The organism is Streptacidiphilus sp. EB103A (assembly GCF_041261405.1).
Taxonomy (GTDB): Bacteria; Actinomycetota; Actinomycetes; order Streptomycetales; family Streptomycetaceae; genus Streptacidiphilus.
The window spans coordinates 166946-279298 of the sequence record NZ_JBGCAQ010000007.1 but is presented as its reverse complement, the minus strand read 5'-3'; the positions used below and the strand labels follow the sequence as shown (position 1 = coordinate 279298).

Here is a 112353-nt window from a genome sequence, read left to right as displayed (position 1 = left end):
CACTTCCTGCCCAAGGCGGACGTGCTGCGCTACCTGGACCTGCTGGCGGCCCACAAGCTCAATGTGCTCCATCTGCACCTCAACGACGACCAGGGCTGGCGCGTCGAGATCAAGCGCTATCCGAGGCTGACCGAGGTCGGCGGCTGGCGTGAGCGGTCCATGGTCGGCTACCGGTCCGGAGAGCGGCGGGACGACCGTCCGCACGGAGGCTTCTACACCCAGGACGACCTGCGCGAGATCGTCGCCTACGCCGCCGAGCGGCAGATCGCCGTCGTCCCCGAGATCGACCTCCCCGGCCACTCGCAGGCGGCCATCGCCGCCTACCCCGAGCTGGGGAACCACGACGTCGTCGACACCGCAGCCCTCGCCACCTGGACCGACTGGGGTGTCAACCCCAATGTGCTGAACGTCGAGGACGGCACGCTGCGCTTCTACGAGAACGTCCTGGACGAGGTGCTGGAGATCTTCCCGTCCCGCTTCGTCCACCTGGGCGGCGACGAGTGCCCCAAGGAGCAGTGGAAGGCCAGCCCCTCCGCCCAGGCCCGGATCAGGGAGCAGGGCCTGGCGAACGAGGACGAGCTGCAGAGCTGGTTCCTGCGGCACTTCGACAGCTGGTTGTCCGCCCGCGGACGTCGCCTGATCGGGTGGGACGAGATCCTCGAAGGCGGCCTCGCCCCCGGCGCGGCGGTGTCGTCCTGGCGCGGCTACGCGGGCGGGGTCGCCGCGGCCAGGGCCGGCCACGACGTGGTGATGTGCCCGGAGCAGTACGTCTACCTGGACCACCGGCAGGCGCCCGGCGCCGACGAGCCGGTTCCGGTCGGCTGGGTGCGCACCCTGGAGGACGTGTACCGGTTCGAGCCGCTGCCCCCGGCGCTGCGTCAGGATCCCGAGGCCGCCGCCCATGTGATCGGAACTCAGGCGAACCTGTGGAGCGAGTTCATGGACGACGCCCGCGAGGTGGACTACCACGCCTTCCCCAGGCTGGCGGCGTTCGCCGAGGTGGCCTGGTCGCGGCTGCCGCAGGAGCCGGCCGAGCGGGACTGGGCCGGCTTCGAGGCCCGGATGGCCGTCCACCGTGCGCGGCTGGACGCGCTGGGCGTGGAGTACCGCCCGGAGACCGGTCCGCGGCCGTGGCAGCGGCGGCCCGGCGTGGAGGGGCGTCCGATTGAGGGGGCCCCGCCGGAGGCGTGAGCGCAGGAGCACGTCAGTGCGTGGTTTTCGCAGGAGCACGTCCGTGCGTGGTTTCCGCGGTGCGGGAGTTCCTGATTGCGACCTGAGAGTTTCCCTAAAAGGCATCAATTCGGGCAATAAGGGCGACTGGTGGGCTCCTTCGGCTGTCACCACGCGTTGGGGGGAGCGGGAGGGTGCGCTGGCCACCCGTTTGCACGTACCGTACGGGCGCAAGCTCTAAAAAAGCAGCGGCGTGTGCGGAACCCGAGCACGGTGGGACACAGGTGAACCAAACGATCATGCTCCCGGCCTCGCTGGACGAGGCTGTCACGGCGCTGGCGGCGTCTCCGGCCGCTGTCCCCGTGGCCGGCGGGACCGACCTCATGGGGGCGGTCAACGCCGGCCTGCTGCGCCCGATGGCGCTGATCGGCCTGGGTCGGATCAATGAGCTGCGCGGATGGCAGTACCAGGACGGCGCCGCCCAACTGGGCGCCGGGCTGACCCACGCCCGGATGGGCCGCCCCGACTTCGCGGCGCTGATGCCCGCGCTGGCGGAGGCGGCCCGCAGTGCCGGGCCGCCCCAGGTGCGCAACGCCGGCACGCTGGGCGGCAACATCGTCACGGCGGACCCGGCCGGGGACACCCTGCCGGTGCTGGCCGCCCTGGAGGCCACGGTCACCCTGGTCGGCCCGGAGGGCGGCCGTGAGGTGCCGGTCAGCCATCTGCTGACCGGTCTGGACCCGATGCGCGGCGGCGAACTCCTCGGCTACGTCCGGGTACCGCTGCTGCACGCGCCCCAGGTGTTCCTCAAGGCGACCGGGCGCACCGGCCCCTCCAGGGCCATCGCCTCGGTCGCCCTGGTGCTCGATCCGGGCCGGCGCGCGGTGCGCTGCGCGGTCGGCGCGGTCGCGCCGGTGCCGCTGCGGCCACTGGAGGCCGAGCAGTGGGTGTCGGGCTGCATCGACTGGGAGGGCGACCGGGCCATAGACCCCGCGGCGGCGGCGGCCTTCGGCGACTACGTCGCCGCGGCCTGCGTGCCCGAACCGCAGCTCTCGGGTCTGCCGGACGGCCAGCCGGAAGGCATGGATGGGGGCCCGGGCGCGGCGGCCGCGCGGCTCCGTCGTACCGTGTCCGTACTGGCCCGCCGCGCACTCGGGAGGGCGTTGAAGTGACCGACGCTGCAACGACCAACGCTGTTACAGCCAACTACGTGAACCACCCGCACCCGCAGGAGCCGGGCTACGAGCTGTCCGGCTTCGGTGGTGCGGACGGCTCCCCCCGGGTCTCCTACCTGCTGCGGGTCAACGGTGTCGAGCGTCCGGTGAACGGTGCCTGGATCGGTGAGAGCCTGCTCTACGTGCTGCGCGAACGGCTCGGCCTCGCGGGCGCCAAGGGCGGGTGCGACCAGGGCGAGTGCGGTGCCTGCTCGGTGCAGCTGGACGGGCAGTTGACGGCGGCCTGCCTGGTCCCGGCCGCCCTGGCGGCCGACAGCGAGATCCGTACCGTCGAGGGGCTGGCCGCCGACGGCACCGCCTCCGACGTGCAGCGGGCGCTGGCCGAGAGCGGCGCGGTGCAGTGCGGCTACTGCATCCCCGGCATGGCGATGGCCGTCCACGACCTGCTGGAGCGCAACCACCAGCCGACCGAGCTGCAGGCGCGGGAGGCGCTGTGCGGCAACCTGTGCCGCTGCACCGGGTACCAGGGCGCGCTGGCCGCGATCGAGGCGGTGGCCCAGGCCCGGGCCGAGGCAGCGGAGGCGGCGGAAGCGGCGGCGGACGCAGCCGAGTCGGGCGGGCCCGAGGAGCAGGCGGACCAGGACGACGACGCTGCCGAGGCCGAGTACCCGGTCTACGCCGACGTGGAGATCCCGAGTCAGCAGCAGGGCGAGCCCCGGCACTTCGAACCCCAGCACTTCGAACCCCAGCACTTCGAACCCCAGCCGCCGGTGCAGCCGGACCCGCTGTTCGGACCCATGGACGGGCTGGACTCCGAGCAGCAGCAGTACGCGTCGTACCCGTCCTACGCCCAGCAGCCGCATCCCGAGCCCTACCAGGCCGGCTTCCAGGCGCAGGCATATCCGCAGGCGGACTACCCGCTGCCGGGTACCCAGGCGCCCGGTGCCTCCGAGGGTGCCGAGCCCGGCGTCTACGTCCTGCCGCACCAGAGCACGCACGAAGGCGCGCACCAGGGCACGCACCACAACACCCACGCCCCGGAGGCCGGAGCATGACCACTCCCTCTCCCTCCAGCTCGGGCGACGACACCCTCACCGCGCCGCTCCCCGGCGTCCGGCAGGGCGATCCGGGCAGCGCCACCGGTGCGGCGCTGGGCGGGGGCACGGCCACGGCCACGGCCGCCACTACCGTGGGCGGCGGCACGCTCACCCAGCCGCGGATGCCCGCACAGGCCGCCGAGCGCGGCGAGGGGGCCGACTCGACCGACGCCTCCGAGCCCGTCGGTCTGGGCACCTCGCCGACCCGCGCCGACGCGCTGGCCAAGGCGATGGGGACCTTCCCCTACGCCGCCGACCTGTGGGCCGAGGGCCTGCTCTGGGGCGCGGTCGCCCGCTCCCCGTACGCCCACGCCCGGATCCTCTCCATCGACTACGCCGCGGCCCTGGCCATCCCCGGCGTGCACGCCGTCGTCACCGCCGCCGACCTGCGGCTCGGCCCGAGCGGGGTGCCGGACGGCGCACCCAGTGGACCGATCGTGCAGGACCGCCCGGTCTTCGCAGCCGATGTGGTGCGCCACTTCGGCGAGCCGGTGGCGGCCGTCGCCGCCGACCACCCCGACACCGCCCGCCTCGCGGCCGCCGCGATCACCGTCGCCTACGAGCCGCTGGAGCCGCTGACCGACCCGGAGGCGGCGTTCACCGCCCCGCCGATCCACCCCGACGGCAATCTGTTCCGGCACCAGCCGGTGCGCTTCGGCGACCCGGAGGCGGTCGGCGACGTCGTGGTCGAGGGCCTCTACAAGGTCGGCCGCCAGGACCCCGCCCCGATCGGCGCCGAGGCCGGCCTCGCCGTGCCGCGACCCGACGGCGGTGTGGAGCTGCATGTCGCCAGCACCGACCCGCACGGCGACCGGGACCGGGCCGCGCACTGCCTGGGCCTGGAGCCGGACCGGGTCCGACTGGTCGTCAGCGGCGTTCCCGGCGCCACCGCGGACCGCGAGGACGTCGGCTTCCAGGTCGCCCTCGGGCTGCTGGCGATCCGCACCGGGCACCCCGTGAAGATGGCGCTGACCAGGGAGGAGTCCTTCCTGACGCACCCTCACCGGCATCCGGCGCTGCTCCGCTACCGGCACCACGCCGACGCCGAGGGCCGGCTGCTCAAGGTCGAGGCCCAGCTGCTGCTGGACGGCGGCGCCTACGCCGAGGTGTCCAGCGAGGCGCTGGCGGCGGCCGCGGCGATGGCCGCGGGCCCCTATGTGGTCCCGCACGTCTTCGTGGACGCCTGGGCGGTGCGCACCAACAACCCGCCGGCCGGCCGGATGCGCGGCGAGGGCTCGCTGCAGACCTGCTTCGCCTACGAGTCCCAGCTGGACCGGCTGGCGGCGGCGCTGGACCTGGACCGGCTGGAGATTCGTCGACGCAACGCCATGTCGACAGGCGATCTGCTGCCCACCGGCCAGGCGGTCACCTGCCCTGCCCCGGTCAGCGAACTGCTCGACGCCCTGGCAGCCGAGCCGCTGCCGCCGCTGCCGGTGGACCTGCCCGACGACGAGTGGCTGCTGCCCGGCGGCCCCGGCGGCGCGGGCGACCCGGCCGCCGTGCGGCGCGGGATCGGCTACGCCGTCGGCATGGTGCACATCCTGGGCGCCGAGGGCACCGACGAGGTCTCCACGGCCTCGGTGCGGGTCAGCGGCTCGCAGGCCTCGGTGATGTGCACGGCCGTGGACACCGGCACCGGCTTCTCCACCCTGGCCCGGCAGATCGTCCAGGACGTGCTGGGCATCACCGACGTCTACATCGCGCCGGTGGACACCGACCAGCCCCCGGCCGGACCGTCCGCGCGCGGACGGCAGACCTGGGTCTCCGGCGGAGCGGTCGAGCGTGCGGCGCTGATGGTGCGGCACCAGCTGCTGCAGCCGTTGGCGATGCAGTTCGGGATGTCGCCGGAGCTGCTCACCATCAGCGACGGCAAGATCACCTCCTATGACGGCGTGCTCGGCATGCCGGTGCTCCAGGCCCTGGAGGGCAAGGACCTGTGGGCGACGGCGCAGTGCCGGCCGCACCCCACCGAGCCGCTGGACGCGGAGACCGGGCAGGGCGACGCCTTCGTCGGCCTGGCCTTCTGCGCGATGCGCGCCGTGGTGGACGTGGACGTGGAGCTGGGCACCGTACGGGTGGTCGAGCTGGCCGTGGCCCAGGACGTCGGCCGCGCGCTCAACCCCGAGCAGATCGAGGCCAGGATCGAGGCCGGCGCCACCCAGGGCCTGGGGCTGGCGCTGATGGAGGACCTGGTCAGCGAGGGCGGCCGGATCTCCAACGCCTCCTTCACCCGGTACCGGCTGCCCACCTCGCTGGACGCCCCCACGATCAGGGTGGTGGCCCTGCTGGAGGAGCGCGACGTGGTCGCCCCCTTCGGCGCCAAGGCCGTCGGCGCCGCCCCGGCCGCGGTCGCCCCGGCGGCGGTCGCTGCGGCGGTCAGGGCGGCCACCGGGCGACAGGTCAACCGGCTGCCGATACCGGCCGAGGACGTCGCCGGGTAAGCCGTAGGGCCGGAAAATAACGGGCCGATCACGGCGGAACGCTCAGGCACAGCTCATAGCTCTCTCACAAATCCCCCGCAGGGTGGTGGACGACGGACCACGGTCCGCACCATTCGAGCGAAGGGAGCAGCGTGATGGCACGGAAGGCAGGTCGTACCCCCGAAGCCGCGCGCAAGGGGGCGAACAGAACCACGGCGGTGAGCGCCGGCGTGGCGGTGGTGAGCGTGGCGGGGACGCTGGCGCTCATGGCGTCGATGCCGGCCAGTTCGACCACGGCGAGCACGAGCACGACGAGCACGACGACGGCAAGCACCACGTCGACCCCCACTGCGTCGGCGTCGTCCTCGGCGTCCACCTCGTCGTCCGCAGCCTCGACGTCGACCTCGTCCAGCACGAGCGCGCTGTCCACGCCCAGCTCCAGCCCGACCGCGAGCTCCAGCAGCAGCGCGGCGAGCTCCAGCAGCACATCCAGCTCCAGCAGCAGCTCCCACTCCACCTCGGGCGGCTCCTGATGACCGCCCGCACCGCGAACCCCGTCGCCACCACCACCGCGACAACCGCCGCCGCCGACTGGCGCGCCCTCGGCTGCGCCGTGCGCCTGGTGGTCACCGACCCGAGCCGCCTGGACGACTGCCGTGAAACCCTGAAGCACTGGCTCGACGAGGTCGACGCCGCCTGCAGCCGCTTCCGCGACGACTCGCACCTGGTGGGTCTGAACACCGCCGCCGCGTACGCCGACGGGCATCCGGTCCCGGTGATCCCGCTGCTCGCCGAGGCCCTGTCCGCCGCCCTGCGCGCGGCCGAGCTCACCGACGGCGACGTCGACCCCACCGTCGGCTCGGCGATGGCGGCCATCGGCTACGACCGCGACTTCCAGCTGATCGAGCGCGAGGGCAGGCCGGTACGGTTGCTGGTGCGGCCGGTGCCGGGCTGGCGCAAGGTCGTGCTGGACCCCGCCGCCTGCACCGTCGCCATGCCGCCGGGGGTGGAGCTCGACCTCGGCGCCACCGCGAAGGCCTGGGCCGCGGACCGGGCTGCCACCCGGCTCGCCGCCGACGCCGGCTGCGGCGTCCTGGTCAGCCTGGGCGGGGACACCGCCGTGGCGGGGGAGGCCCCCGAGGACGGCTGGCGGATACGCGTCCAGGACGCCACCGGACCCGTCGACGCCGCCGCCGAGGGACCGCACGCCCTGGTCACCATCCGCGACGGCGGCCTGGCCAGCTCGGGCATCAGTGCCCGGCGCTGGCGGCGCGGCAGCCGCCCGATGCACCACCTGGTCGACCCGCGCACCGGCCTTCCGGCGGTTACGCCCTGGCGCACCGTCAGCGTCGCGGCCGGCACCTGCCTGGACGCCAACACCGCCAGCACCGCCGCCATGGTGCGCGGCGCGGCGGCCCCGGAGTGGCTGGCCGCCCACCGCCTCCCCTCCCGGCTGGTCGCGGCCGACGGCACCGTCACCGCGGTCGCCGACTGGCCCGCCGACGCGGAAGCGCACCCGGAGGTGGCGGCATGAGCTCGTCCTCTCCCGTGCTCTGGTACGCGGGCCAGGCCACCGGCGTGGTGTCGCTGGTGCTGTTCTCCGCGGTCACCCTGCTGGGGGTGATGGTGCAGCTCAGGAGCCAGCTGCCGGGCCTGCCCCGGTTCGGCACGGTCACCCTGCACCGCACCCTCTCGATGCTGGCGATGGTCTTCCTGGCGATCCACATCGTGACCGCCGTCGCGGACTCCTATGTGAACATCAATCTGGTCGACAGCGTGGTGCCGTTCGTCAGCGACTTCCAGCCGCTCTGGCTCGGTCTGGGCACGGTCGGCTTCGACCTGCTGCTCGCCGTGATCGTCACCAGCCTGCTGCGGGCCAGGATCGGCCACCGGGCCTGGCGCGCCGTGCACTGGCTGGCGTACGCGTCCTGGCCGGTCGCGGTGGTGCACGGGCTCACCCTGGGCTCCGGCACCGGCGGCATGGCCTCCGGTGTGGCCCTGTGGCTGACCGTGGCCTGCGTCGTCGCCGTCCTGGCCGCCGTGGCGGTACGGATCCGGGTGGCGCTGCGGCCCGCCGCGCCCAACACCCCGGCCGCACTGCTGGCACGGGCCGCCGCGCCCGCCGCCGCGCCGCCCGCCGACACGCCCGCCCCGCACCATCACTACGCCGGCACCAGCAAGGGAGCCTGATCATGGCGACGATCCCCCAGCCCGCCGGGGCCGTCCTGCAGGACGCCCTTCCCCGGCTGCTGCCGCGGACCCCGCTCGACCTGGCCGCCCACACCGCGCAGTACGGCCCGCGGGCCGGCGGGCAGGGACTGGCCGCGCTGCTCGCCGAGGCCGGGCTGACCGGACGCGGCGGGGCCGCCTTCCCGGTGCACCGCAAGGTGGAGGCCGTCGCCGCAGCGGCCCGGCGCAGCGGGAGGACCCCTGTCGCCGTCGCCAACGGCTGCGAGGGCGAACCGGCCAGCCACAAGGACGCGACCCTGCTGCGGCTGGCCCCGCACCTGGTCCTGGACGGGCTGCTGACCGCAGCCGAGGCGATCGGCACCCGGACCGCGCACCTCGCCGTGGAACAGGGCAGCGGCCTGCTGCCGGGACTGCGCGCGGCGCTGGCCGAGCGCCCCGGCGACCACGTGGTGCTGACCGAGGTGCCGCGCCGGTTCCTCTCCGGCGAGTCCTCCGCGCTCACCGGCTACCTCTCCGGCGGCAGCGGCCTGCCGCGCTTCCCGCAGCCGCCGACCCGCGAGCGCGGCGTCGGCGGGGCGCCCACCCTGGTGCAGAACGTGGAGACGCTCGCCCAGCTGGCGCTGATATCCCGTTACGGACCCGGCTGGTTCCGCACCGCGGGGACCGTGGCGGAGCCCGGCTCCATGCTGTGCACCGTCCACACCGCCGGGGGTCCGCCCCGGGTGTTCGAGGCCTCCACCGGGACGCCGCTGCGGCGGCTGTTCGGCCCGCTCCCGTACGCGGTCCAGGCGGTGCTGGTCGGCGGCTACCACGGCAGCTGGCTGCCGGCCGCCGCGCTGGACCGGCGGCTGGCCGCGGCCGACCTCGGCGTACCGCTGGGCGCGGGGGTGCTGGCGGCGCTGCCGGCCAACCGCTGCGGGCTGGTCGAGACGGCGCGGGTGCTGCGCTACCTGGCGCTGGAGTCGGCCGGACAGTGCGGCCCCTGCCTCAACGGGCTGCCGCGGATCGCCGCGGCCTTCGCCGATCTGGCCTCCCCGGCAAAGGCGGCCTGGGAACCCCGGCTCCTGGACGACCTGGCTCGCTGGTCCGGCCTGGTCGAGGGCCGCGGCGTCTGCCACCACCCGGACGGGACGGTGCGGCTGGTGCGCAGCGCCCTCACCGTCTTCGCCGCCGAGGTCACCGCCCACCAGACCGGCTACTGCACCGGGAACAGCCCGGCTCCGCTGCTGCCGGTCCCGTCCGACTCCGCACCGGAGGGCCTGCGATGACTCCAACTTTTCGGGGCGCCGGCCTGCACCTCGCCGTCGACTGGACCGCCTGCACCGCCCACGGGCTGTGCGCGGAACTGCTGCCGGAGCGGGTCACCCTGGACGAGTGGGGCTATCCGCTGGTCGAGGGCGCTCCGGTCCCGGACGAGGCCGTGCGGCGGGCGAAGAAAGCCGCCGCCGACTGCCCGGTACTCGCGCTGAAATTGCTCCGTAAAAAGGCATGACAATGTCCGGGCGGTCGAATTCCCCGACCGTCCGGACATTGTTTTCTGCGACACGACAGGAGGCCATGACCGGATTCGAACCGGCGTAAACCGCTTTGCAGGCGGTCCCCTCAACCACTCGGGCACACGGCCGTGACAGGGGTGATGCAAAGAGCGAGCAGACAGTGTTTCAGCTGACGGCGGGACAACAACACGCCGTGCAGCGACAGTGGGCGCGACAGGTGCCGACGCGAACCAGGCTGCTGGTGTTCATCGGTCCTCCTTCAGGTCGCCATTCCCGTACTGCTCGATGCATTTGACTCTACGGTATTCACCCCCGTGTTAGTCAACAGCTCGCCGGAAGGAATGCGGACCTAGGACGGAAGGATGAGTGGCCCTCCGCCGCACGACAGGGGCCAACCCGGCGGATGACCCTTACAATCGCTTCAGTGACCACCCACACCACCCACCCCGCAGCGACCGACGCCGAGCTCGCCCAGGACACCGTGCTGAGCCCCCGGTACCGGGCCCTGACTCTCGGCATCGTGTCCACCGTGCTGCTCGTCGCCTTCGAGGCCACCGCGGTGAACACCGCGATGCCGGTCGCCGCCCGCGCGCTGCACGGCCTCGGGCTCTACGCCTTCGCCTTCTCCGGCTTCTTCACCGCCAGCCTGCTCGCCATGGTGGTCTCCGGGGAGTGGTGCGACAAGCGCGGCCCGCTGGGACCGCTCAGCGCGGGCATCGCCGCCTTCGGCACCGGACTGCTGATCGCGGGCACCGCGCAGGGCATGGGGGTCTTCGTCGCCGGCCGGGCGGTCCAGGGGCTGGGCGGCGGCCTGGTCATCGTGGCGCTGTACGTGGTCGTCGGCCGCGCCTACCCGGAGCGGCTGCGGCCCTCCGTCTTCGCGGCCTTCTCGTCGGCCTGGGTGCTGCCCTCGATCGTCGGCCCGGTGGTGTCCGGGACGGTCACCCAGCACCTGGGCTGGCGCTGGGTGTTCCTCTCCATACCGGTGCTGGTGCTGCTGCCGGTCTCGCTGATGCTCCCTCAGCTCCGCCGGCTCCAGACCGGGGACGGCTCCGAACGCAGCTGGGCGCTGGACCGCAGCCGGCTGCTGTTCGCCCTGGCGATGGCCACCGGCGCCGGGCTGCTCCAGTACGCGGGGCAGCTGCTCGACCTCTACGCCCTGATCCCGGCCGTGGCCGGGCTGCTGCTGCTCGTCCCCGCCGTCCGCCGACTGCTGCCGCACGGCACCTTCCGGGCCGCGCGCGGCCTGCCCACGGTGATCCTGCTGCGCGGCGTCGCGGCCGGCACCTTCTTCGCCGCCGAGGCATTCATCCCGCTGATGCTGGTCACCCAGCGCGGCCTCTCGCCGACCCTGGCCGGACTCTCGCTCACCAGCGGCGGGCTGAGCTGGGCGCTCGGCTCCTGGATCCAGGGCCGCTCCTGGGCCGACCGGCACCGCGGCCTGCTGATCCGCACCGGCTTCCTGATGTCGGCGGCGGCCATCGCCGGCGCGGGCCTGGCCCTGGTCCCGGCCGTGCCCCCGTATGCGGTCGCCTTCGCCTGGGCGGTCGGCGGGATGGGCATGGGGCTGACCATCGCCAGCGTGGGCGTGCTGATGCTCGGCCTCTCGGACGCCGACGACACCGGCGAGAACTCCGCCTCGCTCCAGGTCAGCGACGCGCTGGGCAACGTCCTGCTGGTCGGCTTCGCCGGCGTGCTCTTCGCGGTCGTCGGGACCGGGACGAAGGGCGGTTTCGCCGCGATCTTCGCCGTGATGGCGGCGATTGCCCTGGTCGGCGCGGTGGTGAGCGGACGCACGGCGAAACGGCGCCTTTGAAGACGCGGGGAGGACACATGGCCCCGGTAGGGTAGGCGGGTTGTCCGAAGACCCTCGAAGTGTGCCCAGCCGAAGTGCGTCCCTGCCGCCGACCCTGCCGGAGACCGTGAGTACTGCAACCGCCTCCCATCATCTGTCCCCTGCCTTCCCCGGCCGGGCCCCCTGGGGCACCGCGGGGAAGCTGCGCGCCTGGCAGCAGGCCGCCATGGAGCGCTACGTCGAGGCGCAGCCGCGGGACTTCCTGGCCGTGGCGACGCCCGGCGCCGGGAAGACCACCTTCGCGCTGACGCTGGCGTCGTACCTGCTGCACAACCATGTGGTGCAGCAGATCACCGTGGTCGCACCGACCGAGCATCTGAAGAAGCAGTGGGCGGAGGCCGCGGCGCGGATAGGGATCCGGCTGGACCCGGCCTACAGCAGCGGCCGCCTGTCCCCCGACTACCAGGGGATCGTCGTCACCTACGCCGGTGTCGGCGTCAACCCGATGCTGCACCGGAACCGGGTCGAGCAACGCAAGACGCTGGTGATCCTGGACGAGATCCACCACGCCGGCGACTCCAAGTCCTGGGGCGAGGCATGCGCCGAGGCGTTCGAACCGGCGACCCGGCGGCTCGCGCTGACCGGGACGCCGTTCCGCTCCGACACCAACCCCATCCCCTTCGTCAGCTACGAGGCCGGCAACGACGGGATCCGCAAGAGCGTCGCCGACTACACCTACGGCTACGGCCACGCCCTGGACGACCATGTGGTCCGGCCGGTGATCTTCCTCTCCTACAGCGGCAACATGCGCTGGCGCACCAAGGCCGGGGACGAGGTCGCCGCGCGGCTCGGCGAGCCGATGACCAAGGACGCCATCGCCCAGGCCTGGCGGACCGCGCTGGCCCCGCAGGGCGAGTGGATGCCCAATGTGCTGCGGGCGGCCGACCGGCGGCTGACCGAGGTGCGCAAGGGAATCCCGGACGCCGGCGGGCTGGTCATCGCCACCGACCAGAACGTGGCCCGCGCCTACGCCAAGATGATCAGGGAGATCACCGGGGAGAAGGTCACCCTCGTCCTCTCCGACGAGGCCGAGGCCTCGCAGCGGATCTCCGACTTCTCCGAGGGCACCCAGCGTTGGATGGTCGCGGTGCGGATGGTGTCCGAGGGCGTGGACGTGCCGCGCCTCGCCGTCGGCGTCTACGCCACCTCGATCTCCACCCCGCTGTTCTTCGCCCAGGCGGTGGGCCGCTTCGTCCGGGCCCGGAAGCGGGGCGAGACGGCCTCGGTCTTCCTGCCCTCGGTGCCGACGCTGCTGACCTTCGCCAACGAGATGGAGCTGCAGCGCGACCACGTCCTGGACCGGAAGAAGAGCAAGGAGGACGGCCTCTTCGACGAGGAGGACGCCCTGCTCGCCGAGGCCGAGAAGACCAAGGACGAGGCCGACGGCGGCATGGACGAGCTGCCCTGGGAGGCGCTGGAGTCCGACGCGGTCTTCGACCGGGTGCTCTACGACGGCCATGAGTTCGGGATGCAGGCGCACGCCGGGTCGGAGGAGGAAGAGGAGTACCTGGGCATCCCGGGCCTGCTCGAACCCGACCAGGTGCAGATACTGCTGCAGAAGCGGCAGACCCGGCAGATCCAGCGCAGCAAGGCCAGGCCGGCCGAGGAGGCCGACCTGATCGAACTGCCGGCCGAGAAGCGCCCGGTGGTCACCCACAAGCAGCTGCAGGAGCTGCGCAAGGAGCTGAACGGGCTGGTCGGCGCCTGGCACCACCGCACCGGGCAGCCGCACGGCACCATCCACAACGAACTGCGGCGGGTGTGCGGCGGGCCGCTGACCGCGCAGGCGACGGCGGGTCAGCTGCAGGCGCGGATCAGGAAGATCCAGGAGTGGGCCACGAAGATCACCTGACGATTGCTCAGGGCGCCGCCGGTCCGGTGATGTACGTGCCCGAGGCGCTGTAGGGCCAGCCGTTGTCGACGCAGCCCTTCATGCCCTTGAGCTGCTGCATCATCACCGGTGCCGGCTGTCCGGCGCCGGCGCAGGTGACATGGTTGTGGCCCAGCGAGTGCCCGACCTCGTGGTTGATCGCCAACGCGTGGTAGAGGTCGGCCTGGCCCTTGTAGGCCGGGGTCAGGTCGATCCAGCGGGCCACGTTCTCGGCCACCTGGTTGCCGCTGTTGCTGCAGTTCACCCCGCCCTTGATCACCTCGAAGATGGTGGTGATGCCGAAGGTCTGGCAGCGGCGGTTGGTCGTCTCCGGCGAGGCCAGGTAGATGGTGAAGGCCACCGGACCGGAGTCCACCCGCTGGAACGACCACAGGCCGCCGGCGCTCCAGCCCTGCTTGGTGTTGTCCAGGATGGCGTCCACCTCGGAGGCGAACAGTGCCGCGCTGATCCCCAGGCCGTTCTCCACGGCGACCCTGTAGCGCTTGAGCGTGCCCGTTCCGAAGCGCTTGGTGGTGCCGGTCGCATAGGTGTAGGTGCCCGGACCCGAGGAGGGCCAGCTGGTCGGGAGCAGGGCTGCGGTGGACGAGGGGGACTGCGCGGCCGAGGGCGAGGACGAGGGGGCGGCGCTGGGGGATGTGCTGCCCGCCGCCACCGAGCCGGCGTCGCTCCCGGGGGCCGACAGCACCGATGCGGCGGTGGCCTTGTCGTTGCCGGAGCCGTTCAGCAGATAGCCGCCGACCCCGAGTACGGTCACCAACGCCACGGCGGCCAGGGCCTTGGGACCGGAGCTTCGCTTGGGTTTACGACGTCCGCTGCCCCGGCCGGACGCGCGTCTGCGCCCGCCGCCGCTCTGACCGGCGGAACGGGCTGACGTGCGACGGGTGCTCTGGGCCATGGGGCAGTAACTCTCTGTCCGGTAAGAGGGCTGACTCGCACCAACGAATACATCTGAGTCACGCGGATGGTTGCATACCTTCCTGGCGGCCTTGACAGCAAAGGGGATTCGGTCAGGGATCGGTAAGACGAGATGTCCCGTTGCCCCCTCCTGCCCCGGTTGGTTCCTCACTCAGCGAGGAATAGTGACCGAATTCTGGACAACCCCTTCCGCTGGGCGGTGCAACCTCACTAGCGTCCACCCTCACCACACATCCGGCGGAAGAGGAGTACAGGCCGTGACCGCCGAGACTTCACAGACTCTGGACCGGGGGGTCCAGGTCCTCAAACTCCTGGCCGACTCCGAGCGGGGACTCACCGTCACCGAGCTCGCCGGGCGCCTCGGCGTCAACCGCACCGTCGTCTACCGGCTGCTGGCGACCCTGGAGCAGCACGGTCTGGTCCGCCGGGACATCGGCGGCCGGGCCAGGGTCGGCCTGGGCGTGCTGCGGCTCGCCCACCGGGTGCACCCGCTGCTGCGGGAGGCCGCGTTGCCCGCGCTGCGGAGTCTGGCCGAGGATCTCGGGGCGACGGCGCACCTGACGCTGGTGGACGGGAACGACGCACTGGTCGTCGCGGTGGTGGAGCCGAGCTGGACCGACTTCCATGTCGCCTACCGGACGGGCCTGCGGCACCAGTTGGACGAGAACGCGGCGGGCCGTGCGATTCTCGCTGCGCGGGCGCTGCCGTACGGGGCCCGGCCGGAGCCGCCGTTCGTCGCCACCGGCGCGGAGGAGCGCTCGGGCGCTTGCGGGGCGGCGGCGGCGTTGCTGGGGTTGAGCGGGATCGAGGGGTGTGTCGGGGTGGTGATGCTCGGGGGGATGGTTCCGGAGCGGGTTGGGCCCCGGGTGGTGGAGGCGGCGGCGGACGTGGCGGAAGCCCTCCGCTGAACGGGGCGGGGGACTTCAGGGGCTCTACGTCGGTGTGGGCTGGTCGCGCAGTTCCTCGCGCCCCTTAGGTTGGTGCATGGCTGGTGTGTTTTGATGCGCGGTGTGGTCTTCACTCTGCCTTCGTCGATGTCGCGTCGTCCCGTCGTGCTGACGGTTTGTGCTGTCGTGGTTGCGGCGTTGCTCGGGGTGGCGGCGTTCGCACCGCTGCCGTTCACGATCATGTATCCCGGGATCACCGCCAACACGCTGGGGAGCTACCCGGACAAGGCGACGGACGGGCAGCAGCCGCAGCGGGTGATCACCATCACCGGCGCCACCGTGCGGCAGCCCAGCGGCGCGCTGCGGATGACCACGATCGAGGCGACCGCGCCGCAGGACTCGGTCAGTCTGCTGAAGGCGATCAGGGCCTGGCCGAACCCGCGGGAGGCGGTCGTACCGCACGACGCGGTCTACCCGGCCGGCCAGAACGTGCAGCAGGTCAATGCGACCAACCAGCAGGAGATGGCCGATTCGCAGTCGGCCGCGACCACGGCCGCGCTGAGCTACCTGCACCTGGACGCCGCCAAGGTGAAGGTGAGCATCAACCTCGCCAGCGTGGGCGGTCCCAGCGCAGGGCTGATGTTCACGCTGGGGATCATCGACCTGCTGAACGGGAACGGCACCGGCAAGGCGGGCGCGGCCGGTGACCTGACCAATGGCGCGAACATCGCCGGCACCGGTGCGATCGACGGCGCGGGGAAGGTCTCCGAGGTCGGCGGGGTCGCGCTGAAGACCAAGGCGGCGGCCAAGTACGGCGCCACGGTGTTCCTGGTGCCCAGCTCCGAGTGCTCGGACGCGCGCGCGGACACCCCGCAGGGGCTGCGGCTGGTCCCGGTGAACACCCTGGACCAGGCCGTCAACGCCCTGAAGGCACTGCAGACCGGCACCGGCACCGTCCCGTCCTGCTGAGGAGTCGCGCCGTCAGTCCCCGGCGGCCTGCTCGACCAGAGGGAGCACCCGGAACGGGACCGGATTTTCCAGGGCGATCGCCGTGGAAGCCCGGACAATGCCGTCGAACCCCACAACCCGGTCGATCACCCGCTGGAGATCGGCGTTGGAGCGGGCCACGATGCGGCAGAGCATGTCGCCCTGCCCGGTGATGGTGTGGAGTTCCAGAACCTCGGGCACGGAGGCCAGGTGGGCCCGGACATCCGTGCCCTGGCCCTGGGAGATCTCCAGGGTGGCGAAGGCGGTGACCGGGTAGCCGAGGGCGGCCGGGTCCAACTGCGGCGCGGAACCGCGGATCACCCCGTTGGCGCGCAGCCGATCGAGTCGGGCCTGGACGGTGCCGCGTGCCACGCCGAGCCGGCGCGAGCACTCCAGCACGCCGGGGCGGGGCTCCTCGGCGAGCAGGGCGAGCAGGGCGGCGTCCAGCGGGTCGATTCCGGGGACAGCGGGCATCAGCGGCTCCAGGTGAGCAGAATGTACACCAAGGATGGGGTACGGCTGGCCCGGCTGTACAGCCTGCTCAGTGTTTCGCGGGACAGTTGCGCAGTGTCGACCTGGGCGGGACGGTAGCGGCATCCGCATCCCACGGCTGGAGGACGCCATGACTGACGAGTTTCCTGTGAAGGGCATGGACGCGATCGTCTTCGCGGTCGGCAACGCCAAGCAGGCCGCGCACTACTACTCGACGGCCTTCGGTATGCCGCTGGTCGCGTACGCGGGTCCGGAGACGGGCGAGCGGGAGACCGCTGCCTATGTGCTGGAGTCGGGCTCGGCCCGCTTCGTGTTCACCTCGGTGGTGAAGGCGGCCACCGAGCGCGGGGTCTTCCTCGCCCAGCATGTCGCCGCGCACGGGGACGGGGTGGTCGACCTGGCCATCGAGGTCCCCGACGTGTACGCGGCCCACGCCTATGCCGTCGCCCACGGCGCGACCAGCCTGGCCGAGCCGTACGAGCTGAAGGACGACCACGGCTCGGTGGTGCTGGCCGCCATCGCCACCTACGGCGAGACCCGGCACACCCTGGTCGACCGCAGCGGCTACGACGGTCCCTACCTGCCCGGTTTCGTGGCGCGCCGGCCGCTGGTCGAGCCGCCGGCCCGGAGGTTCTTCCAGGCGGTGGACCACTGCGTGGGCAATGTGGAGCTGGGACGGATGGACGAGTGGGTGTCCTTCTACCACCGGGTGATGGGCTTCACCAACATGAAGGAGTTCGTCGGCGACGACATCGCCACCGAGTACTCCGCGCTGATGTCCAAGGTCGTCGCGGACGGCAGCCGCAAGGTGAAGTTCCCGCTGAACGAGCCGGCGGTGGCCAGGAGGAAGTCGCAGATCGACGAGTACCTGGAGTTCTACGGCGGCCCCGGGGTCCAGCACCTGGCGCTGGCGACCAACGACATCGTGGCGACGGTACGGGCGATGCGCGCGGCCGGCGTGGAGTTCCTGGACACCCCCGACTCGTACTACGACACCCTGGGCGAGTGGGTCGGCGAGACCCGGGTGCCGCTGGAGCAGCTGCGCGAGCTGAAGATCCTCGCGGACCGGGACGAGGACGGCTACCTGCTGCAGATCTTCACCAAGCCGGTGCAGGACCGGCCGACGGTCTTCTTCGAGCTGATCGAGCGGCACGGCTCGATGGGCTTCGGCAAGGGCAACTTCAAGGCGCTCTTCGAGGCCATCGAGCGGGAGCAGGAGCTCCGGGGCAATCTGTGAGGGTTCGTCATGTCTCATTCAGGTGAACCATGATGCGATGACTGATCATCAGTTCTAGGCTGCTTGAATGATCGTCAGCCGCCTTCTCGCCTTCGCTGCGACTCCCGTTCTCGCCGCCCTCCTGGCAGGTGCCTCCCAGGGGGGCGGCGCTGTGCCCGGCGCTCCCACGGCCGGGGACCCGTACTTCCCGCAGTCCGGCGACGGGGGCTACCACGTCGTCCACTACCGGCTGAACCTCGGCTACACGCCCGCGTCCCGACACCTGGACGCGACGGCGGTGCTGACCTCCACGGCCACGCAGAACCTCAGCTCCTTCTACCTGGACCTGTCCGGACTGACCGTCGGCAGCGTCCGGATCGACGGCCGGGCGGTGGCGTTCAGCCGCAGCGGAGTGAAGCTCAAGGTCACGCCAGCGCACGCGCTCCGCAGGGGCCGTACCTTCAGCACCACGATCACCTATTCGGGGGTGCCTGCTGACGTCACCGACCCGGACGGCTCGGCCGACGGCTGGATCACGCAGAAGGACGGCTCGGTCTTCGTCGCGGGTGAGCCGCAGGGAGCCATGACCTGGTTCCCCAGCAACAGCCACCCCATCGACAAGTCGACCTACGAGGTCGAGGTCACCGTTCCGGACGGCTGGACCGCCGTCTCCAACGGCCGCCTCGCCAGTCGGCGCAGCAGCAACGGCCGCACTGCCTTCGACTGGCGCGAGACCAGCCCGATGGCGGCCTACCTGGCCACCGCCGGCATCGGGAAGTTCCAGGTGCAGAGCTACCGCACCGCCTCCGGCCTGCCCGTTTACAACGCCGTCGACCCGGCCGAGGCCAAGGCCGCAGCCCCGGTGCTGGCCCAGCTCCCGGCCGTGATCGCCTGGGAGAGCAAGATCTTCGGCCGCTACCCCTTCGACGCGGCCGGCGCCGTCGTCGAGCACGCCCACAGCGTCGGCTACGCCCTGGAGACCCAGACCAGGCCGGTCTACGACCGCGCGCCCGACATCGACACGCTGGTCCACGAGACCGCGCACCAGTGGTTCGGCGACTCGGTCAGCCTGAACCGCTGGAAGGACATCTGGCTGAACGAGGGCTTCGCGACCTACGCCGAATGGCTCTGGGACGCCCATCACGGCGGCCCCAGCACGGCCAAGCGGTTCGCCACCGACTACGCCCTCCCGGCCGGCAACGACCTCTGGTCCTTCCCGGCCGGCGACCCGGGCGACGGCGCCCACATCTTCGGGACCCCGCCCTACGAGCGCGGCGCGATGGTGCTGGAGAAGCTCCGGGAGCGCGTCGGCGACCAGGCATTCTTCGCCATCCTGCGGAGCTGGGCCGGCGAACACCGCTACGGTCACGGCGACACCGCGCAGTTCATCGCCCTGAGCGAGAAGATCTCCGGCAAGAAGCTGGACTCGCTCTTCGCGACCTGGCTGTATGGCAAGGGCAAGCCTGCGACGCCGTAGACGCCGTAACCGTCCAGCTGGGAGTACAGAGCTATGAGTGACCTGGTCGACCTGCTCAGGGAGGGGCTGCCGGCGGCGGCGGTCGTCACCGATCCCGATGTCACCGCCGCCTATCGCCAGGACATGGCGGGGTTCTGCGCGAGCGGGAACCCGGCGGTGCTGGTGTTCCCGGACACGGTGGACCAGGTCAGGCATGTCATGCGGACCGCCACCGCGCTGCGGGTCCCGGTGGTCCCGCAGGGGGCGCGCACCGGGCTCTCGGGCGCGGCCAACGCCGTGGACGGGTGCATCCTGCTGTCCCTGGTGCGGATGAACCGGATCCTGGAGATCGACCCGGTGAACCGGATCGCCGTGGTCGAGCCCGGAGTCGTCAACGCGGCGCTGTCGCAGGCCGTGGGGGTGCACGGACTCACCTATCCGCCGGACCCGTCCAGCTGGGAGACCTGCACCATCGGCGGCAACATCGGCACCGCGTCGGGCGGCCTGTGCTGCGTCAAGTACGGCACCACCAGCGAGTACGTGATCGGCCTGGACGTGGTGCTGGCCGACGGCGAGCTGCTGAGGACCGGGCGCCGCACCGCCAAGGGCGTCGCCGGGTACGACCTCACCCGGCTGCTGGTCGGCTCCGAGGGCAGCCTCGGCGTCGTCGTCGGCGCAACGCTGGCCCTGCGGCCCAGCCCGCCGCCGCAGCTCGCCCTCGCGGCCGAGTTCCCCAGCACCGACACCGCGTGTGCGGCGGTGTGCGCCGTGATGGAGGCCGGCTACACGCCGTCGCTGATGGAGCTGATGGACACCGTCTCGGTACGGGCCGTCAACTCCATGGCGCAGATGGGTCTGCCGGACTCCACGGCGGCGCTGCTGCTGATCGCCTTCGACACCCTCGACCCGGTCGCGGACCTCGCCGCCGCCGGGGAGATCTGTGCTGCGCACGGCGCCACCGAGGTCGTCCCCGCCGCCGACAGCGCGGAGTCGGAGCTGCTGCTCCAGGCCCGCAGGCTGTCGCTGACGGCGATGGACACCCTCGGCACCACGATGGTCGACGACGTCGCCGTCCCCAGGTCGGCGCTGGCCGCGATGATCAACGGCGTCGCCGAGATCGCCGAGCGATTCGATCTCACCATCGGGGTGGTCGCCCACGCGGGTGACGGCAACACCCACCCGGTGGTGGTCTTCGACGCGGCCGACCCCGAGGAGACGGCGCGGGCGCGGGAGTCGTTCGACGCGATCATGGCTCTGGGGCTGGAGCTGGGCGGGACGATCACGGGGGAGCACGGGGTGGGGCTGCTCAAGCGGGAGTGGCTTGCGCGGGAGATCGGGCCGGTTGGGCTGGAGTTGCAGCGGAGGGTCAAGGCGGCGTTCGATCCGTTGGGGTTGTTGAACCCGGGGAAGGTGTTTTGAACGGTCCGCAACCGTGCACCTTGGTGGTGGGCTTGTCGCGCAGTTCCCCGCGCCCCTGGGTCGTGCAACTGAGGGTCAGCTGGAGCCGGTTTGGACGAGTGGGGGGTGGCCGTTCCAGGTGACGTAGAAGATCGAGTCGGTGCCGGCGCCGCCGTCCTGCTGGAAGTCGACGCGGAGCCAGGTGGCGGTGACCCACTGGTGCCAGGACCAGCCGGCGTCGGGGGTCACCGAGACGATGCTCGCGGAGGTGGCGCCCATGTCGATGACGATGCGGCCGCCGGGGCGGGTGAAGGTCTGGATCTGGCCGGTGCTGCTCGCGGACGGGCTCGGCGAGGGGGTGGCGGAGGGCGTCGCGGAGACGACCGGGGTGCGTGACCGTGTCGCGGAGTGGCTCGGGGCGGGTGTCGGGGACGTGTTCGGCGACGGGCTGGTCACCGCCGAGCCGATCGAGGTGGGCAGCGGCGGCGGAGTGGACGGGGCGCTGGTGGGGTCGGCCACCGCCACCACCAGGGCGCTCGGCTGCTCGTACGATCCGTCCCGCAGCACCCGGTGCACGCCGAACCAGGACACGGACACCGCAGCCGCGGTCGCCCCGGTCCATGCTGCTGCCCGTACCAGTCCTCTGCGCACGGGCATCAGTATGACGGTTAACCCGAATGGACTACCTTCACTGTCCATGGCAACTGTCCTGGTGGTCGAGGACGACCCGTTCGTGCGTTCCGCCCTGATCCGGCACCTGACCGGGGCCGGCCATGCCGTGCGCAGTGTCGGCACCGCGCTGGAAGCGCTGCGCGAAGTCGCGCAGGTCGGCTGCGACGTGGTGATCCTCGACCTCGGCCTGCCCGACCTGGACGGCAGCGAGGCGCTGAAGATGATCCGCGGCCTCACCGACGTCCCGGTGATCATCTCCACCGCGCGCGACGACGAGACCGAGATCGTCCGACTGCTCAACGCCGGGGCCGACGACTATCTGGTCAAGCCCTTCTCCGGCGAGCACCTCAGCGCCAGGATGGCTGCGGTGCTGCGCCGCTCCGGCGCGGCACCGGGCACCGGGCAGCACCTCCAGGTCGGTGGGCTGCGGATCGACCTGCAGCGGCGCGAGGTGCTCCTGGACGGCGCCGCGCTCGACCTGACCCGGCGTGAGTTCGACCTGCTGGCCTTCCTCGCGGCCCGCCCCGGCGTGGTCGTCTCCCGGCGGGAGCTGCTCGCCGAGGTGTGGCGCCAGCCGTACGGGACCGACCAGACCATCGACGTGCACCTCTCCTGGCTGCGCCGCAAGCTCGGCGAGACCGCGTCACGGCCGCGCTATCTGCACACCGTGCGCGGGGTGGGCGTCCGCCTGGACGTGCCCACCGGGCCGCCGCGGCGCAGTCCCGAGGCGGGGACCGAGGCGGGGCCGGGACCGGAGCCGGCGCCGTGAGGTGGGCGCTGGTGAAGGTCAGCGTCGCGGTCACCACCATGGTCGCGCTGGCCTTCCTGCTGCCGCTCGGCCTGATGGTCCGGGAGACCGCCCGCGACCGCGCCTTCTCCGGCGCGGAGCGGCAGGCCGCCGCCATCGGCCCGGCCCTGGCCATCACCGGCGACCCCGGGGAGCTGACCCGGGCGCTGGCCAGCACCCAGGCCGGGGCGGCCGGGATGTTGGCCGTGCACGTCCCCGGCCACACGGCCGTGGCCGGCAGCGGCGGCACCAAGGTGACCGGACTGACCACGATCGGCCGGCCGCGCGCCACCGACGCCCAGATCCTCGGCGCCACCGCCGCCGGACACCCCGTCAGCACCGGCGTCCCGGGCGGCTTCGCCTACCTGGAGCCGGTCGCGGTCGGCAGCGGCGGCGTCGCCGTCGTGGAGGTGTTCATCCCGAACGCGGCGCTCAGCCAGGGGGTCGTCACCGCCTGGCTGGTGCTGACCGCGGTGGCGGTGGCCCTGGTGCTGATCTCGGTGCTGGTCGCCGACCGGCTGGGCACCCGCATCGTCGGCTCCGCCCGCCGGCTGGCCGGGGCCGCGCGGGCGCTGGGCGCCGGCGACCTCGCGGTGCGGGTCCCGCAGGCGGACGACTCGCCGCCGGAACTGCGGGACGCGGCCGCCGCCTTCAACGCCATGGCCGACCGGGTGGTACGGCTGGTCGCCGCCGAACGCGAGCTGGCCGCCGACCTGTCGCACCGGCTGCGCACCCCGCTGACGGTGCTACGGCTGAACGCCGCCGCGCTGGGCCAGGGCGACGCCGCCGAGCAGACCCGGCACGCCGTCGACCAGCTGGAACGCGAGGTCGACCAGATCATCCACACCGCCCGTGGCCGCAGCCAGGGGCTGATCCTCGGCGACGGCACCGGCGCGGGCACGGGGAGCGACGAGGACGCCGCACCGGCGCCGCTGTCCTGCGACGCGGCCGAGGTGATCAGGGACCGGGTGGCCTTCTGGTCCGCGCTCGCCGAGGACGAGGGCCGGGACTGGCGGCTGTCCGGCGCCGACGCCGCCGCGCCGCCGGCCGTGGTGCCGGTGGCCTCGGCGGACTTGGGCGCGGCCCTGGACTCGCTGCTCGGCAACATCTTCCGGCACACCCCCGAGGGCACCGCCTTCGTCGTCGACGTGCACCGCGCCGCCGACGCGGTCATCGTCCTGGTCTCCGACGCCGGCCCGGGCATCGCCGACACCGAGGCGGCCCTGCGCCGCGGCCACGGCGTCGGCGGAGCGGGCTCCACCGGCCTCGGCCTGGACATCGTGCGCCGCGTCGCCGAGTCCACCGGCGGCGAGGTGGAGGTGGGCCGCTCGGCCATCCTCGGCGGCAGCGAGATCCGGATCCGGCTGCAGACGGAACCGGCCGGCTCGCGGCCCCCGGCGTCCCGCAGCCGCCGCAGGCCCGCGCCCCGGGTACGGCTGGTCCGCTAGGAGGGTGCTCCTGTTCGGGGCGATACGGAGCCGCGGGTTCCTTAACGGCGTCCTAAGGGACCTCTACCCCTGCCTGAGCAGCCGTTCCACGCTGCTTTCGGCCGATAGCGTCGGCTACGGCCGGGTCCGAGGACCGTCGATGACGCCGCGTCAGGAAGGCGTCGTCACGTTGCCTTCCCCCACGGGGCCCGGCCTCCCAGGTTCTCCAACGGAGGTAGTTTCCGTATGACGTCACATGCCAAGCCCACCGGCTCGCGCCGCCGCCGTTCCCGCCGCTCCACCGTGATCGGCGCCTCGGCCACGGCGGCAGCCCTCGTCGGCGGCACCGTGATCGCGCTCGCAGCCAGTGCCAGCGCGGCGACGGTCGGCGCGGTGTACTCGACCACCAGTGACTGGGGCAACGGCTACAGCGGGCAGTACGACGTCAGCAACAGCAACTCGGGCACCATCAGCAACTGGAAGCTGAGCTTCGACCTTCCGGCCGGCGCGAAGATCAGCTCGCTCTGGAACGCCACCTTCACCGCCAGCGGCCAGCACATCACGGTGACCCCGGCGGGCTGGGACAGCACCCTCAGCACCGGGCAGCACGCCGTCGTCGGCTTCGTCGTCAACGGCTCCGGCGCCCCGACCGGCTGCACCATCAACGGCGCCGACTGCTCCACCGGCAGCGCCCCCACCCCGAGCGGGCAGCCCACCACGGCCGCCCCGAGCGCGAGTGCGAAGCCGAGCGCCAGCGCGACGCCCACCAAGTCCGCGACGCCCACGCCCACGCCCACCCCGAGCGCCACCGCCACCACCGGGTCGGGCACCGGCACCACCGCCACCAGCGGTTTCTCCCCGTATGTCGACACCTCGCTCTACCCCGCGTTCGACACCGCCGCCGCCTCGGCGGCCGGCGGGGCGAAGAACTACAACCTCGCCTTCGTCCTCGCCGGCGGCGGCTGCACGCCGGAGTGGGGCGGGGTCAGCGCGCTGGACAGCACCGGCGTCCCCGGCCAGATAGCCGCGCTGCGCAAGGTCGGCGGCGACGTCCGGGTCTCCTTCGGCGGCGCCAACGGCACCGAGCTGGCGGAGTCCTGCACCTCGGTGTCCACGCTGGCGGCGGCCTACCAGAAGGTCATCGACACCTATGGCCTGACGAAGATCGACTTCGACGTCGAGGGCGGTGCGACCACCGACACCGTCGGGATCACCCGCCGCGACCAGGCCATCGCCCAGCTCCAGGCGACCGCCAAGGCCGCCGGCAAGACGCTGGAGGTCTCCTTCACCCTGCCGGTGCTGCCCTCCGGCCTGGTCCAGTCCGGTACCGACCTGCTGCAGAACGCCAAGAGCAACGGCGTGGCCGTCTCGGCCGTCAACATCATGGCGATGGACTACGGCGACGGCGCCGCCCCCAGCCCCGGCGGCCGGATGGGCACCTACGCCATCGACGCGGCCACGGCCACCCAGGCCCAGGTCAAGAGCATCTTCGGACTCTCCGACGCGGACGCCTGGAAGCATGTCGCGGTGACCCCGATGATCGGCGTCAACGACACCAGCACCGAGGTCTTCACCGTCGCCGACGCCCAGCAGCTCGCGACCTTCGCCTCGACCAAGCACCTCGCCTGGCTGTCCATGTGGTCCGCCACCCGGGACAAGCAGTGCTCCGGCGGCGCCCAGGCCTGGGCGGACGCCAGCTGCAGCAGCATCGTCCAGTCCACCTATGCCTTCGCCAAGGCGTTCGGCGCTTACACCGGCTGAGGCCGGGTAGGCGATGCGGGGTCCCCGGGAACCACCCCGGGGGCCCCGTCCGTCTCCCTGGGGGTGACTGTCGAAGGGGGCAGTGGGTTCGTCCACAAACTGGCATGATTACCTGATGGGCCCGCCGGACGGGAGCGGCGATCCGCTAGGGTCACGCAGGGTTGTCGACAAGGAGTGCTGCGTGACGAGTCTCGGTTGGGACGCCGGAAAGCCACGCGAGGACGGCAGGACCCCTGCCCCTCGTGCTGCCCTCGCGGGTGTCGTGAACGCGCTGCGGGAGGCGCCGCGCCGGGAGACCCGGATCGCCTTCCTGGTCGGCCTCGGCTCGCTGGTCGTCTACGCCCTGGTCCGCCACCTGGTCGGCGTGAGCATGGTCGACATGGTCGTCTACCGGGCCGAGGGCTCGGCGGTCGCCCATGGCGCGAACCTCTACGACATCCGGGTCAGCGAGTGGAAGCTCCCCGCCACCTACCCGCCGTTCGCCGCGATGCTGTTCACTCCCACCGCCTGGCTGCCGGTCGGCCCGCTGCGGGTCATGGTCACCGCGGGCAACCTGGTCGTGCTGGGCGCCTTCGGCTACCTCTCCGCCGTCCTGGCGGGCTGGCCGCGCAAGGCCATGCGCCCGGCCCTGGTGTTTCTCGCCGTCGGCCTCGGCGTCTGGCTCGAACCCGTGTTCACCACGCTGCGCTACGGCCAGATCAACCTGGTGCTCGGCGTCCTGGTGCTCTACGACCTCACCCGTCCGGACAGCAGGCGCAGCAAGGGCGTCGCCATCGGCATCGCCGCCGCGATCAAGCTCACCCCCGGGCTCTTCGCCGTCTACCTGCTGATCAGCGGCCGGGGCAGGGCGGCCGTCACGGCCGGGCTCACCTGCCTGGGGACCATGCTGCTGGGCTTCCTGCTGCTGCCCGACGCCTCCAGGGCGTTCTGGACCAAGTACGTCTTCGACACCAGCCGGGTCGGCAAGGAGTACATCGTCGACAACCAGTCCCTGCGCGGACTGGTCGAACGCGCGATGCACACCCCGGACGGCGGGATCGTCGCCCTGCTGCTCACCGCGGTCGTCGGCGTCGCCGGTCTGGCCGTCGCCGTCGGCATCCACCGCAACGCGGTCGGCTTCCCCCGGGCCCACGCCTGGTCTGTGCTGTGCGTGGCGATCACGGCCGTGCTGGTCTCCCCGATCAGCTGGACCCACCACTGGATCTGGTGCGTGCCGATGATGGTGCTGCTCGCGGCCGAGGCCTCCGAGGAGCGGTCCAGGGCCAGGGCCCGCGCCCGGGCCGGCACGCCAAGGCAGCGCCGGGTCTGGCGGGGCACTCTGATCGCGACCGGGCTGGCCTTCTGCTCCTTCGCCATGTGGCTGGTGCCCCACAAGGGCCTCAGCAACCTGCACATCTCCTACCTGCTGCAGCCCTTCGCGGCGCTGTATCCGCTGGTCGGCCTGGCTTTCCTGGCCCTGGCGGGGGAGCGGCTGCGCCGCCATCTGCGCCGCAGGAGGGCGGTGGGGCCGCAGACCGGGCCGGAGCGCCCGGGCGGCCGGGTCCCCGGGCAGGCGCAGCCGTCCTCACGGGACGTGCTGGCCGGCTGAGGAGCGGGGGTGCGCGCGAGGCCATCAGTGACCGGCCAGGAGGGCGGCCAGGGCCCCGTCCATGTCCAGGCCGGCATCCTCCCGCCCCGGCGGCACCAGCCGCAGTGCGCTCTCCAGCCAGCACGCCACCGCCCCGGCGGGGGCCTCGATCAACGCGTCGCCGGCCGGTGAGCTGAGCGCCAGGCAGATGACATTGCGGCCGCCCTGCCGGGTCGGCCAGATCCGCACATCGCCGTGGCCGCAGGCCCTGAACATTCCCTCCACCAGCAGGTCCCGGGCGAACACCCAGGTCACCGGGGAGTCCTGGCCCAGGTGGAAGGTGATGTGCACGGCGTACGGGTCGTCGGCGAGGTAGCGGAACCGGGCCGGCACGGGAACGCTCCGCTCCGGCGAGAGGATCAGGTTGACCCTGACCTCCTCCCTCACCTCGCGGGCGTCCGGGCCCTCTGCACTGCCGGCGTCCCTGGCGTCTCCGGCATCCCCAGCGGCCCCCGCACTTCCCGGGTTCTCCCTGTCCATGGCACGTCCCTCGTCTCCGGCGATCCGGCGGCGGCCCTTCCGTCGCCCGGTACAGGAGGAGAGCGGTGCGCAGGCGCACTCTTACACCACTCCGTACGCCTCTTTCGCGGTTTGTCCCGCATCTCGCCCTTACCGGCCCGTCGTGGTACTACGCTTTGTGACTGCTCGACGACGTGGCGTGCCTGGTGCCTGCACCGCCGCCGCCCGGCAACCCGGACGAAGACGGAGCAGGTCCTTCCCGATGACGGCTGTCCCACCCAGCGCTGGTCCCGAGACCGACGGCCCCTCGGCCGGCTACTACCCCGACCCCTCGATCCCGGGTTTCGTCCGCTACTGGGACGGGCTGGGCTGGCTTCCGGGGACGAGCCGCCCGGCGCCCGGGCCCGGCGAGGTGCTGCCGCCGCCGAAGGGGACGGCGCGCCCGGGCGGTCCGACGATGCGGTTCGTGCCGCCCCCGGTCAGAGTCGAGTCCGAGCCCGAGTCCGAACCGCAGCCCGAGCCCGAACCGCAGCCCGAGCCCGAACCGGCGCCCGAACCGGCGCCCGAGCCGTTCGTCCCGCAGCGGACGCTGCCCCCGCTGGACAGTGCCGTGGAGCGGTCCGGGCCGATCTTCCTGGACGAGACCGGGACGCTGCCCGAACCCCGGGCGGCGGTACCTGCCGTGACCGCAGTCGAGGAGGAGGAACCGGGCAGCCGCTGGATCGCGGACGCGATGCAGCAGCGCGGGCTTCTGGAGACCGGAGCCGCACCACGCTGGGTCTCCTGGGGCGTGCCGGACCAGCCCGCCCCCCAGGCGGCCGCACCGGCACTCCCCGCCGTCGCCCCCGCCGCCGTTCCAGCGGCCCCGGTCACCGCTGCCGCCCCGGCGCCTGCCCTGGCCCCGGTGACTGCTGCTGTCCAGGCCCCTGCCGGGTCCAGGATCCCGGTCGAACCCCGCCCCGCCCCCGTGCCCGACCCCGCGCGCACCGCCCTCCGGGCGACCCCCGCAGCACCCCCCGTCCGTACGCTCGGCCCCGCCCCGGCCGGTGCGCGGGCCGGCGCCGCCGCGGCGTCCCGGGCCGGGGCCGGGCGGGCCCGGCCGATGGAGCCGCGTCCCGCGCTGCTCATCCGGCGCCTGGGCGCCCGGCTGCTGGACACCGCCGTGCTCGTCGGGGCCGTCTCCGTGGTCGGGGTGCCGCTGGTGCAGCAGGCGGTGACGCACCTTCAGGGCAAGATCGACGCGGCCCGCGCGCTGCCCGGGCAGACCAGGGTCTGGCTGGTGGACCCCACCGTGCTGGCGGACGCCGGGCTGCTGCTGGTCGCGCTGCTCGTGGTCGGCTTCGTCTGCGAGGCGCTGCCCACCGCGGCCTGGGGCCGCACCCTGGGCAAGGCGCTGTTCGGGCTGCGGGTGGTGGACCGGCGTTCGAAGCGGGCCCCGGCCCTGGGGCGGTCGCTGGCCCGCTGGCTCACCTACCAGCTGTCGATGCTGCTGCTGGTCGGCGTGTTCGGCCTGCTGCGCGGTCTGACGGACCGTCCGTGGCGGCGCGGGTGGCACGACCGGGCGGGGCGCACGCTGGTGGCGGCCGGGAAGGCCAGGGTTGCCAGAAGGAGCTGATTCGCCCCATTTAATACGACATGCTGGTGCGGGTCATAGCTTGATGCTGTATCAGATGATCTACTCGTGATATGACCACACCCGAGCCGCCCGGCGAGCCGACTCCGCCGTCGTTCGAGAAGCCCGCCGCCGGCGGCTCACCGTACGACCAGCCGCCGCCGTACTACGGCCAGCCGTACGACTACCCCACCGGTGGTGACCCCGTCGGGGCCGCGCAGAGCGCCATGCCGCCACTGGGTGGGATCTGGATCCGGCTGCTGGCCAGGATCATCGACGGGCTCCTGATCGTGATCGTCGCGGTGCCGCTCTCGTTCGTCGCGGCTGCTGCCAAGAACAACGAACGGACCACGGCGAGCGTCGCGGTCGAGACCGGCATCCTGGTGCTGTACTTCGTCTACGAGGGGCTGATGCTGACCCTGGCGGGCGGTCAGACCGTCGGCAAGAAGGTGATGAAGATCCGGGTCGCCATGCTGGCCGACGGCTCGCCCCCGGTGGGCAGCGCCGGATGGATCCGGGCGGCGGTCTACTCGCTGCCGAGCATCGTCTGCTGCGTCTGGCAGCTGGTCAACGTCCTGTGGTGCGTCTGGGACCGGCCCTACCAGCAGTGTCTGCACGACAAGGCGGCGAAGACCGTGGTCGTCAAGACCGTGCGGACCGTCTGACCGGCGCAGGTCGGCACACGTCCGGAGCGCCCGACCCGGTGCTGGGGGTCGGACGCTCCGGACGTGTGCCGGTGAGGCCGGGTTCAGCTGCGGGCGCCCTCGCGCTCGCGCTCGATGGACTCCACCGACGGGGACGAGGCGGGGCGGCCGCCCACCACCATGCGGCTGCCCGTCGGTTTGGTCCCGCGCCGGGCGGGCGCGGTTATCGCCAGGGCGAGGGCGATGGTGCCGAGGGTCAGCCCGAGGATCATCAGCAGGCTGATCGTCAGGAGGCTGTGGGCGCCGGAGGCGGCGAGGAGCGCGACCGTGGCGACGACCACCGCGAGCGTTCCGTAGCAGATCTGGGCCGGTGTCAGACGTGGCATGGCTGTTCCGTCCTTGGGCTTCGGGGCTGCGGGCCGGGGGGTCGGACTCCGCTGAAGGGGGGCCTGTCGTTGCTTCCGGTTGCGGTGCACATGCGAGCAGAGCACGGGGGGTCGCCCCCGGAAAGGTGGTCCAGGTTCATCAGCTGAAATACCCGGCTGGGTGACCGGTGACGCCCAGCCTAACCTCACTTCGGGAGGCACAGGGGGCGCATCGGCTCACCGAAAGGGCGGAGGGTTCCTCTGGCACATGCCGCTAGCGCCCCCGTGCGCCCCATCCGGCACAGTGCGCCCCACCTCGCTCAAACGCCGCTCCAGCGGCTTCAGTTGGCGAGTACCACCGGGGTTCCGGTCAGTGTCACACCGGCGTCCTGGAGTTGCTTGAGCGCCGTTTCGGTGGACTCCTTGGCCACCCCGGCGGTCAGGTCCAGCAGCACCCGGGTGACGAACCCCTCCCGCGACGCGTCCAGCGCCGTGGCGCGGACGCAGTGGTCGGTGGCGATGCCGACCACGTCCACCTCGGTCACCCCGCGCTGCCGCAGCCAGTCGCCCAGCGAGACCCCGTTCTCGTCCGCTCCCTCGAACCCGCTGTACGCGGCGGCGTAGGCGCCCTTGTCGAACACCGCCTCGATCGCACCGGAGGTGACGGTGGGTGCGAAGTTGGGGTGGAAGCCCACGCCCTCGGTCCCGGCCACGCAGTGCACCGGCCAGCTGGTGGCGAAGTCGGGGGTGGCGGAGAAGTGGCCGCCCGGGTCGATGTGGTGGTCGCGGGTGGCCACCACATGGGCGTATCCGGCGGTGGACTCGGCCACCAGGTCGGTGATCGAGGCGGCGACCTCGGATCCTCCGGCGACCGGGAGGCTGCCGCCCTCGCAGAAGTCGTTCTGCACGTCGACGACGATCAGTGCGCGGTGCATGGCTCTCCTTGGAGCTGTGCCGGGAGGGTGCGGGGTGTTGGACAGTGGTAAAGAGAGAGTAGGGAGCGCCGCGCGTTCTTGCGAGAGGGGGGCACCGTCCGGGTCCTTACGGGGCTCACCGGGTTTACAGGTTCCGCTCCGCCGGCACCAGGTAGTCGGTCGGGATGACCGGTTCGCCCTTGGACAACTGGGTCGCGGAGATCGGCAGTTGGGCCCGCGAGCGGAGGTGTCGCTCGCGTGCGGCGAGCAGCGGCTCGCGGCCGACCACGGCACCGCCGGTGATCAGCGGGATCTGCAGCAGCCGGTCGGCCAGCTCCGTCGGCACCGGGCCGGTGCCGACGACCTCGGCCTCGGCCACGCCCTCCGGGTCCAGCCGGCGTGCGCCCCACTTGCGCCCCCCGCGGCTGGCCTTGCCCCCGGCGGATCGTTTCGCCACCGGGACCAGCGGCGCGTCCGGGTCGTCCGAGGCGGCCCTGGCGACCAGCTTGTAGACCATCGCGCAGGTCGGCTGCCCGCTGCCGGTGACCAGGGAGGTGCCCACTCCGTAGCCGTCCACCGGGGCGCTGCCGAGCGCCGCGATGGCGTACTCGTCCAGGTCGCTGGTGACGGTGATCCTGGTCTTCTCCGCCCCCAGCTCGTCCAGCTGCCGGCGCACCCGGTGGGCCAGCATCAGCAGGTCGCCCGAGTCGATCCGGACCGCGCCCAGCTCGGGTCCGGCCACCTCGATCGCGGTGCGGACAGCCTCGGCCAGGTCGTAGGTGTCGATCAGCAGCGTGGTGCCGCGTCCCATGCTGGCGACCTGGGCGGTGAAGGCGTCCCGCTCGCTGTCGTGCAGCAGGGTGAAGGCGTGCGCGCTGGTGCCGGTGGTGGGCAGGCCGTAACGGAACCCGGCCTGCAGGTCCGAGGTGGCCGAGAAGCCCGCCACATAGGCGGCGCGGGCCGCCGAGACGGCCGCCTGCTCGTGCGCCCGGCGCGCCCCCATCTCGATCAGCGGGCGGCTGCCCGCGGCGGCGGACATCCGGGAGGCGGCCGCGGCGATCGCCGAGTCGTAGTTGAGGATCGAGAGGATCACCGTCTCCAGGATCACCGCCTCGGCGAAGCTGCCCTCGACCACCATCAGCGGCGACCCGGGGAAGTAGCACTCGCCCTCGCCGTAGCCGCGGATGTCGCCGCGGAAGCGGTAATCGGCCAGCCAGGCGAGGGTGGTGTCGTCGACGACGCCCTGGTCGGAGAGCCAGTCGAGCTGCGGCGTGGTGAAGCGGAAGGACTCCACGGCGTCCAGCACCCGGCCGGTTCCGGCCGTCACGCCGTAGCGGCGGCCCTCGGGCAGCCGGCGGGTGAAGACCTCGAAGACGGAGCGGCGCCGCGCTGCCCCGCTCCGCAGCGCGGCCTGCAGCATGGTGAGCTCGTACCGGTCGGTGAGCAGCGCGGTGGACTGCGCTGGCGCAGTCAGTGGGGCGGCGTCCATATGATGATGCTAGCGCCATCTCGTCAGTTTGACGATTTCTCGGCCTGAGCAGCCCCGGATCGCTTGTGTTTCCCCCGGATGGCAGCATTGGGGGTGTCCCGAAACGCTGAAGCAGGACCCGCGCCGCACCCCCACCCCGCTGGACGGCGCGCGGGACCGAAGAGGAGCCACATCGTGAGCGTCGCGCCGGTCGAGATCGAGCGCACCGAGTGGGACACGTCCTCGCAGGAGGCGCCGTCCCCGGACAACCCCTGGGTCACCATCGTCCACAACGACCCGGTCAACCTGATGAGTTACGTCGAGTACGTCTTCCAGTCCTATTTCGGCTACCCCAAGGACAAGGCGCGGAGGCTGATGATGGACGTGCACCACAAGGGGCGCGCCGCCGTCTCCAGCGGGAGCCGCGAGGAGATGGAGCGGGACGTCCAGGCGATGCACGGCTACGGCCTCTGGGCCACGCTGCAGCACGACAGGTGACATACGCTCAGCCCGCTCGGCTTTCCTCCCGCTTTCCTTCCCCCATGCTCGAAAGGCGCCACGGACCCCTCATGGCCGGACTGTTCAAACCCGCTCGCCACGGTGGCGCGTCACTCACCCTCGACCCGGTCGAGGTGTCCATCCTGCGCAACCTCTCCGTCCAGATGCTGGAACTGCTCGGCCCCGGCGACGAGCCGGAGGAGGACGAGGACCCGCTGGCCAGGCTGTTCGCCGAGGGGCCCAGCAAGGCGCCGGAGGACCCGGCGCTGGCCCGGCTGTTCCCCGACGCCTACGGAGAGGACGAGGAGGACGCCGCGGAGCTCTCCGCCGAGTTCCGCCGCTTCACCGAGAACGACCTGCGCGACCGCAAGCGCGAGGACGCCCTCGCCGTGGTCCGCAGCCTGGACGCGGCCGACGCCGACCGCAAGGGCCGCAGCCAGGTCCAGCTCGACAAGGACGGCTGCACGCACTGGCTCGGCGCCCTCAACGACCTGCGGCTCACCCTCGGCAGCCGGCTGGAGGTCAGCGACGACCCGGACGAGGCCGAGGGGATGTACCGGCTCTCGGACGACGACCCGCGCAAACCGCTGGTGATGGCGTACCTCTGGCTCGGCGGGCTGCAGGAGACGCTGATCGAGGTGATCGCCCGCTGAAGGCGGTCCGGGTCCCGCCGGGTCCAGGAGCAGCCCGGCGCCGCAGGCTGCTTATTCTGGCGTCATGCTGACCATCACCCGAGCCCTGCACGACGCGATCGTCGCCCACGCCCGTGCCGACCACCCCGACGAGGCCTGCGGCGTCGTCGCCGGACCCGCCGGGACCGACCGGCCCGAGCGCTTCATCCCGATGCTGAACGCCGCCCGCTCGCCCACCTTCTACGAGTTCGACTCGGGTGACCTGCTCAAGCTCTACCGGGAGATGGACGACCGGGACGAGGAGCCGGTCGTCGTCTACCACTCGCACACCGCCACCGAGGCATATCCCTCGCGCACCGACGTCTCCTACGCCTCCGAGCCGGGGGCCCACTACGTGCTGGTGTCCACGGCGGACAGCGGCGGCGACGAAGGCCAGTTCCAGTTCCGTTCGTTCCGCATTGTGGACGGCGAGATCACAGAGGAAGACGTCCAGGTCGTCGAGGGCTACGCCTGAACGGGCCGGGAGCGGCCCCCGGCCCCGGGCAGGAGCGTGTGTCCACGGACGACGTCCCGGTTTCTGAGACGCGACCATCCATGGAGCGAGACACCCATGCCTTTCCGGGGTCGGGAATCTATACGATGAGCCCATGCGTTCCCTCGATGTGAGCACTCCCGCCCCAGGCATCCGCCTCGTGGCGCGGCTGCACGTCGACCTGTGCCGCCTCGCCAGCGCGATCTGTCGCACCAGCTGAGCCCGCGCAGCAACCCATCCCGCTTCCCGGGCCGCGTCACCGCGTCCGCAGCTTTCCCCCTCCACTCCCACTCCACAGGAGCGCAGCAGCCATGGCCATCGAGGTCCGCATCCCCACCATCCTCCGCACCTACACCGACGGCGCGAAGGCCGTCGAAGGCAACGGCGCCACCCTGGACGCGCTCTTCGCCGACCTCGACGCCCGGCACCCCGGCATCCGCGCCCGCCTGGTGGACGCCGGCGAGCTGCGCCGCTTCGTCAACGTCTACCTCAACGACGAGGACGTCCGCTTCCTCGACGGCATCAACACCGCCCTCGGCGACAACGACAACGTCACCATCCTCCCCGCGGTCGCCGGCGGTTCCGTCTGATGAAGTACGACACCCCCCTCGAAGCCGTCGGCAACACCCCCCTCGTCGGCCTGCCGCGCCTGTCGGCGGGCATCGACGGCAACGAGGCGGGGGCTGTACGGCTCTGGGCCAAGCTGGAGGACCGCAACCCCACCGGCTCGATCAAGGACCGTCCCGCGCTGCACATGATCGAGCGGGCCGAGGCCGACGGCCGGCTCACCCCGGGCTGCACGATCCTGGAGCCGACCAGCGGCAACACCGGCATCTCGCTCGCCATGGCGGCCAAGCTCAAGGGCTACCGGATGGTCTGCGTCATGCCGGAGAACACCAGCGAGGAGCGGCGCGAGCTGCTGCGCATGTGGGGCGCCGAGGTGATCCCCTCCCCGGCGGCCGGCGGCTCCAACACCGCCGTCCGGGTCGCCAAGGAGCTCGCCGCCGAGCACCCCGACTGGGTGATGCTCTACCAGTACGGCAACCCCGACAACGCCGGCGCGCACTACGCCACCACCGGTCCTGAGATCCTCGCCGACCTGCCGACCGTCACCCACTTCGTGGCCGGGCTCGGCACCACCGGCACCCTGATGGGCGTCGGACGCTTCCTGCGCGAGAAGGTCCCCGGTGTCACCATCGTCGCCGTCGAACCGCGCTACGACGACCTGGTCTACGGGCTGCGCAACCTGGACGAGGGCTTCGTCCCCGAGCTGTACGACGCGTCCGTGCTCTCCACCCGCTTCTCGGTCGGCTCGGCGGACGCCGTCCGGGGCACCCGCGACCTGCTCCAGCAGGAGGGGATCTTCGCCGGCGTCTCCACCGGAGCCATCCTGCACGCCGCCCTCGGCGTCGGCCGCAAGGCCGCGAGGGCCGGCGAGCGGGCCGACATCGTCTTCGTCGTCGCGGACGGCGGCTGGAAGTACCTCTCCACCGGCATCTACACGGCGGCCACCACCGAGGACGCGGTCGAGGCGCTGCAGGGCCAGCTCTGGGCCTGACGCCTTTGTTCGGCATGAGGGCCCCCACCTGTGTGACACGGGTGGGGGCCTTTTATTTGTCCGTTTCGTGATCCGGAACGGTCACAGAACGTCGACAGGGAAGGATCAGCGAGCCTCTGCCTCGTTGGGCCGGAAAAGGTTGAGAGCACTTCAGCCGACCAGCTGGTGAGAACGCGTCAGACCTGGTCATACGTCCAGCCGGAGGAGGTACCGGGATGAGTCCTCGCAACGGCGAGCTCTGGTCCTACACCGAGATCGCCGCTCATATCGGCGTCAAGCCAGAGACTGTGAAGTCGTACCGGCGTCACGGAATGCTGCCCGATCCAGACGTCGTCACCGTCCTCGGCCAGCCGCGTTGGTACGCATCCACGATCAGAACCTGGAGCGCCCGCCGCCCGCACAGCCGGGACAGATAGCGGCGCACATGAGTACGGGGGGAGCGCGCGGCTCCCCCCGTACTGGTGATTCCGACCACAACCGGCCCCGCGCACAGCAGCGAAGGCTTAACGCCGCCTTACCCTCGACTCTGCAGTGGTGGGGGACGAAGGACGAACCGGCGGAGGACGCGGGATGCTCCAAACTTTCGGGGAGCGACCCCCCGCACCCCCACGTGACCCCGTGGTCGGTGGTCCCTGGCGTGCGGATTTCGCGAGGAGAAGCTGAATGGAACTGACCGTGGTGGGAAGCTCGGGGAGCTTTCCGTCAGCCGACTCTCCCTGCTCCTGCTACCTGGTCGAGGCCGAGGGCTACCGGCTGGTCATCGACCTGGGCAACGGCGCGCTCGGCGCGCTGCAGAAGTACACGGGCCTCTACGACGTGGACGCCGTCCTGCTCAGCCATCTGCACGCGGACCACTGCGTCGACATGTGCGCCTACTACGTGGCCCGGAACTACCGGGTCGGCGGCTGCCCCGACCCGCTGCCCGTCTACGGCCCGCACGGCACCCCGGAGCGGCTGGCCCGGGCCTACGACATGGACGAGCACCCGGGGATGAAGGAGGTCTTCGACTTCCGCACGCTGCGGGACGGCACCTTCACCCTCGGACCCTTCACCGTCACCGCCGCGCGGGTCGCCCACCCGGTCGAGGCCTACGCCTTCCGGGTCGAGCAGGGCGGCAGCGCCTTCGTCTACAGCGGCGACACCGGCCCCTGCGAGGAACTGGTCGCGCTGGCGCGCGGCGCCGACCTGCTGCTCAGCGAGGCCGCCTTCACCGACGGCAAGGAGGACATCCCGGACCTCCACCTCAACGGCCGCCAGGCCGGTGAGCACGCCGCCCGCGCCGGAGTCGGGCGGCTGGTGCTCACCCACATCCCCCCGTGGACGGACCCGGAGCGCAACCGCAGCGACGCGGCGGCGGCCTTCGGCCACCCGGTCGAGTTGGCCCTGCCGGGGGCCGTGTACTCGATCTGACGGCGCTTTCGGCCTGCTGCTACTTGATGACCTCTGCTTCCAGTTCGTCCGCGTCGTCCTCGCGGCCCGGGGTCTTGAGGTTGAACTTGGTGATCACGAATCTGAAGATCGAGTAGTAGACCACCGCGAACACCAGGCCGATCGGGATGATCAGCCATGGTTTGGTGGCCAGACTCCAGTTGATGACGTAGTCGATCAGCCCGGCCGAGAAGCTGAACCCGTCGTGGACGCCCAGGCCCCAGGTCACCGCCATGGAGACACCCGTCAGGATGGCGTGGATGCCGTAGAGGACCGGGGCGATGTAGAGGAACGAGTACTCGATCGGCTCGGTGACGCCGGTGACGAAGGAGGTCAGGCCGACGGAGATCATCAGGCCCATCACCTCCTTGCGGCGGTGCGGCTTGGCGCAGTGCGCGATCGCGAGGGCGGCGGCGGGGAGCGCGAACATCATGATCGGGAAGAAGCCCGAGGTGAACTGGCCGGCTGAGGGGTCGCCCGCCAGGAAGCGGTTGATGTCACCGTGGACGACCGTGCCGTCCGGCTTGGTGAAGTCCCCGAACTGGAACCAGAAGAAGACGTTCAGGAACTGGTGCAGGCCGAAGACCAGCAGGACGCGGTTGGCGACGCCGAAGATGCCGGAGCCGGTCGCCCCCAGATTGGTGATGCTGTTGGCGAAGTGGTCGAGCCCGCGTCCCACCGGCGGCCACACCCAGAGGCAGAGGACGGCGAAGACCAGGGCCACCCCGGCCATGATGATCGGGACCAGCCGGCGTCCGTTGAAGAAGCCGAGCCAGTCGACCAGCTTCACCCGGTGGAAGCGCTGCCAGAAGTAGGCCGACAGCAGGCCGATGACGATGCCGCCGAAGACCCCGGGGTTCTGGAAGGTCGGTGGAGTGTAGACACCGTTCGTCACCACGCCCTTGGTGGCCGGGAACTGGTGCAGGACGTTGTAGTAGACCAGGAAGCCCGCCACCGCCGCGAGCGCGGTCGAACCGTCGGCCTTCTTGGCCATGCCGATCGCGACGCCGACGGCGAACAGCAGCGGGAGGCCGAGCGAGCCGTCGAGAAGTGCGCCGCCCGCGCCGCCGAAGACCTTCACCAGGTTCACGGGGAAGCCCCAACTGGTGTGGATGTCGTCCTGGCCGAGGCGGTTGAGGATGCCGGCTGCGGGGAGCACCGCGATCGGGAGCTGGAGGCTGCGCCCCATCTTCTGCAGACCGCTGATCAGGCCCTGCCACCATGGCGCCTGGGGGGCGGCGGCGTTCGCCGAGCTCATGCACTCTCCTCGTCGGGCCTCGTCGGACCTCGTCGGGCTCGCTGGTCCACTACGGCTCCCGTTGTCGTCATCCTCGGGGAGCAGGGTGATCTTCGCGCGCGAAGTTGGGCCAACCGTGCGTTACCGTGTCAATGCGGACCAAGAGGGCACTCCGTGCCGGAGCACGCCCATGGGTCGGGCACACGGCCCAGGCCGAGAACAGGAGAACAACGATGGCCACGAAGGCTGAGAAGATCGTCGCGGGGCTCGGCGGCATCGACAACATCGAAGAGGTTGAAGGCTGCATCACCCGGCTGCGCACCGAGGTCAAGGACGCCACCCTCATCGACGAGGCCGCCCTCAAGGCCGCCGGCGCGCACGGCGTGGTCAAGATGGGCACCGCGATCCAGGTCGTCATCGGCACCGACGCCGACCCGATCGCAGCCGACATCGAAGACATGATGGAGTAACGCTCCGTCACCCCCTGGACTGCCCTCGCGAAGGGCACAGCCGACGGCCCGCGCCGCCCGTCCGCCCGTTCGACCGCACGACCGGTTGGGCTCGGACGGGGCGCGGGCCGTCGGCATCTGCTTGGTCTTCCCGCAGGGGCAGCGGATAGGGTCGGAACCATGACACGCAACGACGGCCGCAGCCTCGACCAGCTCCGCCCCATCACCATCGAGCGCGGCTGGAGCAAGCACGCCGAGGGATCGGTCCTGGTCTCGTTCGGGGACACCCGGGTACTCTGCACCGCCAGCGTCACCGAGGGCGTCCCGCGCTGGCGCCGCGGCAGCGGCGAGGGCTGGGTCACCGGCGAGTACGCGATGCTGCCCCGCGCCACCAACACCCGCAACGACCGCGAGTCCGTCCGCGGCAAGATCGGCGGACGCACCCACGAGATCAGCCGCCTGATCGGCCGTTCGCTGCGCGGTGTCGTGGACACCCGGGCCCTGTCGGAGAACACCATCGCCATCGACTGCGACGTCCTCCAGGCCGACGGCGGCACCCGTACGGCCGCCATCACCGGGGCGTACGTGGCCCTGGTCGACGCGATCCGCTGGGCCCAGGAGAAGAAGATCACCCGGGCGAAGGCCAACCCGATCGTCGGATCCGTGAGCGCGGTCAGCGTCGGCATCGTGGGCGGGCTCCCGATGCTCGACCTCAACTACGAGGAGGACGTGCGCGCCGAGACGGACATGAACATCGTCTGCACGGGTGACGGGAAGTTCGTCGAGGTCCAGGGCACGGCGGAGGGCGCGCCCTTCGACCGGGACCTGCTGAACCAGCTGCTGGACCTGGGACAGCAGGGCTGCGCCGAGCTGGAGCAGATCCAGCGCAAGGTCCTGGAGGGGTGAGTGCGGTGACCGATCGTCTCATTCTCGCCACCCGCAACACGGGCAAGGTGGTCGAACTCCGGACCATCCTCGGCGACGCGGGGCTGGGGGTCGAGCTGGTCGGCGCGGACGCCTACCCGGAGATCCCCGACGTGGTCGAGACCGGGGTGACCTTCGCGGAGAACGCGCTGCTCAAAGCCCATGCGCTGGCCCAGGCCACCGGCTTCCCGGCGGTCGCGGACGACTCCGGCCTCTGCGTCGACGTTCTCGGCGGCGCGCCCGGCATCTTCTCGGCCCGCTGGGCCGGCCGCCACGGCGACGACAAGGCCAACCTCGACCTGCTGCTCGCCCAGCTGGCCGACATCGCCCCACCCCACCGCGCCGCCCACTTCGCCTGCGCCGCCGCCCTCGCCCTCCCCGACGGCACCGAACGAGTCGTCATGGGCCGCCTACGGGGCACCCTCCGGTTCGAACCGGTCGGGACGAACGGCTTCGGCTACGACCCGATCCTGCAGCCGGACGGGTACGAGGTGACCTGCGCGGAACTGTCGCCGGAGGCGAAGAACGCGATCAGCCACCGGGGCGAAGCCTTCCGCGGACTGGTGCCGGTGGTGCGGGAGCTGGTCACCGGCTGACGGTCTGCCCGTGGGGGAGGCCGGACGCCGCAGCAGCCTGCGCCTGCGGCAGCGGGGCGGGGAATCCGCGGTAGTGCTCAACCCGGTGCGCCGCCCTACCCGCTCCGTCCCGTGGCCGAGCTCGGTCTCGCTGCCGCTCGACGGCAACAAGCGGGAGGGGGGTGCCCGGTCGGCCGGGCGAAGGACCTCCGCCGCGCGGCCGAGCTCGAACAGCTCTGAGCGAGGGCCGCCGGGCAGGTGGGCGCAATACGAGCCGACCGCCAGCCCCGCGCCCGGCTCGTCGTTGTTGCCCGCGAGCGGAGCGAGCCAGCTCAGCCAGGCACGGGCCTGGAGCGGAAAACGGTGGTGCGCCGGGAGCAAGCGCGCACGGGTTGGCCAGCGTCGGGGCGGGGGCTCGGTCGCTGAGGCATCCCGCTGGTACGGGAAGCTTCGGCGCTACATGGAAGAGGCCCACTGGCTGCTTGGCTGAGTGGGCCTCCATGCGTACGGCCGGAGGGACTCGAACCCTCACGTTGTTTCCAACACTGCACCCTAAATGCAGCGCGTCTGACCAATTCCGCCACGGCCGCTTACGCCAGGTATGCTACCTCGTCCGCTCAACTCGTGTTGTGCTTCCTCCCCGCCGATTGCCAGAGCACCAGGTGGCCGTCAACGAGTGGCAGTTAGGACAGAGGAAGCGGAGATTCTCGAGGCGGTTGTCCAGCCAGTCCCCGTTGATGTGGTCGATCTGGAGCGTCATCGGTTTGCCCAGCCACTCCCCGGGATTTCCGCAGGAGCGGCACGTGTATGCAACCCCCTTGGCTTCCAGGGCACGCCGAAGGCGGGGGTGACTGCTGCGGGCGCTGCCCGGCGGTCGAAGGACCAGAACTTTGTCGGGATTGAAGGTGGCCTTCACGGGTGGAAGGTCGTTTGAGCGGCGCGTGAAATGGCTGGTGTCGAGCCCTGCTGCGCGGATTGCTTCGCGGATCTTGCGATGGTTTCCCGAGTTGGTGGCCAGCCCCATACGGCGCATGACCTCGGCGAAGCTGGTTGAGGCCTGCACATGGGCCTGGAGCGCTTCGCGAGAGTGCACAACTCGCAGAGGGTGCCTTGAGCGGAAGTCCGGGTGGGTGTCCCACTGGGCGAGCTGATTCTGGAGGGCCTTTCTGCTGGCACTGTCGTCCGAGAGGCCGAGGCGCCGGGCGAGATCTCGGATGCTGCTGGCCAAGGCCGCGGCAGTCACCACTTCGGCTTGGTCCAGATCCAAGTCCGGAAGTCGGGACGGCATGAGTGGAAAGTGGCTCATGTCCAACTGGAGCCGCGCCGCTCGGGTGCGAAGGTGGCTCAGTGTGCCGCTCGCGGGTACGGCGCCGACGTGGAGGGCCACTTCGCGCATCGTGGTCGAACGGGCCACTGCATCGGCGATTGCGGCGTCCGAGTAGCGAGCCCATCCGCTCTGCTGCTTGAAGTGGCTGGTGTCGATTCCGTGCTCGATGACGAGCCTCTGCAGTTGCCTCCGCAGACCTCCGCTCGACGTCCGACCGAGCCGACGCATCAGGTCGCACCAGTTGCTTGACCGGGTGACCGTCTCAGCCAGGTGCTCGCGGGTGTACGCCGTTGTGGCCATGGGTCCCTCCGGGGGCATTGCGGCGGCGGCGCCGCGCGGGCCGAAGGGGTTGGGCATGGCGATGCCGCCTCGGCTGGTTGCGGGAGCGTCGTCTGCCGAGTGGGCGGTGGGGTGCGTTCGTATGGGTCAACGAGGGGGGAACTGGTGGGTTACGCCGTTTGGGGTGTGAGGCGGGTCACATGCTTTGGGGGGTGTGGGTGGGGTGGGCATGGTTGTGGTTGAGACCAATAGGACTAGGCCACCTTGGAGGAGTAGGGCTCTGAGCTGGCCATCTGTTGAACCTTAAGGGAACTTAAGTGACACGTTGCCGAATGGGGTCTTGACGGGCGGGGATGGTCCAGGCCAATTTATCCGTCAACAACGGTAGTTACCCGGGAGTCGTGTGGGGGTCTCGGATCCGACTGCCGCAGCAGGTCCGCAGGTGTCAGGCACGGATGGTTCATGTTGCGGAGGCAGAGATGGTCGGTACGCCCACACAGGCGGGGGCCCGGCGGGTACTGGTGGCGGCGTGTTGTGGTGCGCTGCTGGCGGCCGGGGGGTTGCTCGCCGTTGGCGGGAGCGCGCAGGCGAGTACGGCGCAGTTGCTGGTCAACCCAGGGTTCGAGAGCGGGAGCCTGAGCGGCTGGAGCTGTTCGACTGCGGACAAGGTGGTGACCAGCCCCGTCGCGGCGGGCTCGTACGCCCTGTCCGGGACGCCGTCGGGGTCGGACTTCGCGCAGTGCGCGCAGACGGTCGCGGTCGCGCCCAACTCGACGTACACGTTGAGCGGGCAGGTGGAGGGGAGCTACGTCTACCTCGGGGCCACCGGAACGGGCGTGAGTGCCAGCAACTGGACGCCCAGTGCGACGAGTTGGCAGACGCTGTCGACGACGTTCACGACCGGCGCGAGCACCACGTCGGTGCAGGTGTACGTGCACGGGTGGTACGGGCAGGCGGCGTTCGGTGCCGATGAGCTGTCGTTGATCGGGCCGCCGGCGGGAGGGGCGACTTCTACGCCCACGGCTACGACTTCTCCCACGGCGAGTGCCAGCCCGACTGCCAGCGCGAGCGCGAGCCCCACCGCTACGGCCACGGCCACCACCCCGCCCACCGACACCGGGTTCCGGCACCCGGTCTACATGATGCCGCTCGACAACAGCCCGCAGGCGATCTCGGACGTCATCGCCAAGTCCGGTGAGAACGAGTTCCTCTTCGCCTTCGTGCTGGACTCCGGCGGTTGCACCCCGGCCTGGGACGGCAGCGCCTCCTCCAGCGTCGCCTCCGACACCGCCGTGCTGGCGGACGTGAACGCCGCCCGCGCGGCCGGAGGGGATGTCGCGGTGTCGTTCGGCGGCTACAACGGCACCGAGCTGGGCAGCACTTGTGGCAGTTCGTCCGCGCTCGCCGCCGCCTACCAGCAGGTGATCAACAAGTACAAGCTCACCCGGATCGACCTGGACTGGGAGAACGGCAGCCTGGACGCCAACATGGCGGTGCGCTGGGGCGCGATCAAGCAGCTGGAGGCGGCCAATCCCAGCCTGAAGGTGACGCTGACCATCCCGATGACCACCATCGGCCTTCCCGACACCGGTCGGGACGAGATCCAGCAGGCGATCAACGACGGGGCACGGATCGACCGGGTCAACATCATGGACTTCGACTTCGGGCTCAGCGCCGGTACGGAGACGGCCGCCGCCGAGACCGTGGCCGGCGACGTGGTCGCGCAGCTGGAGAAGCTCTACGGCTGGGACGCCGCCACCGCGTGGGCGCACCTGAGCGTGCAGTTGATGAACGGTCACACTGACCAGCCCAGCGAGCTGTTCACCCAGTCGACCTTCACCGACCTGCTCGGCTTCGTGCAGGCCAACCACGCCGCCGCGTTCTCCTACTGGGACGTCAACCGGGACCGCGTCTGCGACCCGAACGTCGTCCACAACTGGGCCGACGGGGCGTGCAGCAGCGTCACCCAGAACGCGTACGACTTCACCAAGATCCTCACCCAGTTCAACGGCTGACCCTGCGTCAGCCCCCACGTTCCACCCGCGTCGGGCCACGTCATGCACCCCCACATAGCTCTGCGCATGTCGTGCTCACAGTCCGGCGCGGGTGTTCCCCCACAAACCCTCTCCCTCCAGGAGTCCTGTCATGCCAGAACGCGTCCCGTCCGCCCCCCGCGCCGTAAGGCCAAGGATGAGGCGCGGTACCGCGCTCGCCACTGCGACGGTGCTGATAGCCGGTTCCGTCGCGCTCGCCTCGACCGTCACCGGGGCCAGTGCCGCATCCACCAATCTGCTGACCAACGGTGACTTCGAGACCGGCACCCTCAGCGGCTGGACCTGCTCGCTGGGCAGCGTGGTCAGCTCGCCCGTGCACGGCGGCTCGCACGCGCTGCTGGGTGCGGCGTCCAGCTCGGACGACGCGCAGTGCACGCAGACCGTGACGGTGCTGCCCAACACCACGTACAGCCTGTCGGGCTACGTCGAGGGCGCCTACGTCTACCTCGGCGCGACCGGGACGGGCGTGAGCGCCAGCAACTGGACGCCGAGCGCGACCAGTTGGCAGCAGCTGTCGACCTCGTTCACGACCGGTTCGGCGACGACCTCGGTGCAGGTGTACACGCACGGCTGGTACGGGCAGGGCTCGTACTACGCCGATGATGTGACGCTGACCGGGCCCGGTGGGAGCAGTAGCAGCAGCGCCTCGGCGAGTGCGTCGGCCAGTGCCTCGGCCTCCGCTTCCGCCTCGGCGTCCGCCAGTGCTTCCGCCTCGCCGTCGGCGAGCGCCAGCGCGAGTGCCAGTGCCAGCGCGAGCGCCTCCGCGTCCGCCTCGGCCAGCGCCTCGGCGTCCCCCAGCAGCACCGCCACCTCCGGCACCGGCAGCGGTCCGACCGGTGACGGCCTGGTGAGCACCCCCACCGGTGTCAGCGCGAAGGTCACCAACACCGCGGTGACCCTCTCCTGGGCGGCGTCCACGGACACCTCGCAGACCGGGGACACCCCCGGCTACTACGTCTACTCGGGCTCCAACCTGGTGGCGACCTCGATGGGCACCTCGGTGACCGTCAGCTCGCTGCTGCCGAACACCGCCTACTCCTTCACCGTCCAGGGGTACGACAAGGACGGCCACGCCTCGGCGCAGTCCGGCGCGGTGTCGGCGACCACGGCCGGCGCGGCGACCGGTGCGATGAAGTCGGCGTACTTCGACCAGTGGTCGATCTACGGCAACGCCTACTACCCGAAGAACGTGGGGACCTCCGGCGCGGCCGCGAACATGAAGGTCATCACCTACGCGTTCGAGAACATCGACCCCACCGCCCACACCTGCTTCGAGGCGGTGAAGGCCAGCGACTCCACCAACGAGTCCGACGCCAGCGCGGGTGACGGCGCGGGCGACGCCTTCGCGGACTACCAGAAGTCCTACACCAGCGACATCAGCGTCGACGGTACTTCGGACACCTGGTCGCAGCCGATCAAGGGCAACTTCAACCAGCTGCGGGAACTGAAGGCCAAGTACCCCAACCTGAAGATCAACCTCTCCATCGGCGGCTGGACCTACTCCAAGTACTTCTCGGACGCGGCGGCCACCGACGCCTCCCGGAAGGCGTTCGTCTCCTCCTGCATCAACATGTTCATCAAGGGCAACCTGCCGACCGGCGTCTCCGGTGACGCCTCCGGCGGTACCGGCGCGGCCGCGGGCCTGTTCGACGGGATCGACATCGACTGGGAGTACCCGGCCTCGACGGGCGGCCACACCGGCAATCACACCTCGGCTGCCGACACCGCCAACTACTCGGCGCTGCTGGCCGAGTTCCGCACCGAGCTGGACGCCTACGGCTCGAGCATCGGCAAGCACTTCCTGCTGACCGCGGCGCTGCCCAGCGGCCAGGACAAGATTGCGCTGATCCAGCCCGCGCAGATCGCCAAGTCCCTGGACTACGGCGACATCATGACCTACGACATGCACGGCGCCTGGGACTCGACCGGTCCGACCAACTTCCAGGACCCGCTGCACAACACGGCCTCCGACCCGAGCACGGCGATCGCGCCCGGGACCGAGAAGTACAACGTCGACAACACCATCAAGGCCTACACCTCGGGTGACTCCGCGTACGGGATCACCGGCGGCTTCCCGGCGAGCAAGCTGGTGCTGGGCGTGCCGTTCTACTTCCGCGGCTGGACCGGGGTGACGGCCGGCAGCAATTACGGCCTCTACCAGTCGGCGACCGGGGCCAGCCCGGTGCAGACCTACACCCAGCAGGCCGGTATCGCGGACTGGAAGGAGCTCGCGGCCAAGGGTCTGACCACCGGCAGCACCGTCCACTGGGACGCGACCACCCAGAGCTCCTGGATCTACGACGGCACCAACTTCTACACCGGTGACACCCCGCAGGCGATCACCGCGCGCGGCGCCTACGCCACGTCGAACGGGCTGGGCGGCATCTTCGCCTTCTCCTTCGAGGGCGACGACTCCAGCGGCTCGCTGATCAACACGATGAACAGTTCCATGCAGTAAGCAGCAAGGACTCCGCGCAGGGGAGGGGCGGTGCACCCGGACGGGTGTGCCGCCCCTTCGGCATGCAGGTGCTCAGCTGATTTTGAGGTCGCGGATCAGCTTGGCGACGTGCCCGGTGGCCTTGACGTTGTAGAACGCGTGCTCGATCTTGCCCGCCTCGTCCACGACGAACGTGGAGCGGATCACGCCGGTGACGGTCTTGCCGTACATGGTCTTCTCGCCGAAGGCCCCGTACGCCTGGAGTACCTCCTTCTCGGGGTCCGCCACCAGGGTGACCTTGAGGTGCTCCTTCTCGCGGAACTTGCCGAGCTTCTCGGGCTTGTCCGGGGAGACGCCGATGACGTCGTAGCCGGCCCCCGCGAGCAGGTCCAGGTTGTCGGTGAAGTCGCAGGCCTGCTTGGTGCAGCCGGGGGTCAGCGCGGCCGGGTAGAAGTAGACGACGACCTTGCGGCCGAGGTGGTCGGCCAGGGAGACCGGCTTGCCGTCGGCGTCCGGGAGGGTGAAGGCCGGGGCGGTGTCGCCGGCCTGCAGTTTGGTCCGCTGGTCCGTCATGGGTGCTCCTGCTGGTACGTGAGGTGGGAAGGTCGTGCCCAGAAGAACGTACCGCCCGGGTACGACAGCGCGACGGGAGACCGGGGTGCCGATGCGCAAGGCGTCACGGGACCTGACAAACTGTCCGTCAGGTGCACAGGTGGCGTGGGTAGCGGAGGAAGGTGGACTCGTGGGCGAGGTCGTCGGCACGAGGGGCAAGGACAACGGCCCGGACGGGCGTTCCGCCGCACAGATCGAGGCGGACATCATCCGGACCCGGAAGCAGCTGGCGGCGACGCTGGACGAGCTGGCCGTAGCGGTGCACCCGTCCACGATCGTCGGCAAGGCCAAGGCCGACGCCAAGGCGGTGGTGGACCGGACGGCGGGCCGGGCGTTCGTGGCGGCGAGCCGGGGCGTGGAGCAGCTGCGGGCCCAGTTCGTGGACGAGAAGGGCAATCCGCGCAAGGAGCGGATCGTGCCGGTGGCGGCTGTCGCCGGTGCGGTCGTGGTGGGTCTGGTCCTGCTGCGTCGCCGCAAGCAGTAGGCGCCGGAGCCCCACGGAACGGGGGAGGGGCGCGGGGGTGCGCCCACGGGTCGGCTGCTGTCGGCGCGGCGGTGTACGGTCCTGGGGTGAGCGAATCGTCTGCCCCCGCGTCCGACTCCTTCGGAGAGAAGCTTCCCATCCGGATGCTGCACGACCGGGTCCTGGTCCGTACGGACGGCCCGGAGGGCGATCGGCGCTCCACCGGCGGCATCCTGATCCCGGCGACCGCTGAGCTGAGCAAGCGATGCGCATGGGCCAAGGTCGTCGCGATCGGCCAGAACGTGCGTTCGATCGAGCCTGGCGACCGGGTCCTCTACGACCCCGAGGACCGTTCCGAGGTCGAGGTCAGGGGAGAGCTGTACGTCCTGCTGCGGGAACGCGACGTCCACGCGGTGGCGTCGGAGCGGGTGGGGGACACCACCGGCTCCACCGGGCTGTACCTCTGACGTTCTGACCTCCTTCCCCTCCCCGCCGGCTATGGATTGCCCGCGCGGGCCGTCGCCGAGGCGAAGGTGGGCAGGCTGATGGCGGTGGATGTCGCGGCGCCGGTGCTGGTGGGGGTGGTCGTGGCGGACTGGCTCGGGGTGGCTGCGCCGGAGGTGGACGCCGCGGTGCTGGGGGCGGTCGACGGGGAGAGGCTCGCGGCCGGGGTGGTGGACGCCGGGGTGGACGGAGCGGTGGTGCCGGCCGCCGGGGTGGTGGCCGGAGTGGTGGGGCTGGCCGAGGCGACGGGGCTGCTGTTGTCGACGACCGAGGTGTCCAGGGTGAACTGCTGGACCGGCTGGTTGTTGAGCGCCGAGGTCATGTAGTCGGTCCAGATCTGGGCCGGGAAGGACCCGCCGTTGACCCGGGTGACCCCGGCGGCGTCGCCGAGCGCGAGCCTGGCGTGGGTGGTGGCGTCCTCGGCGAACAGGCCGACCGAGGTGACCAGCTGCGGGGTGTAGCCGATGAACCACGCGGACTTGTTGTCGTCGGTGGTGCCGGTCTTGCCCGCCGCGGGGCGGTTCAGGTCGAGCGCCACATAGCCGGTGCCGTTGGTGCTGACGACGCCCTGCAGCACCGAGGTGACGGCGTCGGCGGTGGCACGGCTGAAGGCCTGGGTGGTCTTGTGCTCGGGCAGCGCCTTGCTGGTGCCTTCGTGGCTGAGGGACTGGACCGACCAGGGGGTGATCTGCTGGCCGTGGTTGTCGATGGTGGAGTACGCCCCGGCCATCTCGACGGCGCTGGGGGTGGCCACGCCGAGGGCGAGGGCGGGGTTGCCGGCGCTCATGTCCGGGGTGCCGGCGGGGAGCCCGGCGGCGATGGCGGTCTTCCGGACGTTGTCCAGGCCCGCGTCGACGGCCTCCTGCGCGTACACCGAGTTGACCGACTTCTTCATGGCGTAGGCGAGGGTGATCTGGCCGTAGTCCTGGTTGTCCTCGTTCGGCGGTGCGTAGGTCTGGCCCGAGGGCAGGCCCTGGACGCTGCGTCCGCTGGTGCCGTCGTAGTAGGTGAACGGGGTGATCGCCCGGCCGTCCTGGGTCTTGGAGTTGTTCTGCAGTCCGGCGGCCAGGTCGAAGGCCTTGAAGGTGGAGCCGACCTGGATGTCGGTGCGGGTGGCGTCGTTGAACTGCTGCTTGGTGTAGTCGGGCCCGCCGTACGCGGCCACCAGCTTGCCGGTGGTGGGGTCGACCGAGCCGGCCGCTGCGCGGACGTCCTTGGCCTTCGCGGTGTTCGGCAGCTTGTCGCTGAACTCCTTCTTCACCGCGGCGGCCAGCTGGTCCTGGTTCTGCTTGACGAAGGTGGTGGTGATCTTCCAGCCGCCGGCGTTGAGCTGGGCCGCGGTGATGACGTTGTTGTCGTAGAGGTACTGGTCGGCGATGTCGATGAGGTAGCCCGCCTGCCCGCTGACGCCGGGAGTGGGTCCCGGCGCCTTGGTGGTGGGGAAGGTCATCGCGTTGCGGTCGCTCTGGCTGACCCAGCCGAGCTTGACCATGCCGTCCAGGACGTAGTTCCAGCGCGCCACCGCTGCGGCCTTGCCGGCCGTGGTGGCGGTGCCGACGTCGTAGGCGCTGGGGGCCTGCAGCAGGGCGGCGAGGTAGGCCGCCTGCGGGACGCTCAGCTGGGCGGCGCCGATGCCGTAGTAGGCCTGGGCGGCGGCCTGGATGCCGTAGGCGTTGCGGCCGAAGTAGCTGGTGTTGAGGTACCCGGCCATGATGTCGTTCTTGCTCATGGTCTGGTCGACCTTGAGCGAGATGAAGAACTCCTTGACCTTGCGGGTGACCGTCTGGTCCTGGGTCAGGTAGTAGTTCTTGACGTACTGCTGGGTGATGGTGGAGCCGCCCTGGAGGCCGTTCCCTCTGACGGTCTGCCAGCCGGCCCGGACGGTGCCCCTGATGCTGACGCCCTGGTTGCTGTAGAAGGTGCGGTCCTCGGCGGAGACCGCGGCGTGCTGCATGTTCAGCGCGATCTGGTCGATCGGGACGGAGATCCGGTTGGTCGCGCCGGTGCGGCCGAGCTCGGTCTTGCCGTCGGCGTAGTAGTACACATTGCTCTGCGCGGTGGCGGCGGCGTTGGGGTCGGGCACCTTGACGGTCATGTACATCACGACGAAGGCGCCGACCAGGATCAGCAGCAGGCCGACCAGCCCGCCGAGGACCATCCGCCAGGTCGGGATGGCCCGGCGCCACCAGGGCTTGGCCTTGCGGGCGGCCTTGCGGGCCTGCTTCTTCGTGCGGTGCCGGTCGCGGAAGCCGCCGCCCATGCCGCCGCCCTGGGCGCGGTCCTCGGCCTCCAGGGTGTCCGGGTCCATGGGATGCGCGGGACCGTCCGGGTCATCGCCTCCGGCGGGGCCCCAGCCCTCTCCCTGAGGTCCCCTCGGGTCGCTGCTCATCCGCGTCCTGCTCCTTGTCCGTGGCCACTCACCTGACGCAGTGTCCATTTTTGTGCCCAATATCCCTATGACGCGCTTTGCGCAGGATTAGGTTCCACACTGCCTTACCGGCTACCCCGCAGAAGGCCGACAGGCATGGATACGGCCGTTTGTGGCGTGCCTGTGACATCGCCCGGTGGCGGTCGCTACGCTGGCGTGACAACCGCATACCGAGAGAAGCCCCTTGCGCGCACCCCCCGGGTGTCCGCGAAAGGGGCCTGTTTGGCGTTCCCGCGCGCCGTGGTGGCAGTGGGCTGCGCTGTGTCGACAAATCGATAGAGAGGACCTTGCTTGTGGCCCAGTCCGTTGCCCTGGCCCATCCCCCCGATCCGACCCCGCTCCCGACCCTCCCCGCCCTCCGGGGCCGCCACGGCGGCTCGCTGCGGCTGTACGCCGCGGTGGCCCGCGGCAGCTTCCGGCGCTACGCCGGGTACCGCGCCGCCACCTGGGCGGGCGTGCTCACCAACACCGTCTTCGGCTTCTTCATCGCCTACACCTACCAGGCGCTCTGGCAGGTCCGCCCGCACCTGGGCGGCTACGACCTCAGCGCCGCCCTCACCTATGTCTGGCTCGGCCAGGCCCTGCTGATGCCGGTCGCCGCGATGGGCGGCGGCGTCCAGGACGACATCGAGGCCAGGATCGTCAACGGCGACATCGCCGTGGACCTCTACCGTCCGGTGGACCAGCAGGTGTGGTGGCTCTCCGCCGACCTCGGCCGGGCCTGCTACCACCTGCTCAGCCGGGGCATCGTGCCGATGCTGGTCGGCAGCCTGTTCTTCCGTCTGCGGATGCCGGCCGGCGGTCCGGCGACGCAGGCGCTGACCTGGGCCGGCGCGCTGCTCTCGGTCGGCCTCGCGGTGGTCGTCAGCTTCCTGCTGCGCTACCTGGCCGCGCTGACCGGCTTCTGGCTGATGGACCCGCGCGGGATCCGGCAGGTGACGGTGGTGCTGGGGATGTTCTTCTCCGGTTTCCTGCTGCCGCTGTCGCTGCTGCCGGCCGCGCTGGCGGCGGTGGCGCAGCACCTGCCCTGGGCGGCGATGGTGCAGATCCCGCTGGACGTCTTCCTGCAGCGCCGCACCGGTGCGGCGCTCGCGGCGGGGCTGCTGCTGCAACTGGGCTGGACCGGGGTGCTGCTGGGGGCCGGGCAGCTGCTCCAGCGCGCGGTGGTGCGAAAGGTGGTGGTCCAGGGTGGCTGACCCGATGAGTGCCCCGCTGTCCCCGTACCGGCGGACCAGGGAGGCGCTGCGGGCGTACCGGCTGGTGGCCGGGATGTGGCTGCGGGCCTCGCTGGCGTACCGGGCCTCGTTCTGGATCACCACCATCGGCAACGGGGTGACCTCGCTGCTGGACTTCGTCGTCATCGCGGTGATGTTCCGGCACACCACGACCCTGGGCGGCTGGACCCTGCCGCAGGTCGCCTTCCTGTACGGGACCTCCGGTCTGACGCTGGGGCTGGCCGACCTGCTGGTGGGCAGCCTGGACCAGCTCGGGCAGCGGGTCCGCGACGGCTCGGTGGACACCGTGCTGGTCCGTCCGGCCGCCGCGCTGGCGCAGCTGGGCGCGGACCGCTTCGCGCTGCGCCGGGCCGGGCGGGTGGTGCAGAGCCTGCTGGTGCTGGGCTGGTCGCTGGCGGAGCTGCGGCTGGACTGGACCGTCCCCAAGCTGCTGGTGATGGCCGTGCTGGTGCTGTGTGGGACGGTGATCTTCGGCTCGGTCTTCGTCGCCGGGGCGGCCTTCCAGTTCTTCGCCACGGACGCGGCCGAGGTGCAGAACTCGGTGACCTACGGCGGGGCGACCATGCTCCAGTACCCGCCCTCGGTGTTCGCCCGCGACCTGGTCCGCGGTGCGGTCTACGGGATCCCGCTGGCGTTCGTGAACTGGCTGCCCGCGCTCTACCTGCTGGGCCTGCCCGACCCGATCGGGGTGCCGGGCTGGTTCCGCTTCGCCTCGCCGCTGGCGGCGCTGCTGTGCGCGACGGCGGCCGGGCTCGCCTGGCGGGCCGGGATCCGCTCGTATCGCAGTACCGGAAGTTGACGTTCCATCAGAACTATCCGAGAGGAACCGACGGCATGGCAATCATCGAGGTCGAGGACGTGGCCAGGACCTTCACGGTACGGCGCAAGGTCGGACGGCTGCGGCGGGAGCGCACCGAGGTGCGGGCCGTGGACGGGCTCAGCTTCGAGGTCGCGGCCGGGGAGATGGTCGGCTACATCGGCCCCAACGGCGCGGGCAAGTCCACCACCATCAAGATGCTGACCGGCATCCTGGTCCCCAGCGAGGGGCGGTTGCGGGTCGCAGGCGCCGACCCCTCCCGGGAGCGGGTCCGGCTGGCCCGGCGGATCGGGGTGGTCTTCGGGCAGCGCACCACCCTGTGGTGGGACCTGCCGCTGCGCGACTCCTACGAGCTGGCCCGGCGGATCTACCGGATCGAGGACGCCCGCTACCGGCGCAACCTGGACCGCTGCATCGACCTGCTGGAGCTCGGACCGCTGCTGGACGTGCCGGTGCGTCAGCTGTCGCTGGGCCAGCGGATGCGCGGCGACATCGCGGCGGCGCTGCTGCACGACCCGGAGGTGCTCTACCTGGACGAGCCCACCATCGGCCTGGACGTGATCAGCAAGAACCGGGTCCGTGAGTTCCTGGCCGAGATCAACGCGGAGTCGGGCACCACGGTGCTGCTCACCACGCACGACCTCACCGACATCGAGCGGCTCTGCTCGCGGGTGATGGTGATCGACCACGGCCGGGTGGTCTACGACGGCGGACTGGAGGGCCTGCACGGGATCGGCGGCAGCGAACGCACCCTGGTGGTCGATCTGGCCGCCCCCGAGCCGGAGCCCATCAGTGTCCCCGGCGCCCGGGTGGTGCGGGTGGAGGGTCCGCGCCAGTGGCTCGCCTTCCCGGCGGCCGACAGCGCGGCCCCGCTGGTGGCGGCGATCGCGGCGCGCTATCCGCTGGTCGACCTGTCGGTGAAGGAGCCGGCGATCGAGGACGTCATCGCCCGGATGTACGGAGGGGAGGTGGGGGAGGGGCAGCGCAGCCTGGAAGGGTCGGTCGCCGCCGGGTGACGGCCAGGGCTGCCCTCCGCTGATGCGGCGGGAGTCCTTGTACTGGTCTGGACCAGATGCGATCATCGGAGACCGTGCTGCGGCCGGTGACCGGGCTCGCGCCGCCCGTGGAGGGGACGGGCGGCGCGAGCGGTCCGGGCGGCGTGGCCGGACGCCGGGTCAGGGACGGGTCAGGGATGAGTCAGGGACGGGGTCATCCGTGGTCACGCCGTGACTTCGATGGCGCGGAGGGCAGACTGGAGTCGTGCTCCAGATTTCCGGGGAGCGACCCCCCGTACCCCCACGAGACCCCCAGCTGGCGGGGCACCGCCGACCGGACCCGGCCAGGAGAAGTTGAATGAAACGAGTCGAGGAAACCGATGCCGTCCGCTTGGGCGAAGCGACGGGGCCGGTCGGGGCGCCGGCGGGGGCCACCGCTTCGGCCGTGGCCTTGCCGGTCGGCCTGGGGGTGCGGTACACCGCCTCCGACGAGGCCAAGCAGCGCGGTGTGCGGCGGATGAAGACCATCGCCACCGGCTTCCTGGTCGTGGCGACCATCATCTACATCCTGACCAGCTGGGCCATCCACACCGGGGCGGGCTCGTGGGCCGGCTACGTGCAGGCGGCGGCCGAGGCCGGGATGGTCGGCGCGCTCGCCGACTGGTTCGCCGTCACCGCGCTGTTCCGGCACCCGCTGGGGCTGCCCATTCCGCACACCGCGATCATCCCCACCAAGAAGGACGTCTTCGGACGGAGCCTGGGTCAGTTCGTCGGCGAGAACTTCCTCTCGGTGGAGGTGGTCCGGGGCCGGCTGCGCGGGCTGGGCGTGGGACGCCGGCTCGGTGAGTGGCTGTCGGCGCCCGGCAGCGCCGAGCGGGTCACCCGGGAGGCGTCCGCCGCGCTGCGCGGGGCGCTGGCGGTGCTGCGCGACGAGGACGTCCAGGCGGTGGTCGGCGAGGCGGTGACCCGGCGTGCGGCGGCGCAGCAGATCGCCCAGCCGATAGGCGCGATGCTGGCCCGGATCCTGGCCGAGGGCGGGCACAAGGGCGTGGTGGACCTGTGCGTGGTGCGGGCCCACGACTGGCTGGAGGAACACAGCGACCAGGTGATCCGGACGATCTCCGAGGAGGCTCCGGGCTGGACGCCCAAGTTCATCGACAACAAGATCGGCGTCCGGGTCTACCGCGAGCTGCTGCGTTTCGCCGTGGACGTGCGCGACAACCCCGACCACGCGGCGCGCGGCGCGGTCGACAGCTTCCTGGAGGACTTCGCCAAGGAACTGCGCACCGACCCCGACACCATCGCCCGGGTCGAGCGGGCCAAGGCCGACCTGCTGGCGCGCTCCGAGGTGCAGGACCTGATCGCCTCCGCCTGGGCCGCGGTCCGGGCGATGGTGCTGGAGGCCGCCGAGGACGAGGACAGCCAGCTGCGGATCCGGCTCCGCGACGGCATCCGCAGCTTCGGCCGGCGGCTGGCCACCGACGCCAGGATGCAGGCCAAGCTGGACGGCTGGCTGGAGGACGCGGCCGAGTACGTCGTCGACACCTACCGCGGCGAGATCACCTCGCTGATCTCCGACACCGTCGCCGGCTGGGACGCCGACGAGGCCTCCCGCAAGATCGAGGCCAATGTCGGCCGCGACCTGCAGTTCATCCGGATCAACGGCACGGTCGTGGGCGCGGCCGCCGGACTGCTGATCCACACGGTGTCCACGCTGGTCTGAGTGCCGCCGTGAGAGGGTGGCGGGACGAGCAGGCCGGACGAGCAGGCGACACGCGAAGGAGCAGGGCAGTGGCTGGGACAGGTATCGAGGCGTTCGTGGCCGGGCTGCCCAAGGCGGAGCTGCATGTGCACCATGTGGGCTCGGCCTCGCAGGCCGTGGTGGCCGGGCTGGCTGCGCGGTATGAGGGGAAGACGGCGGTGCCGGCCGATCCGGAGGCGCTGGCGAAGTACTTCGAGTTCACCGACTTCGCGCACTTCATCCAGGTGTACCTGTCGGTCGTGGACCTGGTCAGGGACGCCGAGGACGTCCGGTCGCTGACCTACGGCGTGGCCGAGGAGCTGGCACGGCGTCAGGTCCGGTACGCGGAGCTGACGGTCACTCCGTACAGCTCGGTGCGGCGCGGCATCCCGGGCGAGGCGTTCATGGAGGCCATCGAGGACGCCCGCAAGGCCGCCGAGGCGGAGCTCGGCGTGGTGCTGCGCTGGTGCTTCGACATCCCCGGCGAGGCCGGCCTGGAGTCCGCCGAGATCACCGAGCGGCTGGCGCTGGACCTGCGGCCCGAGGGGCTGGTGAGCTTCGGCCTGGGCGGCCCGGAGATCGGGGTGCCCAGGCCGCAGTTCCAGCCGTACTTCGACCGGGCGCGGGCGGCCGGACTGCACAGCGTCCCGCACGCCGGCGAGGCCACCGGGCCGGAGACGGTGTGGGACGCGCTGCGCTTCCTCGGCGCCGAGCGGATCGGCCACGGCACCTCGTCGATGCAGGACCCGCGCTTGGTGGACTATCTGGGCGAGCACCGGATCCCGCTGGAGGTCTGCCCGACCTCCAACATCGCCACCCGGGTGGTGGAGCGGATCGAGGACCACCCGATCAAGCAGATGGTCGAGGCGGGGCTGTTCGTCACCGTCAACAGCGACGACCCGCCGATGTTCGGCACCGACATCGACCGCGAGTACGTCGTCGCGGCCGGGCTGCTCGGCCTGGACGAGGGCGGGGTGGCCGAGCTGGCCCGACAGGCCGTGCGGGCCTCGTTCCTGGACGACTCCGGCAAGCGGGCGCTGATCGGGGAGATCGACGGGTATCTGGCGGGCCGGCCGCAGCGGGGGTAGCCTGCCGTGGGCTGACGGGTCGTCAGCTGATGTGCGGGAGGCGGTATGTGGGGTGGTGAGGTCGGGTGCTGCGGCGGCTGCTGATCGGCTTCGGCGAGCTGGCGATCACCTTCGGCCTGGTCGTGGTGCTGCTCGCCGCCTATGAGCTGTGGTGGACCAACCAGTCCGCCGACGCTAGCGCCAGCTCCGCCGTCGCCGGTCTGGAACGGCAGTGGCAGGCGGACGCCCGGGCCCGGGCGTCCGCCTCGCCCGGGACCGCCGCGGCCGGGTCCAAGGGCGCTGCCGCGGTTCCGGCCAAGCCGGCGCCACTCCAGGTGGGCGGTGCCAGCGGGAGCGGTATCGACAGCATGAGCCGGGATCTGAGCGCCTTCGCGGTGATCCGCATCCCCTCGCTCGGCATCGTCTTCCCGGTCGCCGAGGGCGTCGACAAGCACGCCGTGCTCAACCACGGCTACATCGGCCACTACCCGGGCACGGCGATGCCGGGACAGCCCGGCAACTTCGCCGTCGCCGGGCACCGCAACACGCATGGCGAGCCGTTCCGCCACCTCGAACGGCTGAGCATCGGCGACGTGGTGATCGTCGAGACCGAGGGCTGGACCTACTTCTACCGGATCGACTCGATCCTGCCGGAGACCTCGCAGAGCGATGTGGACACCATCGCCGCGGTGCCGCACAGTTCGCTGCACCCCGGCGCGCGCTACGGCTACACGGCCCCGGGCCGCTATCTGACGCTGACGACCTGCACCCCGGCGTTCACCTCGCTCTACCGGATGATCGCCTGGGGGCACCTGGTCGGCCGGCAGGCGCGGACCGCGTAGCCGCCGTGGCGGCAGGTGGCCGCTGTACGGTGACGGAATGAACGGCCACTCTTCCCCCCGTCTGCTCAGCGCCCCCGTCCGGGAGGGCGTGCCCGAGCACGGGCGGATGCCCAAGTACTATGCCGCGAAAGCCCAGTTGACCGCGCTGCTGGCGGAGCTGGGCGAGGGCGGCCTGCTGCCGACCGAGCGGGAGCTGGCCGAGCGCTGCGGCGTCGCCCGGGAGACCCTGCGGCTCGCCCTGCGCGAGCTGCTGCTGGAGGGGCGGGTCCGCAGGCAGGGGCGCGGCACGGTGGTGGCCGGGCCGAAGATCGAGCAGCCGCTGTCGCTGTCGAGCTACACCGAGGGCGTCCGCCGCCAGGGGCGGCTGCCGGGGCGTCGGCTGATCGCGCTGGAGCGCTTCGCCGCCGAGGGTGAGGTGGCCGCCGAGCTGGGCGTCGCCGAGGGCGACCAGGTGTGGCACCTGGAGCGGGTGCTGCTGGCGGACGAGGAGCGGGTCGGCCTGGAGAGCACCTATGCGCCGGTGGCGATACTGCCCGGCCTCGCCGACGACTTCGACCCGGTGTCGTCGTTCTACCGCTACGCCAAGGAGTCCTGCGGCCTGGTGGCCGGGGGCGGCCGGGAGCGGATCGAGACGGTACTGGCCACGCCGAGGGAGGCGCTGCTGATCGGCACGCCGCCGGCCCTGCCGATGCTGCTGCTGCACCGCAGCAGCTGGGACGAGTCCGGGCACCCCTTCGAGCGGGTGCGGACGCTCTACCGGGGGGACCGGTTCAGCTTCTCGGCCGAGCTGAGCGCGGGGGAGTAGGGGGAGCCCGGGGAAGGTTGATCACGTATTGATAACGGGTCTAGGCCAAACGTGCCCTCTTGTTCATGCTTGCTTCACCGAGGAAATCCCGGCGCATCATCCAGAGGATCGAAGGTCGGACCCGTGAGAGTCATCGTCGTAGGAGCAGGAGCGCTCGGGACCATGCATGCCTGGCATGCCGTCCGGCGCGGACACCAAGTCGTCCACCTGGAGCGGGAGCAGCAGGCGCGCGGCGCCTCGGTCCGCAACTTCGGGCTGGTCTGGGTCGGCGGGCGTGCCGAAGGCCCGGACCTGGACACCGCCCTGAGGGCACGTCAGCTGTGGGAGGAGATCGGCGCCGAGGTGCCAGGGGTGGGGTTCCGGGCCAGCGGTTCGCTCACCGTGCTGCGCACCGGGGCCGAGCGGGCGGTGGCCGCCGAGGTCGCGGCCCGGCACGACGCCGGGCGGCGCGGCTGGGAGCTGCTGGACGAGACGGAGACCCGCAAGGCCAACCCCGCCCTGCGCGGGGAGTTCCTGGGCGCGCTGTGGAGTCCGCAGGACGCGCAGGTCGAGCCCCGGGTGACCCAGCGGGCGCTGCAGGATCGGCTGCGCGACTCCGGCCGCTACACCTTCCTGGGCGGCCGCGAGGTCCGCGAGGTGGTGGGCGAGCGCTCGGTCCGCGACGACCGGGGCGAGCTGCACAGCGGTGACGCGGTGGTGCTCTGCACCGGGGCCTGGCTGGGCGGGCTGGTCCGCGAGCTGGCGCCGGAGCTGCCGGTGCGCCGGGTCCGGCTGCAGATGATGCAGACCGAATCGCTGGGCGAGGAGCTGACCACCTCGGTCGCCGACGGCGACAGCTTCCGCTACTACCCCGCCTACGCCGGGGGCGCGCTGGACGCGCTGAACGCCGCCCAGCCGCAGCACCCGACCGCGGCCGAGCACCGGATGCAGCTGCTGATGGTGCAGCGCGCGGACGGCACGCTGACGATCGGCGACACCCACGAGTACGACCAGCCCTTCGGCTTCGACGTGGTCGAGGACCCGTACGCCTATCTGGCGGAGCTCGCCGGCAGCCTGTTGGGGCGGCCGCTGCCGAGGATCCGCCGTCGTTGGGCCGGCGTGTACGCGCAGTGCCTGGACCCGGCTCTGGTGGTGCACCGGGAGCGGGTGCGTGAGGGCGTCTGGCTGGTGACCGGTCCGGGCGGGCGCGGGATGACGGGGTCGCCGGCGATCGGTGAGGCGACAGCGGACGAGATGGGGCTGTGATGGGTACGGCGCGTATCAGGCTGGTGGTGCTGGACATGGCCGGGACCACGGTCGCCGACGGCGGGCTGGTGGAGCAGGCGTTCGAGGCGGCGGCGCTGGACCTCGGGGTGGACCCGGCCGGCCCGCGACACGACGCGATGCTGGAGTACGTCCGCACCACCATGGGCGAGAGCAAGATCTCGGTGTTCCGGCACCTGTTCGCCGCGGAGGAGCAGGCGCAGCAGGCCAACCGGGCCTTCGAGCGGGCCTACGACGGGCTGGTCGACGCGGGCCACTGCGCGCCGCTGCCCGGCGCCGAGGACGCCATCCGTGAACTGCGCAAGGCCGGTCTGACGGTGGTGCTGACCACCGGCTTCTCCGGATCCACCCAGCAGCGCATCATCGGCGCGCTGGGCTGGCAGGACCTGGTCGACCTGGCGCTGTGCCCGGCCGACGCGGGCGGCCGCGGCCGCCCGTACCCGGATCTGGCACTGGCGGCGCTGCTGCGGACGCATGCCGCCGACGACGTCAGGGAGCTGGCCGTGGTCGGCGACACCGGCTACGACATGCGCTGCGGTGCGTCCGCCGGGGCCGGCGTGGTGGCCGGGGTGCTGACCGGGGCGCACGACGCCGAGCGGCTGCGCGCGGACGGGGCGACGGAGGTGCTGGGCTCGGTGGCCGAACTGCCGGGGCTGCTGCTGTCCCGATAGCGGACCCCCTGGCGGAGGTGTCCCGGCAGGCGGGACGCATGGGCCTCGCACGGCCGTTCCCCACTACGCTGGAGATCGTCGGGGCAGCCGAGTGCTACTGGAACTGGAGATGAAAGACGTGGCGGAATCCAAGCCGGTCGAGTCCTGGCTGACGGACATGGACGGCGTCCTGGTCCACGAGGGCACGATCATCCCCGGGGCGGACGAGTTCATCAACCGTCTGCGGGAGTCGGGCAAGCCCTTCCTGGTGCTCACCAACAACTCCATCTACACCCCCCGTGACCTGCACGCGCGGCTCGCCGGGATGGGTCTGGACGTGCCGGAGGAGGCGATCTGGACCTCGGCCCTGGCCACCGCCAAGTTCCTGGACGGCCAGCGCCCCGGCGGCACCGCCTATGTCATCGGCGAGGCCGGCCTGACCACGGCGCTGCACCAGATCGGCTATGTGCTGACGGACAGCAACCCCGACTACGTGGTGCTCGGGGAGACCCGGACCTATTCCTTCGAGGCGCTGACCAAGGCGATCCGGCTGATCAGCGCCGGGGCCAGGTTCATCTGCACCAACCCGGACGAGACCGGCCCCTCCCCGGAGGGTGTGCTCCCGGCGACGGGCTCGGTGGCCGCGCTGATCACCAAGGCCACCGGGGTGGACCCCTACTTCGTCGGCAAGCCCAACCCGCTGATGATGCGTGAGGCGCTGAACGCGCTGAACGCGCACTCGGAGTCGACGGTCATGATCGGCGACCGGATGGACACCGACATCAAGTCGGGCATGGAGGCCGGTCTGCGCACGGTGCTGGTGCTGTCCGGCCTGACCCAGCAGTCCGAGGTCGAGCGCTACCCGTACCGGCCGTCCCGTGTGGTGAAGTCGGTCGCGGAGCTGATCGACGAGATCTGAGGGCTCCGGGCACGTTCCGAGCTGCTGTCTTCTGCAGGCCCCCGACCGATGGTCGGGGGCCTGCTCTGCGTCCGAATGGCCGCTGCAGTCATCCGTTGGGGTGCCGACGGTGTGTCAGATGGCGCAGATCCTTCCACGTCCGGAAATCGTTCGTCATATTTTGCATTGATATGGGTGAATTGCCGGGGCGTCAGTTCCGGTGCCCGGACGTGTGAAGTGAGAGGAATCCTGATGGCGAAGCTCCGAACCGCCTCGGCTGGGGCGGCCGTGGCCGCGTTCGCGCTGCTGCTCGCCGTGCAGACCGCGGCCCCGGCGGCGGCCGCACCGTTCGGCAACACCGGCACGGGCTCGGGCAACCCGGGCGCGGGCGTGCCGTCGTCCGGCGACAGGGCCGCCCGGAGCACCGTGCTGACCACGACCAACAGCTCCGTGGTGGCCGTTCCCCGGGGGGTGCTGCGCGCCCTCGACGTGGTCACCGTCTCCCCGGCGCTCACCCGTCCGGGCGGATCGGTCGATGTCCGCACCTTCGCTGACTGCGGCGGCACCACCACCGGGACGGTCACCTCGACGGCCTTCGCGGCGCCGGTGAAGCTCGGGCTCGCCGCCGACGGCGGGCTGTTCGCCGAGGCAGTGATCGCCAAGGACGCCAAGCCCGGGTCGCACCCGGTGACCGAGCAGTGCAGCGGCACGTCGGTCGCGGTCGGGACGGTCACGGTGGTGCGGATCGGCGCGCTGGACACCGGCGGCGGCTGGGGTGCCGGCCGCGACCTGGCCGGGAGCGACGCGCTGGGCAGTGCGACCGGGCGCGGCGCGCTCGCGGTCACCGGCGCGGCCGCGCTGGGCGCGTTGGAGCTGCTGCGCCGCAGGGCGCTGGCCGCACGCCGGGGCGTGGGCCACCGTGGTTGAGCTCCGGAGCCCGGCCGTGCTCTCGCGGCTCTCACGCCCGCGGGTGCTGGGCGCGCTGGCGATCCTGTCCACCGGTCTGGTCGCGGTGTCCGTCGGCGGTGCGGCGCTGGGCGTCGGCGCGCCGGCCCGCGGGGTCGTCGGTGCGGTCGGGGCCGACGCGGTCGCGGTGAGCGCGCGCGGTACGGCCTCGGACGCCGTCCGGCCCACCTCCCGGCCCTCGGCGTCGGCGCCCTCCGCAGGCGTGCACGGGGCGCTGTCGCGCTCCACCCCGATCCAGCTGGCCCTGCCCAGCATCCGGCTGACCGCGCCGCTGTTGGGTCTCGGCATGGACGGCAAGGGACAGCCCGAGCTGCCGCCGTTCTCGCAGCCGAGGACGGCCGGCTGGCTGCGCGACTCGGCGACGCCGGGCGAGGCCGGCACGGCCGTCCTGGTCGGCCATGTCGACACCCGGACCGGCCCGGCCGTGTTCTGGAACCTGTCGGCGGTGAAGCCGGGGGCGCCGGTCGAGGTGGCCCGGCTGGACGGCAGCACCGCTCTGTTCACGGTGGACCGGGTGCAGGCATACCCCAAGGCCTCGTTCCCCTCCGCGCAGGTCTACGCCCCGGCGAAGGACGCCCAGCTGCGGATCATCACCTGCGGCGGGAGCTACGACCGCAAGCACGCCGAGTACACCGGCAATGTGGTGCTGTATGCGCACCTCAGCGGGGTACGCGCGGCCTAGGCCCTTGGGCCGGCATCTGCGTACCATGTACGCGACTCCCCTGAACGGGACGGGAGCGGGACAGCCGAGGAGGCCGTCGGTGGCAGCCCACGAGGTGGGGTCCGCGGGGCAGTCGGCGCAGCCGCGACCGCCGGTGTGGGCCCGCCCGCGTTCCGGCGGCCGGGGCCCGCAGCCCTCGCTGAGCGTGGACGCCATCGTCACCGCCGCCGTCGCCCTGGCCGACGCCGAAGGGGTGGACGCCGTCTCGATGCGCCGGATCGCCGCCGAGCTGGGCGTCGGGACCATGTCGCTGTACCGCTATGTCGAGACCAAGGATGACCTGCTCGACCTGATGGCCGACCAGGTCATGGGCGAGGACGGCCCCAGCGGCCCGCTGACCGGGGAGTGGCGCACGGACCTGCGCCGGATCGCGGTCGACTACCGCCGGCTGATACTGCGTCACCCCTGGGTGCTGCCCATCGTCGCGAGCAGGCCCCCGCTGGGCCCCAACAACCTGCGCCGGAGCGAGTGCCTGCTCGGCGTCCTGGACGGCCTCGGCCTGACCATCGCCGCGATGTCGGGCCTGACCGCGACGGTGATCGGCTACGTCCGCGGCGTGGTGCTCACCGAGATCGCCGAGACCGAGGTGGCCCGCCGCACCGGCCTGGACGAGGACCGCTACCGCCGCAGCGTCGGCCCCTATCTGACGGACGTCCTGGCCGCCGGACAACACCCCCTGCTGGCCCGCTTCGTCGCCCTGGCGGACCACGACCCGGACCCCGACCGGACCTTCCTCTGGGGCCTGGACCGCGTCCTGGACGGGGTCGCGGTGGGGCTGGAGCGGCTCCGGGCCGAGCAGTAACGGGCTGTGCCAGTCCGGAGGTTCGGGGAGTGTCAGTGCGGCCCGGTACGGTGCAGGTGCACGTCGGCCGTACACCTCGGAGGGAAATCCGTCATGTCGTCAGTCAATGAGTTCGTGCTGCCCGAGTCCTGGCAGGGGGCGCTCGCGCAGGAGACGGAGAAGCCGTACTTCGCCGAGCTCGCCGGGTTCGTGGCGCAGCAGCGGGCCGAGCACCAGGTCTTCCCGCCGGCCGGCGAGGTGTTCTCGGCGCTGGAGCACACCCCGTACGACCGGGTGAAGGTGCTGCTGCTCGGTCAGGACCCGTACCACGACGACAACCAGGCGCACGGGATGTGCTTCTCGGTGAAGCGCGGGGTCAAGGTCCCGCCCTCGCTGCGCAACGTCTACAAGGAGCTGGACGCCGACCTGGGCATCCCGGCGCCGGCCCACGGCAATCTGGAAGCCTGGGCGGACCAGGGGGTGCTGTTGCTGAACGCGGTGCTGACGGTGCGCGCGCACGAGGCCAACTCGCACAAGGGCAAGGGCTGGGAGCAGTTCACCGACGCGGTGATCCGGGCGGTCAACGACCGTGCGGAGCCTGCTGTGTTCGTGCTGTGGGGGAACTACGCCAAGAAGAAGCTGCCGCTGATCGACACCAGTCGCCATGTGGTGGTCCAGGGTGCCCACCCGTCGCCGCTGTCGGCCAAGCTGTTCCTGGGCAGCCGCCCGTTCTCGCAGATCGACAAGGGCCTGGCCGACCTTGGGCTGGCGCCGATCGACTGGCGGCTGCCGGCGTAGAACCGGTCGATCGCAGGGCGCGGGCGTCGGGTCGGTCAGCTGACGGCGACGGGGGCCGTCGTCAAGTGATCGTCCGCGTCGGCGGCCGGCGCCGCGGCCTCACGGGCGTTGCGGCGCTGACGCTGCACCATGCGGGCGACCACGGCGCTGATCGTGGTCGCGGCGGCGCAGGAGACCGCGAAGCTCAGCCAACTGGTGTCGAAGGTGTGCTCGTTGAGGTAGCCGAGGCCCACTATGTAGGTCGCCCAGACCGCCGCCGAGACGGCGGACCAGCGCAGGAACCGCAGCGGCGGGGCCGGGGCGGTGCCGACCGCGAGGTCGAGCACGGAGCGGCCGCCGGGGACGAACCGGGCCGCGACGATGGTGCGGGCCCGGCGCGTCTCCAGGGCCTCCAGCAGGTAGGCCGCCGCGCCGGCCGCCCCGGGCCTGCGGTCCAGGCGCCGCTGCGCCCAGGCGGCCCCGCGGCGGGCGACCCGGAGCAGCAGCAGGTCGCCCGAGAAGGAGGCGATGGCCACGCCGAAGCCGAGCAGCAGCGGCGAGGTGTGGGTCTCGGAGGCCTGCAGGGTCGCGGCGATGACCATGGTGCCGCTGGGCACGATCGGAACGAACGCGTCGGACAGCACCGCCAGCAGTGCCGCTATGAAGAACCACGAGGAGCCGAAAAGGTCCAGGACCTCGCTCAAGGTGACTCCTCAGGGTGTTGTCCGCGTGTTGTGCGCAGGGGGAAGTGGATCGTTGCTTTTTACCACCGGTCGCCAACGCTAGCCGGTCCCATGATCACACCCGAAACCGCCCCACAGTGAGTCATGTAACACGACTCTTACCAGCTCCCCGGCGCACGTCCAGAATCGCTACCAGCTGTGCCTCTGCGTTCACCCTGCGTCCCACTCCCGGGCCCCCGGCAGTCGTCCGGGCTACCTACGTTCGAAGGGTGACCAAGACCGCCGCCCCGGTGCTGCGACTGCGTCTCCAGGCCGCCGCCGCCCTGCTGCTGACCGCAGCGCTGCTCGCCGCCGCGCTGGTCTCCTTCGCCGCCGCCAGGGCCGACCTGCGCCGGCTCGCGGCGGTCTCCGAACCGCGTGCCGCCGCGGCCGCCGATCTTTACCGGACCCTCGCGGATCTGGACGCCCAGCACGCCGACTCGCTGGTGGTCGGCTACTCCTCGGCCCCGGCCGCGCCCGGCCAGGCGCCGGTGCTGGTCGACGACGGGGTGCTGGCCGCCCTCACCGCTCAGGCGGACCGCAGGCAGGTCGGTCACGACCTGGCCGCGCTCGCCGCCGCCGGCGGCCAGGGGCAGGCGGACGTCCAGGCCCTGCTGGACTCGCTCGGGACCTATGACGCCCTGAGCGGGACCGAGGAGTTCTCCGCGACCAGCCAGCAGGATCCGGTCGTCGGCCGTCCGCCGGATCTCGCGCTGGACTACTACGACCAGGCCGAGGGGCTGCTCCAGCAGTCGCTGCTGCCGCATGTGCAGGCCCTGCTCACCGCCGCGGACCAGCAGGTCGGCTCGGACCGGGGCACGGCTGTCGGCGACGCACGCCGGGGCGCGCTGCTGCTGGGCGCGGTGGGGGTACTGGCCCTGGTGCTGCTGGTCTGGTGGCAGCTCGACCTCAGCCGCCGGCACCGGCGGTTGTTCAATCCGGCACTGCTGCTGGCGACGGCGGCGGTGCTGTCCGTGGTGGTCGCGGGCGGCTCGGCGCTGCTGGGCGCGGCCTCCGCGACGGACTCCGCCGTGCGGCAGGGCTATGCGCCCGGTTCGACGGTGGCAAAGGCGCAGGTGGCCGCCGCAGACGCGGAGGCGTCGCAGAGCCGCTGGCTGGTCGACACCGCCTACCGTCCCTCGCTCGCCGCCCGGTTCGGCGGCCTCGCGCAGCAGTTGCACACGCTGACCGCCGGCGACGCCGGTGCCGGGTCCCCCGGGGTGACCCGGACCGAGGCCGCCTATCTGGCCTCCGACACGCTGCTGCGCTCGCTGGCCGACGCCAGTCGGCTGGACCAGGCCGCGGTCCAGCTGACCGGTGTGACGCGTGGTCAGGTCGCCTTCGCCTACTACGACTTCAGTGTCAACCTGCAGGACCTGGCGAATGCGCGGGCGGCCCGCTTCGACACCGGCGTGGACACCGCCTCGGGCGACCTCGACGGCTGGACCGCGATCCCCTCGGCGCTGCTGGGCGCCGGGTTGCTGCTGGTGGTCGCCGGAGTGCGCCCGCGGCTGGCCGAGTTCGCCTGACGCACCCTCCTGCAGCCGCTGGTCAGTGCTTCTTGACGGCAGCGGCCGCCTCGGCCACGGAGTGCTGGAACAGGTAGTCGACCGTCGGGACGGTACCGGCCACCCCGTCCGGAACCATGAACGGGGAGGTGCGGTAGCGGCCGCCGACGACCACGCTCGGCATCTCGTGCACGTCGTACTTCTCCCGGAGCGCCGGGGCCGCCTGGGTCTCCTGCTGGACCTCCGGCGAGTTCCAGGCGGCCAGCAGTTGCTGGGCGTCGATGCCCTGCATGTCCGCCCAGGTGCTCAGGGCGTCCGGCTGGCTCAGGTCCTCGTGCTCGTCGCGGACGGCGTGGAAGACCGCCTGCTCCAGCCGGTCCTCCAGCCCTAGCCGGTCGAGGGCGTAGTAGAGCCGGGCGTAGGCCATTTCCAGCGGCTGGTCCGGCCACGCCGCCGGGATGTGCCGGACGGTCACCGGCGGGTTCTGCCTCGCGGCCCAGTCCCGCAGCGGCTGCGCCAGCTGGTAGGAGTGCGCGCAGTTGAACCAGAAGACCTCGACGACCTCGCGCGGCGGGGCGGACACCGGGTGGGCCAGCTGCTGGTACTGGACGCCCGCGACCGGGACGGTCCGGGCGGTTGCCCCGGCCGGAGCCTGCAGCCCGAGGAGCGCGACCGAGACGCAGAGCGCGGCCAGGGTACGGAGCAGCGGGGTGCGGCGTCTTGACGAGTGGGGCCGTGACGAGCGGGGCCGTGACGAGCGGGGCCGGCGGACGGGCATGGCGGGGGGCGTGGACGTCGTCATACCCGCACCCTGACAATCCGCCGCGCGAGACACGGCCGGACACGGCGGCACGTCGGGCGCTTTCCCCCGTACGGGCGCGCGCTGCGCCGTTCGCGTCCGCTCGTACGGGTGACCGCATCCGGACTGCATGCGGACGGCATCCCGGACGCAGAGGACCCGCCGGCGCAGGGTGGGCGCGGGCGGGTCCGGGGGCTTGGGGCGGCCGACGGGTGTCAGCCGGTGGTGCTGGTGCTGGAGGAGCTGGTCGTGGCGGGGACCACGATGTGGTAGGTCCACCAGTCGAAGCGCATGCCGAAGGCGATGAACAGGCCGATGACGCCGAGCGCCAGGCCGCCCCAGGCGACGGTCTTGACCCAGTTCGGCAGCGGGCGGACGGTGAGGTAGCGCCCGGAGAACAGCACCAGCGCGCCCACGACCAGGGCGATGGTCGCGACCAGGCCGTTGATCTCGGCGACCTTGTGCCAGGGGCCGGTGTAGCCCTCGGCGAGCTGGGTGGCGGTGCTCTTGCCGGTCGCGCCGACCTGCGACTGGAGCTGGGCCTGCGCGAGCAGGATGTTGCCGAACCAGGTGCCGGTGACCGAGGCCAGGCCGAGGGCGGCGGTGACTATCGCCATCGCGCCGGCGAAGATCCCCTTGGAGACGCCGCCGGAGGCGAGGTCCTCGAGCTCCTCGTCGGAGAGGTCCTCAAGGTCCTTCTCCTCGGGGCTGAGGACGGTGTTGGGGCGGGGCGACCAGGTCTTCGACTCGGGCTCGGCGGCCTCTGTCTCCTTTTCCTTGTCGTCCTTGCTCAGGATCAGCGTCGCAGGGGACTCGACCGCAGGTGAGTCGTCCTTCCGGGGGTCGGAGGGCTGCGGGATGTCGGTGGGCTTGGGAGTGGGCATGGCGGCACCCTAGTGATGTTTTGTGAAAACCGGATGAACCTTCCAAGGTTTCCTCATAGCCAAGGAACCGCTGGTCGGCACCGTGAACCCAGGTCGGCGCAGGTCGGTACGGGTGCGGCTCCTGTCCGGCTCCGCCAGCTATTCGGGTCATGTGTTGTACGAAATCGACCCCTGCTCGGTGGGGGTCGTGCTCGTAGGGTCGAAGAGTGGGCTGGTCCGCCTCCTCAGCGGCGGGCCGTTCCCGAGAGACTGGGAGATTTCCTGAGATGGTGGTTCTGCGATGACCGAGCAGGATGTGGCGCGTGCGACCGGCCTGACCGGCGGCGACAGCCGGGGACGGGTCGCCGAGCTGCAGGCCATCCGGGAGCAGGTGCTGGCGGGTCCGAGTGAGCGGGCGACCGAGGCGCAGCATGCCAAGGGCAAGCTGACCGCCCGGGAGCGGATCGCGCTGCTGCTGGACGATGGTTCCTTCAATGAGGTCGAGCCGCTTCGTCGGCACCGGGCCACCGGGTTCGGGCTGGAGGCGAAGAAGCCCTACAGCGACGGTGTGATCACCGGGTGGGGTTCGGTCCACGGCCGTCCGGTGTTCGTGTACGCGCATGACTTCCGGATCTTCGGCGGGGCGCTGGGGGAGGCGCATGCGCAGAAGATCCACAAGATCATGGACATGGCCATCGCCGCCGGTGCGCCGCTGGTCTCCTTGAACGACGGGGCCGGTGCGCGGATCCAGGAAGGGGTGACCGCGCTGGCCGGCTACGGCGGGATCTTCCAGCGCAACACCCGGGCCTCGGGCGTCATCCCGCAGATCAGCGTGATGCTCGGCCCGTGCGCCGGTGGTGCGGCCTACAGTCCGGCGCTGACCGACTTCGTGTTCATGGTCCGCGAGACCTCGCAGATGTTCATCACCGGCCCGGACGTGGTCCAGGCGGTGACCGGGGAGAAGATCTCGCAGAACGGGCTGGGCGGGGCGGATGTGCACTCGGAGATCTCGGGTGTCTCGCACTTCGCCTACGACGACGAGCGCAGCTGCCTGGAGGAGGTCCGGTTCCTGCTGTCGATGCTGCCGCAGAACAACCGGGAGACCCCGCCGGCGGAGATGACCGAGGATCCGGTGGACCGGCGCTGCGAGGCGTTGCTGGACCTGGTGCCGGCCGACGGCAACCGCCCCTACGACATGCGGAAGGTGATCGAGGAGATCGCCGACGAGGGTCAGTACATGGAGGTCCACGAGCGCTGGGCGACCAATGTGATCGTGGCGCTGACCCGGCTGGACGGTCAGGTGGTGGGGATCGTGGCGAACCAGCCGCAGTCCCTGGCCGGGGTGCTGGACATCCACGCCAGCGAGAAGGCGGCGCGTTTCGTGCAGATGTGCGACGCGTTCAACATTCCGCTGGTGACGCTGCTGGACGTGCCCGGCTTCCTGCCCGGGGTGGACCAGGAGCACGGCGGCATCATCCGGCACGGGGCGAAGCTCCTCTATGCCTACTGCAATGCCACGGTGCCGCGGATCCAGCTGATCCTGCGCAAGGCGTACGGCGGGGCGTACATCGTGATGGACTCCCGCTCGGTCGGGGCCGACCTGTCCTACGCCTGGCCGACCAACGAGATCGCGGTGATGGGCGCGGAGGGCGCGGCGAACGTGATCTTCCGCCGTCAGATCGCCGAGGCCGATGACCCCGAGGCGATGCGGGCGCAGATGGTCAAGCAGTACAAGGACGAGCTGATGCACCCCTACTACGCCGCCGAACGCGGCCTGGTGGACGACGTCATCGACCCGGCCACCACCCGCCAGGTCCTGATCCGCTCCCTGCACATGCTCCGCAGCAAGCACGCCGACCTCCCCGCCCGCAAACACGGCAACCCGCCCCAGTAACCGGAGGCACCAGCCATGACCACTGTCCTCGAACCCGCCACGGCCGCAGTAACGGCCACCGCTTCGATCGACCCGCTGGTGCGCGTCGTCAAGGGCTCCCTCGCCGACGAGGAGCTCGCCGCGCTGACCGCCGTGCTGCTGGCCCGTGCCGCCGCCACCTCGTCGAAGGCGGCCAAGGGCGCCGCGTCGGTCGCCGGTCGGTCGCAGGCTCAGTGGCAGCGCCCGGAGCGCCGTCCGAGCTACAACTCGCCGGTCAGCTGGCACCGCTGACATCACGTCATGGCTGTGGGCGGGACCCTTCCGGGTCCCGCCCACAGCCATGCGTCATTCTTCCTGCATCTGTCAGCAGGCGCCGTTGTCGGCCCAGACTCCGGCCGCGCCGCCCGGAACATCGCCGTAGGTCCACCACTTGGCGGTCCAGGTGTGGCCGTTGTAGCTGACCGTGTTGCCCTGGGTGTAGGTGGCTGTGGCGCTCCACGCCGCCGCGGTGCAACTGCCGCTGCTCGGCGCGGCGGTGGTCGGCGCCGCGGTCGTCGGGGCGGCGGTGGTGGGTGCGGCGGTGGTCGGCGTGCTGGTGGGGGGAGTCGCGCCGGCGAACTGCACGCTGTACTTGGTGAAGTCCCAGGCGCCCTGCGTCACACTGCTGCAGATCCCGGAGGTCGTGCCGTTGTTGTCGGCCGGGGTGCACTGACGGTCGCGGTTCACCGACCAGTTGGTGTACCGGGCCAGGCCGTGGCTGGTGGCGAAGGACAGCACCGACTGGAAGTCGGACTGGTAGAAGTACTCGCCGCTGTCACTGCGGCCGTTCATCATCGAGATGCCCTCATGGGCGTACGCGGTGGCCGAGCTCCAGCCGAAGGTGTTCATCAGCAGGGTGTTGAACGCCTGCAGCGCCGAGATCTGCGAGGCGGCGCCGTTGAAGCCGCCGTCGAACGGCATGATGGAGAAGTTGTTCGGGGTGAAGCCGTCCGTCTTGGCCTGGTTGAGCATCTGCGTGCCGAACCAGCCGGTGCCCGCGGCGGTGCCGGCGGTGGTGATGGAGATGTACAGGCCCGGGTTGTTCTGCTGCAGGATCTGGGCGGCGCCGATCTCGTTGGCGACGGCGGCCGTGTTCTCGTACTCCGGCTCCTCCAGGTCGAAGTCCATGGCGTGCAGCCCGTACTTGGTGATGACCTGCTGGTACGCGGCGGCGGTCGCGGCCGGGGTACCGCAGGTCTGGCCGAGCTTGGTGCCGCCGTAGCCGCCGATGGAGACGGAGACGTCGCCGCCGGCGGCGCGGATGTTGCTGATCGTCGTGGCGACGGCGGTGTCGGAGGAGACCGCGGTGGTGCCGCCCCAGGTCGGGGTGCAGCCGCCGCCGCTGGGGGCGAGGATGAAGGCGAGCTGGAAGGCCTTCAGTCCGGTCGCGTTCATCACGTCGACCGGGTTCGGCGGGTTGTTGTCCAGTGGCATCAGATACGGCGCGGCTGCATACCAGTTGCTGCTGAGCGCTGTGGTGGCGGCAGGGGTGACGCTCGCCTGGGCACTGCTGCCGCCTGTGGCGACCATCGCCGTGGCGGCGAGCCCGGCCGCGGCGACCGCGGCGAGGGCTCGGGAAGAGGATGTGCGGAACACCTGGGCTCCTCGTGGGGGAGAGGAAGGGATGGTCTGTACCACTGCCCACCTTGGGGGAGGTGTCCACCAGTCGTCAATAGGATGGCCTAGACCTAGGACTAGACCAATGTTCCCTTAAGGAACCCGTCGGCGACCGCGGTTCTCCAGCTCAGCCCGCGATGACCACGGCGATGGTCGCACCCCTGCGGTACGCCCCGGCGCCGAGGCCGGCGAAGATCCCGTACAGCGCCTTCGCCTCGTAACTGACGTCCAGTGAGATCCCGTGCCTGGTACGGAAGTCCTCGGTGAAGGCGCGCAACTCCGGAGTGCTGCGCCCGTAGCCGCCGAAGGTGTGGTCCGTGTCGATCCGCCAGTTCGCGGTCTGCCGCCCGAAGGCCTCCAGCTGCAGCGCAGCGGTCTCGTCCGCCAGCGGCGCATGCCCCAACGCCGCGTAGCCGACCGCCTGCTGACGCGGCGCCAGACCGGCGGCCAGTCCGGCGAGGGTGCCGCCGGTGCCGACCGAGACGCAGACCAGCTCCGCCCCGGACTCCGCCAGCTCCCGTCCCAGCGGCCGGCAGCCGCGTACCCCGGCGGCATTGCTGCCGCCCTCGGGGACGACCAGGGCCGGGCCGTGCTTCGCCAACAGCGCCGCCAGCACGTCGGCGGACATCCGGCGCCGCCAGGTGGCCCGGTCCATGAAGTCCAGTTCCATGCCCCAGGCCACCGCCTGGGCCAGCGACGGGTTGAGCGGCCGGTCGGCGAGCTCGTCCCCGCGCACCACGCCGACCGTGCGCAGCCCGGACTCCCGTCCGGCGGCCGCGGTCGCCCTGAGGTGGTTGGAGTAGGCGCCGCCGAAGGTCAGCACGGTGTCCAGGCCGGCCGCCCGCGCCTCGGCGAGATTGGGCAGCAGCTTGCGCCACTTGTTGCCGGGAGGATACATGGTCACTGGTGTATGTGGGACGAAACTCGCAGATCAGCGGCGGATTGAGGCCCCAGCCACCCGCCACGGGGACAGCGGACAGCCGGGGCGGTCTATGGGGCTACCAGGCCATGCCCGGTGCGCCCAGGTGGAGCACGCCGACGAAGTGCGCTTCGATCCGGCGCTGTGCGGCCGTCACCTCTTCGGGTTCGGCCAGCATGACCGCCAGGTCCCGCACGCCGCGAAGGTTCACGCACTCTTGGCACTCGCCCTGGACCACGACTATTCGCACCTCGTGTTCATTCTCGTACCAGCTCAAGGCCGCATCACGCGCGAGAGACCACGCTCCCGGTTGACCTTCTCCGCAGTGTCGTAGGCGGCATTGAAGCTGAACCAGCGCTGTTCGGGGCCGACGAAGCCGGGGTTCTCCTGCTCTCCGTGCGCTACGCCCCACATGCGCGCCTGCTTGTCGTAGAACACGTGAGCGTGCGTGGGCTGAACCTTGGTGGTGCCCATCAGCGCGCCCCTGCTCTCGTCGGCGTGCCCTGTCGCAGGTACGCCCCTTCCGGCGTATGGCACGGACAGGCGCACCGGAGCCGTTCCGGGCTGCTGGTCAGCGGGTAGCGGGTGAACTCGCCGGAACACGCAGCGTGCAAGGCGGGGTGGTCGTCGTACTTGCAGCAGCCGGACCGGTGCGCGGATGTCTCTTCCCTCACGCTCGCCCCCAACTGCTTGTTGCATTCAATTCCCCTACCCTCGCCCGTAGTTGGGCGTTCCTATCGGCCGATTCCAGATCCTCCGGCATTGCTTCCCACTCGCGCCCGCCACCCTGGGGACGCAGGTAGATCCGTCCGGCATGGAGATCCTGGACTACGCCGACTTGATCCCGCCGAGTGTCGCGGAGCAGCGCCCCGACCTGATGGGACGTCTCTCTTGCCGCCGTGCCCACTGCTGCACCTCCCTGACGCTCGCCCATGCCTCCAGCGTCCCGTTCAGGTGATTCGTGCACTAGAGACCCGCTGTAAGCCAGTCTGTAGGCCACGTGTAGGCCAGAATGGGGACATGAGCGTCGGGGAGCGGATCCGCCAGCGGAGGCAGGAACTCGGCTGGAGTCAGGCACGGTTGGCGGCAGAGGCGTGCCGCAGGGCTGGTGTCGGGCTGGAGGCCCTCGGTCGACAGGAGATGTACCGCTACGAGAAGGGGCGGCGTACGCCCCGTGAGTGGCTGCCGTTCATCGCCCAGGCTCTCCAGCTCAGCGTTGAGGAGCTGACGGCGCTTGAGAGCAGCGCGGACGGGCTGTCGCTCGTCGGCGTCTGGCACAGCCGCTACACCTACGAGAGCACCGGGCGAGGCAGCGTCACTCGTCATCACTTCGTTGTTGTCCGGCAGACCGGCGACAGGCTGACGGCTGAGAGCCTGCCTGGGTCGAATGACTCGCCCGTCTCCCTCGAACTGACGCTGCGCGGCACGGTCGCCACTGGCACATGGACGGAGCAGACAGCAGCGGCGGGGTACTACCAAGGGGCCGTCTACCACGGGGCTCTACAGCTTCTTGTGGACCTCACCGGTCGGAGGATGGTCGGCAAGTGGGTGGGCTTCGGCAAGGGCTTCGAGGTCGATACCGGGCCATGGGAACTGGACTTCAAGGACGGGTCCACGGAAGCGACGATCCTTGGCCAGTACGACCGTTCGCCGATTCCTGAGTAGTTCGGGCATACCCCCCGGTCCCATTTTCGCAGCGGTGTGCGTGGGCATGGGGCCAGGGTCTCCCTGCCGCCTACGCCTAGAGATTGACCCGCCCCCGGCCTAGCACGTAGCAACTGGATCATGGAAATCCGGGTCCCCATTTCGCGACGGTGCGCACAGCCATGGGGCAGGGTCTCTATGTCGCGTGTGCTTGGAGATGGACCCACCCCGGAACGCACTGAGAGCCCCTGTCAGTGGCGACAAGGGCTCTTGTGCTGATCTGCTGCTCCTACTCCTCCAGCGCCCGGTACAGCGTCGCCCTGCTGACTCCGAGAGCCTTGGCAATGGCCGTCACGCTCTCGCCCTTGGCACGTCGTGCCTTGGCCACGGTCAGCTTGTCGGCGTCCATGACGGTCGGTCGTCCACCAGTCCGGCCCTTAGCCTTGGCGGCAGCGAGTCCGGCGCGGGTGCGCTCAACGATCATGTCCCGTTCCAACTCGGCAAACGCAACCATCATGGTGAAGAAGAACTTGCCCTCACCCGACGGCGAGTAGCTACCGGCCAACGTCCCCGTGAGGATGCGCAGCGAGATCCCACGGGCGTGCAGATCCTCAGCGATCACCAGCACGTCCTTAGTCGAGCGCCCGAGCCGGTCAAGCTTCCACACGCAAAGGGTGTCGCCCTCCCGCAGGTACTCCATAGCAGCCATCAGGCCAGCACGGTCGGCGCTCTTGCCGGAAGCCTTGTCCTCGAACACCTTGAAGCACCCGGACTCTGCCAGGGCATCCGCCTGAAGCTTCGCATCCTGAGCGCTGGTGCTGACCCGCTTGTAACCGATGAGGTGCTGTGTCGTCGTCATGGGTAGATCGTCTCAGAACCCGTCTCAGAAAGGTAGGGGCTTCGGGAAGGTTTTGAGACGGGTTTTGAACGCCAATCCTGCCCCTCTCGGCACTCTGGCCACGGCGTCTCACAAACCATCGTTTGATAGACGGCGCTGCGCCGCTCACGCACAGTCATGCACCGGGGGTGGGTGAAAGTCCGGGCGCGAGCGCCTTCCGGACCCAGCCCCCAGCCCCACGCGCATCGCCGCGAAATAGCGGGTGGGGGGCATCCCTCCGATCCCTCTCTGCTACGGGGGTCGGAACCCGTACACACAGCGGGGAGCGAACCCTTACCCACAGGGTCACTCCCCACCGTCCCGCCGACCGTCACGCAGGAAGTGCCACCCCACGCCAACCCTCATACCCTGCAAGCTTCTTGCGCGCACCGAAACGCTTGTCCATGGCAGCGAACAGCGCCCGCTTACCGGCACGCTCGCCGAGTGATCCGGACAACCCCGGCTCAGCGACCACGAACGCATCCCACACCAGTGCCGTACGAACGTGCTCCGTGCGGGGAGCAGTGCCGAGATCGCGCACCCAATCGGCAGGATCACGCATCGGAGCGCGGAAAGCGTCGAACTGCGAAGCCAGCGACAGAAGTTGGATTGCACGAGCGTTCGAGGCGGTGAGGACTTCAGTCGCCACGCTCTTGATCGGGTCGATCTCCCGCCAAAGGTCCGGCACCTTCCCAAGCTCCCCTCGCTCCACGAGGTCGGCCTCCACCCTCAGCATCTCGACGTCAGTGCGCACGTACTCCGCCTTATCGCCCTCCACTTCGCCGAGAACGATGCGGAGGTTTTCCCGTGTCGCTTGCGCACGCAGTTCCGCCGCCCGAGCCGAAGCACTGGGAAGCCGCTCCAGCGCGCCAGCCAGCCCGGCCAGCCACCCGCCCATGTCACGGCGGATCAGCGGAATGTCCCGACGCTCGCCCGTGCGTGTCGTCCACTCCGAGCCGTCCCACAGGAAGGGCACTGGCACCCCCGCCTTGTCGGCGTGCTCGGCAGCGACGGCAAGAGCCGCGTACGCCTGCTCATTGTCGATGTACATCCCCAAGTTCCCAAACCCCTTGAAATCGCTTCTCGAAGCCACTCGCCCCGCTGCCTTGCAGGTCACTGGCCAGTCAGGTGACCAGCGGGGAGTGAACTACACCCACTGGGGGCATCTGTCGCTACCTATCCTCCCAGGTGGGACCGACATTAGGTGAACAGAGACCCCCTATATCCTTTCCGCTGTAGAGCGCGAATCCGAAATGTGCTCCACTGCGTCACGTTCACCATCCTTGCAGGTCAGAGCCCTGGCGATCGAGCCACTTCGTCACAGGGGTGCTGTCGGTCGGCGCGCAGGTGGCCCCGGTGGGGTGATGGAGAGCCGTCAGCGACCCCGTGCGCGGGCACGAGAGAGCCCCGGCAGGCTCGGGAGTCCACCGGGGCGAGGGGGTGTGCGAGAGCCCGCTAGCGGGGCACGTGGGGCGTCAGGGGCTCAGGCTGCTCCCCGACCCAATGACAGCGGAAGCGCGTGAGCACAGGGTCCTTGCAGCCCTGCCCACGTGGCGGGAGCACCGTCACCGAGTGGAGGACGACGCGGAGCAGCATCCGCGCCTGCTCTTGGTCGGCGTTCTCCCATGCGGAGGCCAGCATCTCCCCGTTCCGAAGCACGGTGATGTCCAGTGCTCCCGTGATTGCTTCCAACTCTGTTGTGAACGACTGGAGTTGAGCATCTATCGCGTCCCGCATGGTGTCGTACTGGTGCTGTCGCGCGGCCCCCTTGAACCGACCATGTACGTAGTTCGCGGCGTCCAAGTCGTCCAAGCGGGTCTGTGCGTCCTGTACGGCAAGGGTCAGCTCAATACGGCGTGCGTCCTTCTCTGGGTCGTCCACCGCCAACCAGCGGACGGCAAGTTCCGCCAACGTGTCGTCATCGTCCTCCAGCGCTGGGATGCGCCCGACGAACGCCGTTGCCATCGCGTTGTCCGTCTCGGTGACCAGCACCGCCATGCCCTGACAGGCCGACTTGCCGAGGTTCACCCGCCGATAGCACCGGTACTGCGGACCCGCCTTGGTCATGTTCCCCCCGCACCGCCCGCACTTGAGGAGCCCCGAGAGCAGCGACTGAGCAGCGGGCTTCCCACGTCGACCGTTGGCCAGCGACTCCGATGTACGGGAGCGGAGCCCCGCCAGGATGCGTGCTCGCTCGCCCGTGGTGATCACACCCGCTCCGACCCTGACGGGCTGTCCGTCGTCGCCTATCAGCGGTTCGTCGGTCGGCCTCCAGCGCTCGCGCCCCTGGTCGTCGGTGTAGCGCTCGTGTTGGGGCATAAGCCCTGCCCAAGCCGGGGAGTGGGCAAGCTGGGTGATCGACGTAGAGCGCCACTTGCCGCCCCTCCGAGTCGTCAGCGTGTCGGCGTTGAGCTTCTCGGCTATGGAAGCGGCAGACTCGCCAGCAAGCAGCGCGTCAGCTATCCGGCGTGCCGTCTCGTACTCCTTGGGGTTGTGCTCCGTGCACTTCTTCCCGTTGAGCACGCGCAGCCCGTAGGGAGGCTGTCCGCCCGGCCATGCTCCCTGACGCTTCTTCTCAGCCTTGGTCGCCCGTGTCCGGACGCTGGTGTTGTACGACTCGGCACGCGCCTGCTCAGCGAGCCAAGCGAACAACCCGCGATGCTGCGGAACGCTGCTGTCCAACCCGTCCATGTGCGCGAGCAGCCGTGCGCCCTTGCTCTCGAACGTCTCCAGCACATCCCCGACCTGCTTCATGCCCTTCCGGCTGAGCCTGTCGAGCTTCCAGACCAGCAGGTGACGGACCTTTCCGGCGACCACGGCAGCAATGGCGTTGTCGAAGTTCTCCCGGATCACCCCGGCCTTGAACGCCGACACCTCGTCAGTCCAGACCTCCCGGACCGTCAACCCTTCCCGTGCGGCGCGGGAGCGGAGGTCACGTTCATGTGCCCGGAGAGTGTCCTTGTTGTCTTGCAGCGTGCTCCGTCGCAGGTAGAGGTCACAGAGCTTCGCGGGGTCGATCGCCTTGCTGATCACGAGAGCCACCCTAGATGAGGGTGTTTCCGGTCTGATCAGCGGCTATCCGTGCTGGTCAGACCGACTAACACCAGTGGGTTTACTCTCGGGGACCGAGGGGTGCAGCAGATCGTCGCGCTTCAGCAGCAGCCGCACCCCGGCCGCCGCCAGCCGCTCGTCCGCCAGTTCCTGCAGCGGGGACGGCGGCCGGGCCGGATCGGCCCGGCGCGACGGGCCCGTTGGACTCACCGGCCTCGCCGGACTCGCCGAGCTCACCCCAGCAGCCCGTACGCCTGTGCGATCAACTCGTAGGAGCGGTGCCGTGCCTCATGACCGTGGATGTTGCTGGTGATCATCAGTTCGTCGGCGCCGGTGCGCTTGCGCAGCTCCAGCAGCCCGTCGCGGACCTGGTCGGGGCCGCCCAGGACCACGTTCGACAGCCAGGCGTCGAGGAACTCTCGCTCGGCCGGGGTGTACGGGTGCGCCTCGGCCTCCTCGGGCGTCGGCACCAGCGCGGGCTGCCCGCGCCGCAGCCGCAGCATCGCCAGCGCGCCCGACCCGGCCAGCCGCCGCGCCTGCTCCTCGCTGTCGGCCGCCACGGCGCCCACTCCGATCAGGGTGTACGGCTCGTCCAGCACCTCCGAGGGGCGGAACGAGTCCCGGTACAGCTCCAGCGCGGGGACGGTGTTCCCGGCGCTGAAGTGGTGCGCGAAGGCGAACGGCAGGCCCAGCCGCCCGGCCAGCTGGGCGCTGAAGCCGGACGAGCCCAGCAGCCAGATCGGCGGACGGCCTCCGCCGGGAGCGCTCGCCTCCCCGGGCACGGCCCGCAGCCGCTGGTACGGGTGACCGGCCGGGAAGTCGGCGTCCAGGAACCGGGTCAGCTCGCTGAGCTGCAGGGGGAACTCGTCGGCCGTCTCGTCCAGCACGCCGCGCCGCAGCGCCCTGGCCGTCGCCGGGTCGGTGCCGGGGGCCCGGCCGAGACCGAGGTCGATCCGCCCGGGGTGCAACGCGTGCAGGGTGCCGAACTGCTCGGCGATCACCAGCGGAGCGTGGTTGGGCAGCATCACCCCGCCGGAACCCAGCCGGATCGTGGTGGTCGCGGCGGCCAGATGCGCCAGCAGCACGGCCGGCGCGGAGCTGGCCACCCCCGGCATACCGTGGTGCTCGGCGACCCAGAAGCGGTGGAACCCCCAGGTCTCGGCCTTGCGCGCGAGCTCGGTGGTGGCGGCCAGCGCCTGGGTGGGGGTGTACCCGGCGCCGACGGTGGCCAGGTCCAGAATCGACAGCGGCGTCTCGGCGCGCCCGCGCGGCGGCCCGGGGATCTGCGCGGCGAGGGTGGCGACTGCGGACTCCGGCTGCTGACTCACTGCGGTGCTCCTACGGGTGCGGCTGAGGGCGTACGACTGCAGGCCGTCTGCGGACTGCCTCCACAGGGGCCAACCCGCATCCCACCGCCTCTGTTCCCGTCCCTGATCCCGTCCCTGTTTCCGTACTGCCGGGGCGGGGGAGGGAGCCGCCATGGACGAATGGCGCACCACCAGCCTTCCGGAGGACCTGCTGCTGCTCTGCGCCGACCCCGGCACCGGGCGGCTCCGCCTGCCCGGCCAGTTCCGCTTCGCGCTGGGCGGAGCAGCCCTCGCGGAGCTGATCGCCGCGCAGGCGGCGGTGCTGGAGAACGGCCGCCTGGTGCTGCTGCGCGGCGCACCACTGGGCCACCCCGGCCTGGACGCGGCGGCCGCAGCGCTCGCGGGGCCGGCCGCACCTCCGCGCGGGGCGCGGCTGCGCACCTGCCTGAACCGGATGGGGCGGGGCCGGTCCAAGCTGTACCTGGAGGTGCTGGTCAACGCTGGGCTGGTGGACCACCGCAGCCGCAAGCTGCTCGGCCTCATCCGGGTCGACCAGTACACGGTGACCGACCCCGGCGCCGTCGCCGCGCGCAGGGCCCTGGTCGCCGACGCCGTCGACAACGCCAACGCCCCGGCCCGCTCGCTGCAGCTCGCCGCCCTCGCCCACGCCGCCGAGCTCACCGGCCGCCTCTACCCCGGCCGGGTCGCCAACAGCACCGCCCGCAGCCGCCTCGCCGACCTCACCCGCCTCGACCCCATCGCCTCCGCCGCCCACGCAGCCGCCCGCGCCGCCCGCAGCGCCCAGCCCTCCGGCGGCTGACCCCGCGTCCCCGTTGGCCGGCCGTTGGCCCGCCGATGGTCAGAACCACCCTCGCAGGTCAGGTAGTATTTCTGTCGTGCCCAGGCAACAGCGCAAGCGAACGCCGCAGGCACTAAGCGCCGCTAGCTCAGTTGGTTAGAGCAGCTGACTCTTAATCAGCGGGTCCGGGGTTCGAGTCCCTGGCGGCGCACATCGCCCAAGTGGCAAGCGGGACAAGGCGGTCCACCCTTCACGGGTGGGCCGCCTTTCGCTTTGTCGGGTCTGGTGTGGGGTCGAGGTGGGGGTCTGGTGGGGCGATCCTGTGATGCTGGAGCGCCGTTGCATCTGCGCTGAGCTGCGGTTTTACGCGATACGCAGTTCGGCCGTCCGGAAAATTCAGGTGACATGCCTCGAATCCGGCGGCATCATCAGTCAGTTGTTCTGCCACGTCCGGCTCCGGGGGTACACCACGTCCATCCACCAAGAACTTCGAGCCTGGTCGCTGCCGTGGTCCGATACTGACCCTCGTCGGAACGCCTTCGAATGGGATGACGATGAGGAGGCCCGGCTCACGGCGTTGGTCGCCCCGATGACACCTCCTGCCGATGCCGATCGGATTGAGAATTTCCGCTTCATGCGCGAGGTGACCGCACTCTTGGCGTCGCGCTACGGTCGCTGGGCCTGCGGCTGGCTCTGGTCGACCCATAACGGTGGACCTGTGGCCGCCTGGTGCTGCGACGCGCATTCGGTCGGAGAAGCGGAGGAGACCGCCGCGCGGGTCGTGGCCTCGCTACTGGAGTGGCGTGACTGGCTGGAGGACGTGGCCGAGCGGTTCGAGCAGCTTGCCCCGTTTCCCGGTGTGGATGCCGAGGACCGCAGCTGGCACTTGGAGCGCGCGGTGACCCGCCTGGTCACCACGGTCGTGGACCGCACCCACGCCGAATCGGCCTGGTACGGGCTCTGCGATACGACGCTGACCTGGTTCCTGTCCTCCACCGGCCTGGGGCCGGACGAGGCGGAGAAGGCGGTGGAAGCCGCGATCGGCGGCCGCTTCAAGAGCTGGGCCGAGCCCGCCCCGACCCTGGTCGACGCGGTGGGAGTGGACTTGGCGGTCCGCCTGACCGGTCGCGGGTTCTACCGTGAGCGATGACGCGCTGGCCCTGTGGTGCCGGATCCGGGAGCAGGTCGACTGGTCCTCGGCGACGGCGACCCCGGTGTCGGTGCGGCCGGCCGTCGACGGACTCGCCGCCTGGTTCAACGGACCGGTCCGCCACCGTGATCCGGACCGCGCCGACCGGCTGCTCGCCGCGATGACCCTCTCCCGCGCCGCAGCCTCGCTGGGAGAACCTCTCACTCCGGCCCTGCTCGACGAGTGGCAGAAGCTGGTCCTCGGCATACCCGACGTGCGCCTGCGTCGGGGCGACGCCTTTGCCAAGGGCGGCCGGGAGCGTTACGGGCTGACGCCGCACACCTGGCGGGACTTCGCCGCCTGCCTGCGCCAGAGCGCCGACCCCTCGGTCCCGCTGCCCGCCCGCGCGGCCAGGGCGTATCTCGACATCGCCTTCTTCCACCCCTACCCAGACGGCAACGCCCGCCTGGCACTGTTGGTCCTCACTCACATCCTGGAAACGGAGGGAGTACGCCTGGACGAAGTGGGGCTGCTGCAGACAACTCGCTACGCGGACGACCCAGCCGGTGCCCTGGACCTAGCGACTCTCGTCTCTGTGCTGATCCGTGCCACCCACCGACGGGTAACCGTAGGCCGCGAAGACCGTGGTGGACTTGAACCGTCTGCCATCCGCCCGGGCGCGGCCAGCACCCGGTCAGACACTCGGCGTGGCCTTCGGCGCAACCCGTCTCGAACAGCGTCGACTCCAGCAGCGGACGAGCGCTGCGCGCCAGTACGAAGTCGCCAGAAAATCCTGCGGAGCCCTCCCCGAAGCAGCGATGGCCCAGATGCTACGGGTCAGGCCTGACAGTGACAGCCACGGCCGTTGTCCGACTGCGACGGTTCCCAGGACCGGCCGTTCCTCATGTGTTCCTGGACGACTGTTCCCAATCGCGGCCCGTTGCCCCGGAATCACCCGATCCGCAGCGCTGGCTCAGCTCGGCCGGTCGCGTGGGGGCCAGGGGAAGCCGAGAGCCTCCGCGGAGGCCTGGCTGCCGCCGGCAACCCTGGCGTAGGTCGTCGGATCGGCTTCGGCCAGGCGCTGCCATGCGGCCTCGGCCTGGCGTTCGGACGGTGTGCCGTCGTCGGGGATGCTCCAGATGAACTGCAGCCAGGGCATGCCGGCGGCGTTGTACGGCCGCTCGGCATAGCTGAAGGAGAGCTCGACTTGATCACGCGCGTGGTGGTGGGTGGTGACCCAGTTCAGCGAGCAGTTCCAGCGGGCGAGCATGTCGGGGCGCTCGCGGAGGTGTTGTCGTAGCAGGCGCGCTGTGGTCTGTCCGGTCCATTCCCAACTGCTGTCACTTTCGGCGCGAGCCAGCTCCGCGTCGTACTGCACTGCGTCGAACCGAAGGTCTGTGAGCCCGGGTGTGGAGGATCGGTCGGAGGAATCATCGGGGGTGCGCCAGCCGTACCAACGGACGGTGTCACTCTCGCGGACGATGGTCACGTACAAGGCTCCGCAGCAGCCCTCGGTACAGTCGGCTTCAGCGAGTTGCACCTCCCGGGGTTGGGCGGACGCGCGGAGTTGTTTGCGTTCCAGCAGGACGTCGGGACTGTGGGCGCCGCCGCGGTCGAAGGCTTTGGCAATCACCGGCAGGCCGTCGACCAGGATGCGCGTCTCGGCGCCGCCTGGGCGCGCCGGATCAGGGGAGGCGATCACAACGGCGAAATGCTGGGGTGCTGCGATCGTGGTGTCTGGTGTCTGCTTGGCCATGCGGTCGATCCACTCCGCTCTCCAGCGATCGCGTTGGTCGGCGGCTGCCCGGGCTTGGGCGACCGGGGCGCGCCAGTCTGCCTGCTGGAGGAGGCTGCTGAACTTCTTACGGATCTGCTCCCGCTCGCCAGGGACCCAGTCGAGCAGGCGGCTGTGGCCGCTGTCCAGCTCGATGATAAGGGCATGGAGCAGGGCGCAGTTTTCGAGCGACGCGGTGAGCCCGGACCGGTGTTCGGCCAGTGCGCCGTACGCGGCGCGCGCGGCCGGATAGCGCGAGAGCTGGTCCCGGTAGTCGCCGCCCCCAGCGACAAGCGCCAGCAGGCGCAGCGCTTGGTCCGCGACGCCTTCCTCTCCTGTATTTCGGGCCGCGGCCAAGGCTGCGGGCAGGTCGACGGCCTCGGCGATCTCCCGGGCGGTGGAGGCTGCGGTGAAGTGCTCCGCGAGGGGCGCGCGCAGGAGCCAGGAGCGGGCAGGAGGGTCGGATCGCCGGCACAGGGCGATGATGACCTTGGCGCGGTGTCGGGGATGGATGCGTTCGGCCAGCCAGATGAGGTCGGCGGTGGACCCCTCGATTGCTGCCAGCGTGGTCACGGTGCTGGTGGCGAAGCAGGCCAGCACTCCAAGGGTTCGGATCTCTTCGGCATCCTGGCGCAGGCCCGTGGTCTTGAGCAGTCCCAGCGCCAGCCACACGGCCCGACGCTCAGTGGCTGCTCGGAGGACAGAAAGGGCGAGTTCTCGCGTCCTGTCCGGTGCCTGGACGGAGAGTGATTCGAGAACCTGGCCGATATCGCCTTCGCGGCAGGCCGATTCCCGCAGCCGCTCCTGGAGAGCATTCAGGGCGCGCGGTGAGGTGTCAGCGGCGGCCAGGAAGTCATCGATCATGGCTCTGAGACGGGCGGACTGTTCGGCCCGTTCGTCTCGCTCCGGGGCTCTGCGCGGGTCCGGGTCATCGGGGTAGGGACGGCCGCCATCGGGGAGTGGGCCCTCGGGATTCAGGGCAAGCATCTGCGCCGCGTGCTCGCGCAGCGGTAGCCGGGCGCGGGGAGTGAGCTCGCTGCGCTCGCTGGGCGTGCTCACCAGCGGGGGAAGGACTCGATTCGCTTCGTCATGTGCGGAGCCTGACAGAGCCGCCTCGCGGTCTGCAAACGGTTTGCCGTGCCTCGATGGATTACCCGTCACGGCCGGCCGTGTATGCCCTGCTCATCGACCCGCAACTGGGGGCGATCGATACCCCGGACGGGACGGAAAGGTCACCTTTCTGCAGGCCGTCGGTGTCACCGCGGCGGAGAAGGTCACCATGGTCGACACCAGCACTGGCGTACCTCACCCGATCCAACTCACTTCTCGTCACCGAGCCGTGCCCAGTGACCAACCATGCTCCTCGGCCTGCGGTACGTGAGCAGGTGTCAGCTCCGTGGGTGACCGGCGGGCGGCTGGGTGATGGCGGGGCCACCGTGATGGGGTGTGGGGAGGTAGTGCTTGGGCGGGTGGGGCAGCGATTCGACGCACGTTGGTGAGCAGGCGTTGACGAGGAGTGGCAGCACGTCGGTGGCGACGCGCAGGGAGATCCAGACCTGGCGCATTTCGAAAAGCTGTAGCGGGTTGTTGCAGACACTGCAGTTGCCGAGCGTTGTTCCGCCCCATTGGCCGGGGTCGAGGTCATTGGGGTTGAGATCTGCGGTCGGAGTGGGTGACGGCTGGAGCGGGGGGAACTGGGGCCGCAGTTTGTAGTTGCCGTACACCGAGCGGGTGCTGACCGTGCTGCGCTGCAGATTCTGGCAGCGGGTCAGCTCGTAGGGGAACCAGTGCAGCCGATGGGAGGTGTAGGGGGCTGAACTCCTGCAGACTCTCCAAGGCACCTATCTCAGGCGGAATGCGGACAAGGTTGCTGCCGTAGAGAACCAGGTGCCGCACCGACTTCAACTTGGCGATGGTCGGGGGCAGCGTGATGATTTGTCGCCGTTCCTCGGCACTCAGCTCAACGACGACGAGCGCCGCTTCGCAGTGGTTGAAGGATGGATCCACCTGCCTCAGGACGGTAGCTGGGCGAAGCTCAACGTCTGAGCATGGACGCGCCATCCGCGCGTTGAGTGGCGTGCGTGCCGAGAACCCCGTCCGCGCAGGTCACCTGTCCTGCGAGCGTTGCAGGGCAGCACGGCGTGATCGTCAACTGTGCTGCTGCGCCTCGCCTGTCTCGCGGTGACCAACGTTTTCGCCGCTCTATGGCTGCTCTCGATGAGAGACCACGAGAGGGACGTCGAGATCCTCGCGCTGCGCCACCAGCTCACCGTGTCGCACGCCAACTCGGCGACCACCGGCCCACTCTGCGCCTGTGCCCGTCCTCGTGGTCCAAGTGGGCATCGGTATTGCCGGGCAGGTCGTAGTAGACGATCCTCGGTGACGTGCTGTGCGATGAGCGCGTGGACGGTGGCGTCGGGCGTTTCTGCGGTCAGCTTGTTCGCGGTCATTGTTCGCCCCCGGAATCCACTGGCCGGCCCAGGGCTGCCTGTGCGGATTCGCGGGCCTCGGGGGCCAGTGGATCGTCCCGCAGTTGGATCAGACGGGTGCGGGCGGCCGGGGTGTTCGGGAGCAGGGTGAGTGCGGTGCGTTGAACCGAGGGTTCGCAGTCGTCGAGCCCTTCCATAGCGCAGAGCGCGGCCGTTTCCGGGGCGCAGCCGCTGAGACCGGCGAGAATTGCTTCCCTGGCGGAGGAGTGCTCGGTCGCTTCCCACAGGTGCATCAGCGGTTCGGCTGCCGCGGTGACGTGCAGGCGGCCGAGGCCTCGCGCGGGTACCTCGGCCGCACACCAGTTGCCCCCTTCGGTGGCGGTGGTGAGGGCGTTCAGCAGGTACGGGGCGTCTTCATGTTCGCCGAACTCGGACAGGACCCGGCGTGCGAGCCGGTCCAGGGTGTCGTCCCGGTGTCCGATCCAGGTGCGCGCGCGGGGGACGGCGGTGGTGCGGAGGTGATGGAGGGCCTGGGGCAGGCCCGGTGTCCAGGCGGCGGCGTTGCGCAGGCTCGGGTCCTCGGCGAGGTCCAGCACGATCGGGTCGCCGCGCTGGCCGAGTTCCTCCAGAGCGCGTCTGCGTTCGGGCCCGGGGCCCGCCGCCACGCGTTTCGACAGCTCTGCGGTGCTGCTGCCGGCGTGGTCCGTTGCGGCGCGGCCCGCCCGCGCCGGCAGGACGGGTCGGGATGCGGCACGCTCCCTGAGTAGGCGTCGGATCCGGGGCTGAGTGCGTGCCCAGGACGTCCAGGGTTCGCCGTTGTCCAACTCCGCAGCCAGGGCGGCATCGTCGTGGCCGGCCAGGACGTCCCGGTCAAGGCCGTCCCATACGGCGGCGAGTTTCAGGGAGCCAGTCCACTCGATCGCCTCGATCGCGGCCGCCCAGTGGATACCGCTCGCCGCGTAGCGGCGCAGTACCGGGACCGCGTCGAGGCGGCCGAGGAAGGGGAGGAGGGCGAGGACCTGCAGGCTCAGTTCGATCTCTTCCGCGTCGCTGCCGCGATGCCCGAGGAGGTGGTCCTCGATCGGGCCCAGCGGCAGGTCCATACGGTGGATCAGCCGGGTGAGATAGGAGTCGCGGTATTCGGTCTGCCGGTCCCAGCGGCTGTCGGTCAACACGCACGAGTACACCAGCTCGGCCGCGCCCGGGGCGTGGGGGGCGCGCTGCGCGCCGAGGCCCCGTCCGCGCTCGAGCTGCCCTTGCAGCGTGGCGGGCTGGGCGTAGCGGAAGCCGTCCGACGAGTCATTCATCGTGGCTCAGCATCCGCCGGCATGGGGCCGGGCACCACCGGATTTCGGGCGAGGACGGAAGCCGTCGCGTGCGTCGGCCATCGCTGGCGCTGGCAGGGAGACGGCGCCGACCTGGCCGATCTGTCCAAGCTCGCCGAACCGTTCCCCGACAAGGGGCCGGCTCCCGAGGTCCTCGGCCGACCACTGGCCGAGCGTCCCGAAGAGGAGGACTTCGAGGAGGACTTCGACACCGCCATCGAGGCGTGGGAGGAACGGTGGGAAGCCGTCATGTTCCCCCGGGCGCACTGCTGGCGCCATCGTGATCTGCCACCACGGCTGTGCCCAGCGCGACTGGCTGGTCCTCAGCGGTTCCCATCGCGGCACCATGTGGTCCGACCCCCGGGCTGACGGCGCGGACATTGAACCCCTCGCCGACGCCAAGGGCAAGCCCATGACCCTCGCCCGCGGGTTCACCGACTGGCTGGACAAGGCCGAGCAGGCCGTCCGGCAGTCGTTCGCGGGCTCCTGACTCACCGAACGGGGTCGTGGCATCCTGTGGCAGTGCTTCTGAGTGATCACGCGAGCAGTGTCGAGCTCTGTCCGCTGCGCTATCAGTTCGCCACGGTCCGAGGCGACTCCTACGACGACAACTGGCTGGTCATCGGTGGCAAGGTGACCACTTCCGAGGGCAGCTGGTCCTTTGCCGATCCATCTCTGCTGACCCATGAGGCCCGTCAAGTGTCCGCATGGCTGCGGGCGGTGGCCGCCGGGACGGTAGCGGTGACCGGACCCGACGCCGAGGGCTACCTGTCTCCGGACACATGGTTCGTGGAACCGGTCCTGGCCGTGAGCCTTGCTGATCGGGCTGACAGCGGGGTCGTGATCCGCGTTCACCTCTCTCTGGAGGCGGCACCCCCATGGCAGCAGGGCGACGGTGGAGCGGACATCTACCAGTACTTCGTCGAGGTGCGGATGGACGCTGCAACCCTGCTTGACGCAGCTGACCAGTGGGACCTTGCCATGGACTCCTTCCCGGCTCGCTGATCAGCGCAACGGCTCGGCCATGTGCTCGGGGAGTGCAGCCTGTACGTACCTCACGGCCGCAGGCCTAGGCGGCCCGGGAGAAGATCGCGGAGCTGACCGCGCCCTCGCTTGGCGATAGCCTCCGGGCGTGAGAACGTCTTGGGAGCGGATCAGCCGGCAGCTTGCGCGGGAGCGTCGACGGTTGGGCAGGGGACGACGCCGGTTGCCACCTGCCCCGGTGGCGCCGTCGGTCTGCGCTAGGCGCATGCGTCGGTGGATCACGATCGTGTCGGGTCTGTGGGTCGCAGCCGTCATCATCGATGTGGCGCTGATACGGACCCACTCGCTGAACCAGTCCTACGTACCCTTGTCGATGCTGGCCGGATACATTGCGGGTGCGGTGTTGCTTCCGACCTGGTACGGGTGGGCTGGAAAAGTCCATCTCACCGTCGAGGAAGGGGCGCGGTCGCTGACCGCCCGCACGCTGAGCGGAACGCGCACGCTGGACCTGGACCGACTGACGAAGGTTCGCCGCTTCGAGACGATCAATCGCACGGGCGGCTTCATCGACGAACTACACCTTCACGACGGGCACGGCGTACGCCTGGTGGTGGACGAATCGTCACATGGCATCGACGCCCAGATACGCCAGGCCATCGAGAGCGCATGGTCACGGCCCGATCGCTCCTCGGTCAAGGTCACCAGGCACGCTCAAATGCGTCTGGGGCTGGCACCCCAACCACGCCTGCGCCAGCGGGTCCTCTATCGCGCCTTCGGGTTTGTGCTGCTCCTAGCCGCGATGTGTGGGCCAGGGCTGGGAAGCTTCATCGTTGCTGCTGCCCTGTCCGGACCCAGGGTGTAGGACACGGACCGACCTCGCCGCCCGATTTGCGGATGAGGAGTAATGCGACATAGCGTCATATTCCGTCCGCTCGGCTCACCATGCGCATGCCGTCGCTGTACGCGGCCCGGCTCTTCGATGCGAGCGGGGTTGGAAGCAAGTGTGCGGCGCCGGAAGCGTCACCATCCGCCGAGCCGAGGCCACTCAGTCGACCACGGTGGTGGTCCAGTTCTTCTCGTCCATGCCCAGCGAGGCGATCCGGGCGAGCAGGCCCTTGGCGCCGCCGAGGGCGGCGACAGACGGAGGGAGGGACTGCCCGGGGTCGGTCCACGCGCACAGCCGCAGACCCTTGGAGGTGGTGCACACCTCGCCGTTGTCCGGCGCGGTCCTGGTCATGGGTCCCGCGAAGAAGCTGACGTTCTGGTCCCCGACCGAGTAGAGCATCTCCACGGTCCAGGGGAGAGTGCCGCCGGGATCCGGGCGGAAGAGGTCGATCTGATGGGGCACCATGTCCCTGGGCAGGGCGCTGATGTGCACCGGCAGGGGCACCGCGTAGTCGGCGACCTTCACATTCTCGGCGACCTTGCGCAGTGTGCTGGCCGGGTCGGCGCCCTTGGGCTGGTAATAGGCGTGGATCTCGGCCCATCGGCCGCCGGGGGTCCGCCAGCGGAGGTAACTGTCGTCGTTGCTGGTGGGGTCGGCCCGGTTCTTGGTGAGCCAGTAGGCACTGCCGCCCTGGATCGGTTGGGTGTCCACGCGGTACTGCTTGCCACCGTCTGCCGCCGTCCCGATCGGCGGGGTTGCCCCGGCCGGGTAGAGCGTGAGGATGATGCGCTCGGCATTGGTCCCGGTGCCGGTGGCGTTGGCCGTGGGCCCGACAGGATCCTCATAGCCCGCGCTGTAGCCGACACCGGCGATGGAGGCCGGGAGCCAGCCGAAGGTGGCATGGACCACCAGCGGATCGCTGCCCGCCGCCGGCGCCTGCGGTGTCACGACCGCGCGGCCGCCGCCGCCCAGAACCCCCTCGCCCGGAAGGGCGATCGCACCGAACCCCACGGCAAGGGCCAGTGAGCAGACCGCGCCGGCGCGGACCGCTCGGCGCCGCCGCAGCCGCCTGCGGCCGGTGCGCAGGGCCAGGCCGAGGTCGAGGGTACTGGCCGGGGCGGGACTGTCGGCCAGGGTGTCGAGGTCGGCGCTCAGGTTGCTGAATCTGTCCAGGTCGCTGCTGGTCATGGCTGTGCTCCTTCCGGTGCGGGGGCGGAGAGGGGGCGGGCGTCGAAAAGCTGGCGGCGCAGTGCGTCCAGCCCGCGCGAGGTCTGGCTCTTGACGTTGCCCGGTGAGCAGTTGAGGACTTCGGCGGTCTGTTCGACGGAGAGGTCGCAGTAGTACCGCAGCACCACCGTGGCTCGCTGCCGCGGCGGCAGCGCGGCCAGGGCTGCCCGCAGGTCAAGGCTGCCGTCCACGTCGGCCGACTCGGTGACGGCGTCCTCGGCCACCGAGCGCAGCAGCACCCTGCGGGTCCAGGAGGTCCGCTGCTCCGCCAGGAAGGTGTTGACCAGGACGGTCCTGGCGTAGCCGTCGATGTTCGCGACGCCGCCGGTGCGCCCCCAGTGGATGTAGAGCTTGGTGACAGCGCTCTGGACCAGGTCGTCTGCCCGGTGCCAGTCGCCGCACAGCAGGTAGGCGACCTTGCGCAGCCAGGCCGATCGGGTCGTGACGTACTCGGTGAACTCGGCGTCGCGTCTGCGCTCCGCCATAGGACCCCCTCCAGTGCCGCTGCTCCGTGCCGTTCCACCCCCCTGATGCCGACAGCACAGCGAAAGGTTGCACAGTCTCGCGCCCGGGAGATGCGCTCCGTGTGACGCTCACGCATCACGGAAAGGGTCTCGGGGGCAGGTCAGAGGGCGGCTGCGGCGGTGTGCAGGTGCTTGGCGGCGAGGGCGAGTCCTTCGGTCTGGGAGTAGGCGGCGTCCTCGTGCTCGATGTTCACGGCCATGTCCGGGTTGATCTCCTTGAGTGCCCGTAGGAACTCGGTCCAGTAGGCGGTGTCGTGTCCGAGGCCGACGGCGACGAACTTCCAAGCTGGGTTCTCCGGCCAGTTGTTGCACCAGAATCCGTAGCCGGTAGGCACCTTGCCGGGCGCGTCGGCGGGCACCCGGGTGAACGACGTGTCCAGGACACCGCGGATGTCGGCGCCGGGGCAGAGCGTCGCGTCCTTGGCGGCGGCGTGGAAGACCAGCGGGCCGAGCCATTTGATGGAGGCGACCACATCCATTCCCTGCCACATCAGGTGGGAGGGGTCCATCTCCGCGCCGATGTTCGTCGCGCCCGTCCCGTCGACCAGCCGCTTGAGCGTGACCGGCGAGAACACCACGTTGTGCGGGTGCATCTCGATGGCGACCCGGACGTCGTTCTCCCGGGCCAGCGCGTCGATCTCCTTCCAGAACTCGACGGCCACGCCCCACTGGTAGTCCAGGACGTCCATGTAGACGCCGTCCCAGGGGTTGACGACCCAGGAGGGGTACCTGGCGTCGGGGTCGGACCCCGGGGTGCCCGACATGGTGACCACGTGCCTGACGCCGAGCAGGCCGGCCAGGCGGATGGTGCGGCGCAGGTCGTCGGCGTGCTTGGGCCCGACGCCGGGGAGCGGGTTGAGCGGGTTGCCGTTGCAGTTGAGTCCGGTGAGTTCCATGCCGCGGTCGGCGAACGTCGCCAGGTACTCCGCGCGGGCGGTGGCCGAGGACAGCAGCAGGTCGACCGGGCAGTGCGGCGAGGGAATGAAGCCGCCGGTGTTGACCTCCACCGAGGTCAGGCCGTTGGCCTTGAGGATGTCGAGGGCTTCGGTGAGCGGGCGGTCGTGCAGGCAGGCGGTGTAGGCGCCGAGTCTGAGTGCCATGGGTCCTGATCCTTGTCCTTCTTGTACGGGTGGTCAGGCGGTCGGGGGAACCGTGACGGCGGCGCCGCCGTTGTGGGAGGACGCGACGACGGCCTGGATGATCTCCATGGTCCGCAGCGCGTCGGCGAACGTGGCGCAGGCCGGCAGCGGCTCGGCGGCCCCGGCGACCTGGTCCAGGAAGGCCCGGGCCTGGAAGGTGAACATCTCGGCGTTGCCGCCGCCCACGCCGGGCGCCTCCATGGGGTAGCCGCCCGCGAAGTACGGCAGCTGCGGACCGGCGATGATCTGTCGTGCCCCCCGGGTGCGGGCCTGCGGCTGGGAGTCGTCGAAGAGGTACTCGGCCGGCCGGTGCTGGTCGAACGCGGCCCGGCCGCCCAGTCCCAGGACGTCGAAGGCGAGCCCGTTGGGCAGGCCGAACGCGGTGCGCGACACCGAGAAGGTGCCCACCAGGCCGGACTCGAAGCGGGCGGTGAAGGACGCGGTGTCCTCGTTCTCGACCTCGCCGAACTCCTCGGACACGGGGGCGGCGTTGTGCCCGACGACGGCGCCCAGCGGCAGGGGCCGCTTGGGGACCTGTGTCGACAGCGACGCGCCGGAGACCGCGGCGATGGGCCCGGCGATGTACTCCGCGGCGTCGATCACGTGCGCGCCGATGTCGCCGAGCGCGCCGGAGCCCGGCTGGCCCTTGAAGCGCCAGCTCAGCGGCCCGTTCGGGTCGGTCGCGTAGTCGCACCAGTACCGGCCGCTGAACAGCGTGAGGCCGCCCAGCTCGCCGCGCCGGACATGGTCGCGGATCGCGGCGATGGCGGGGGAGCGGCGGAAGGTGTAGCCGACGGCGGTCACGACGTCGGCGCCGCGCTCCAACTCGGCCATCGCGCGGGCGTCTTGGAGCGAGCCGGCCAGCGGCTTCTCGCACAGCACGTGCTTGCCCGCGGCGACCAGCGCCTCCGCGATGGGGCGGTGCAGGCTGTTGCCGACGACGATGCTGACGGCGTCGATCGTCGGGTCCTCGACCACGGCCTCCCAGCTCGGGAGCGCCTTCTCGTACCCGTACCGGCGGGCCGCGTCCTCGCCGAGTGCGATGTTGGCGTCGGCGATCGCGGCCAGTCGGACGGGCGGCAGGCCGGCGCCGAAGACGGTGTTGACATTGCGGTAGCCGGCGGCGTGGCTGCGACCGGCCATGCCGGCCCCGATCACCGCGACGGATATGGGCTTCCCGGACGTGGTCATGGCTGTGCCTTTCGGAGGAAGGGAGAGCAGCGGTTGGTGCGGAAGGCGAACCCGGCGGCGACCTGCTGGGCGGGCTCGGGCCGGCGAGTGGTGACGACCTCGGAGCCGGGGAATGGGCGGTCAGGGCCTGGCTGCCAGGTATTCGTCGATCTTCTTCCGCATGAAGGTCGAGGACTCCTTCGCGCGCTCCTCCCAGGCGAAGACGCATGCGGTCAGCGTGCCGTCGAAGCCGTGGGCCTTCAGCTCGCGGAAGAGTTCGTCGAAGTCGACCTCGCCCTGGCCGATGTCCAGGTGCTGGTGGATCCGGGCCGCGGTGCCGGGCGGGTTGAGGATGTAGCGGTTGCCGGAGGACGCCGTGTGGTCGAAGGCGTCGGCGAGATGGACGTGGCTGAGCAGGTCGCCCGCGTAGTCGATGATGCCCGGGGCGTCGTCGCCGATGTGGAAGGTGTGCGGAGCGCAGTAGAGGAAGCTGACGTTGGGGTGGTTGATGCCGCGGATGAGGTTGACGGCGTCGTAGCCGTTCTCGATGAAGTCGTCCGGGTGCGGTTCCAGCGCGAGGTGGATGCCCTCCCGCTCGAACAGCGGGAGGAGCTCGTCCATGGACTTCCAGAACTGGGCTTCGCTCCGCTCGGGGTCCTCGGGCCGTCCGTTGAACTCGGAGATCATGCTGTCCACACCGAGATCGGCGGCGATCCGGATGGCGCGCTTCCAGTACCGTACGGCGGCCTGCCGCGCGTCCTCGTCCGGCCCCGACCAGCGGAACAGCGGCAGTACCGAGGAGACGCCGACGCCCGCGGACGCCAGCGCCCTGCGGAACTTCTTCACTGTGCCGTCATCCACGCGGGGGTGCCGGAAGAACGGGATGAAGTCCTCCCGCGGCGAGAGCTCGATCCACTCGTAGCCCAGCTCGGCCACCGCTGCGGGCAGGTCGAGCAGCGGGATGTCGCGGATCATGTAGGGGTCGAGTGCGATCTTCACGCGGATCTCCCGGAGGGGACTGATGGGGTCGGCGACCCGTTTTCTTAAAGCGCTTTAAGTGCTGGTACTATCGGCGCAGTCGCGGGCATGTGTCAAGTGCGTGGCCGAAACCGACCTGAGATCGGGAGATCACGTGGACGAGCTCAGCGCCCCCGCCCCCGCGGGCGACAACGGCGCCTCTCCACGTCCCCGACTGGAGGACGTCGCCGCCCAGGTGGGCCTGTCGACGGCGACCGTGTCGCTGGTGCTGCGCAATGTGCCCGGCCCCAGCGAGCGCACGCGTCAACGGGTGCTGAAGGCCGTCGCCGAGCTGGGATACCGCCCCGACCGCACCGCGAGCCTGCTGGCCAGCAGGCGCAGCCGACTTCTCGGAGTCATGGTCGACATCCACAGCCCCTTCCATGCCGAACTGGTGGAGCACCTTCACACGGCCGCCGAGGAGGTCGGCTACGACCTCGTCCTGAGTACCCAGACGCGTACCCGCGACGAGCACACCGCGATCGAGACACTGCTCGCCAACCGCAGCGAAGCCCTGATCCTGCTCGGCTCGCTGGCACCCGCTTCCGTTCTCGCCGACCTCAATCGCAGGGTGCCCGTCATCTCCGTGGGTCGCCGGGTCGCGAAGGCCGGCCTGGATGTGGTGCGCACCGCCGACGACGCCGGGGTGGGCCAGATCGTCGACCATCTGGTGAGCCTCGGGCACCGGTCCATCGCCTATGTCGACGGCGGCAAGGGAGCCATCGCCACCGACCGGCGCCGCGGCTACCGGAACGCCATGCGCCGGCGCGGACTCGGGGAGCACATCTCGGTCCTGCACGGGGACGGCACCGAACCGGGCGGCGAGAAGGCCGGTCGGCAGCTTCTCGACGCCGGTGACCTTCCGACCGCTGTCGCGGCCTACAACGACCAGAGCGCCATCGGCCTCCTCACCGCCTTTCGGCGGGCCGGTGTCGACGTCCCCGGCGTTGTGTCCGTCGCCGGTTACGACGACGACACCCTCTCCCGGCTGACCTGCTTCGATCTGACCACGGTCAGCCAGAATGCCGAGGAACAGGCCCGGCAGGCCGTCGCGGCCGGCGTCGAGCGCCTCGATCACGGCCGCACCCAACCCCGGGAGATCGTCCTCGCGCCCTGTCTGATCACGCGGGGGACGACAGCGCGGTCGGTCTCCGAGTCTGCAGGGACGTAGCGGACCCAGCACTGACAGCTCACCGGCCTCGGGATCGCCGCTTACTGCCTCGCCGGGGATGACCGACGGAGCCGCCCGCGACCTCGACGGCCTGGTTGGCGGCCCGCTGCCTCCGGGAGGGCCGGCCCCTCTACAGCCAGGAGGGCAGCGTCTCGGTGCGGTCCCGCCAGGCGGCGGGGATGCCCTCGGTGCCGACGCGGGAGGCGACGATGCCGCCGACGATCGCGCAGGTGGTGTCGACGTCCCCGCCGGCCGAGGCGGTGGTCCACAGGGCGGTCTCGTAGTCGGTCAGGTTCCTGGCGGCGCACCACAGGGTGATGGGGACGGTGTCGACGGCGCTGACCTGGCGTCCGTTGCCGAGCGTATGAGCGGCGAGCTCAACGTGGGGCTCGTCCAGGAGCCTGCGGGCCTCGACGACTCCGTCGCGGACGCGGCCGGGCGGCGTGAGGTCCAGAACGGTGTCGAGCAGGGCGGTGCCGGTCACGGGTTCGGTGCGACCGTGCGCGGCGCGGCTGGCTGCGACGGCGACCGCGACGGCTCCGGCGACGGCTTCAGGGTGGGTGTGTGTCACCTCGGCGGACAGTGCCGCCTGCTCCGCTGCCCGGGCCGGGTCGCCGGGGTAGCGCGCGCCGAGGGGAGCGACGCGCATCGCGGCCCCGTTGCCCCAGGATCCCTGCCCGTCGAACAGCCCGGCGGACAGTTCGCGCCAGTCGCCACCCTGGCGGACCAGGCGCAGCATGCGGTTCATCGCGGGACCGTAGCCGCGGTCGAAGTCGTGCCGTTCGGCGAAGGAACGCGCGAGTTCCTCCTGGTCCACCGCGCCGTGGTGCATGACGAGTTGGTGGATGGAGCAGGCCATCTCGGTGTCGTCGGTCCACGGCCATGGCGCGTCAGGCAGTCGGCGCTCGCGTAGGGCGGCACGGTTGTCGGGGACGAAGAACTGGGCGCCGAAGGCGTCACCGACGGCCAGGCCGTTCAGGGCGTCACGTGCGGTGGCGATGGGATCGGTCGGAAGGTTGTTGAAGGAGTGCGGATGGGAGGCCATTGCCCGGCATCCTCCCAACCCCGGTCCACGCCGGCCACCGGGTTTTCCGGAAAATCCGGCCGGGGCCAATACCTGAAACCGTGACAGTTCAGTCGTGTTCGCGAGTCTCCGAGAGTTGCGATTTTCGCAATGAACGGTACGCTGGGTGTCATGGACGAGACTGTCTCCGGCCGCGTTCGCGCGGTCATCCGTGCAGCCTCTCTCAGCCAGGCTGCGTTTGCTGAACATGTCGGCCTGAGTCCCGACAAGCTGTCCAAATCCCTCGGTGGAATACGTAGGTTCACCTCGCTCGAACTTGCGCTGATCGCCGAAGCGGGCCAGGTGACTGTCGACTGGCTGCTCACCGGCAGAGAGCCGTTGCAGCCGGTACTTGCCGCGCGAACCAGCAGGTCGACCGTGCCGGGGCGCGACGGCATCGAGGAGGTGACCGACCGCTTCACTGCCGCGTACGACGTCCTGGATCTTCTGGGGCGAACCCCGGCGCTGCCCGAGCTTCCCTCGGTCGCTACAGGCATGCCTCGCGACCCCGACGAGGGTGCGGCGCTCGCCGAAGCGGCTCGTGGACTACTGAGAGCTGTCGGCGCCGAGACCATCGCCGAGCAGTCGACAGATGATCTGCTGGCCTCCTGGGAGCGCACTTTCGGCGTGGACATCGCGGTCACCCGCCTGCCCTCCGGCGTGGACGGGCTGGCCTGGCAGGCCGACCACTTCCGGCTGATCCTGGTCAACCGCACCGATCGCTGGACCAGACAGCGCTTCACCATCGCGCACGAGCTGGGCCACATCCTGGCCCGCGACGCCCAGGACCTGCTGCTGGAGGCCGAGGTCGCCCCGGGGCGCCAGGCCGAGGCAGGTGAGATCCGTGCCAACGCCTTCGCGGCGAACCTGCTCCTTCCGGAGGACGAACTGCGTGCAGCGTGGAGCGCCACCGCCCGGACGGATGACGCCTTCGGCCGACTGGTCGTCGGATTCCAGGTTTCGCCGAGCGCCCTTGCCGCCCGGATGAAGGCTCTCGACCTCATCGACCAGTCGAGCCGCGACAGGCTGCGCCGCCTCACGACCGCCGACTGTTACGCGGCGGCCGGGGCCATGCGCGACTACCTCCAGCAGGCGACCAAGGCCGAGGGCGAACGCTTTCCGCTGCGGCTGGCCGGTGGGCTCTACGCCGGCTACCGCGAGGGCGACACCACGCTTCGTCCCCTCGCTGCACTGCTCCAGACGGACGTTGAGGACCTTCTCGATCTCTTCGAGCCACCGGTGCAGGACACGTCCACCGATGTCGCCACCGTCGAAGGGGACATGGTCTTCCAGCCATGAGCACCTGGTGGTTCCCGGACAACACCGTCCTGTGCAACTTCGCCGCCGTCGACCGTCTCCGTCTGCTTGAGGAAGTGCTCGACGGGAAGGGCCGCTGGACGGAGGCGGTGGCCCACGAAGCGTTCCTGTCGGCTCGTCACTTACCGCTGCTGCGCACGCTTCCTGCGGACGGATGGCTGGGCGATCCGATCGAGATCGACGACGCGGCAGAGCGCCAGGCCGTCGAGCGAGTCCGGCGATCAGTTTTCAACGGCGACCGGAGAGCCCCCACTCAGCACCTCGGTGAGGCCCAGACCTGCGTCCTGATCACATCGCTCCGTGAGTTCCGTGCTTCCGTGTGGATCACCGACGACCGCTCTGCCGGCACCTACTCCCGGCGGAAGGGCATCAGGACCCTGGAGACCATGGACCTCATGGCGCTGGCCGCCGTGAAGGGGCTGGTGCCTGCCACGGAGGGACACCGGCTGCTCCACGCGATGACCGCGGCTGGCCGCCACCTTCACCACATCAGCTCCCATCCGGACGACCTGCTCCGCTGAGCTCTCCCAGCGTCCGGCGCATGCAGCTGCGGGGCCATTGGTCCAGGCCGTGTGCCGCTTCGCGTTCGCGGATCTGTCGCAGTCCGGGGGTGAGCCTGCGGTCGTCCAGGAGCTGGAAGCCGCAGCGCGCGTAGTAGGGGGCGTTCCACGGGACTTCGGTGAAGGTCGTGAGGGTCAGGGCGGGCGTTCCCTCGGTCGTGGACTGGACCGCAAGATGGTCCAGCAGGGTGCGGCCGATACCGCGTCGGGAACTGTCCGGGTGCACCGAGACCTGCTCGATGTGGAGGTTGCCGTCGACGCGGTCGGCGATCAGATAGGCGACCGGGGTGTCGGCGTCGTTGACCGCGACCCAGGCCAGTCCTGCGAGTTGATAGCGGGCTAGCTCGCCCAGCGGAAGCGGTTCGTCGTCGGCGATCTCCTGCATGCCGATGTCGCGGAAGCACTGACCGGCGGCCCGCTCGATGTCCTGCAGGAGCGACAGCTCGTTCTGGCGTGCGGCTCGGATATGCATGGGCGCATTGTCCAGGGTCGACCTGGGAGGCCGGTGGCGTGGTGACGATGCTCGCCTCTCCGAAGCCGACACAAGCCTATGCACCGGCTGCGCGGCGGCGTACTACCGTGGTGTTCATGGCGAGGTGGTGGAGTGAAGAGCGCCTGAGGCGGCTTCGGGGTGCGCGGTATGCCGATGACGGGCCGGTGCTGGTCGCGCTGCTGTCGGGGCGTCAGTTGGAGGAGGTCCTGCAATTGGCGGGGGACGCCGTCGGCAGGGCCGCGGCTGATCAGGTGGCTGGTGCGGCTGAGTTGGCCGAGGAGTTCGCCCGGGCCCTGGACCAGCGGGGCTGGGAAGGAGACCAGGAGCTGGCGGAGCAGTTGCGCGGCGTTCTCGGTCACGTTCCGGCACCGTTGCTGCACCCGCTGCCGGTGGATCTGGAGGAGCTGTCGGATCTGCTGGAGGGCGACCCTGCGTGGGGTGGTGGCGCTGTCGATCTGGTCACTGGGGAGTGCCGACACGGCGGCCTCGACTCGTGGGAGGACGACGAGGACGAGGTTGATGAGGAGGACGGCGACCGGTGGTTGCCGGTCGTATGCCAGGGGTCACGGGAGGGTTACCGAGATATGGAGGAGTTCATCGCCGTGCTCGACGACGCCCGGTTCGCCGAGCTGCTGGAGGTGGCGATCGCAGGACCGGGGGCATTCCGCCGGTTCAAGGACGTCCTGGCCCGCGATGAGGAGCAGAGCCGCCGGTACTACCTGTTCGCCGGTGAACGGCAGGCCGGGCGGGCGCGGTCCTGGCTCGCGGAGCACGGATACTGCCCCGCGGTCAGTGCCGTCGAACCGCTCTGAGGACTTCCTGTTCTCACGGGGCAACTTTTCCGGGACTGCGGACCACTGACAGGTCGACAGCGCCGTGCGCCCGAATCCGTCCGGACGCAGGTGACGCGACCTCGTTCTCCCATGGGACGGGGCCCCGAGGCTTAGGAACTCCGCTTGTCCTCCCACGAATCCGAACCCGATCCCGCAGTCCTGCCGTACGGCTCCAGCCGATCGGCCGGGGCCGTGTCCCGGCCCGTGCACCGTCGCTCCAAGGTCACCCGCCGGGTCGCTCTCGGTGTGGGCGGGCTGATGGTGGCCTCCGGGCTGGCTGCGATCCCGCTCGCGCTGAGCGCCAGCGCCGCGACGACCGCGACGGTCACCGTGGTGGCCGGCACCTCGCTGGGTACGGTTCCCGCCACCGCCTTCGGCCTCAACACCGCTGTCTTCGACCAGTATCTGACCGACAGCAGCGCCGCCACCCTGATGAAGGCCGCCGGTGTCACGCAGTTGCGCTACCCCGGCGGCAGTTACTCGGACATGTATCACTGGAAGACCAACACCGTTGACGGCAGCGGATATGTCGCGGCCAACACCGACTTCGACCACTTCATGACCACCGCGAAGAGCGTCGGCGCCGACCCGATGCTCATCGCCGACTACGGGGCCGGCACCGCCGCCGAGGCCGCCGCCTGGGTGAGCTACGCCAACGTCACCAAGGGCTACGGCGTCAAGCACTGGGAGATCGGGAACGAGGTGTACGGAAACGGGCACTACGGGTCCGCATGGGAGCACGACACCCATGCCGACAAGAGCCCGACTGCCTATGCGAGGGCCGTGGTCGCGTATGCCAAGGCCATGAAGGCCGTCGACCCCTCCGTCAAGATCGGGGCGGTGCTGACCACCCCGGGCAACTGGCCGGACGGGATCGTCGCCTCCGGGGACAGCGCCGACTGGAACAACACCGTGCTCTCCATAGCCGGCAGTTCCATCGACTTCGTCTCCCTGCACTGGTATCCGACCGCTGGCAGCACCGCCGCGCTGCTGCAGACCCCGACCGCGGTCGCCGGTGCCACCAGTACCGTCAAGGCCCTGATCGCCAAGTACACCAGCAGGGCCGTGGCGGTCTCGGTCACCGAGACCGACGGGCTCAACTCGCCCGCGCGCACCAGCCAGGCTGCGGCGCTGTACGCGCCGGACACCTATATGACCTGGCTGGAACAGGGCATCAACGCCGTCGACTGGTGGGACCTGCACAACGGCGCCGGGGCGGTCGCCACCGTGGACGGCCAGACCGACTACAAGGACGAGGGCGTCCTGGCCAACGGCTCCTGCGGTTCGGGAGGCGTCTGCGAACCCGCCCATGAGACGCCCTTCCCCACCTACTTCGGGCTGAGGTCGCTGACGGCGCTGACCTCGCCGGGCGACACCATGGTCAGGTCGACCTCGACCAGCACCCTGGTCGGAGTGCACGCGGTGAAGGCCGTCGGCGGTGGACTCAACGTCATGCTGATCAACAAGTCCCCGGACACCGCAGCCACCGTCGCGCTCAACTACACCGGATACACCCCGGCTTCGGGCGCCGTCACCACCGTCTCCTACCTGAAGAACGGAACCACGCTCACCACCAGGGTCCAGGGCACCGCGACCCTGCAGACCCTCCCGGCGTACTCGATCACCACGCTCAAGCTGGCCCCGTCGACCGCCTCGGCCTCGGCCACGCCCTCGGCCACACCCTCAGCCTCCGCCACTGCGACGGCCAAGCCCTCCGCCACGGCCACCGCCACGGCTACCGCCACGAGCACGACGGCCGGCGCCGCCTGCAAGGTCGCGTACTCCACCAACGACTGGGGCAGCGGCTTCACCGCTTCGGTCACCGTCACCAACACCGGAACCAGCGCACTCAGCGGCTGGAAGCTCAGCTTCGCCTACACGGGCAGCCAGACCCTCAGCGGCACCGGCTGGAGCGGCACTTGGTCCCAGAACGGCAAGACCGTCACGGTGACCAACGCCGGCTGGAACGGATCCCTCGCGGTCGGCGGCAGCGCCACCGCCGGTGCGAACTTCAACTACAGCGGCAGCAACTCCGCACCGACCGCCTTCACGGTCAATGGAGCTTCCTGCACCACCGCATAGGCAGACGCGGGATCGTCCCGCTGTCAACCCACTACGGCCTTGCCCGCTTCGATCTGCCGAGGCGGGCAAGGCTGTTCACTGATCAGCACGACCGTGCAACCTTGTCGGCCGTTGCCTGACTCAAGTCGGGTGTCCGCGCCTTTCAGCCGACGAGGGGGCACTGCGTGGCGACGCATGAACGTGATGCCGAGTTCACCGTTTACGTACAGATGAGAAGTCGATGGTTGCACCGGATCGCCTACCTGCTCTGCCAGGACCCGTACCGGGCCGACGACCTCACCCAGTCGACGCTGCTCAAGCTCTATCTCAACTGGGGGAGGGCCAGGCGGGCGGACAACTTCGACGGATACGTCCGCACGATCCTGGTCAACACGTTCCTCCGGGAGCAGCAGAGCACCTGGTGGCGGCGGATGACACTGCAGCGCGGCCCGGATACGTACGCCGCCGAGGGTGACATGGACAGCTCGCTCGACCTGCTGTCCGCCCTCAGCAGGATCCCGCCCCGACAACGGGCGGCATTGGTCCTGCGCTTCTACTGCGACCTCTCGGTCGCCGAGACCGCCTCGCTGCTGGGCTGCTCCGAGGGGAACGTCAAGAGCCAGACCTCGCGTGGGCTCACCGCTCTGCGCCTGGTACTGGGCAACGCATCCGCCCTGAAGAACCGGAAGGAGATCCGCCGTGTCTGTTGAGCGTGATCTGAGCGAGCTGCTCCGCGATGATCTGCACGCGGTGCTCGACGAGCTGCCCGAGGGGCACGCAGTCGACGTGGCCGGCCTGGTCACGCAGGGGCGTCGTAGGCTGCGGAAGTCCCGTGGCCGCCGTGTCGCGTCTGCCGTGGCAGCCACTGTCGGAGCCGCTTGCCTGGCGGTGGCGTTGGTGCCGGATGAATCGGGCGTCGCCCGGCCCAGCGGGCCGGTGCCGCCGGCCGCGACGACGACTGCCGGGGCGACTGCTGACCCGGTGATCATCAACACGGCCTTCGGCTGGCTGCCTGCGCAACTGAACTCGGTCTCCTATGTGAACGACCGGAATGTGGACCCGCAGAGTTGGCAGTACACCGCGGCGACTCCGACGGTGCGGGAGAAGGCGGGTGACTGGACCTTCGCGCAGGTCTCGACGCAGCCCTGGGACGTGCCGGACATCCCGAAGACGGGCAGGCCCGCGGGCATGGTGCCAATCGGGTCGATCAACGGCCATCCGGCGTATGCGAAGACCTGGACGCATTCGAACGGCGCCACCTATCGGAGCGCCACGGCGGTCCTGTTCCGTTCCGCGTCCGGACAGACGGCCGAACTGGAGACATGGGACTTGGGTATGCAGGACACCGTCAGGATCGCGAGAGGTGTCGTGTTCGCGCACAAGGCGCTGCCGGTTCCGCTGCGCGTGACCGGGGTCGACGCCCCCGTAGCCCGCGCGGGCGCGGAGTACGACACCGTCAACGGCAAGTGGACTGGCACCTACCTGTACCTCGCGGTCAAGGCCGCACACAACTACGAGGCCGAGATCGGAGCAGTCCCGGCCGACCAGACGCTGTTCCCCACGACGGGCGGGCGAATCGTGGACACCCGCGACGGGGTGAAGGTCTTCGTGGGGCTCTCGGACACCTACATAAGCGGACTCTCGCTCGCCAAGATCTACCCGGAGGACGGCGGCGCCGACCGCACGCATCCCAATGCCGCCAACGACCCGACCGGCTATGGGGATCCGACCGCCTTCCTGAAGTCGCACATCACGAACCTCGGAGCCGAGCAGTCCCGTTGGACGACCTCGGTACTGGCACCCTGACCGTCGGTCCGTCAGGACGTCTGCTGGAGCGAGCCCTGGGTGATGACGCCGTTCTGGACCGTGTAGTAGCCGGCGTAGTCGGCTGTGGAGCCGTCGGTGTGCACGGCGTGCAGATGGACGTTGGCGGTGTCGCCGCTCTCGCTGTCGATGGTGATGGTGTCGCTGCTGGTGGTCGAGAAGCCGTTCGCGAAGGACGAGTAGGAGCCGCCGAGGTTCTTTCCGCCCAGGTTCCACGCGGTGCGGTAGTCGTGGGCGTTGATCGCGGCGTAGTAGGCGTCGACGGTGGCGCCCGGCCCGGGGGTCGGCTTGACCGACGTCGGTGCTGCGGTCGTCGGCGGCGGTGCGGACGAGGGTGAGGCTGATGCCGACGGGCTCGGCTGGACGGGTGCGGTGGTGGTGACCGGGGTCTCCGGGGACGGCGGCGCACTCTGCGCGGCGTGGTGCGTACCGCCCCTGGTGGCGGCGAGCGTCAGGCCGCCGCCGATCAGCGCGGCGGCGAGCGCGACGCCGCACACCAGCAGCCAGGTGCGGCGCCGGTGCGGATCACGGCCACCGGGGCCGCTGGGGCCGTACGGGCCGCCGGGCGGGGGGCTCGCCCAGCTGGGCGTGGGCGGGGTCGGGTACCCGTACGCCGGGCTGTAGGCCGGACCGTACGCCGGGGCAGGGGTCTGACCGGGCGGCCGACCGGGCGCCTGGGGCGTCGGGTAGCCCGGCAGCGGCGGGGGCTGCAGCGGGGTGGGTGGGGTCGACTGCGTGGGGTATGCGGAGCGGTCGCCTCCGGCGCCCGGGCCGTACGGGGGCGGGAGCGGGACCGCGGCCGCGGTGGGCGGGGTGTGACCCTGCGCCACCTCCTCCAGCATCCGCAGGGCCTGCTCGCCGGTGGCGCGCTCGGCCGGATCCTTGTGCAGCAGCGCTTCGAGCACCGGGAAGAGCGGCCCCGCGCTGCGCGGCTCGGGCAGCGGATCGGTGATCACCGCCTGCAGGGTGCCGATGGTGGAGCTGCGCAGGAACGGGGACTGCCCTTCGACCGCCGCGTAGAGGGTGGCGCCCAGCGACCAGAGGTCCGACTCCGGGCCCGGTCGGCGGCCGGCCACCCGCTCCGGGGCCAGGTAGTCCGGGGAGCCGACGATCTGGCCGGTCCTGGTGAGCCCGCTGCCGCCCTCGAACAGTGCGATCCCGAAGTCGGTGAGCACCACCCGCCCACGCCGGTCGATCAGCACATTGGCCGGCTTGACGTCGCGGTGCAGCACCCCGAGACGGTGCCCCTGGCCGAGTGCGGCAAGGATCTGCACTCCGACCCGGGCGGCGTCACGCGGCAGCAGGGTGCCCTCGTCGGCGATGATCTCGGCGAGGGAGCGGCCGTCGACCAGCTCCATCACGATCCAGGGCCGGCCGTCCTGCTCGACCACGTCGTGAATGGTGATCACATTGGGGTGGCCGATCCGTGCCGCCGCCCGCGCCTCCTGCTTCATCCGCGAGTGCAGTGTGTCCAGTTCCTCGGCCGGCAGCCCGCCGACGTTCAGCTCCTTGACCGCGACCTCGCGGTCCAGCAGCTGGTCATGGGCCCGCCACACGATCCCCATCCCGCCCCGCCCCAGCCGGTCGCCCAGCAGGTAGCGGCCGACCAGCAGCCGTACGGGGCCTTCCGGTGGCGATTGATCCGACGAGTGAGTGGTCATCAGCTGCGCCCCCGGCAACGAGCCTCCACGAACGGAACGTTCAGTCTGGCAGCTCACCTCGATGCCACGCGCCTACTCGGCCAACAGGACAGGAATACCCAATGCGGCAAGAAAAACAGGCCGAGGCGGTCACAACCGGTCGGGAACCCGTGTCCAACCAGGTGAAGGCAGTTTCCGCGAGGGAGGACCGGCACCATGGCCAGCATCGACGTACGTGATTCGTTCATGAGCTACCGCGACACCGGGGCCCCGCCCGCGCCCGCGTCCGGGGCCGTTCCGGTGGTGTTTCTGCACGGCAACCCCACGTCGTCGTACCTGTGGCGGAATGTGATTCCGCACGTCGCCGGGGAGGCGCGGTGCCTGGCGCCGGATCTGATCGGGATGGGGGAGTCCGGCAAGCCCGAGGTGGACTACCGCCTCGCCGACCACATCCGCTACCTGGACGCCTGGTTCGAGGCGTTGGAGCTGGACGAGGTGGTGATAGTCGGGCACGACTGGGGCGGGACGCTGGGGATGGACTGGGCCGCCCGGCATCCGGGGCGGGTGCGGGGTGTCGCGGTGGTCGAGACGTTCCTGCGGCCGATGCGATGGGAGGAGATGCCGCCGCAGGGGGCAGAGCTGTTCCGTGGCTTCCGCTCGCCGAAGGGCGAGGAGTCGATTCTGGAGAACAACATGTTCATCGAGTTCAACCTGCCGCGCGGGGTGGCGAGCGGGCTGGCCCCGAGCGACCACGACGTCTACCGGGCGCCGTTCCTCGATCCGGAGTCGCGCAGGCCGATGCTGGCCTGGACCCGCGAGTTGCCACTCGACGGCGAACCCGCCGACGTGGTGGCGGTGGTGGAGCGGTACCGCCGCTGGATGGCGGAGTCGCCCGAGGTGCCGAAGCTGCTCATGGCCGTGGAGAACGGTGTGGGGCTGGGCTCCCCCGGGATGATCGGCGAGGCGGCGGACGCCTTCGCGAGTGCCGAGGTGGTCTCGGTCGGACCGGGTGGGCACCACATTCCCGAGGACCGGCCCGAGGCGATCGGGACCGCGGTCGCGGGCTGGATCAGGCGGCATGCCTTGACCGCGGCGACGACAATGACAGCGTGACCGTTGAGAGCACGGACGGGGCAGAGAGCCCGGACGAGGCGGGCAGTGCGGCGGCCGCCGACGAAGTGGCCCTGGTGGCGCGCGCGGTCGGCGGGGACCGGGCTGCCCTGGACGAGGTGATCCGCCTCCTCCAGGATCCCCTCTACCGGCTGGCGCTGCGGATGGCCTGGCGGCCGGCCGACGCCGAGGACGCCGTCCAGGAGATCCTGATCCGGGTGGTGACCCGGCTGGCCACCTGGCGGGCCGAGGCGAAGCTGCTCACCTGGGCGTACCGGATCGGTGTCAACTACCTGCTCAACCTGCGCCGGCAGACCCCGCAGGAGGCCAGGCAGCTCAGCCTCGACGAGTTCCGGGACGATCTTGCCGACGGGCTGGCCGAGGCGGACTACCAGGGCCCGGAGGCCGCCCTGTTGGCCGAGGAGGTTCGGCTCTCCTGCACCCAGGCGGTGCTGCAGTGCCTGGAGCGCGGCGAGCGGATCGCGTTCGTGCTGAGCGACGTCTTCGAGCTGTCGTCCGCCGACGCGGCGTGGATCCTCGAAGTCAGCCCGGCTGCGTACCGCAAGCGGTTGGAGCGGGCGCGGCGCCGGATCCGCGCGTTCATGGATTCGACCTGCGGTCTGGTCAACCCGGAGGCGTTCTGCCGCTGCGCCCGGCGGGTGCCGAAGGCGGTCGCCATCGGCCGGGTCGACCCGGATCGACCGGTGTTCACCGCGCATCCGGTCAGCGCGTCGGGCCGTGGCGTCGCCGAGGCCGCGGTCCAGCTGAGCCGGCTGCACGACGCCGCCGCGGTGCTGCGGGCGCATCCCGACTATGCGGCACCGCAGTCCAAGGTCGACGCGATCGGGGCGCTGCTCAGGTCCGGACGGTTTCCGCTGCTGGAGTGACTGTGACTGTGACCGTGATCGCGATTGTGACCACGACCGACTGCCGTCCGGGGCGGCAAGGCATGTCGTCCCGCCGGGTCACGTCGCTGGAGCGGTCCGGGGGGACGGCGGTCGTGGCCACCCCCGGTGGCCACGACCGAGCCGCAGCTGTGGCCACCCCCGTGGGCCACCGCCGGGCGCCGAACCGCCGGAGCGGTTCGGCCGGGTGCGGGGACGCGTGTCGGGTGTCGGGACCAAGATCACCGACTCGGCCCGTACGCCACCAGCACGCCCTTTCCGTGGGCATTACACTGCCACCCAGCCGTGGCGTCTGTGTGGCGTCAGCAGGGGTGGGACCGACGATAGAGAATCTCCGGTGGACGAACAGGTGCCAGACGCAGCGTCGCTGATCCGTTTCGGACTGCTCGGTCCGGTGTCGGTCGAGCTGGACGGGAGCGCCGTCGGTATCCCCGCCAGTCGCCAGCGCATCCTGCTCGCGGCGCTGCTCCTGCGCGCCAACCACACCGTGGACACGGCGGACCTCGCCGACCAGGTCTGGGACGGCAGGCCGCCGACCGCTGCGACGACCACCCTGCGCAGCTACATGATGCGGCTGCGGCGGACGCTCGGCCCGGTGGCCGGGGCGCGGCTGCGGACGCAGGCGCCGGGCTACCGGGTGGAACTGCGCGAGGACGCCGAGCTCGACCTGTTGCACTTCGACGCGCTGCGGCGGCGCGGCCAGGTCGCGGCTGCCCGGCAGGACTGGGCCGGCGCGGCCGCGGAGCTGCGGGCGGCACTCGGCCTGTGGCGTGGCGCCGCCCTGGAGGACGTCCCGGCCGGAGTGCTGAAGGACCGTGAAATACCCAGCCTTCAGGAGGGGTTGATCCAGACCCATGAACTGCTGGTCCGCTCTGATCTCGAACTCGGGCACCCCGGCGAGGCGTTGGAGCGGGTGCTGCGTCTGCAGGCGGAACACCCCTACCGCGAGCAGCTGTCCTGCCTGCTGATGCGTGCTCAGTTCGCGGCCGGCCGTTCGACGGAGGCGCTGGACGAGTTCGCCAGACTGCGCCGAAGCCTGGTCGACGAGCTCGGCGTCGAGCCGGGCTCCCACAGCCGGGCGCTGCAGTCGGCGATCCTGGCCGGGGCCCCGCTGCCGCCGTGGCCGCTGGACGGGGCCTACCCGGCCGCCGCCGCTGGACCGGTCGCGGTGCCGGTCGCAGAACCCGTCGCAGAGTCCGCCGCCGAGAGCGCCTCGGGATCCGCGGTCCTGGACCGGCCCGCCATTCCCGCCCAACTGCCCAGCGGACTGCGGGACTTCACCGGCAGGGCGAGTCAGGTCGACTATCTGTGCGACGCGCTCACCGGCGCACCTCCGTCGGGCGCCGCGAGCGCCCCGGGCGGCGCCGGCACGGCTTCGCTGTGCCTGGTCTCCGGTGCGGGCGGGGTCGGCAAGACCACGCTCGCCGTACAGGTGGCCCACCAGGTCGCGGGCCGGTTCCCGGACGGGCAGCTCTTCCTCGACCTGCGCGGCTCCGGACGCCGCCCACTGACCCCCGCCGACGCGCTCTCCTCCTTCCTGCGCGCCCTCGGCGTCGCCGACGCGGCGATCCCGCGCGACGAGCAGGAGCGGGAGGCCCTCTACCGGAGCCATCTCGCCACCCGGCGGGTCCTGCTGCTGCTGGACGACGTCCGCGACGCCGCGCAGCTGCGTCCGCTGCTGCCGGGATCGGCCGGCTGCGGCGTGCTGGCGACCAGCCGCAGCCGCTGCGCCAGCCTGAGCGTCTCCGCCCGCACCGAACTCGGTGCGCTGGCCAGGAGCGAGGCCGAGGCGCTGTTCGCCGCGATCGTGGGAGCCGAGCGGGCGCTGGCCGAACCGGAGGCGGTGGCCCGGATTCTGGACTCCTGCGACATGCACCCGCTGGCCGTCCGCATCGCGGCGGCGCGCCTGGTCGCGCGTCCCGACTGGTCCGCGGCGTCCCTGGCGGACCGGCTGGCGGAGCGCCGGGGCCGGCTGCGCGAGCTGGTGGTGGACGACCTCGGTGTCCGGGTCTCCTTCGGACTGAGCTACGACACCCTCGCCGGAGCCGACTGCGAGCTGGACCGGGAGGCCGCCCGGGTCTTCCGGCTGCTCGGTCTGTGGCAGGGCGGGGAGATCGGCCTGGCGGCCGTCGCGGCCCTGGCCGACCGGACCGCCGACGCCACCCGGCAGGCCCTGGACCGGCTCGTCGACATCCACTTCGTGCGCGAGCCGCGGGCCGGCCGGTTCGCCGTCCACGACCTGCTGCACCTCTTCGCCCGGGAGCTGGTCGCCGAGGCGGAGCCCGGACCTGAGCCCGAGCCCGAGCTGCGGCCCGGTGCGGAGGCGTACGCCGCGGTGGAACGGCTCGGCACCTGGTACCTGCACAGCGCCTACCAGGCCATGGAGCAGTTCAAGCCCGAGCGCCGCCGCTTCGACCTGTCCGAGGTCCCGGAGCCGGACACCGCGCTGCGCTTTGACTCCTACGCCGACGCGCTGGCCTGGCTGGACCTCGAACAGGCCAACCTCCACGCCGTCACCGTCCAGGTGGGCGAGCTGCGGATGGAGGCGCTGGCGCAGCTGCTGCCGATGGAGACGCTGCACCATCTGCTGCTGCGCCGGGAGCTGGACATCGTGCTGGAGACCCAGCGGGTCAGCCTGGAGAGCGCCCGCCGCACCGGGCGGTTGGAGCACGAGGCCGCCTCCTACAACAGCGTGGCCCATGCCCATATGGAGCTGAAGCAGATCGATGAGGCGCTGGCCGCCGCCCACGCGGCGCTGGAGATCCAGACCCGGCGGGGCGACGTGCACGGCCAGGCCGCCGCCAACGAGTCCATCGCGATGACCTACTACTTCGCGGAGCGGCACGAGGAGGCCCTGCCCTGGTTCGAACGGGCCCTGCCGCTGCGCCGGGAGGCGGCGCACCCGTACGGGATCCTGGCGACCCTGAACAACCTGGGCCTGCTCTACCTGGAGCTCGGCCGCGCCGAGGAGGCGGTCGAGGCGTTCCAGGAGTCCATCCCGATGGCCCGGAAGGCCGAATCCTTCGTCGGGATCGGCGCGGGCCAGCTGAATCTGGGCGAGGCGTATCTGGCGCTCGGCCGCCTGCCCGAGGCGATGGCCTCGCTGCGCGAGGCCATCGCCACCGGCCGGGAGTGCGACGACCTGCAGATGCTCGGGAACGCGCTGATGCTGCTCGGCGACGCGCTCACCGCCACCGGCGAGCACAGCGAGGCGCTGCCGGCCTGGCGGGAGGCCGCCGACTGCTACGACCGTCTCGGCGAGCCCGAGACCGCGGCCGACCTGCGCCGCCGGATCGCCGATGCGGGAGTCGATGCGGGAGTCGATGCGGGCGCGGGCGACTGACGGCGTGGTTCCGCGCGCGACCCCGCATGGCCCAGGTCACAGAGAGGGCGGTCGAGCGGACGGAAGTACAAGATCAACACGCACGGGCGGCTGACGCCTGCTCACAGAGCGTCGACGATGTGGTGCAGCTCACCGGCTCCGGCGTGTGGTCCAGACCACAAAGCGGCGGCGGATCCGGCGGTCCGATGCGGAAAATGGCCTCGCATTCATGATCATTACCAGCGGTAACCTGACCCTGAGCAGGGACTTCTCCAAAATGTTTGAATCGTCTCCGATTGTTGCCTAGCTTCGAAGACGTGCACTGAGCACCCCCCCGGGTTCGCCCACCCAGTGGTCCTCCCCGCTCCCAGCGGCCAGGACCGTGGGCACCGGGACAGCCACGGTGACCACGCCCCTGTCGCGTGGACCGACTGTCCGCACCACCTCACGACACCGCGAAGCCGAGCGCGCCCCCGCGCGCCCCGATGGCTTCCTGCTGCGTCGCCCCGGGGCCTGTCGAAAGGGATTTGATGAACTTCCGCACCCCCACCAACGCTGCCCGCAACACCGCCGGGACCGGCCGTCGCCGCAACCGGATGCGGATGGCGCTGGCGACCGGTGTGCTGGTCGCCGCTCCGGTGGCCGGCCTGGTCACCGCCACCACCGCGTCTGCCGCGTCCACGTCCACCTGGGACGCTGTCGCGCAGTGCGAGAGCAGCGGTAACTGGAGCATCAACACCGGCAACGGCTTCTACGGTGGCCTCCAGTTCACGGCCTCCACCTGGGCCGCCTACGGCGGCACCCAGTACGCCGCCAGCGCCGACCAGGCCACCAAGGACCAGCAGATCGCCGTGGCCGAGCAGGTCCTGGCCTCGCAGGGCCCCGGCGCCTGGCCGGTCTGCGGCCCGGCTGCCGGTCTCTGACAGACCCGGTCACGCCCGGTTCACGCCAGTAGGACTGCCGGTACCGGGCACCATATGCACCACATGCACCGCCAGGGCGGCGCACTCCGAACCGGAGTGCGCCGCCCTCGCGTATCCGCTGGCAGGATGTGCGCGTAGCGAGGGTGCACGGGTGCGAGGGTGCGAAGGGGGAGGCGCCGGGTGGGGCGGAGCCGTGAGCGCAGAGAGCTGTACGGACGGGGACGGCGGCTGCACCGGTCCGCGACCGACGTGGCGAACGAGTACCGGGCCGCCGTCGAACGGGTCCGGTCCCTGGCCGAGGAGCTGCGCGCCGGGGAGGCGCAGGCGGCGCTGGACGAGGTTCCGGTCACCCGGCTCAGCGATGTGACCGACGGGCGGCTGCGGATCACCGCCCTGGAGGCGGCTGGAATCGTGACGGTCGGTCAGGTCCACCGGGCCGAGGCCTACGAACTGCTCCGGGTCCCCGGAATCGGCCGGCAGAGCGCGGACCAGGCCAAGGCCGCCGCCGCACAGCTCGCCCGGGCCGCCCTGGAGGCCACCGCCGTGCGCATCGACCCGGACCGCCGCGACCCGGCGGGAACGGGGCTGGTGACGGAGCTGTTCCCGTTCGTCCAGGCCGGCCCCGGGCTGCTCGGCGCGTACCGGCGCGCGGACGACGTCTCGACGCTGCTGACCGTCGCCCTGGCGGACGGGGCCCCGGCCCGGTCGGCGCTGCGGCTGCGGCTGATGGGACGCGGTCGGCGGGAGGCGGCACTGGCGGCCATGGCCGGGATGGCCGAACTGGTGGCCGCCGCCGAGCAGGACGACATCGACGAGGTGCTCGCCCAGGCCGCGGCGGACCTGCTGCGCCGCCCGTCCTCGCCGGACCAGGCCTGGCTGGAGTTCGTGACCCGGGCGGCCGAGTTCTACACCGTCCTGGGACAGATCGCCGAAGCCGCCCTGCGGACGGTGTCGATCGAGTCCGCCGAGGGCCACCTGCCCGACCCGCTCGCCCGGCAGGTGCGCGGGCAGGAACTGGACGAGTCGCTGCTCCGGGTCTCGCTGCGCGGCTACCAGGTGTTCGGCGCCCGCTACGCCCTGGTGCGGCAGCGGACGATCCTGGGTGACGAGATGGGGTTGGGCAAGACGATCCAGGCGATCGCCGCGATGGCGCACCTCGCCGCGGCCGGAGAGCGTCACTTCCTGGTGGTCTGCCCGGCGAGCGTGCTGGTCAACTGGATCCGGGAGATCGAGTCACGGTCACGGCTGGGCGCCCACCGGCTGCACGGGACCGACCGCTGGTCGGCCCTGAGGCGCTGGCAGCAGGAGGGCGGGGTCGCCGTCACCACCTTCGAGGGGCTGCGCTACCTGGTGGAAGGACGGATGCTCGATCGGGCCGCTGAGGCGGCCATGGCGATGGCGATGGTGGTGGTGGACGAGGCCCACTACATCAAGAACCCGCAGACCCAGCGGGCCCGCCAGGTACGCGCGTTGACCGAACGGTGCGAGCGGGTGCTGTTCCTCACCGGCACGGTGATGGAGAACCGGCTCGAAGAGTTCCGCGCGCTGCTGTCCTATCTGCAGCCCGCACTTCTGCCTGCCGTCGGGCAGTGGGGCGTGCTCCCCGGCGCGGAGGCGTTCCGGCACGCCGTCG

Annotated in this window: 105 protein-coding genes, 3 tRNA genes and 1 pseudogene (2 of these 109 only partly in view); 73 read left to right on the top strand and 36 right to left on the bottom strand. The window is 70.9% G+C overall.

The window, feature by feature from the left end; genetic code table 11:
• The 4 genes from ABH941_RS14200 to ABH941_RS14185 all read left to right on the top strand — a co-directional run.
• Positions 1-1191, top strand: the 3' portion of a protein-coding gene (locus ABH941_RS14200) for a beta-N-acetylhexosaminidase (protein WP_370129419.1). The gene continues 420 nt to the left of window position 1, outside the view; the window shows 1191 of its 1611 coding nt (coding positions 421-1611); the start codon falls outside the window, past its left edge; the stop codon is at positions 1189-1191.
• 278 nt (positions 1192-1469) lie between these two features.
• A complete protein-coding gene (locus ABH941_RS14195; protein ID WP_208329450.1) occupies positions 1470-2342 on the top strand; it encodes a xanthine dehydrogenase family protein subunit M in 873 nt (290 codons plus the stop codon).
• Positions 2339-3400, top strand: a complete 1062-nt coding sequence (locus ABH941_RS14190) for a 2Fe-2S iron-sulfur cluster-binding protein (RefSeq protein WP_370129417.1) — start codon at positions 2339-2341, stop codon at positions 3398-3400. Before ABH941_RS14195 ends, ABH941_RS14190 begins: the two co-directional genes overlap by 4 nt.
• A 164-nt stretch (positions 3401-3564) precedes the next feature.
• The gene (locus ABH941_RS14185) at positions 3565-5883 is read left to right on the top strand and encodes a xanthine dehydrogenase family protein molybdopterin-binding subunit (RefSeq protein ID WP_370129492.1); all 2319 of its coding nucleotides are present in this window, start codon (positions 3565-3567) and stop codon (positions 5881-5883) included.
• A 64-nt stretch (positions 5884-5947) separates the two neighbouring features.
• Here ABH941_RS14185 and ABH941_RS14180 read toward each other — a convergent pair whose 3' ends face one another.
• Positions 5948-6379, bottom strand: coding sequence for a hypothetical protein (locus ABH941_RS14180; protein ID WP_370129415.1), 432 nt, complete (start codon positions 6377-6379; stop codon positions 5948-5950).
• 15 nt (positions 6380-6394) lie between these two features.
• Here ABH941_RS14180 and ABH941_RS14175 point away from each other — a divergent pair, with 15 nt between their 5' ends.
• The 4 genes from ABH941_RS14175 to ABH941_RS14160 are packed head-to-tail and all read left to right on the top strand — an operon-like array spanning position 6395 to position 9544.
• The gene (locus tag ABH941_RS14175) at positions 6395-7396 is read left to right on the top strand and encodes an FAD:protein FMN transferase (RefSeq protein WP_370129413.1); all 1002 of its coding nucleotides are present in this window, start codon (positions 6395-6397) and stop codon (positions 7394-7396) included.
• The gene (locus ABH941_RS14170; protein ID WP_370129411.1) at positions 7393-8052 is read left to right on the top strand and encodes a ferric reductase-like transmembrane domain-containing protein; all 660 of its coding nucleotides are present in this window, start codon (positions 7393-7395) and stop codon (positions 8050-8052) included. Before ABH941_RS14175 ends, ABH941_RS14170 begins: the two co-directional genes overlap by 4 nt.
• 2 nt (positions 8053-8054) lie before the next feature.
• Complete coding sequence (locus ABH941_RS14165) at positions 8055-9320, top strand: NADH-ubiquinone oxidoreductase-F iron-sulfur binding region domain-containing protein (RefSeq protein ID WP_370129409.1); 1266 nt, start codon at positions 8055-8057, stop codon at positions 9318-9320.
• Positions 9317-9544, top strand: coding sequence for a ferredoxin (locus ABH941_RS14160; protein ID WP_370129407.1), 228 nt, complete (start codon positions 9317-9319; stop codon positions 9542-9544). Before ABH941_RS14165 ends, ABH941_RS14160 begins: the two co-directional genes overlap by 4 nt.
• 60 nt (positions 9545-9604) lie before the next feature.
• Here ABH941_RS14160 and ABH941_RS14155 read toward each other — a convergent pair.
• Positions 9605-9676: transfer RNA gene (locus ABH941_RS14155), tRNA-Cys, on the bottom strand.
• Between the two features lie 275 nt (positions 9677-9951).
• Here ABH941_RS14155 and ABH941_RS14150 point away from each other — a divergent pair.
• The gene (locus ABH941_RS14150) at positions 9952-11364 is read left to right on the top strand and encodes an MFS transporter (RefSeq protein ID WP_370129405.1); all 1413 of its coding nucleotides are present in this window, start codon (positions 9952-9954) and stop codon (positions 11362-11364) included.
• Positions 11365-11470: 106 nt separating this feature from the next.
• Complete coding sequence (locus tag ABH941_RS14145; protein ID WP_370129403.1) at positions 11471-13255, top strand: DEAD/DEAH box helicase; 1785 nt, start codon at positions 11471-11473, stop codon at positions 13253-13255.
• Between the two features lie 7 nt (positions 13256-13262).
• On the opposite strand, the gene ABH941_RS14140 is transcribed toward ABH941_RS14145, so the two are convergent.
• Positions 13263-14189, bottom strand: a complete 927-nt coding sequence (locus ABH941_RS14140; protein ID WP_370129401.1) for a DUF3152 domain-containing protein — start codon at positions 14187-14189, stop codon at positions 13263-13265.
• Between the two features lie 277 nt (positions 14190-14466).
• Between ABH941_RS14140 and ABH941_RS14135 the strand changes: the two genes are divergently transcribed.
• Both ABH941_RS14135 and ABH941_RS14130 read left to right on the top strand, forming a co-directional pair.
• Positions 14467-15117: an IclR family transcriptional regulator gene (locus ABH941_RS14135; RefSeq protein ID WP_030260563.1), complete on the top strand. Its 651-nt coding sequence runs from the start codon at positions 14467-14469 to the stop codon at positions 15115-15117.
• Positions 15118-15243: 126 nt separating this feature from the next.
• Positions 15244-16065: a S16 family serine protease gene (locus ABH941_RS14130; protein WP_370129398.1), complete on the top strand. Its 822-nt coding sequence runs from the start codon at positions 15244-15246 to the stop codon at positions 16063-16065.
• Positions 16066-16077: 12 nt separating this feature from the next.
• On the opposite strand, the gene ABH941_RS14125 is transcribed toward ABH941_RS14130, so the two are convergent.
• Positions 16078-16557 (bottom strand): Lrp/AsnC family transcriptional regulator, encoded by a 480-nt coding sequence (locus ABH941_RS14125; protein WP_370129396.1) that lies wholly within the window; start codon positions 16555-16557, stop codon positions 16078-16080.
• Positions 16558-16705: 148 nt separating this feature from the next.
• Here ABH941_RS14125 and hppD point away from each other — a divergent pair, with 148 nt between their 5' ends.
• From hppD to ABH941_RS14110, 3 genes are all read left to right on the top strand, one after another.
• Complete coding sequence (gene hppD, locus ABH941_RS14120) at positions 16706-17812, top strand: 4-hydroxyphenylpyruvate dioxygenase (RefSeq protein WP_370129394.1); 1107 nt, start codon at positions 16706-16708, stop codon at positions 17810-17812.
• A gap of 67 nt (positions 17813-17879) precedes the next feature.
• The gene (locus ABH941_RS14115) at positions 17880-19268 is read left to right on the top strand and encodes a M1 family metallopeptidase (protein WP_370129392.1); all 1389 of its coding nucleotides are present in this window, start codon (positions 17880-17882) and stop codon (positions 19266-19268) included.
• A 33-nt stretch (positions 19269-19301) separates the two neighbouring features.
• Entirely contained in the window at positions 19302-20666 is a 1365-nt protein-coding gene (locus tag ABH941_RS14110) for an FAD-binding oxidoreductase (RefSeq protein ID WP_370129390.1), read from the top strand.
• 75 nt (positions 20667-20741) lie between these two features.
• Here ABH941_RS14110 and ABH941_RS14105 read toward each other — a convergent pair whose 3' ends face one another.
• Positions 20742-21302: a hypothetical protein gene (locus ABH941_RS14105; protein ID WP_370129388.1), complete on the bottom strand. Its 561-nt coding sequence runs from the start codon at positions 21300-21302 to the stop codon at positions 20742-20744.
• 40 nt (positions 21303-21342) lie between these two features.
• On the opposite strand from ABH941_RS14105, the gene ABH941_RS14100 reads away from it, so the two are divergent.
• The 4 genes from ABH941_RS14100 (at position 21343) to ABH941_RS14085 (ending at position 26880) form a co-directional block, all read left to right on the top strand.
• Positions 21343-22086: a response regulator transcription factor gene (locus ABH941_RS14100; RefSeq protein ID WP_370129386.1), complete on the top strand. Its 744-nt coding sequence runs from the start codon at positions 21343-21345 to the stop codon at positions 22084-22086.
• Positions 22083-23552, top strand: coding sequence for a sensor histidine kinase (locus ABH941_RS14095; RefSeq protein ID WP_370129384.1), 1470 nt, complete (start codon positions 22083-22085; stop codon positions 23550-23552). The genes ABH941_RS14100 and ABH941_RS14095 overlap by 4 nt, the downstream gene beginning before the upstream one ends.
• Positions 23553-23777: 225 nt before the next feature.
• Positions 23778-25292 (top strand): cellulose binding domain-containing protein, encoded by a 1515-nt coding sequence (locus ABH941_RS14090; RefSeq protein WP_370129382.1) that lies wholly within the window; start codon positions 23778-23780, stop codon positions 25290-25292.
• Between the two features lie 181 nt (positions 25293-25473).
• Complete coding sequence (locus ABH941_RS14085; RefSeq protein ID WP_370129380.1) at positions 25474-26880, top strand: glycosyltransferase 87 family protein; 1407 nt, start codon at positions 25474-25476, stop codon at positions 26878-26880.
• Positions 26881-26904: 24 nt separating this feature from the next.
• On the opposite strand, the gene ABH941_RS14080 is transcribed toward ABH941_RS14085, so the two are convergent.
• Positions 26905-27399, bottom strand: a complete 495-nt coding sequence (locus ABH941_RS14080) for an SsgA family sporulation/cell division regulator (protein ID WP_370129378.1) — start codon at positions 27397-27399, stop codon at positions 26905-26907.
• A gap of 241 nt (positions 27400-27640) precedes the next feature.
• Between ABH941_RS14080 and ABH941_RS14075 the strand changes: the two genes are divergently transcribed.
• Complete coding sequence (locus ABH941_RS14075) at positions 27641-28993, top strand: RDD family protein (protein ID WP_370129376.1); 1353 nt, start codon at positions 27641-27643, stop codon at positions 28991-28993.
• 71 nt (positions 28994-29064) lie between these two features.
• The gene (locus ABH941_RS14070) at positions 29065-29655 is read left to right on the top strand and encodes an RDD family protein (protein ID WP_370129374.1); all 591 of its coding nucleotides are present in this window, start codon (positions 29065-29067) and stop codon (positions 29653-29655) included.
• An 83-nt stretch (positions 29656-29738) separates the two neighbouring features.
• Here ABH941_RS14070 and ABH941_RS14065 read toward each other — a convergent pair whose 3' ends face one another.
• The 3 genes from ABH941_RS14065 to ABH941_RS14055 form a co-directional block, all read right to left on the bottom strand.
• Positions 29739-30020 carry a hypothetical protein gene (locus tag ABH941_RS14065; protein WP_370129372.1) on the bottom strand — a complete coding sequence of 94 codons (282 nt, stop codon included), beginning with the start codon at positions 30018-30020 and terminating at the stop codon, positions 29739-29741.
• 320 nt (positions 30021-30340) lie between these two features.
• Positions 30341-30934 carry a nicotinamidase gene (locus ABH941_RS14060; protein WP_370129370.1) on the bottom strand — a complete coding sequence of 198 codons (594 nt, stop codon included), beginning with the start codon at positions 30932-30934 and terminating at the stop codon, positions 30341-30343.
• Positions 30935-31058: 124 nt separating this feature from the next.
• Positions 31059-32402, bottom strand: a complete 1344-nt coding sequence (locus ABH941_RS14055; protein WP_370129369.1) for a nicotinate phosphoribosyltransferase — start codon at positions 32400-32402, stop codon at positions 31059-31061.
• 174 nt (positions 32403-32576) lie between these two features.
• Between ABH941_RS14055 and clpS the strand changes: the two genes are divergently transcribed.
• From clpS to ABH941_RS14015, 8 genes are all read left to right on the top strand, one after another.
• Positions 32577-32879 carry an ATP-dependent Clp protease adapter ClpS gene (gene clpS / locus ABH941_RS14050; protein ID WP_243876339.1) on the top strand — a complete coding sequence of 101 codons (303 nt, stop codon included), beginning with the start codon at positions 32577-32579 and terminating at the stop codon, positions 32877-32879.
• 71 nt (positions 32880-32950) lie between these two features.
• On the top strand, positions 32951-33532 hold the full coding sequence (locus ABH941_RS14045) for a DUF2017 domain-containing protein (RefSeq protein ID WP_370129367.1): 582 nt from the start codon (positions 32951-32953) through the stop codon (positions 33530-33532).
• A 64-nt stretch (positions 33533-33596) separates the two neighbouring features.
• On the top strand, positions 33597-34025 hold the full coding sequence (locus tag ABH941_RS14040) for a Mov34/MPN/PAD-1 family protein (RefSeq protein WP_370129365.1): 429 nt from the start codon (positions 33597-33599) through the stop codon (positions 34023-34025).
• Positions 34026-34158: 133 nt separating this feature from the next.
• Positions 34159-34263, top strand: a complete 105-nt coding sequence (locus ABH941_RS14035) for a putative leader peptide (protein WP_347879451.1) — start codon at positions 34159-34161, stop codon at positions 34261-34263.
• A 91-nt stretch (positions 34264-34354) separates the two neighbouring features.
• A complete protein-coding gene (locus ABH941_RS14030; RefSeq protein ID WP_042404254.1) occupies positions 34355-34633 on the top strand; it encodes a MoaD/ThiS family protein in 279 nt (92 codons plus the stop codon).
• Entirely contained in the window at positions 34633-35601 is a 969-nt protein-coding gene (locus tag ABH941_RS14025) for a PLP-dependent cysteine synthase family protein (protein ID WP_370129364.1), read from the top strand. Before ABH941_RS14030 ends, ABH941_RS14025 begins: the two co-directional genes overlap by 1 nt.
• A 215-nt stretch (positions 35602-35816) precedes the next feature.
• Positions 35817-36017, top strand: a complete 201-nt coding sequence (locus ABH941_RS14020) for a MarR family transcriptional regulator (RefSeq protein ID WP_134004495.1) — start codon at positions 35817-35819, stop codon at positions 36015-36017.
• A 247-nt stretch (positions 36018-36264) separates the two neighbouring features.
• Complete coding sequence (locus ABH941_RS14015) at positions 36265-37011, top strand: MBL fold metallo-hydrolase (protein WP_370129363.1); 747 nt, start codon at positions 36265-36267, stop codon at positions 37009-37011.
• 19 nt (positions 37012-37030) lie between these two features.
• On the opposite strand, the gene ABH941_RS14010 is transcribed toward ABH941_RS14015, so the two are convergent.
• Entirely contained in the window at positions 37031-38287 is a 1257-nt protein-coding gene (locus ABH941_RS14010; protein ID WP_370129362.1) for a PTS transporter subunit EIIC, read from the bottom strand.
• Positions 38288-38499: 212 nt separating this feature from the next.
• On the opposite strand from ABH941_RS14010, the gene ABH941_RS14005 reads away from it, so the two are divergent.
• From ABH941_RS14005 to rdgB, 3 genes are all read left to right on the top strand, one after another.
• Entirely contained in the window at positions 38500-38736 is a 237-nt protein-coding gene (locus tag ABH941_RS14005) for a glucose PTS transporter subunit EIIB (RefSeq protein ID WP_370129360.1), read from the top strand.
• A 159-nt stretch (positions 38737-38895) separates the two neighbouring features.
• The gene (gene rph, locus ABH941_RS14000; protein WP_370129359.1) at positions 38896-39621 is read left to right on the top strand and encodes a ribonuclease PH; all 726 of its coding nucleotides are present in this window, start codon (positions 38896-38898) and stop codon (positions 39619-39621) included.
• Between the two features lie 5 nt (positions 39622-39626).
• Positions 39627-40235 carry an RdgB/HAM1 family non-canonical purine NTP pyrophosphatase gene (rdgB, locus tag ABH941_RS13995; protein ID WP_370129358.1) on the top strand — a complete coding sequence of 203 codons (609 nt, stop codon included), beginning with the start codon at positions 39627-39629 and terminating at the stop codon, positions 40233-40235.
• Positions 40236-40719: 484 nt separating this feature from the next.
• Here the strand turns inward: rdgB and ABH941_RS13990 are convergent.
• Both ABH941_RS13990 and ABH941_RS13985 read right to left on the bottom strand, forming a co-directional pair.
• Positions 40720-40804, bottom strand: a tRNA-Leu gene (locus ABH941_RS13990).
• Between the two features lie 14 nt (positions 40805-40818).
• Positions 40819-41841, bottom strand: a complete 1023-nt coding sequence (locus tag ABH941_RS13985; RefSeq protein ID WP_370129357.1) for an HNH endonuclease signature motif containing protein — start codon at positions 41839-41841, stop codon at positions 40819-40821.
• Positions 41842-42299: 458 nt separating this feature from the next.
• On the opposite strand from ABH941_RS13985, the gene ABH941_RS13980 reads away from it, so the two are divergent.
• Both ABH941_RS13980 and ABH941_RS13975 read left to right on the top strand, forming a co-directional pair.
• Positions 42300-43835: a carbohydrate binding domain-containing protein gene (locus ABH941_RS13980; RefSeq protein ID WP_370129355.1), complete on the top strand. Its 1536-nt coding sequence runs from the start codon at positions 42300-42302 to the stop codon at positions 43833-43835.
• 130 nt (positions 43836-43965) lie between these two features.
• A complete protein-coding gene (locus ABH941_RS13975; protein WP_370129354.1) occupies positions 43966-46332 on the top strand; it encodes a glycosyl hydrolase family 18 protein in 2367 nt (788 codons plus the stop codon).
• Between the two features lie 72 nt (positions 46333-46404).
• Here ABH941_RS13975 and bcp read toward each other — a convergent pair whose 3' ends face one another.
• Positions 46405-46884, bottom strand: coding sequence for a thioredoxin-dependent thiol peroxidase (gene bcp, locus ABH941_RS13970; protein WP_370129352.1), 480 nt, complete (start codon positions 46882-46884; stop codon positions 46405-46407).
• A 169-nt stretch (positions 46885-47053) separates the two neighbouring features.
• On the opposite strand from bcp, the gene ABH941_RS13965 reads away from it, so the two are divergent.
• Together ABH941_RS13965 and ABH941_RS13960 are read left to right on the top strand one after the other, a co-directional pair.
• A complete protein-coding gene (locus tag ABH941_RS13965; RefSeq protein WP_370129351.1) occupies positions 47054-47407 on the top strand; it encodes a DUF3618 domain-containing protein in 354 nt (117 codons plus the stop codon).
• Between the two features lie 143 nt (positions 47408-47550).
• A complete protein-coding gene (locus ABH941_RS13960; RefSeq protein WP_134006281.1) occupies positions 47551-47853 on the top strand; it encodes a co-chaperone GroES in 303 nt (100 codons plus the stop codon).
• Positions 47854-47882: 29 nt separating this feature from the next.
• On the opposite strand, the gene ABH941_RS13955 is transcribed toward ABH941_RS13960, so the two are convergent.
• A complete protein-coding gene (locus ABH941_RS13955) occupies positions 47883-50279 on the bottom strand; it encodes a transglycosylase domain-containing protein (RefSeq protein ID WP_370129350.1) in 2397 nt (798 codons plus the stop codon).
• Positions 50280-50698: 419 nt separating this feature from the next.
• Between ABH941_RS13955 and ABH941_RS13950 the strand changes: the two genes are divergently transcribed.
• The 14 genes from ABH941_RS13950 to ung all read left to right on the top strand — a co-directional run bounded on the left by ABH941_RS13950 (position 50699) and on the right by ung (position 63897).
• Positions 50699-51514, top strand: a complete 816-nt coding sequence (locus ABH941_RS13950) for an ABC transporter permease (protein WP_370129491.1) — start codon at positions 50699-50701, stop codon at positions 51512-51514.
• A gap of 4 nt (positions 51515-51518) precedes the next feature.
• Positions 51519-52352, top strand: a complete 834-nt coding sequence (locus ABH941_RS13945; RefSeq protein WP_370129349.1) for an ABC transporter permease — start codon at positions 51519-51521, stop codon at positions 52350-52352.
• Between the two features lie 35 nt (positions 52353-52387).
• The gene (locus ABH941_RS13940) at positions 52388-53386 is read left to right on the top strand and encodes an ATP-binding cassette domain-containing protein (RefSeq protein WP_370129348.1); all 999 of its coding nucleotides are present in this window, start codon (positions 52388-52390) and stop codon (positions 53384-53386) included.
• A 337-nt stretch (positions 53387-53723) separates the two neighbouring features.
• The gene (locus tag ABH941_RS13935) at positions 53724-55088 is read left to right on the top strand and encodes a DUF445 domain-containing protein (RefSeq protein WP_370129347.1); all 1365 of its coding nucleotides are present in this window, start codon (positions 53724-53726) and stop codon (positions 55086-55088) included.
• A gap of 68 nt (positions 55089-55156) precedes the next feature.
• Positions 55157-56194, top strand: coding sequence for an adenosine deaminase (locus ABH941_RS13930; protein ID WP_370129346.1), 1038 nt, complete (start codon positions 55157-55159; stop codon positions 56192-56194).
• Between the two features lie 65 nt (positions 56195-56259).
• The gene (locus ABH941_RS13925) at positions 56260-57015 is read left to right on the top strand and encodes a class E sortase (protein WP_370129344.1); all 756 of its coding nucleotides are present in this window, start codon (positions 56260-56262) and stop codon (positions 57013-57015) included.
• A gap of 37 nt (positions 57016-57052) precedes the next feature.
• Positions 57053-57820: a GntR family transcriptional regulator gene (locus ABH941_RS13920; protein ID WP_370129343.1), complete on the top strand. Its 768-nt coding sequence runs from the start codon at positions 57053-57055 to the stop codon at positions 57818-57820.
• A gap of 123 nt (positions 57821-57943) precedes the next feature.
• Positions 57944-59065, top strand: coding sequence for a TIGR03364 family FAD-dependent oxidoreductase (locus ABH941_RS13915; RefSeq protein ID WP_370129341.1), 1122 nt, complete (start codon positions 57944-57946; stop codon positions 59063-59065).
• Positions 59065-59754 carry a phosphonatase-like hydrolase gene (locus tag ABH941_RS13910; protein WP_370129339.1) on the top strand — a complete coding sequence of 230 codons (690 nt, stop codon included), beginning with the start codon at positions 59065-59067 and terminating at the stop codon, positions 59752-59754. Before ABH941_RS13915 ends, ABH941_RS13910 begins: the two co-directional genes overlap by 1 nt.
• A gap of 118 nt (positions 59755-59872) precedes the next feature.
• Positions 59873-60652: an HAD-IIA family hydrolase gene (locus ABH941_RS13905; RefSeq protein ID WP_370129338.1), complete on the top strand. Its 780-nt coding sequence runs from the start codon at positions 59873-59875 to the stop codon at positions 60650-60652.
• Positions 60653-60883: 231 nt separating this feature from the next.
• On the top strand, positions 60884-61558 hold the full coding sequence (locus ABH941_RS13900) for a hypothetical protein (RefSeq protein ID WP_370129337.1): 675 nt from the start codon (positions 60884-60886) through the stop codon (positions 61556-61558).
• The gene (locus ABH941_RS13895) at positions 61551-62279 is read left to right on the top strand and encodes a class F sortase (RefSeq protein ID WP_370129335.1); all 729 of its coding nucleotides are present in this window, start codon (positions 61551-61553) and stop codon (positions 62277-62279) included. The genes ABH941_RS13900 and ABH941_RS13895 overlap by 8 nt, the downstream gene beginning before the upstream one ends.
• A 79-nt stretch (positions 62280-62358) precedes the next feature.
• The gene (locus ABH941_RS13890; RefSeq protein WP_370129333.1) at positions 62359-63120 is read left to right on the top strand and encodes a TetR/AcrR family transcriptional regulator; all 762 of its coding nucleotides are present in this window, start codon (positions 62359-62361) and stop codon (positions 63118-63120) included.
• A 93-nt stretch (positions 63121-63213) separates the two neighbouring features.
• Positions 63214-63897: a uracil-DNA glycosylase gene (ung, locus tag ABH941_RS13885; protein WP_370129332.1), complete on the top strand. Its 684-nt coding sequence runs from the start codon at positions 63214-63216 to the stop codon at positions 63895-63897.
• A gap of 35 nt (positions 63898-63932) precedes the next feature.
• Here the strand turns inward: ung and ABH941_RS13880 are convergent, their stop codons facing one another.
• Positions 63933-64580, bottom strand: coding sequence for a DedA family protein (locus tag ABH941_RS13880; protein WP_370129331.1), 648 nt, complete (start codon positions 64578-64580; stop codon positions 63933-63935).
• 248 nt (positions 64581-64828) lie between these two features.
• Here ABH941_RS13880 and ABH941_RS13875 point away from each other — a divergent pair, with 248 nt between their 5' ends.
• Positions 64829-66127: a hypothetical protein gene (locus ABH941_RS13875; RefSeq protein ID WP_370129330.1), complete on the top strand. Its 1299-nt coding sequence runs from the start codon at positions 64829-64831 to the stop codon at positions 66125-66127.
• 22 nt (positions 66128-66149) lie between these two features.
• Here the strand turns inward: ABH941_RS13875 and ABH941_RS13870 are convergent, their stop codons facing one another.
• Both ABH941_RS13870 and ABH941_RS13865 read right to left on the bottom strand, forming a co-directional pair.
• Complete coding sequence (locus ABH941_RS13870; RefSeq protein ID WP_370129328.1) at positions 66150-66908, bottom strand: thiol:disulfide interchange protein DsbA/DsbL; 759 nt, start codon at positions 66906-66908, stop codon at positions 66150-66152.
• Between the two features lie 212 nt (positions 66909-67120).
• Positions 67121-67789 carry a hypothetical protein gene (locus ABH941_RS13865; RefSeq protein ID WP_370129327.1) on the bottom strand — a complete coding sequence of 223 codons (669 nt, stop codon included), beginning with the start codon at positions 67787-67789 and terminating at the stop codon, positions 67121-67123.
• 280 nt (positions 67790-68069) lie between these two features.
• On the opposite strand from ABH941_RS13865, the gene ABH941_RS13860 reads away from it, so the two are divergent.
• Together ABH941_RS13860 and ABH941_RS13855 are read left to right on the top strand one after the other, a co-directional pair.
• Positions 68070-69662, top strand: a complete 1593-nt coding sequence (locus tag ABH941_RS13860; RefSeq protein WP_370129326.1) for an acyl-CoA carboxylase subunit beta — start codon at positions 68070-68072, stop codon at positions 69660-69662.
• Positions 69663-69677: 15 nt separating this feature from the next.
• Positions 69678-69932 (top strand): acyl-CoA carboxylase epsilon subunit, encoded by a 255-nt coding sequence (locus tag ABH941_RS13855; RefSeq protein ID WP_370129325.1) that lies wholly within the window; start codon positions 69678-69680, stop codon positions 69930-69932.
• A 72-nt stretch (positions 69933-70004) separates the two neighbouring features.
• Here ABH941_RS13855 and ABH941_RS13850 read toward each other — a convergent pair whose 3' ends face one another.
• The 4 genes from ABH941_RS13850 to ABH941_RS13835 form a co-directional block, all read right to left on the bottom strand.
• Positions 70005-71210, bottom strand: a complete 1206-nt coding sequence (locus ABH941_RS13850) for a carbohydrate-binding protein (protein ID WP_370129489.1) — start codon at positions 71208-71210, stop codon at positions 70005-70007.
• Between the two features lie 214 nt (positions 71211-71424).
• Positions 71425-72195 (bottom strand): 1-aminocyclopropane-1-carboxylate deaminase/D-cysteine desulfhydrase, encoded by a 771-nt coding sequence (locus ABH941_RS13845; protein WP_370129324.1) that lies wholly within the window; start codon positions 72193-72195, stop codon positions 71425-71427.
• Between the two features lie 100 nt (positions 72196-72295).
• Positions 72296-72427 (bottom strand): hypothetical protein, encoded by a 132-nt coding sequence (locus ABH941_RS13840; RefSeq protein WP_370129322.1) that lies wholly within the window; start codon positions 72425-72427, stop codon positions 72296-72298.
• Positions 72428-72489: 62 nt separating this feature from the next.
• Entirely contained in the window at positions 72490-72690 is a 201-nt protein-coding gene (locus ABH941_RS13835; protein WP_370129321.1) for a hypothetical protein, read from the bottom strand.
• A gap of 546 nt (positions 72691-73236) precedes the next feature.
• On the opposite strand from ABH941_RS13835, the gene ABH941_RS13830 reads away from it, so the two are divergent.
• Positions 73237-73881, top strand: a complete 645-nt coding sequence (locus ABH941_RS13830; RefSeq protein WP_370129320.1) for a helix-turn-helix transcriptional regulator — start codon at positions 73237-73239, stop codon at positions 73879-73881.
• A gap of 268 nt (positions 73882-74149) precedes the next feature.
• Here ABH941_RS13830 and ABH941_RS13825 read toward each other — a convergent pair whose 3' ends face one another.
• The 5 genes from ABH941_RS13825 to ABH941_RS13805 form a co-directional block, all read right to left on the bottom strand.
• Positions 74150-74719 carry a recombinase family protein gene (locus ABH941_RS13825; protein ID WP_370129319.1) on the bottom strand — a complete coding sequence of 190 codons (570 nt, stop codon included), beginning with the start codon at positions 74717-74719 and terminating at the stop codon, positions 74150-74152.
• Between the two features lie 349 nt (positions 74720-75068).
• On the bottom strand, positions 75069-75788 hold the full coding sequence (locus ABH941_RS13820; RefSeq protein WP_370129318.1) for a hypothetical protein: 720 nt from the start codon (positions 75786-75788) through the stop codon (positions 75069-75071).
• A 404-nt stretch (positions 75789-76192) separates the two neighbouring features.
• On the bottom strand, positions 76193-77770 hold the full coding sequence (locus ABH941_RS13815; RefSeq protein ID WP_370129316.1) for a recombinase family protein: 1578 nt from the start codon (positions 77768-77770) through the stop codon (positions 76193-76195).
• Positions 77771-77812: 42 nt separating this feature from the next.
• The gene (locus ABH941_RS13810; protein ID WP_370129315.1) at positions 77813-77998 is read right to left on the bottom strand and encodes a hypothetical protein; all 186 of its coding nucleotides are present in this window, start codon (positions 77996-77998) and stop codon (positions 77813-77815) included.
• A 23-nt stretch (positions 77999-78021) separates the two neighbouring features.
• Positions 78022-79116: an LLM class flavin-dependent oxidoreductase gene (locus ABH941_RS13805; RefSeq protein WP_370129314.1), complete on the bottom strand. Its 1095-nt coding sequence runs from the start codon at positions 79114-79116 to the stop codon at positions 78022-78024.
• Between the two features lie 151 nt (positions 79117-79267).
• Here ABH941_RS13805 and ABH941_RS13800 point away from each other — a divergent pair, with 151 nt between their 5' ends.
• The 4 genes from ABH941_RS13800 (at position 79268) to ABH941_RS13785 (ending at position 81870) form a co-directional block, all read left to right on the top strand.
• Complete coding sequence (locus ABH941_RS13800; RefSeq protein WP_370129313.1) at positions 79268-79915, top strand: GPP34 family phosphoprotein; 648 nt, start codon at positions 79268-79270, stop codon at positions 79913-79915.
• A gap of 116 nt (positions 79916-80031) precedes the next feature.
• Positions 80032-80105, top strand: a tRNA-Lys gene (locus ABH941_RS13795).
• A 45-nt stretch (positions 80106-80150) separates the two neighbouring features.
• Entirely contained in the window at positions 80151-81044 is an 894-nt protein-coding gene (locus ABH941_RS13790) for a hypothetical protein (protein ID WP_370129312.1), read from the top strand.
• Complete coding sequence (locus tag ABH941_RS13785; RefSeq protein WP_370129311.1) at positions 81034-81870, top strand: hypothetical protein; 837 nt, start codon at positions 81034-81036, stop codon at positions 81868-81870. The genes ABH941_RS13790 and ABH941_RS13785 overlap by 11 nt, the downstream gene beginning before the upstream one ends.
• A 126-nt stretch (positions 81871-81996) precedes the next feature.
• Here ABH941_RS13785 and ABH941_RS13780 read toward each other — a convergent pair whose 3' ends face one another.
• Together ABH941_RS13780 and ABH941_RS13775 are read right to left on the bottom strand one after the other, a co-directional pair.
• Positions 81997-83661, bottom strand: coding sequence for a hypothetical protein (locus ABH941_RS13780; protein WP_370129310.1), 1665 nt, complete (start codon positions 83659-83661; stop codon positions 81997-81999).
• A gap of 1582 nt (positions 83662-85243) precedes the next feature.
• A complete protein-coding gene (locus tag ABH941_RS13775) occupies positions 85244-86533 on the bottom strand; it encodes a HEAT repeat domain-containing protein (protein WP_370129309.1) in 1290 nt (429 codons plus the stop codon).
• 298 nt (positions 86534-86831) lie between these two features.
• On the opposite strand from ABH941_RS13775, the gene ABH941_RS13770 reads away from it, so the two are divergent.
• From ABH941_RS13770 to ABH941_RS13760, 3 genes are all read left to right on the top strand, one after another.
• Positions 86832-87041 (top strand): hypothetical protein, encoded by a 210-nt coding sequence (locus ABH941_RS13770; RefSeq protein ID WP_370129307.1) that lies wholly within the window; start codon positions 86832-86834, stop codon positions 87039-87041.
• A 32-nt stretch (positions 87042-87073) separates the two neighbouring features.
• Positions 87074-87556, top strand: a complete 483-nt coding sequence (locus ABH941_RS13765) for a hypothetical protein (protein ID WP_370129306.1) — start codon at positions 87074-87076, stop codon at positions 87554-87556.
• Between the two features lie 244 nt (positions 87557-87800).
• Complete coding sequence (locus tag ABH941_RS13760; RefSeq protein ID WP_370129305.1) at positions 87801-88397, top strand: hypothetical protein; 597 nt, start codon at positions 87801-87803, stop codon at positions 88395-88397.
• Positions 88398-88580: 183 nt separating this feature from the next.
• On the opposite strand, the gene ABH941_RS13755 is transcribed toward ABH941_RS13760, so the two are convergent.
• The 5 genes from ABH941_RS13755 to ABH941_RS13735 all read right to left on the bottom strand — a co-directional run bounded on the left by ABH941_RS13755 (position 88581) and on the right by ABH941_RS13735 (position 93480).
• Positions 88581-89609, bottom strand: a complete 1029-nt coding sequence (locus tag ABH941_RS13755) for a hypothetical protein (protein WP_370129304.1) — start codon at positions 89607-89609, stop codon at positions 88581-88583.
• A complete protein-coding gene (locus tag ABH941_RS13750; RefSeq protein WP_370129303.1) occupies positions 89606-90133 on the bottom strand; it encodes a SigE family RNA polymerase sigma factor in 528 nt (175 codons plus the stop codon). The genes ABH941_RS13755 and ABH941_RS13750 overlap by 4 nt, the downstream gene beginning before the upstream one ends.
• Before the next feature lie 140 nt (positions 90134-90273).
• A complete protein-coding gene (locus tag ABH941_RS13745) occupies positions 90274-91272 on the bottom strand; it encodes a sugar phosphate isomerase/epimerase family protein (RefSeq protein ID WP_370129302.1) in 999 nt (332 codons plus the stop codon).
• 33 nt (positions 91273-91305) lie between these two features.
• Complete coding sequence (locus ABH941_RS13740; RefSeq protein WP_370129301.1) at positions 91306-92502, bottom strand: Gfo/Idh/MocA family protein; 1197 nt, start codon at positions 92500-92502, stop codon at positions 91306-91308.
• 120 nt (positions 92503-92622) lie between these two features.
• A complete protein-coding gene (locus ABH941_RS13735) occupies positions 92623-93480 on the bottom strand; it encodes a sugar phosphate isomerase/epimerase family protein (RefSeq protein WP_370129300.1) in 858 nt (285 codons plus the stop codon).
• A 133-nt stretch (positions 93481-93613) separates the two neighbouring features.
• Between ABH941_RS13735 and ABH941_RS13730 the strand changes: the two genes are divergently transcribed.
• On the top strand, positions 93614-94669 hold the full coding sequence (locus ABH941_RS13730; RefSeq protein WP_370129299.1) for a LacI family DNA-binding transcriptional regulator: 1056 nt from the start codon (positions 93614-93616) through the stop codon (positions 94667-94669).
• Positions 94670-94799: 130 nt separating this feature from the next.
• Here ABH941_RS13730 and ABH941_RS13725 read toward each other — a convergent pair whose 3' ends face one another.
• Positions 94800-95714 (bottom strand): ADP-ribosylglycohydrolase family protein, encoded by a 915-nt coding sequence (locus ABH941_RS13725; protein WP_370129298.1) that lies wholly within the window; start codon positions 95712-95714, stop codon positions 94800-94802.
• A 150-nt stretch (positions 95715-95864) separates the two neighbouring features.
• Here ABH941_RS13725 and ABH941_RS13720 point away from each other — a divergent pair, with 150 nt between their 5' ends.
• Together ABH941_RS13720 and ABH941_RS13715 are read left to right on the top strand one after the other, a co-directional pair.
• Positions 95865-97031 carry a helix-turn-helix domain-containing protein gene (locus tag ABH941_RS13720; protein WP_370129297.1) on the top strand — a complete coding sequence of 389 codons (1167 nt, stop codon included), beginning with the start codon at positions 95865-95867 and terminating at the stop codon, positions 97029-97031.
• Positions 97028-97570 carry a hypothetical protein gene (locus ABH941_RS13715; RefSeq protein WP_370129296.1) on the top strand — a complete coding sequence of 181 codons (543 nt, stop codon included), beginning with the start codon at positions 97028-97030 and terminating at the stop codon, positions 97568-97570. Before ABH941_RS13720 ends, ABH941_RS13715 begins: the two co-directional genes overlap by 4 nt.
• Here ABH941_RS13715 and ABH941_RS13710 read toward each other — a convergent pair.
• On the bottom strand, positions 97539-98081 hold the full coding sequence (locus ABH941_RS13710) for a GNAT family N-acetyltransferase (RefSeq protein WP_370129295.1): 543 nt from the start codon (positions 98079-98081) through the stop codon (positions 97539-97541). The two genes, ABH941_RS13715 and ABH941_RS13710, sit on opposite strands and share 32 nt — an antisense overlap.
• Before the next feature lie 47 nt (positions 98082-98128).
• Between ABH941_RS13710 and ABH941_RS13705 the strand changes: the two genes are divergently transcribed.
• The 4 genes from ABH941_RS13705 (at position 98129) to ABH941_RS13690 (ending at position 102802) form a co-directional block, all read left to right on the top strand.
• Positions 98129-98914 (top strand): hypothetical protein, encoded by a 786-nt coding sequence (locus ABH941_RS13705; RefSeq protein WP_370129488.1) that lies wholly within the window; start codon positions 98129-98131, stop codon positions 98912-98914.
• Between the two features lie 144 nt (positions 98915-99058).
• A complete protein-coding gene (locus ABH941_RS13700; RefSeq protein ID WP_370129294.1) occupies positions 99059-101017 on the top strand; it encodes a cellulose binding domain-containing protein in 1959 nt (652 codons plus the stop codon).
• Between the two features lie 164 nt (positions 101018-101181).
• Positions 101182-101706, top strand: coding sequence for a SigE family RNA polymerase sigma factor (locus tag ABH941_RS13695; protein WP_370129293.1), 525 nt, complete (start codon positions 101182-101184; stop codon positions 101704-101706).
• Positions 101696-102802: a hypothetical protein gene (locus tag ABH941_RS13690; RefSeq protein ID WP_370129292.1), complete on the top strand. Its 1107-nt coding sequence runs from the start codon at positions 101696-101698 to the stop codon at positions 102800-102802. Before ABH941_RS13695 ends, ABH941_RS13690 begins: the two co-directional genes overlap by 11 nt.
• Before the next feature lie 11 nt (positions 102803-102813).
• On the opposite strand, the gene ABH941_RS13685 is transcribed toward ABH941_RS13690, so the two are convergent.
• Positions 102814-104481 carry a protein kinase gene (locus tag ABH941_RS13685; RefSeq protein WP_370129291.1) on the bottom strand — a complete coding sequence of 556 codons (1668 nt, stop codon included), beginning with the start codon at positions 104479-104481 and terminating at the stop codon, positions 102814-102816.
• Between the two features lie 195 nt (positions 104482-104676).
• Between ABH941_RS13685 and ABH941_RS13680 the strand changes: the two genes are divergently transcribed.
• From ABH941_RS13680 to ABH941_RS13660, 5 genes and pseudogenes are all read left to right on the top strand, one after another.
• The gene (locus ABH941_RS13680) at positions 104677-105573 is read left to right on the top strand and encodes a haloalkane dehalogenase (RefSeq protein WP_370129290.1); all 897 of its coding nucleotides are present in this window, start codon (positions 104677-104679) and stop codon (positions 105571-105573) included.
• Positions 105570-106457 (top strand): RNA polymerase sigma factor, encoded by an 888-nt coding sequence (locus tag ABH941_RS13675; RefSeq protein ID WP_370129289.1) that lies wholly within the window; start codon positions 105570-105572, stop codon positions 106455-106457. Before ABH941_RS13680 ends, ABH941_RS13675 begins: the two co-directional genes overlap by 4 nt.
• 367 nt (positions 106458-106824) lie before the next feature.
• Positions 106825-109818 (top strand): BTAD domain-containing putative transcriptional regulator, encoded by a 2994-nt coding sequence (locus ABH941_RS13670; protein WP_370129288.1) that lies wholly within the window; start codon positions 106825-106827, stop codon positions 109816-109818.
• A 509-nt stretch (positions 109819-110327) separates the two neighbouring features.
• Positions 110328-110702: pseudogene (locus ABH941_RS13665) on the top strand (transglycosylase family protein); the annotation flags it as partial.
• Between the two features lie 198 nt (positions 110703-110900).
• On the top strand, positions 110901-112353 hold the 5' portion of the coding sequence (locus tag ABH941_RS13660) for a DEAD/DEAH box helicase (protein WP_370129287.1). 773 nt of this gene lie beyond the right edge of the window; 1453 of the gene's 2226 nt are visible here — the first part of the coding sequence; its start codon is at positions 110901-110903; the stop codon falls past the right edge of the window.

What these genes read in the sequence shown, in the direction of transcription:
- ABH941_RS13935 (WP_370129347.1), top strand. Translation starts at nt 53,724, where the DNA reads ATGAAACGAGTCGAGGAAACCGATGCCGTCCGCTTGGGCGAAGCGACG.
- ABH941_RS14010 (WP_370129362.1), bottom strand. Translation starts at nt 38,287, where the DNA reads ATGAGCTCGGCGAACGCCGCCGCCCCCCAGGCGCCATGGTGGCAGGGC.
- ABH941_RS13800 (WP_370129313.1), top strand. Translation starts at nt 79,268, where the DNA reads ATGGACGAATGGCGCACCACCAGCCTTCCGGAGGACCTGCTGCTGCTC.
- ABH941_RS13975 (WP_370129354.1), top strand. Translation starts at nt 43,966, where the DNA reads ATGCCAGAACGCGTCCCGTCCGCCCCCCGCGCCGTAAGGCCAAGGATG.
- ABH941_RS14040 (WP_370129365.1), top strand. Translation starts at nt 33,597, where the DNA reads ATGCTGACCATCACCCGAGCCCTGCACGACGCGATCGTCGCCCACGCC.
- ABH941_RS14175 (WP_370129413.1), top strand. Translation starts at nt 6,395, where the DNA reads ATGACCGCCCGCACCGCGAACCCCGTCGCCACCACCACCGCGACAACC.
- hppD (WP_370129394.1), top strand. Translation starts at nt 16,706, where the DNA reads ATGACTGACGAGTTTCCTGTGAAGGGCATGGACGCGATCGTCTTCGCG.
- ABH941_RS13820 (WP_370129318.1), bottom strand. Translation starts at nt 75,788, where the DNA reads ATGTACATCGACAATGAGCAGGCGTACGCGGCTCTTGCCGTCGCTGCC.
- ABH941_RS14025 (WP_370129364.1), top strand. Translation starts at nt 34,633, where the DNA reads ATGAAGTACGACACCCCCCTCGAAGCCGTCGGCAACACCCCCCTCGTC.
- ABH941_RS14090 (WP_370129382.1), top strand. Translation starts at nt 23,778, where the DNA reads ATGACGTCACATGCCAAGCCCACCGGCTCGCGCCGCCGCCGTTCCCGC.
- ABH941_RS13830 (WP_370129320.1), top strand. Translation starts at nt 73,237, where the DNA reads ATGAGCGTCGGGGAGCGGATCCGCCAGCGGAGGCAGGAACTCGGCTGG.
- ABH941_RS13685 (WP_370129291.1), bottom strand. Translation starts at nt 104,481, where the DNA reads ATGACCACTCACTCGTCGGATCAATCGCCACCGGAAGGCCCCGTACGG.
- ABH941_RS13910 (WP_370129339.1), top strand. Translation starts at nt 59,065, where the DNA reads ATGGGTACGGCGCGTATCAGGCTGGTGGTGCTGGACATGGCCGGGACC.
- ABH941_RS13740 (WP_370129301.1), bottom strand. Translation starts at nt 92,502, where the DNA reads ATGACCACGTCCGGGAAGCCCATATCCGTCGCGGTGATCGGGGCCGGC.
- ABH941_RS14150 (WP_370129405.1), top strand. Translation starts at nt 9,952, where the DNA reads ATGACCCTTACAATCGCTTCAGTGACCACCCACACCACCCACCCCGCA.
- ABH941_RS13845 (WP_370129324.1), bottom strand. Translation starts at nt 72,195, where the DNA reads ATGTATCCTCCCGGCAACAAGTGGCGCAAGCTGCTGCCCAATCTCGCC.
- ABH941_RS14080 (WP_370129378.1), bottom strand. Translation starts at nt 27,399, where the DNA reads ATGGACAGGGAGAACCCGGGAAGTGCGGGGGCCGCTGGGGATGCCGGA.
- ABH941_RS13870 (WP_370129328.1), bottom strand. Translation starts at nt 66,908, where the DNA reads ATGACGACGTCCACGCCCCCCGCCATGCCCGTCCGCCGGCCCCGCTCG.
- rph (WP_370129359.1), top strand. Translation starts at nt 38,896, where the DNA reads ATGACACGCAACGACGGCCGCAGCCTCGACCAGCTCCGCCCCATCACC.
- ABH941_RS14030 (WP_042404254.1), top strand. Translation starts at nt 34,355, where the DNA reads ATGGCCATCGAGGTCCGCATCCCCACCATCCTCCGCACCTACACCGAC.
- ABH941_RS14105 (WP_370129388.1), bottom strand. Translation starts at nt 21,302, where the DNA reads ATGCCCGTGCGCAGAGGACTGGTACGGGCAGCAGCATGGACCGGGGCG.
- ABH941_RS13850 (WP_370129489.1), bottom strand. Translation starts at nt 71,210, where the DNA reads ATGGTCGCCACAGGCGGCAGCAGTGCCCAGGCGAGCGTCACCCCTGCC.
- ABH941_RS14020 (WP_134004495.1), top strand. Translation starts at nt 35,817, where the DNA reads ATGAGTCCTCGCAACGGCGAGCTCTGGTCCTACACCGAGATCGCCGCT.
- ABH941_RS13860 (WP_370129326.1), top strand. Translation starts at nt 68,070, where the DNA reads ATGACCGAGCAGGATGTGGCGCGTGCGACCGGCCTGACCGGCGGCGAC.
- ABH941_RS13945 (WP_370129349.1), top strand. Translation starts at nt 51,519, where the DNA reads ATGAGTGCCCCGCTGTCCCCGTACCGGCGGACCAGGGAGGCGCTGCGG.
- ABH941_RS14035 (WP_347879451.1), top strand. Translation starts at nt 34,159, where the DNA reads ATGCGTTCCCTCGATGTGAGCACTCCCGCCCCAGGCATCCGCCTCGTG.
- ABH941_RS14005 (WP_370129360.1), top strand. Translation starts at nt 38,500, where the DNA reads ATGGCCACGAAGGCTGAGAAGATCGTCGCGGGGCTCGGCGGCATCGAC.
- ABH941_RS13760 (WP_370129305.1), top strand. Translation starts at nt 87,801, where the DNA reads ATGCGTCGGTGGATCACGATCGTGTCGGGTCTGTGGGTCGCAGCCGTC.
- ABH941_RS13825 (WP_370129319.1), bottom strand. Translation starts at nt 74,719, where the DNA reads ATGACGACGACACAGCACCTCATCGGTTACAAGCGGGTCAGCACCAGC.
- ABH941_RS13865 (WP_370129327.1), bottom strand. Translation starts at nt 67,789, where the DNA reads ATGCCCACTCCCAAGCCCACCGACATCCCGCAGCCCTCCGACCCCCGG.
- ABH941_RS14170 (WP_370129411.1), top strand. Translation starts at nt 7,393, where the DNA reads ATGAGCTCGTCCTCTCCCGTGCTCTGGTACGCGGGCCAGGCCACCGGC.
- ung (WP_370129332.1), top strand. Translation starts at nt 63,214, where the DNA reads ATGTCGTCAGTCAATGAGTTCGTGCTGCCCGAGTCCTGGCAGGGGGCG.
- ABH941_RS14075 (WP_370129376.1), top strand. Translation starts at nt 27,641, where the DNA reads ATGACGGCTGTCCCACCCAGCGCTGGTCCCGAGACCGACGGCCCCTCG.
- ABH941_RS13745 (WP_370129302.1), bottom strand. Translation starts at nt 91,272, where the DNA reads ATGGCACTCAGACTCGGCGCCTACACCGCCTGCCTGCACGACCGCCCG.
- ABH941_RS13835 (WP_370129321.1), bottom strand. Translation starts at nt 72,690, where the DNA reads ATGGGCACCACCAAGGTTCAGCCCACGCACGCTCACGTGTTCTACGAC.
- ABH941_RS14015 (WP_370129363.1), top strand. Translation starts at nt 36,265, where the DNA reads ATGGAACTGACCGTGGTGGGAAGCTCGGGGAGCTTTCCGTCAGCCGAC.
- ABH941_RS14160 (WP_370129407.1), top strand. Translation starts at nt 9,317, where the DNA reads ATGACTCCAACTTTTCGGGGCGCCGGCCTGCACCTCGCCGTCGACTGG.
- ABH941_RS14130 (WP_370129398.1), top strand. Translation starts at nt 15,244, where the DNA reads ATGTCGCGTCGTCCCGTCGTGCTGACGGTTTGTGCTGTCGTGGTTGCG.
- bcp (WP_370129352.1), bottom strand. Translation starts at nt 46,884, where the DNA reads ATGACGGACCAGCGGACCAAACTGCAGGCCGGCGACACCGCCCCGGCC.
- ABH941_RS14055 (WP_370129369.1), bottom strand. Translation starts at nt 32,402, where the DNA reads ATGGACGCCGCCCCACTGACTGCGCCAGCGCAGTCCACCGCGCTGCTC.
- ABH941_RS13780 (WP_370129310.1), bottom strand. Translation starts at nt 83,661, where the DNA reads ATGATCGATGACTTCCTGGCCGCCGCTGACACCTCACCGCGCGCCCTG.
- ABH941_RS14070 (WP_370129374.1), top strand. Translation starts at nt 29,065, where the DNA reads ATGACCACACCCGAGCCGCCCGGCGAGCCGACTCCGCCGTCGTTCGAG.
- ABH941_RS13940 (WP_370129348.1), top strand. Translation starts at nt 52,388, where the DNA reads ATGGCAATCATCGAGGTCGAGGACGTGGCCAGGACCTTCACGGTACGG.
- ABH941_RS14060 (WP_370129370.1), bottom strand. Translation starts at nt 30,934, where the DNA reads ATGCACCGCGCACTGATCGTCGTCGACGTGCAGAACGACTTCTGCGAG.
- ABH941_RS14125 (WP_370129396.1), bottom strand. Translation starts at nt 16,557, where the DNA reads ATGCCCGCTGTCCCCGGAATCGACCCGCTGGACGCCGCCCTGCTCGCC.
- ABH941_RS13720 (WP_370129297.1), top strand. Translation starts at nt 95,865, where the DNA reads ATGGACGAGACTGTCTCCGGCCGCGTTCGCGCGGTCATCCGTGCAGCC.
- ABH941_RS14065 (WP_370129372.1), bottom strand. Translation starts at nt 30,020, where the DNA reads ATGCCACGTCTGACACCGGCCCAGATCTGCTACGGAACGCTCGCGGTG.
- ABH941_RS13710 (WP_370129295.1), bottom strand. Translation starts at nt 98,081, where the DNA reads ATGCATATCCGAGCCGCACGCCAGAACGAGCTGTCGCTCCTGCAGGAC.
- ABH941_RS13855 (WP_370129325.1), top strand. Translation starts at nt 69,678, where the DNA reads ATGACCACTGTCCTCGAACCCGCCACGGCCGCAGTAACGGCCACCGCT.
- ABH941_RS14195 (WP_208329450.1), top strand. Translation starts at nt 1,470, where the DNA reads ATGCTCCCGGCCTCGCTGGACGAGGCTGTCACGGCGCTGGCGGCGTCT.
- ABH941_RS13775 (WP_370129309.1), bottom strand. Translation starts at nt 86,533, where the DNA reads ATGAATGACTCGTCGGACGGCTTCCGCTACGCCCAGCCCGCCACGCTG.
- ABH941_RS13980 (WP_370129355.1), top strand. Translation starts at nt 42,300, where the DNA reads ATGGTCGGTACGCCCACACAGGCGGGGGCCCGGCGGGTACTGGTGGCG.
- ABH941_RS14165 (WP_370129409.1), top strand. Translation starts at nt 8,055, where the DNA reads ATGGCGACGATCCCCCAGCCCGCCGGGGCCGTCCTGCAGGACGCCCTT.
- ABH941_RS14045 (WP_370129367.1), top strand. Translation starts at nt 32,951, where the DNA reads ATGGCCGGACTGTTCAAACCCGCTCGCCACGGTGGCGCGTCACTCACC.
- ABH941_RS13920 (WP_370129343.1), top strand. Translation starts at nt 57,053, where the DNA reads ATGAACGGCCACTCTTCCCCCCGTCTGCTCAGCGCCCCCGTCCGGGAG.
- ABH941_RS14185 (WP_370129492.1), top strand. Translation starts at nt 3,565, where the DNA reads ATGCCCGCACAGGCCGCCGAGCGCGGCGAGGGGGCCGACTCGACCGAC.
- ABH941_RS13705 (WP_370129488.1), top strand. Translation starts at nt 98,129, where the DNA reads ATGCTCGCCTCTCCGAAGCCGACACAAGCCTATGCACCGGCTGCGCGG.
- ABH941_RS13955 (WP_370129350.1), bottom strand. Translation starts at nt 50,279, where the DNA reads ATGAGCAGCGACCCGAGGGGACCTCAGGGAGAGGGCTGGGGCCCCGCC.
- ABH941_RS14100 (WP_370129386.1), top strand. Translation starts at nt 21,343, where the DNA reads ATGGCAACTGTCCTGGTGGTCGAGGACGACCCGTTCGTGCGTTCCGCC.
- ABH941_RS13750 (WP_370129303.1), bottom strand. Translation starts at nt 90,133, where the DNA reads ATGGCGGAGCGCAGACGCGACGCCGAGTTCACCGAGTACGTCACGACC.
- ABH941_RS13960 (WP_134006281.1), top strand. Translation starts at nt 47,551, where the DNA reads ATGCTGCACGACCGGGTCCTGGTCCGTACGGACGGCCCGGAGGGCGAT.
- ABH941_RS14115 (WP_370129392.1), top strand. Translation starts at nt 17,880, where the DNA reads ATGATCGTCAGCCGCCTTCTCGCCTTCGCTGCGACTCCCGTTCTCGCC.
- ABH941_RS13680 (WP_370129290.1), top strand. Translation starts at nt 104,677, where the DNA reads ATGGCCAGCATCGACGTACGTGATTCGTTCATGAGCTACCGCGACACC.
- ABH941_RS13985 (WP_370129357.1), bottom strand. Translation starts at nt 41,841, where the DNA reads ATGGCCACAACGGCGTACACCCGCGAGCACCTGGCTGAGACGGTCACC.
- ABH941_RS13900 (WP_370129337.1), top strand. Translation starts at nt 60,884, where the DNA reads ATGGCGAAGCTCCGAACCGCCTCGGCTGGGGCGGCCGTGGCCGCGTTC.
- ABH941_RS14140 (WP_370129401.1), bottom strand. Translation starts at nt 14,189, where the DNA reads ATGGCCCAGAGCACCCGTCGCACGTCAGCCCGTTCCGCCGGTCAGAGC.
- ABH941_RS13725 (WP_370129298.1), bottom strand. Translation starts at nt 95,714, where the DNA reads ATGGCCTCCCATCCGCACTCCTTCAACAACCTTCCGACCGATCCCATC.
- ABH941_RS14110 (WP_370129390.1), top strand. Translation starts at nt 19,302, where the DNA reads ATGAGTGACCTGGTCGACCTGCTCAGGGAGGGGCTGCCGGCGGCGGCG.
- ABH941_RS13715 (WP_370129296.1), top strand. Translation starts at nt 97,028, where the DNA reads ATGAGCACCTGGTGGTTCCCGGACAACACCGTCCTGTGCAACTTCGCC.
- ABH941_RS13755 (WP_370129304.1), bottom strand. Translation starts at nt 89,609, where the DNA reads ATGACCAGCAGCGACCTGGACAGATTCAGCAACCTGAGCGCCGACCTC.